Origin of the sequence: Paucibacter sediminis, assembly GCF_030254645.1 — a bacterium.
Lineage (GTDB): Bacteria > Pseudomonadota > Gammaproteobacteria > Burkholderiales > Burkholderiaceae_C > Paucibacter_B > Paucibacter_B sediminis.
On sequence record NZ_CP116346.1, the window covers coordinates 1,188,873 to 1,301,654 of the forward strand.

98 protein-coding genes (1 of these 98 cut by a window edge) are annotated in these 112,782 nt (G+C 68.5%); 43 read left to right on the forward strand and 55 right to left on the reverse strand.

Annotated features, from left to right (window positions below; translation table 11 throughout):
• Positions 1–26: 26 nt before the first annotated feature.
• From PFX98_RS05415 to PFX98_RS05435, 5 genes are all read right to left on the reverse strand, one after another.
• Positions 27–1,739 (reverse strand): M14 family metallopeptidase, encoded by a 1,713-nt coding sequence (locus tag PFX98_RS05415; RefSeq protein ID WP_285234148.1) that lies wholly within the window; start codon positions 1,737–1,739, stop codon positions 27–29.
• A gap of 97 nt (positions 1,740–1,836) precedes the next feature.
• A complete protein-coding gene (locus PFX98_RS05420; RefSeq protein WP_285234149.1) occupies positions 1,837–2,592 on the reverse strand; it encodes a LytR/AlgR family response regulator transcription factor in 756 nt (251 codons plus the stop codon).
• Entirely contained in the window at positions 2,589–3,668 is a 1,080-nt protein-coding gene (locus PFX98_RS05425; protein ID WP_285234150.1) for a sensor histidine kinase, read from the reverse strand. Before PFX98_RS05425 ends, PFX98_RS05420 begins: the two co-directional genes overlap by 4 nt.
• 82 nt (positions 3,669–3,750) lie before the next feature.
• Positions 3,751–4,506, reverse strand: a complete 756-nt coding sequence (locus PFX98_RS05430) for a class II glutamine amidotransferase (RefSeq protein WP_285234151.1) — start codon at positions 4,504–4,506, stop codon at positions 3,751–3,753.
• Positions 4,507–4,509: 3 nt separating this feature from the next.
• Complete coding sequence (locus PFX98_RS05435; protein ID WP_285234152.1) at positions 4,510–5,751, reverse strand: NAD(P)/FAD-dependent oxidoreductase; 1,242 nt, start codon at positions 5,749–5,751, stop codon at positions 4,510–4,512.
• Between the two features lie 114 nt (positions 5,752–5,865).
• Between PFX98_RS05435 and PFX98_RS05440 the strand changes: the two genes are divergently transcribed.
• Positions 5,866–6,264, forward strand: coding sequence for a TraR/DksA family transcriptional regulator (locus tag PFX98_RS05440; protein WP_285234153.1), 399 nt, complete (start codon positions 5,866–5,868; stop codon positions 6,262–6,264).
• Between the two features lie 78 nt (positions 6,265–6,342).
• On the opposite strand, the gene PFX98_RS05445 is transcribed toward PFX98_RS05440, so the two are convergent.
• Both PFX98_RS05445 and PFX98_RS05450 read right to left on the reverse strand, forming a co-directional pair.
• Positions 6,343–9,108 carry a TonB-dependent receptor gene (locus PFX98_RS05445; protein WP_285234154.1) on the reverse strand — a complete coding sequence of 922 codons (2,766 nt, stop codon included), beginning with the start codon at positions 9,106–9,108 and terminating at the stop codon, positions 6,343–6,345.
• Between the two features lie 191 nt (positions 9,109–9,299).
• Positions 9,300–11,480, reverse strand: a complete 2,181-nt coding sequence (locus tag PFX98_RS05450) for a malate synthase G (RefSeq protein ID WP_285234155.1) — start codon at positions 11,478–11,480, stop codon at positions 9,300–9,302.
• 165 nt (positions 11,481–11,645) lie between these two features.
• Between PFX98_RS05450 and PFX98_RS05455 the strand changes: the two genes are divergently transcribed.
• Positions 11,646–12,557 (forward strand): LysR family transcriptional regulator, encoded by a 912-nt coding sequence (locus PFX98_RS05455; protein ID WP_285234156.1) that lies wholly within the window; start codon positions 11,646–11,648, stop codon positions 12,555–12,557.
• Positions 12,558–12,563: 6 nt separating this feature from the next.
• Here the strand turns inward: PFX98_RS05455 and PFX98_RS05460 are convergent, their stop codons facing one another.
• Positions 12,564–12,869, reverse strand: coding sequence for a PsiF family protein (locus PFX98_RS05460; protein WP_285234157.1), 306 nt, complete (start codon positions 12,867–12,869; stop codon positions 12,564–12,566).
• 98 nt (positions 12,870–12,967) lie between these two features.
• Complete coding sequence (locus PFX98_RS05465) at positions 12,968–14,356, reverse strand: serine/threonine-protein kinase (protein WP_285234158.1); 1,389 nt, start codon at positions 14,354–14,356, stop codon at positions 12,968–12,970.
• A 67-nt stretch (positions 14,357–14,423) separates the two neighbouring features.
• Between PFX98_RS05465 and argS the strand changes: the two genes are divergently transcribed.
• The 8 genes from argS (at position 14,424) to PFX98_RS05505 (ending at position 24,604) form a co-directional block, all read left to right on the forward strand.
• Positions 14,424–16,130, forward strand: coding sequence for an arginine--tRNA ligase (gene argS / locus PFX98_RS05470; protein ID WP_285234159.1), 1,707 nt, complete (start codon positions 14,424–14,426; stop codon positions 16,128–16,130).
• Positions 16,127–16,783 (forward strand): SPOR domain-containing protein, encoded by a 657-nt coding sequence (locus PFX98_RS05475; protein ID WP_285234160.1) that lies wholly within the window; start codon positions 16,127–16,129, stop codon positions 16,781–16,783. The genes argS and PFX98_RS05475 overlap by 4 nt, the downstream gene beginning before the upstream one ends.
• A gap of 67 nt (positions 16,784–16,850) precedes the next feature.
• A complete protein-coding gene (locus tag PFX98_RS05480) occupies positions 16,851–17,516 on the forward strand; it encodes a thiol:disulfide interchange protein DsbA/DsbL (RefSeq protein WP_285234161.1) in 666 nt (221 codons plus the stop codon).
• A 61-nt stretch (positions 17,517–17,577) separates the two neighbouring features.
• Entirely contained in the window at positions 17,578–18,231 is a 654-nt protein-coding gene (gene lptA, locus PFX98_RS05485) for a lipopolysaccharide transport periplasmic protein LptA (protein WP_285234162.1), read from the forward strand.
• The gene (gene lptB, locus PFX98_RS05490) at positions 18,228–19,007 is read left to right on the forward strand and encodes an LPS export ABC transporter ATP-binding protein (protein WP_285234163.1); all 780 of its coding nucleotides are present in this window, start codon (positions 18,228–18,230) and stop codon (positions 19,005–19,007) included. The genes lptA and lptB overlap by 4 nt, the downstream gene beginning before the upstream one ends.
• A 3-nt stretch (positions 19,008–19,010) precedes the next feature.
• The gene (locus tag PFX98_RS05495; protein ID WP_285234164.1) at positions 19,011–20,522 is read left to right on the forward strand and encodes an RNA polymerase factor sigma-54; all 1,512 of its coding nucleotides are present in this window, start codon (positions 19,011–19,013) and stop codon (positions 20,520–20,522) included.
• 64 nt (positions 20,523–20,586) lie between these two features.
• Positions 20,587–23,301, forward strand: coding sequence for a bifunctional diguanylate cyclase/phosphodiesterase (locus PFX98_RS05500; protein WP_285234165.1), 2,715 nt, complete (start codon positions 20,587–20,589; stop codon positions 23,299–23,301).
• A 25-nt stretch (positions 23,302–23,326) separates the two neighbouring features.
• Positions 23,327–24,604, forward strand: coding sequence for a THUMP domain-containing class I SAM-dependent RNA methyltransferase (locus PFX98_RS05505; protein WP_285234166.1), 1,278 nt, complete (start codon positions 23,327–23,329; stop codon positions 24,602–24,604).
• Between the two features lie 11 nt (positions 24,605–24,615).
• On the opposite strand, the gene PFX98_RS05510 is transcribed toward PFX98_RS05505, so the two are convergent.
• The 7 genes from PFX98_RS05510 to PFX98_RS05540 all read right to left on the reverse strand — a co-directional run bounded on the left by PFX98_RS05510 (position 24,616) and on the right by PFX98_RS05540 (position 32,536).
• Positions 24,616–25,350 carry a 16S rRNA (uracil(1498)-N(3))-methyltransferase gene (locus PFX98_RS05510; RefSeq protein ID WP_285234167.1) on the reverse strand — a complete coding sequence of 245 codons (735 nt, stop codon included), beginning with the start codon at positions 25,348–25,350 and terminating at the stop codon, positions 24,616–24,618.
• Positions 25,351–25,373: 23 nt separating this feature from the next.
• Positions 25,374–25,889, reverse strand: coding sequence for a hypothetical protein (locus PFX98_RS05515; protein ID WP_285234168.1), 516 nt, complete (start codon positions 25,887–25,889; stop codon positions 25,374–25,376).
• A 60-nt stretch (positions 25,890–25,949) separates the two neighbouring features.
• A complete protein-coding gene (locus PFX98_RS05520; RefSeq protein ID WP_285234169.1) occupies positions 25,950–27,623 on the reverse strand; it encodes a long-chain-fatty-acid--CoA ligase in 1,674 nt (557 codons plus the stop codon).
• Between the two features lie 76 nt (positions 27,624–27,699).
• Positions 27,700–29,655, reverse strand: a complete 1,956-nt coding sequence (locus PFX98_RS05525) for a sensor histidine kinase (protein WP_285234170.1) — start codon at positions 29,653–29,655, stop codon at positions 27,700–27,702.
• Between the two features lie 2 nt (positions 29,656–29,657).
• Positions 29,658–31,082: an NAD(P)(+) transhydrogenase (Re/Si-specific) subunit beta gene (locus PFX98_RS05530; protein WP_285234171.1), complete on the reverse strand. Its 1,425-nt coding sequence runs from the start codon at positions 31,080–31,082 to the stop codon at positions 29,658–29,660.
• Entirely contained in the window at positions 31,079–31,399 is a 321-nt protein-coding gene (locus PFX98_RS05535) for an NAD(P) transhydrogenase subunit alpha part 2 (protein WP_285234172.1), read from the reverse strand. Before PFX98_RS05535 ends, PFX98_RS05530 begins: the two co-directional genes overlap by 4 nt.
• 6 nt (positions 31,400–31,405) lie before the next feature.
• The gene (locus PFX98_RS05540) at positions 31,406–32,536 is read right to left on the reverse strand and encodes a Re/Si-specific NAD(P)(+) transhydrogenase subunit alpha (RefSeq protein ID WP_285234173.1); all 1,131 of its coding nucleotides are present in this window, start codon (positions 32,534–32,536) and stop codon (positions 31,406–31,408) included.
• A gap of 110 nt (positions 32,537–32,646) precedes the next feature.
• Here PFX98_RS05540 and PFX98_RS05545 point away from each other — a divergent pair, with 110 nt between their 5' ends.
• The 5 genes from PFX98_RS05545 (at position 32,647) to PFX98_RS05565 (ending at position 37,088) form a co-directional block, all read left to right on the forward strand.
• Entirely contained in the window at positions 32,647–33,141 is a 495-nt protein-coding gene (locus tag PFX98_RS05545; RefSeq protein WP_285234174.1) for an NUDIX hydrolase, read from the forward strand.
• Positions 33,142–33,192: 51 nt separating this feature from the next.
• Positions 33,193–33,930 carry a substrate-binding periplasmic protein gene (locus PFX98_RS05550; protein ID WP_285234175.1) on the forward strand — a complete coding sequence of 246 codons (738 nt, stop codon included), beginning with the start codon at positions 33,193–33,195 and terminating at the stop codon, positions 33,928–33,930.
• Positions 33,931–33,981: 51 nt separating this feature from the next.
• Entirely contained in the window at positions 33,982–35,109 is a 1,128-nt protein-coding gene (mnmA, locus tag PFX98_RS05555) for a tRNA 2-thiouridine(34) synthase MnmA (RefSeq protein WP_285234176.1), read from the forward strand.
• Between the two features lie 82 nt (positions 35,110–35,191).
• On the forward strand, positions 35,192–36,433 hold the full coding sequence (locus tag PFX98_RS05560) for a sensor histidine kinase (RefSeq protein ID WP_285234177.1): 1,242 nt from the start codon (positions 35,192–35,194) through the stop codon (positions 36,431–36,433).
• A gap of 1 nt (position 36,434) precedes the next feature.
• The gene (locus PFX98_RS05565; RefSeq protein WP_285234178.1) at positions 36,435–37,088 is read left to right on the forward strand and encodes a response regulator; all 654 of its coding nucleotides are present in this window, start codon (positions 36,435–36,437) and stop codon (positions 37,086–37,088) included.
• Here PFX98_RS05565 and PFX98_RS05570 read toward each other — a convergent pair.
• The gene (locus PFX98_RS05570) at positions 37,060–37,590 is read right to left on the reverse strand and encodes a CAP domain-containing protein (RefSeq protein WP_285234179.1); all 531 of its coding nucleotides are present in this window, start codon (positions 37,588–37,590) and stop codon (positions 37,060–37,062) included. The genes PFX98_RS05565 and PFX98_RS05570 overlap by 29 nt on opposite strands.
• Before the next feature lie 83 nt (positions 37,591–37,673).
• On the opposite strand from PFX98_RS05570, the gene PFX98_RS05575 reads away from it, so the two are divergent.
• From PFX98_RS05575 to PFX98_RS05600, 6 genes are all read left to right on the forward strand, one after another.
• A complete protein-coding gene (locus PFX98_RS05575) occupies positions 37,674–38,936 on the forward strand; it encodes an efflux RND transporter periplasmic adaptor subunit (protein ID WP_285234180.1) in 1,263 nt (420 codons plus the stop codon).
• Between the two features lie 16 nt (positions 38,937–38,952).
• Complete coding sequence (locus PFX98_RS05580) at positions 38,953–39,636, forward strand: ABC transporter ATP-binding protein (protein ID WP_285234181.1); 684 nt, start codon at positions 38,953–38,955, stop codon at positions 39,634–39,636.
• Between the two features lie 10 nt (positions 39,637–39,646).
• On the forward strand, positions 39,647–40,807 hold the full coding sequence (locus PFX98_RS05585; protein WP_285234182.1) for an ABC transporter permease: 1,161 nt from the start codon (positions 39,647–39,649) through the stop codon (positions 40,805–40,807).
• Between the two features lies 1 nt (position 40,808).
• Positions 40,809–41,978, forward strand: a complete 1,170-nt coding sequence (locus PFX98_RS05590) for an ABC transporter permease (protein WP_285234183.1) — start codon at positions 40,809–40,811, stop codon at positions 41,976–41,978.
• A 367-nt stretch (positions 41,979–42,345) separates the two neighbouring features.
• On the forward strand, positions 42,346–45,213 hold the full coding sequence (locus PFX98_RS05595) for a TonB-dependent receptor domain-containing protein (protein ID WP_285234184.1): 2,868 nt from the start codon (positions 42,346–42,348) through the stop codon (positions 45,211–45,213).
• A 96-nt stretch (positions 45,214–45,309) separates the two neighbouring features.
• A complete protein-coding gene (locus PFX98_RS05600) occupies positions 45,310–45,726 on the forward strand; it encodes a hypothetical protein (protein ID WP_285234185.1) in 417 nt (138 codons plus the stop codon).
• Between the two features lie 70 nt (positions 45,727–45,796).
• On the opposite strand, the gene PFX98_RS05605 is transcribed toward PFX98_RS05600, so the two are convergent.
• The 13 genes from PFX98_RS05605 to PFX98_RS05665 all read right to left on the reverse strand — a co-directional run bounded on the left by PFX98_RS05605 (position 45,797) and on the right by PFX98_RS05665 (position 59,914).
• Positions 45,797–48,937, reverse strand: a complete 3,141-nt coding sequence (locus PFX98_RS05605) for a S8 family peptidase (RefSeq protein ID WP_285234186.1) — start codon at positions 48,935–48,937, stop codon at positions 45,797–45,799.
• Between the two features lie 32 nt (positions 48,938–48,969).
• Positions 48,970–49,707, reverse strand: a complete 738-nt coding sequence (locus PFX98_RS05610) for an NF038120 family PEP-CTERM protein (RefSeq protein ID WP_285234187.1) — start codon at positions 49,705–49,707, stop codon at positions 48,970–48,972.
• A gap of 279 nt (positions 49,708–49,986) precedes the next feature.
• A complete protein-coding gene (locus tag PFX98_RS05615; protein WP_285234188.1) occupies positions 49,987–50,487 on the reverse strand; it encodes a type II secretion system protein in 501 nt (166 codons plus the stop codon).
• Entirely contained in the window at positions 50,474–50,851 is a 378-nt protein-coding gene (locus tag PFX98_RS05620) for a type II secretion system protein (protein WP_285234189.1), read from the reverse strand. The genes PFX98_RS05615 and PFX98_RS05620 overlap by 14 nt, the downstream gene beginning before the upstream one ends.
• Before the next feature lie 2 nt (positions 50,852–50,853).
• Positions 50,854–51,321 carry a type II secretion system protein gene (locus PFX98_RS05625; protein WP_285234190.1) on the reverse strand — a complete coding sequence of 156 codons (468 nt, stop codon included), beginning with the start codon at positions 51,319–51,321 and terminating at the stop codon, positions 50,854–50,856.
• A 4-nt stretch (positions 51,322–51,325) separates the two neighbouring features.
• A complete protein-coding gene (locus tag PFX98_RS05630) occupies positions 51,326–53,485 on the reverse strand; it encodes a secretin N-terminal domain-containing protein (protein ID WP_285234191.1) in 2,160 nt (719 codons plus the stop codon).
• 8 nt (positions 53,486–53,493) lie between these two features.
• Positions 53,494–54,042: a hypothetical protein gene (locus PFX98_RS05635; RefSeq protein WP_285234192.1), complete on the reverse strand. Its 549-nt coding sequence runs from the start codon at positions 54,040–54,042 to the stop codon at positions 53,494–53,496.
• Entirely contained in the window at positions 54,039–54,611 is a 573-nt protein-coding gene (locus tag PFX98_RS05640) for a hypothetical protein (RefSeq protein ID WP_285234193.1), read from the reverse strand. Before PFX98_RS05640 ends, PFX98_RS05635 begins: the two co-directional genes overlap by 4 nt.
• Positions 54,608–55,981, reverse strand: coding sequence for a hypothetical protein (locus tag PFX98_RS05645; protein ID WP_285234194.1), 1,374 nt, complete (start codon positions 55,979–55,981; stop codon positions 54,608–54,610). Before PFX98_RS05645 ends, PFX98_RS05640 begins: the two co-directional genes overlap by 4 nt.
• 7 nt (positions 55,982–55,988) lie before the next feature.
• Complete coding sequence (locus tag PFX98_RS05650) at positions 55,989–57,518, reverse strand: GspE/PulE family protein (RefSeq protein WP_285234195.1); 1,530 nt, start codon at positions 57,516–57,518, stop codon at positions 55,989–55,991.
• Between the two features lie 8 nt (positions 57,519–57,526).
• Positions 57,527–58,735 carry a type II secretion system F family protein gene (locus tag PFX98_RS05655; RefSeq protein WP_285234196.1) on the reverse strand — a complete coding sequence of 403 codons (1,209 nt, stop codon included), beginning with the start codon at positions 58,733–58,735 and terminating at the stop codon, positions 57,527–57,529.
• A gap of 23 nt (positions 58,736–58,758) precedes the next feature.
• A complete protein-coding gene (gspG, locus tag PFX98_RS05660; RefSeq protein ID WP_425334667.1) occupies positions 58,759–59,181 on the reverse strand; it encodes a type II secretion system major pseudopilin GspG in 423 nt (140 codons plus the stop codon).
• Between the two features lie 259 nt (positions 59,182–59,440).
• Entirely contained in the window at positions 59,441–59,914 is a 474-nt protein-coding gene (locus PFX98_RS05665; RefSeq protein ID WP_285234198.1) for a hypothetical protein, read from the reverse strand.
• Positions 59,915–60,117: 203 nt separating this feature from the next.
• Here PFX98_RS05665 and PFX98_RS05670 point away from each other — a divergent pair, with 203 nt between their 5' ends.
• Complete coding sequence (locus tag PFX98_RS05670) at positions 60,118–60,327, forward strand: hypothetical protein (protein WP_285234199.1); 210 nt, start codon at positions 60,118–60,120, stop codon at positions 60,325–60,327.
• Positions 60,328–60,392: 65 nt separating this feature from the next.
• Here PFX98_RS05670 and ssb read toward each other — a convergent pair whose 3' ends face one another.
• The 3 genes from ssb to PFX98_RS05685 are packed head-to-tail and all read right to left on the reverse strand — an operon-like array spanning position 60,393 to position 62,398.
• Positions 60,393–60,935 carry a single-stranded DNA-binding protein gene (gene ssb, locus PFX98_RS05675; protein ID WP_285234200.1) on the reverse strand — a complete coding sequence of 181 codons (543 nt, stop codon included), beginning with the start codon at positions 60,933–60,935 and terminating at the stop codon, positions 60,393–60,395.
• Positions 60,936–60,968: 33 nt separating this feature from the next.
• Positions 60,969–61,973, reverse strand: a complete 1,005-nt coding sequence (locus tag PFX98_RS05680) for an FAD:protein FMN transferase (RefSeq protein WP_285234201.1) — start codon at positions 61,971–61,973, stop codon at positions 60,969–60,971.
• A gap of 17 nt (positions 61,974–61,990) precedes the next feature.
• A complete protein-coding gene (locus tag PFX98_RS05685; RefSeq protein ID WP_285234202.1) occupies positions 61,991–62,398 on the reverse strand; it encodes a c-type cytochrome in 408 nt (135 codons plus the stop codon).
• A 197-nt stretch (positions 62,399–62,595) separates the two neighbouring features.
• On the opposite strand from PFX98_RS05685, the gene nosZ reads away from it, so the two are divergent.
• The 10 genes from nosZ to PFX98_RS05735 all read left to right on the forward strand — a co-directional run bounded on the left by nosZ (position 62,596) and on the right by PFX98_RS05735 (position 74,009).
• A complete protein-coding gene (gene nosZ / locus PFX98_RS05690; protein WP_285234203.1) occupies positions 62,596–64,533 on the forward strand; it encodes a TAT-dependent nitrous-oxide reductase in 1,938 nt (645 codons plus the stop codon).
• A 64-nt stretch (positions 64,534–64,597) separates the two neighbouring features.
• The gene (locus PFX98_RS05695; RefSeq protein ID WP_285234204.1) at positions 64,598–67,210 is read left to right on the forward strand and encodes a NosR/NirI family protein; all 2,613 of its coding nucleotides are present in this window, start codon (positions 64,598–64,600) and stop codon (positions 67,208–67,210) included.
• Complete coding sequence (locus PFX98_RS05700) at positions 67,207–68,493, forward strand: nitrous oxide reductase family maturation protein NosD (RefSeq protein WP_285234206.1); 1,287 nt, start codon at positions 67,207–67,209, stop codon at positions 68,491–68,493. Before PFX98_RS05695 ends, PFX98_RS05700 begins: the two co-directional genes overlap by 4 nt.
• Positions 68,468–69,409: an ABC transporter ATP-binding protein gene (locus PFX98_RS05705; protein ID WP_285234207.1), complete on the forward strand. Its 942-nt coding sequence runs from the start codon at positions 68,468–68,470 to the stop codon at positions 69,407–69,409. The genes PFX98_RS05700 and PFX98_RS05705 overlap by 26 nt, the downstream gene beginning before the upstream one ends.
• Positions 69,406–70,227 carry an ABC transporter permease gene (locus PFX98_RS05710; protein WP_285234208.1) on the forward strand — a complete coding sequence of 274 codons (822 nt, stop codon included), beginning with the start codon at positions 69,406–69,408 and terminating at the stop codon, positions 70,225–70,227. The genes PFX98_RS05705 and PFX98_RS05710 overlap by 4 nt, the downstream gene beginning before the upstream one ends.
• Positions 70,224–70,757, forward strand: coding sequence for a nitrous oxide reductase accessory protein NosL (locus tag PFX98_RS05715; RefSeq protein ID WP_425334668.1), 534 nt, complete (start codon positions 70,224–70,226; stop codon positions 70,755–70,757). The genes PFX98_RS05710 and PFX98_RS05715 overlap by 4 nt, the downstream gene beginning before the upstream one ends.
• A gap of 4 nt (positions 70,758–70,761) precedes the next feature.
• A complete protein-coding gene (locus tag PFX98_RS05720; RefSeq protein ID WP_285234209.1) occupies positions 70,762–71,352 on the forward strand; it encodes a nitrous oxide reductase accessory protein NosL in 591 nt (196 codons plus the stop codon).
• 46 nt (positions 71,353–71,398) lie between these two features.
• Positions 71,399–72,517: a sensor histidine kinase gene (locus PFX98_RS05725; protein ID WP_285234210.1), complete on the forward strand. Its 1,119-nt coding sequence runs from the start codon at positions 71,399–71,401 to the stop codon at positions 72,515–72,517.
• Positions 72,514–73,302: a LytR/AlgR family response regulator transcription factor gene (locus PFX98_RS05730; protein WP_285234212.1), complete on the forward strand. Its 789-nt coding sequence runs from the start codon at positions 72,514–72,516 to the stop codon at positions 73,300–73,302. Before PFX98_RS05725 ends, PFX98_RS05730 begins: the two co-directional genes overlap by 4 nt.
• Positions 73,299–74,009 (forward strand): head GIN domain-containing protein, encoded by a 711-nt coding sequence (locus PFX98_RS05735; RefSeq protein ID WP_285234214.1) that lies wholly within the window; start codon positions 73,299–73,301, stop codon positions 74,007–74,009. The genes PFX98_RS05730 and PFX98_RS05735 overlap by 4 nt, the downstream gene beginning before the upstream one ends.
• A 13-nt stretch (positions 74,010–74,022) precedes the next feature.
• Here PFX98_RS05735 and PFX98_RS05740 read toward each other — a convergent pair whose 3' ends face one another.
• Positions 74,023–75,045 carry a GGDEF domain-containing protein gene (locus tag PFX98_RS05740; RefSeq protein WP_425334669.1) on the reverse strand — a complete coding sequence of 341 codons (1,023 nt, stop codon included), beginning with the start codon at positions 75,043–75,045 and terminating at the stop codon, positions 74,023–74,025.
• A 29-nt stretch (positions 75,046–75,074) separates the two neighbouring features.
• Here PFX98_RS05740 and recQ point away from each other — a divergent pair, with 29 nt between their 5' ends.
• Positions 75,075–76,952, forward strand: coding sequence for a DNA helicase RecQ (recQ, locus tag PFX98_RS05745; RefSeq protein WP_285234216.1), 1,878 nt, complete (start codon positions 75,075–75,077; stop codon positions 76,950–76,952).
• An 81-nt stretch (positions 76,953–77,033) separates the two neighbouring features.
• Here recQ and PFX98_RS05750 read toward each other — a convergent pair whose 3' ends face one another.
• Positions 77,034–77,303: a hypothetical protein gene (locus PFX98_RS05750; protein ID WP_285234218.1), complete on the reverse strand. Its 270-nt coding sequence runs from the start codon at positions 77,301–77,303 to the stop codon at positions 77,034–77,036.
• 157 nt (positions 77,304–77,460) lie between these two features.
• Here PFX98_RS05750 and PFX98_RS05755 point away from each other — a divergent pair, with 157 nt between their 5' ends.
• The 3 genes from PFX98_RS05755 to amrS are packed head-to-tail and all read left to right on the forward strand — an operon-like array spanning position 77,461 to position 81,614.
• Complete coding sequence (locus PFX98_RS05755) at positions 77,461–79,149, forward strand: DUF885 domain-containing protein (RefSeq protein ID WP_285234220.1); 1,689 nt, start codon at positions 77,461–77,463, stop codon at positions 79,147–79,149.
• A 54-nt stretch (positions 79,150–79,203) separates the two neighbouring features.
• Positions 79,204–80,544: an AmmeMemoRadiSam system protein B gene (amrB, locus tag PFX98_RS05760; RefSeq protein ID WP_285234222.1), complete on the forward strand. Its 1,341-nt coding sequence runs from the start codon at positions 79,204–79,206 to the stop codon at positions 80,542–80,544.
• Positions 80,541–81,614, forward strand: coding sequence for an AmmeMemoRadiSam system radical SAM enzyme (amrS, locus tag PFX98_RS05765; RefSeq protein ID WP_285234223.1), 1,074 nt, complete (start codon positions 80,541–80,543; stop codon positions 81,612–81,614). The genes amrB and amrS overlap by 4 nt, the downstream gene beginning before the upstream one ends.
• Here amrS and PFX98_RS05770 read toward each other — a convergent pair.
• The 6 genes from PFX98_RS05770 to PFX98_RS05795 form a co-directional block, all read right to left on the reverse strand.
• Complete coding sequence (locus PFX98_RS05770) at positions 81,601–81,777, reverse strand: hypothetical protein (RefSeq protein WP_285234224.1); 177 nt, start codon at positions 81,775–81,777, stop codon at positions 81,601–81,603. The genes amrS and PFX98_RS05770 overlap by 14 nt on opposite strands.
• Before the next feature lie 131 nt (positions 81,778–81,908).
• Complete coding sequence (locus PFX98_RS05775) at positions 81,909–83,906, reverse strand: putative bifunctional diguanylate cyclase/phosphodiesterase (protein ID WP_285234225.1); 1,998 nt, start codon at positions 83,904–83,906, stop codon at positions 81,909–81,911.
• Positions 83,907–84,019: 113 nt separating this feature from the next.
• Positions 84,020–86,020, reverse strand: a complete 2,001-nt coding sequence (locus PFX98_RS05780; protein WP_285234226.1) for a hypothetical protein — start codon at positions 86,018–86,020, stop codon at positions 84,020–84,022.
• Positions 86,017–87,243, reverse strand: coding sequence for a hypothetical protein (locus PFX98_RS05785; RefSeq protein ID WP_285234227.1), 1,227 nt, complete (start codon positions 87,241–87,243; stop codon positions 86,017–86,019). The genes PFX98_RS05780 and PFX98_RS05785 overlap by 4 nt, the downstream gene beginning before the upstream one ends.
• A gap of 45 nt (positions 87,244–87,288) precedes the next feature.
• A complete protein-coding gene (locus tag PFX98_RS05790) occupies positions 87,289–89,262 on the reverse strand; it encodes an alpha/beta hydrolase family protein (RefSeq protein ID WP_285234228.1) in 1,974 nt (657 codons plus the stop codon).
• An 84-nt stretch (positions 89,263–89,346) separates the two neighbouring features.
• A complete protein-coding gene (locus PFX98_RS05795; protein ID WP_285234229.1) occupies positions 89,347–89,937 on the reverse strand; it encodes a porin family protein in 591 nt (196 codons plus the stop codon).
• 175 nt (positions 89,938–90,112) lie between these two features.
• Between PFX98_RS05795 and PFX98_RS05800 the strand changes: the two genes are divergently transcribed.
• From PFX98_RS05800 to uvrA, 3 genes are read left to right on the forward strand one after another with little or no spacing between them, the layout of a single operon-like run.
• Positions 90,113–90,793, forward strand: coding sequence for a response regulator (locus PFX98_RS05800; RefSeq protein WP_285234230.1), 681 nt, complete (start codon positions 90,113–90,115; stop codon positions 90,791–90,793).
• Between the two features lie 10 nt (positions 90,794–90,803).
• Positions 90,804–92,210 carry a sensor histidine kinase gene (locus PFX98_RS05805; protein WP_285234231.1) on the forward strand — a complete coding sequence of 469 codons (1,407 nt, stop codon included), beginning with the start codon at positions 90,804–90,806 and terminating at the stop codon, positions 92,208–92,210.
• Between the two features lie 48 nt (positions 92,211–92,258).
• Entirely contained in the window at positions 92,259–95,162 is a 2,904-nt protein-coding gene (gene uvrA, locus PFX98_RS05810; protein ID WP_285234232.1) for an excinuclease ABC subunit UvrA, read from the forward strand.
• A gap of 3 nt (positions 95,163–95,165) precedes the next feature.
• Here uvrA and PFX98_RS05815 read toward each other — a convergent pair whose 3' ends face one another.
• Positions 95,166–95,942 carry an MHFG family PEP-CTERM protein gene (locus tag PFX98_RS05815; protein WP_285234233.1) on the reverse strand — a complete coding sequence of 259 codons (777 nt, stop codon included), beginning with the start codon at positions 95,940–95,942 and terminating at the stop codon, positions 95,166–95,168.
• A gap of 206 nt (positions 95,943–96,148) precedes the next feature.
• Here PFX98_RS05815 and PFX98_RS05820 point away from each other — a divergent pair, with 206 nt between their 5' ends.
• The gene (locus PFX98_RS05820) at positions 96,149–96,553 is read left to right on the forward strand and encodes a response regulator (protein WP_285234234.1); all 405 of its coding nucleotides are present in this window, start codon (positions 96,149–96,151) and stop codon (positions 96,551–96,553) included.
• Between the two features lie 72 nt (positions 96,554–96,625).
• Here PFX98_RS05820 and PFX98_RS05825 read toward each other — a convergent pair whose 3' ends face one another.
• From PFX98_RS05825 to PFX98_RS05845, 5 genes are all read right to left on the reverse strand, one after another.
• Positions 96,626–97,045: an SWIB/MDM2 domain-containing protein gene (locus tag PFX98_RS05825; RefSeq protein ID WP_285234235.1), complete on the reverse strand. Its 420-nt coding sequence runs from the start codon at positions 97,043–97,045 to the stop codon at positions 96,626–96,628.
• Positions 97,046–97,238: 193 nt separating this feature from the next.
• The gene (locus PFX98_RS05830) at positions 97,239–98,354 is read right to left on the reverse strand and encodes an alpha-hydroxy acid oxidase (RefSeq protein WP_285234236.1); all 1,116 of its coding nucleotides are present in this window, start codon (positions 98,352–98,354) and stop codon (positions 97,239–97,241) included.
• Positions 98,351–99,034 carry a Fe2+-dependent dioxygenase gene (locus PFX98_RS05835; protein WP_285234237.1) on the reverse strand — a complete coding sequence of 228 codons (684 nt, stop codon included), beginning with the start codon at positions 99,032–99,034 and terminating at the stop codon, positions 98,351–98,353. Before PFX98_RS05835 ends, PFX98_RS05830 begins: the two co-directional genes overlap by 4 nt.
• Positions 99,035–99,043: 9 nt before the next feature.
• Positions 99,044–101,305 (reverse strand): TonB-dependent receptor, encoded by a 2,262-nt coding sequence (locus tag PFX98_RS05840; protein ID WP_285234238.1) that lies wholly within the window; start codon positions 101,303–101,305, stop codon positions 99,044–99,046.
• Between the two features lie 124 nt (positions 101,306–101,429).
• Positions 101,430–102,107, reverse strand: coding sequence for an energy transducer TonB (locus PFX98_RS05845; RefSeq protein WP_285234239.1), 678 nt, complete (start codon positions 102,105–102,107; stop codon positions 101,430–101,432).
• 282 nt (positions 102,108–102,389) lie between these two features.
• Here PFX98_RS05845 and PFX98_RS05850 point away from each other — a divergent pair, with 282 nt between their 5' ends.
• Positions 102,390–102,746, forward strand: coding sequence for a phage holin family protein (locus PFX98_RS05850; RefSeq protein WP_285234240.1), 357 nt, complete (start codon positions 102,390–102,392; stop codon positions 102,744–102,746).
• Here the strand turns inward: PFX98_RS05850 and PFX98_RS05855 are convergent.
• Positions 102,743–104,335: a M48 family metalloprotease gene (locus tag PFX98_RS05855; protein WP_285234241.1), complete on the reverse strand. Its 1,593-nt coding sequence runs from the start codon at positions 104,333–104,335 to the stop codon at positions 102,743–102,745. The two genes, PFX98_RS05850 and PFX98_RS05855, sit on opposite strands and share 4 nt — an antisense overlap.
• Positions 104,336–104,432: 97 nt before the next feature.
• Between PFX98_RS05855 and moaC the strand changes: the two genes are divergently transcribed.
• Both moaC and PFX98_RS05865 read left to right on the forward strand, forming a co-directional pair.
• A complete protein-coding gene (gene moaC, locus PFX98_RS05860; RefSeq protein ID WP_285234242.1) occupies positions 104,433–104,918 on the forward strand; it encodes a cyclic pyranopterin monophosphate synthase MoaC in 486 nt (161 codons plus the stop codon).
• Between the two features lie 129 nt (positions 104,919–105,047).
• Positions 105,048–106,709 (forward strand): PglL family O-oligosaccharyltransferase, encoded by a 1,662-nt coding sequence (locus tag PFX98_RS05865; protein WP_285234243.1) that lies wholly within the window; start codon positions 105,048–105,050, stop codon positions 106,707–106,709.
• 26 nt (positions 106,710–106,735) lie between these two features.
• Here the strand turns inward: PFX98_RS05865 and PFX98_RS05870 are convergent, their stop codons facing one another.
• The 7 genes from PFX98_RS05870 to PFX98_RS05900 all read right to left on the reverse strand — a co-directional run.
• On the reverse strand, positions 106,736–108,472 hold the full coding sequence (locus PFX98_RS05870) for a PglL family O-oligosaccharyltransferase (RefSeq protein ID WP_285234244.1): 1,737 nt from the start codon (positions 108,470–108,472) through the stop codon (positions 106,736–106,738).
• Positions 108,473–108,527: 55 nt separating this feature from the next.
• Positions 108,528–108,965, reverse strand: coding sequence for a pilin (locus tag PFX98_RS05875; protein WP_285234245.1), 438 nt, complete (start codon positions 108,963–108,965; stop codon positions 108,528–108,530).
• Between the two features lie 139 nt (positions 108,966–109,104).
• Complete coding sequence (locus tag PFX98_RS05880) at positions 109,105–109,545, reverse strand: pilin (RefSeq protein WP_285234246.1); 441 nt, start codon at positions 109,543–109,545, stop codon at positions 109,105–109,107.
• Positions 109,546–109,738: 193 nt separating this feature from the next.
• Positions 109,739–110,518 carry an MBL fold metallo-hydrolase gene (locus PFX98_RS05885; RefSeq protein WP_285234247.1) on the reverse strand — a complete coding sequence of 260 codons (780 nt, stop codon included), beginning with the start codon at positions 110,516–110,518 and terminating at the stop codon, positions 109,739–109,741.
• 175 nt (positions 110,519–110,693) lie between these two features.
• Entirely contained in the window at positions 110,694–111,350 is a 657-nt protein-coding gene (locus PFX98_RS05890; protein WP_285234248.1) for an FHA domain-containing protein, read from the reverse strand.
• A gap of 85 nt (positions 111,351–111,435) precedes the next feature.
• Positions 111,436–112,227, reverse strand: a complete 792-nt coding sequence (locus tag PFX98_RS05895) for a Stp1/IreP family PP2C-type Ser/Thr phosphatase (protein ID WP_285234249.1) — start codon at positions 112,225–112,227, stop codon at positions 111,436–111,438.
• 26 nt (positions 112,228–112,253) lie between these two features.
• Positions 112,254–112,782 carry the 3' portion of a serine/threonine-protein kinase gene (locus PFX98_RS05900; RefSeq protein ID WP_285234250.1) on the reverse strand. Its footprint extends 515 nt past the window's final position, so 529 of the gene's 1,044 nt are visible here — the last part of the coding sequence; the start codon falls outside the window, past its right edge; its stop codon occupies positions 112,254–112,256.

Consider the following 112,782-nt stretch of genomic DNA (forward strand, 5'->3'; position numbering starts at 1 on the left):
CGCCGCGGGCGGGCAGGCGAGCGATCTCAGTCCAGCACCACCTCGGTCCTGACCGTTCCGGCGCGCTCGGCGCTGGCCGTCAGCGCCAGGCGCGTGCCCTTGGGCGCGCGCACCACCCACTCGCCCACGGCGCGATCCGCGGTGACCTCGCGGCTGGGCAGGAAGGCATGCTGCGACTGCTTGGGCGCATGACCCTCCAGTTGCGGGCCCTCCATGCGCTCCTTGCCACTCACCAGGCTGATCTCGGGGTTCAGGAGCGGATCGGGCAGGTGGATGTGGAACATCACGCCGCGCACCGTCTTGCGCTCCAGCGCGCGCTTGGTCACGTAGGCGGGCAGGTAGCCGCTGTTGGAGACCGCCAGGCGCACGCGCCAGGTGTCGGGGCCAAGCGCGCGCACCTCGGTGCGCAGCAACTCCAGCTTGGGCAGCGAGAGCGCGATCTGGTTCATCCAGGCCGGGAAGCGCGCCGCCTCGCGCTCGCGCAGATGCGGCGGCGGGTTGCGCCAGAAGTTCATCTTGTCCCAGCCGCCGATCTCCACCGCGCCGAGCTGCGGATGCTGAAAGGGCTGCCAGTCCACATGGGCCTGGCCGCCGCATTGCTCGTCGCTCCACTTGAGCAGCTTGAGATCGTCCTCCACCGGATGCTCGCGGTACCAGTCGATCCACTTGTAGCCCTCGATGCCGGCGGCCTTGTTGGGCGACCAGATCTCCACCACCCAGAACAGCGCGCCCAGGTGCTCGTAGACCCAGTCCTGCGTGCCGCTGATGATGTCCTTGGGGTGGTACTTGAAGTCGTGCCAGATGCTGATGGCCGGGTAGCCGGTGTGCTTCTCGCCCAGGGCCGAGAACTGCTTGTAGCTCCACAGGTCCTCGGGAATCATGTCGTCGTCGCTCTGCGAGCCCATCGGCCGCAGGATCACGCCGCTGTGGGTGTGATAGCTGATGGCCGCGCCGATATTCGGGTGGGCGACGATGAAGTCCACCATGGCCCGCACCTCGGGCTCGCTGGTCGGGTAGGGTCCGGCGCCGAGCTGCTTGTATTCCTGCCGCCATTCGCTGGGGAAGTTGCGGTTCAGGTCCAGGCCCTCGCGATCGGGGTTGATCGTCACGGTGAGGCCGTCGTGGTGCTTGATGAAGCCCTCGGGGATCAGGCGGTAGTACTCGCCGCCGAACTCGCCCGGCTCGCGTGCCACCATCAGGCGCGGGTCGCCGGCATGCTTCTTGTAGCCGCCATGGGGGTCGGGCACGCGCATCGTGAGGATGCGGCCATCACCGTCCACGTCCTCGATATTGAGGCCGTCCACCGGCTCCTCGTCATAGGGGTAGCGGCGCGTTGACGAGCGGATGTGGCGCGGCCGGTCCGCCAGCGCCAGCTCCGCGCCATCGGGGTTCAGGCGCGGCACCATATAGATCACGCGCGTGTCCAGCAGCTGCGTCACCTGCGGCTCCAGGCCGTACTTGTTCAGCAGGTCGTTGAGGTAGAACAGGCAGGCGGTGCTGGCGCTGAGCTCGGCGGCGTGGATATTGCCGTCCAGCCAGAAGGCCGGCTTGTCGACGTCGGCGCCGGTGGCGGTGTTGGTGAGCACCAGCACCCAGATGTCGCGCCCCTCGTGGCTCTTGCCGATGGAGCGCACCGAGACCAGGTTGGGCCGCGCCTCCGCATAGGCGAACAGCAGCTCGGTCAGGGCATCGTAGCGGTAGAACTCGTCGAAGCGCGGAGATGGAAGAGCAGCAGCCATGTCGGAACCATTGGATGTCGGGATGGCGCCGATTGTGAGCCCGGAAGGCGGCTTGCGCACCCCGGGCTGGCCCTTGCCGTGCGCAGCGCGGCAACGCTCACTGGCCCTTGAAGAGCGACTGGAACTGGCGCGACACCGGCAGCCGCTCCTCGCGCCCCTTGAGCGTGAGCTGCATGCTGTTCTCGTCCACCCGCAGCGCGCTGGCGATGTGGCGGCTGTTCACCAGCACCGAGCGGTGCACCTGCCAGAACTGCGCGCCATCCAAGGTGGCCAGCAATTCCTTCAGCGGCGTGCGTATCAGCGCCTCGCCACCCTCGAACACCACGCGGGTGTAGCGGCTGTCGCTCTCGAAATAGATCACCTCCTCGGGCGCGATCAGCTTGATCTCGCGGCCCAGGCTGGCCTGGATGGGGCGGGCCGGCGGGCGCTGCACCGCGGGCAGCAGCTGCTGCAGCAGGGCCTGCATGGCCTGTGCGCTCGGTTGCGCCGCGGCCTGCCGATTGCGCAGGCGCGCCACCGTCTGCGCCAGGCGGGCGTCGTCCACCGGCTTGAGCACATAGTCGATCGCGCCGGCCTCGAAGGCGGTGAGCGCGTGGTCGCCATAGGCGGTGACGAACACCAGCTGCGGCGGCTCGCTCAAGCGCGCCAGGCGCTGCGCCACGTCCAGGCCGGTGAGGCCGGGCATGCGGATATCAAGGAAGCAGATGTCGGGCTCCAGCGCCAGCGCATCGTCCCAGGCGTCGATGCCGTTCTCGCTGCGCGCCACGATCTGCAGCTCGGGCCACAGGCGCGCCAGCGCGGCCGCCAGCTGTTCGCGCGGGCCTTCCTCGTCGTCGGCAATCAGGGCTCTCATGGACGCTGTTCTCCCTCGTCATGGATGGTGATGCGGGCCAGGCAGCCCGGCTCCTGCGCCAGCAGCTGCAGGCTGGCGCGCGCGCCATAGAGTTGCTGCAGGCGCTCGCGGGTGTTGGTCAGGCCCAGGCCGTCGTCGCTTGCCGTCTCGGCGCACAGGCCGGCACCGTCGTCCTGCACCTCCAGGCGCAGCGCCGCGCCCTCGCGGTAGGCGCGCACATCGATGCGGCCGCCGCGCAGCGCCGGTTCGATGCCATGGCCGATGGCGTTTTCCACCAGGGTCAGCAGGGCGCCGGGCGGCAGGGTCAGGTCTTGCAGCTCCGGCGCCGCCTCGATCCGCCAAGCGAGGCGCGCACCCAGGCGCGCCTGCATCACTTCCAGATAGCTGGCGACGATCTGCAGCTCCTGGCCGAGCGGCAGGCTTTCATGCTCAAACATCGGCAGGGTGGCGCGCAGATAGCGGGTGAAGGAGCGCAGCATGCCGGCGGCACGGCTGTCCTGGGTGTCGACCCAATGCTGCAGCGACGCCAGGGTGTTGAAGAGGAAGTGCGGCTGGATCTGCGCGGTGGCGAGGCGCCGTGCCAGGCGCTGGCTGGCCTCCTGGTCGGCCAGCTCGCGCAGGCGCGCCTCGATCTGCTGCACCCGGTAGAGCGTGAGGAACCACCAGGCGCTGAGCACCAGGGTGATGCCGGCCACCAGGACGGGCGCGGCGAACCTGAGCATCTCCTTGCCATGCACCTTGGCCAACCCAAAGATCAGCACAAGGCTCACCAGCACCGCCCCCCAGGAGGCCAGGTTCAGGTTCTTGCGGGTGGGCTGGCGCCAGAGCCAGCGCGCCGTCAGCAGGCTGGCCACGCTCATGCACAGGGAGGCCAGCAGCACCCACAGGCCCAGGCCCCTGGGCAGTTCGTTGTAGAACACCGCGGCCAGGATCAGCGTATTGCTGTAGACGTAGTGGTCGATGCCCCTGGGCCAGGGCTGCGCACCGGCCTGGCGCAGCTCCAGCGCCGAGAAGCGGCGGCGCGGCCCGGGGCAGATCCATTGGGTCCAGTCGAGGGTGTCGGGGCGGTGCGTCATGGCGCGAGTCTAGGTTCCACCGCAAGGCCCCAAGACCTTGCTGCGGCGAATGGCGCCAACAGGCGATGAACGGCCGGCAGCTTCAGGCGAACAGCTCGCCGCCCACAAACACCTTGAGCTCGCCGGGGGCCATGGCCACCCAGGGCTCGCCGCGCGTGAGCGGCTCGGTGGCGATCACCGCGACGCGGTCTTCGGCCGTGGTGTGCTCGGAGAAGTCCACGCTCAGGTCCTCATCCTGCAGGTGCACGCGGCCGAACGGGTGGCGGCGCAGCAGATAGTGCAGATGCGTGCTGCCATGCGCCCACAGCGCCTGGCCGTTGGAGAGCAGCATATTGAAGGTGCCATAGCGGTTCAGCTGCGGCATCAGCTCGCGCAGCGTGTGGCTCAGCTCGGTAACGCTGGGCACATCGCAATGCGCCTTGGCGAGCTCCTGCATCAACCAGCAGAAGGCGCGCTCGCTGTCGGTCTGGCCCACCGGCCGGAACGCGCCATGCAGACGTGGCGCAAAGTCTTTCAGATTGCCGTTGTGCGCGAACACCCAGTAGCGCCCCCACAGCTCGCGCACAAAGGGGTGGGTGTTCTCCAGCGCCACCTGGCCCTGCGTGGCCTTGCGGATATGGGCGATCACGTTGTCGCTCTTGATCGGATAGTCCTGCACCAGCTTGGCCAGGGGCGAGACGCGCGCGCTGTGGTGATCGACGAAATGGCGCAGGCCGCGGCCCTCGAAGAAGGCGATGCCGAAGCCGTCCTTGTGCTCGTCGGCACGCTGCGCCAGGCCGGTGAAGCTGAACATCACGTCGGTTGGCAGCTTGGCATTCATACCGAGCAATTGGCACATGGTCTATTCCAGGAAGAGGCGCGAGAAGCCCTTCAGGCTGATCAGGTTGCCCGGGTTGCTGGTCTCGCGCAACACCCCACTCATGCGCTGCAGCAGGCGCGGGCTGCGCTGGGCGCGCCAGATCAGCAGATCGGCCAGCCAAGGCATGGCGTTCACCTTGTTGGCACGCTGGTAGAGATCGAACTTGGGCTTGAGCGCACGCAGGCTCTGCTCATAGGCGGCGCGCACCGCCGCATCGTCGCTGTGCTGGCGGCGCCCCTGCAGCAGCGCCTCGGCCGCCAGCATGCCGGTCTCCATCGCCTTGCCGATGCCCTCGCCGGTGAAGCTGTAGGTGGAGCCGGCCGCCTCGCCGGTGACCAGCAGGCCCGGGCGCGACCAGCGCGCGCCGTCCAGCGTGCAGCGCAGCGGCGCACCCTTGAGTTCGCCCACCAGCTCGCCCTCGCGCATCAGCGCCGCGGCGGGTTCGTAATGCTCGACAAAGGCGTCGAAGATGGCGCGCAGATTGAGTTCCTTCTTGGCGCCCTTGCCGCCCACGGCGCTGTGGCTGTCGGTCACGCCCACGCCGATGTTGAAAGTGGCATTGGGGGCCGGGAAGATCCAGCCGTAGCCGGGCCGCACCGCCTTGCTCCACACCACCTCCATGGCCTTGATGCGGCCCACCATCGAGGGCGCGCGCACATAGCCGCGCAGCGCCACGCCGCTGGGCGTGTGGCGTTCGCACATGCCGGCGGCGCTCAGGGCCTTGGGCACGGCGCCGGTGGCCAGCAGCACCCAGTCGGCCTGCAGCTCATGCTGCACGCCGTCCTTGCCGACGAGCGCACCGCAGACGCGCCCCTGGCCATCTTCCAGCGGCTTCTCGAAGCGCGCCGGCGCGATGAAACGGGCACCGGCGTCCTGGGCCGCCTGGCACAGCAACTCGTCGAGCTCGCGGCGCGGCAGCACCGCCAGCTCGCCCGGCACATCGATGCGGGTGCCGCGCGGGCCGATGCAACCCACATGGGCCACGGGCTCGGCACGCGCCATCACCTGGCCCAGCAGGCCCAGGCGCTGCAGGGCCGCATGGGCATCGGGGATCAGGCCATCGCCGCAGATCTTGTCGCGCCCCTGGGGCTGCTGATCGAGCAGCACCACGTCCACGCCGGCACGCGCCAGCACACGCGCCGCGGCGCTGCCGGCCGGGCCCGCGCCCACCACCAGCACCTCGCATCGCTGCGGCATTGGCGCCGCAGCCAGGGGTTCAGACATGCTTGTTCTCTCCTATTGAGTTGGGCACATTTTAGGGACGGCGGCGGTATTGACCGGAATCAAATCTCCGCCGGCGGCGCGGTGCGAGCATGATCAAAGCTTAGGAGAAGCCTCATGACCCAAGACCTGACCCCCGGCCAGCATGCGCAGCTGGAGATGCTGCTGGTGCAGCGCCAGCAGGAGTTGGAGCGCAGCCTGCACGGCCAGCTGGGCGAGCAATCGCGCGCCGAGCATGCGCGCGAGCTGCTGCTGCAGGACGGCGACGACGAGCCCGCCCGCGACGCCGACCGCGAGGTGGACCTGGCGCGCAGCGACCGCCATCTGGACGAGCTGCGCCAGGTCAACGAGGCCTTGCAGCGCCTGCGCGGCCAGGGCTATGGCCTGTGCAGCGATTGCGGTGAGGCGATCGCCTTCGATCGCCTGCAGCGCCAGCCCGAGGCGCTGCGCTGCCTGGACTGCCAGCGCCGCCTTGAGCGTGCGCAGGGGGACCCCAGCGCGCACCATCGCATCTGATCCAGGCGAGCGCCACACGCGCCGCGCCATGAAAAAAGGGGCCGCTTGCGCGGCCCCTTTGCACTGGGTGGCTAGAACTTAGAAGTTGTAGCTGCCGGTGACGTACACCATGCGCATCATCGGATCGGCATAGCGCGGATCGTAGCCAACCTGGTGGCCCGAGGAGTCACGCAGGGTGAACGGCGGCTTGGAGTTGAACAGGTTGTTCACGCCCAGACGCAGTTCCAGATCCTTGTTGTACTTGTAGCTGCCTTGCCAATCCACGGTGGCGTAACGCGGCACCACGACCGAGACCGTGGTGTTCTTGTTGGTGGCCACATCACGCACGGTGGCGGTGATGTCCTGGTAGCCCGAACGAGCCTTCAGGGTCAGGGTGTTGGTGAAGGCACCGGTTTCCAGCTTGGCGGTGGCGCGCACGATGTTGCGGAAGGTCACTGCCGCGTTCTCGCCGTACTTGCCCAGGCTGTCGGTGAAGTCGTTGTCCGTGCCAGGACGGGTGTACGACGACTCGATCATGTAGGTGCCGGTCAGGCCAACGGTCAGACGGCCAGCGCCCGTGTTGAAACGCGTCACCACGTCCCAGTCGATACCCGAGGTCTTGGCCTTGCCGATATTGATCGACAGGCTCTTGAACGCGTAGTAAGCCTGGGGCTCGGCCGGCGTCCTGAAGGTGGTGAACAGCTCCTTGTACTTCTGCGGATCGGCAAAAGCCTGGTTGGCCGACACACCGCTGACGGCGTCGCTGATGTCGACGCGCCAGTAGTCGGCACCGATACCGAAGTCGTTGCTGGGCTCGAAGCGGATACCGACCGTGCCTTGCTTGGAGCGCTCGGGCTTCAGGTTGGCGTTGCCACCGGCGAGCTGGCTGTACTGGGTCTTGTCAGCCGGCTTGCAGGCGTCGGTGCCGGGGAAGGGGCAGGCGTAGTTGGCTGCGGTCACGCCGTTGGCCACCAGCGGCGCCGAGATGTCCAGCATCGCCGGTGCCTTGAAGCCGGTGCCGTAGGAGCCGCGCAGCAGCACGGCGTTGGAGACCTGGTAACGCGCCGACACCTTGTAGGTCACCTTGCTGGCCTTGTCGCCCACCGTGCTGTTGTTGACGGCGTCGGTGATCTTGCCGATCGAGTCATAGCGCAGCGCGCCGGTCAGCTCCAGATCCTTCACCACGGGCACCAGCAATTCGGTGAACAGGCCCATGTTGTCGCGCTTCACGTCGTAAGGCGTGGGCGCGTTGAAGTTGTAGATCTCACCGTTCACGGCAGCGGCCGAAGGCGTCTGCTTGTACTGGTAGTTGCGGAAGTCGCCGCCCAGACCCATGCTGACGGCGCCGGCCGGCAGCTTGAAGATCTCGCCAGAGGCGCGCACGTCCGCGGCCTTCATGGTGGTGGTGGCGGTGCGGATGGTGCCGTTGAAGATCGAGTTGGCGATCAGCGACTGGGCCGCGGCGGTCTGGTTGCCGGACGGCACGAAGGGGTCGATCGACACATTCTTGATGATGTCGGTGAACTCCTTGGTCTTGAAATAGCCGCCAACGTACTTCTCGTCGATGGCGTTCTGCGACCAGGTCACGGCACCGTTCACCGTCCAGTTGCCCAGGTCCACGTCGGCGCCCAGCACCAGGTGCTTGGAGTCGGTGACGGTCTGCGAATCGCGCGTACCGAAGTCGGTGGCGCGGTAGGCGGCGCTGACCGTGTTGACGTGCGCAATCTGGTTGGCCGTCAGGTAGGGGGCGACGTACTTGGTGAACAGCGAGGACGAGACCGGGATGGCCACGGGCACGGGGTTCGGCGCGATACGTGCGATCAGGTCGATGCGCGAGTAGGCGGCGTCGGTGAACAGGTTCACCTTGTCGCTGACCTTCAGGTTGCCGGCCAGGAACAGCGAGTCGCGCTTGAACTCGGGCACGATGTCGATCGTGCTGACGAAGTCGAATGCGCACATCTCGGTCACCGAGGTGGCGCTGGCCGAGTTGTTCAGGCTGTAGTAGTTGTTAGGCGCGCACTTGTTGCCGTTCGCCTTGTAGTAAGGGTTGAACGAGTAGTTCGCCAGCTTGGAGCTGGCGGGCTCGCCGGCCAGGGTCTTGAACGTGACCTGCGCATTGGCCGGATCGGCCGAGGTGCTGGTGCGGTCGTAGATGTAGTTCTTGCCGTTCCACTCGAACGGCACCCAGGCCGACTTGGCGAAATCGCGGTCGCCGGACTTCATCTGCTTCTGCTCGTCGTGGCGATAGGTGGCCACGAGGTTGAAGCCCTGCTTGTCGATATCGCCCACGCCATAGGTGACGCTGGCATTGGCCGAGGCGCCGCCGCCTTCCAGCGGGGCATTGGCCTGCACCGTGACGTTGCCGCCTTGGCTGTTGCGCTTCAGCACGAAGTTCACCACGCCGGCGATGGCGTCCGAGCCGTACAGGGCCGAGGCGCCGTCGGTCAGCACTTCCACGCGCTCGATGGCGCTCATCGGGATGGCGTTCAGGTTGATGGTGGAGCCCGAGCCGGTCGGTGCGATACGGCGGCCGTTCAGCAGCACCAGGGTGTAGGAACCGCCGATGTCATGGATGGAAGCGGTGGCGATACCACCCGAGTTGGTGCCGATGGCGATATCGGCAACCTGGAAGCCCTGCATCGAAGGCAGCTTCTGGATCACTTCGGCCACGCTGGTCGCACCCGAAGCGCGGATCTGCTCGGCGCCAATGATCTGGACCGGCAGTGCGCCTTCGCTGGCGATGCGCTTGATGCTCGAACCCGTGATCTCGATACGCTCAAGCTGGTTTTGTGCCTGGGCCGACATGGTGCCCATGGCTGCGATGACGGCGGCGCCGATCACGCTGAATTTGTAAGTCCTCGACATGAAGTCCCTCTGAGGTGGTGGCCCAATAAAACCACTGCGCCCGACCTCTCCCTTGTGGGAAGACGCACTGGGCGCAGCAGCAAATACGTATACAAACTTTAACGTTTGGCTTTACGTTTGGGCATAGAGGGGGACCCTGTTGGGTCCGTGCAACGCATTTGACAAGTGCCGAACTACACGCTCCTGCGCGCTCAACGCGCCGCGGCCTTCACTTTCAGGCGCCAGGCATGCAGCAGCGGCTCGGTGTAGCCGCTGGGTTGCTGCTTGCCCTTGAACACCAGGTCCAGCGCCGCCTGGAAGGCCGCGCCATCGGGATGCGCGGCCAGGCTCTGGTAGGCCGGGTCGTCGGCGTTCTGGGCGTCGACCACCTGGGCCATGCGGGCAAAGGTCTCGCGCACCTGGGCCTCGCTCACCACCCCATGGTGCAGCCAGTTGGCGATGTGCTGGCTGGAGATGCGCAGCGTGGCGCGGTCTTCCATCAGGCCGACGTTGTGGATGTCGGGCACCTTGGAGCAACCCACGCCCTGGTCCACCCAACGCACCACATAACCCAGGATGCCCTGCACGTTGTTGTCCAGTTCCTGCTGGCGCTCGGCTGCGCTCCAGCGCGCCTCGGCCACCACCGGAATGGTCAGCAGCTTGTTGAGAATGTCCTCACGCTCGGCTCGGAAATCGACCTTCTCCAGCTCCTGCTGCACCGCCGTCACGCTGACCTGGTGGTAATGCAGGGCATGCAGGGTCGCGGCGGTGGGCGAGGGCACCCAGGCGGTGTTCGCACCGGCCTTGGGATGGGCGATCTTCTGCTCCAGCATGGCCGCCATCAGATCGGGCATGGCCCACATGCCCTTGCCGATCTGGGCGCGGCCGCGCAGGCCGCAGGCCAGCCCGGTCAGCACATTGCTGCGCTCGTAGGCCTGGATCCAGGCCGAGCTCTTCATATCGCCCTTGCGCATCATCGGGCCCGCCAGCATGGCGGTATGCATCTCGTCGCCGGTGCGGTCCAGGAAGCCGGTGTTGATGAAGGCCACGCGGCTGCTGGCTGCGGCAATGCAGGCCTTCAGGTTCACGCTGGTGCGGCGCTCCTCGTCCATGATGCCCAGCTTGACGGTGCTGTCGGGCAGGCCCAGCAATTGCTCGACGCGGCCGAACAGCTCGGCCGCGAAGGCCACCTCGGCCGGGCCGTGCATCTTGGGCTTGACGATATAGATCGAGCCGGTGCGCGAATTGCCGCGGCGCTTCAGGTCATGCAGGGCGATGGTGACGGTGATGACCGCGTCCATGATGCCCTCGGGGATCTCGGCGCCGCCCTCCAGCAGGATGGCCGGGTTGGTCATCAGGTGGCCGACATTGCGCACGAACATCAGCGAGCGGCCATGCAGCACGAGCTCGCCGCCGTTCGGTGCGCTGTAGCGCCGGTCGGCGTTGAGCGCGCGCGTAAACGTCTTGCCGCCCTTGCTGACCTCTTCGGTCAGCGTGCCCAGCTGGATGCCCAGCCAGTTGCTGTAGGCCAGCAGCTTGTCCTCGGCATCCACCGCGGCGACCGAATCCTCCAGGTCGAGGATGGTCGAGAGTGCCGCTTCCAGCACCAGGTCGCTGACGCCGGCGGCGTCGCTCTTGCCGATCGGCGTGGCGCGGTTGATCTGGATGTCCAGATGCAGGCCGTTGTGCACCAGCAGCACCGAACTCGGCGCCCCCGCCTCGCCCTGGTAGCCCGCGAATTGCGCGGGGTCTTGCAGCGCGGCGCGGCCGCCGCCGATCAGCTCCACCACCAATTGGCCGCCTTCGACGCGGTAGGCCGCGGCCTGGGTATGCGACAAGGCGCCGGCCAGCGGCGCGGCTTGGTCGAGCACGCGGCGCGCATAGGCAATCACCTTGGCGCCGCGCACCGGGTTGTAGGCGCCGGCGCGCTCGGCGCCATCGGTCTCGGGGATCGCGTCGGTGCCGTAGAGCGCGTCATACAGCGAGCCCCAACGCGCGTTGGCCGCGTTCAGCGCGTAGCGTGCATTCAGGATCGGCACCACCAGCTGCGGGCCGGCCTGCAGGGCCAGCTCGGCGTCGACATGGGCGGTGCTGGATTGCACGTTCTCGGGCTGCGGCACCAGATAGCCGATCTCCTGCAGGAAGGCGCGATAGGCCGGCATGTCCTGGATCGGGCCGGGATGCGCGCTGTGCCACTGGTCCAGCGCGGTCTGCAGGCGCTCGCGCTCGGCCAGCAGGGCGCGGTTCTTCGGGGCCAGGTCGTGCGCGATGGCGTCGAAGCCGGCCCAGAACGCCGCGGGGGCAAGACCTGTCCCCGGCAGCACCTGCTGCTCGATGAAGCTGACCAGCGGGCTGGCGATCTGCAGACGGTGGATGGTGGTGCGCTCACTCATGACGGACTCCTGGCAAAGATGAACTACTGGTCCTGAATTTACGCGAGCTCGGGGGCGGAATTGCTGCGGTGCGGCGCGCTAGATCCCTGACTTTTTTGCACAAATGAAACGGTTTTCTCGTTTCATTAGGCTGCTCAGGCCCGGGCGGTAGCACAATCCACGGCCATGGATCGCCTCAAGCAGATCGAGTCTTTTGTCTCCGTGGCCACCAAGGGCAGCCTCACCGCGGCCGCCCAGGCCGAGGGGGTGGCGCCTGCGGTGATGGGTCGGCGCATCGATGCGCTGGAAGCGCGCCTGGGCGTCAAGCTGCTGGTGCGCACCACCCGCAAACTCACCCTCACCCACGAGGGCACGGCTTTTCTGGAAGATTGCCAGCGCCTGCTGGTGGACTTCGCGAACGCCGAGGCCAGCGTCAGCGCCGGTGGCATCAAGGCCGCGGGGCATTTGCGCATCACCGCCCCGGCCGGCTTCGGGCGCCGCCACCTGGCGCCCCTGGTGCCCGAGTTCCTGGCCCTGCACCCGGACGTGAGCCTGTCGCTGAACCTGAGCGACCGCGTGGTCGACATCGTCAACGAGGGTTTCGACTGCGCGGTGCGCGTGGGCGATCTGGTGGACTCCAGCCTGGTGAGCATGCGCCTGGCCGACAACCGCCGCCTCTGCGTGGGCAGCCCCGCCTACCTGAAGCGGGCCGGCGTGCCCGAGCACCCCGGCGAACTGGCCCGCCACCAATGCCTGATGCTCAGCTCCGACGCCAGCCAGACGCGCGGCTGGGCCTTCATGGTGGACGGTGAACTCAGCCATGCCCGGCCCAGCGGCCGGCTCGACTGCAGCGATGGCCAGGTCTTGCACGACTGGTGCCTGGCCGGTCTGGGCCTGGCCTGGCGCAGCACCTGGGAGGTGGAAGCCGACATCCAGGCCGGCCGGCTGCAAACCGTGCTGGACGCCTTCGCGGCGCCGCCCAATGGCATTTTTGCGGTGATCCCGCAGCGCAAGCACCTGCCGCTGCGGGTGCGCTTGTGGATCGACTTCCTCAAGCAAAACTACGGCAGCCCGGCCTATTGGGCGCGGGCCGCCTGACTCAGATCACGATTTGTTGGACAGGCAATCCTTCATGAAGGCCTTGCGCTCGTCGCCCTTCTTGTCCTTGGCGTCGACGTTGCACTGCTTCATGCGCATCTGCTGCGGCGTGCCGGAGGCGGCCGGCGCGGCGGGCTTGGCCGACAGGCATTCCTTCATGAAGGCCTTGCGCTCGTCGCCCTTCTTGTCGCCGGCGTCCTTGTTGCAGCTGCCCATCTTGCTCTGCTGAGCGGTGGGCGCCTTGTCGGCGGCATGGGCGCCACCGGCAACAACGGCAAGCGAGAGCGCGAACAGGCTGATCAGCTTTTTCATGGGGTTTCCTTCCCTGAGGGATTGGCAGAGGTGGCACAGGTGCCGAGAGCATTCCAACACAGCAACGCGCCGCTCTCAAGCATGGTTGACCCAGGCGCTTACATGATGCGGCGCGGATGCGCCAAGGCCTCGTGCGCCGCATGCAAGCGCCGCACCAGCACCTGGATGAAGGCGCGGTCGAAGCGGTGCTGGCATTCCGGACTCAGCAGGGCCAGCGACTCGGGCGTGAAGGAGATGGTGGTGCAGATCTGCGTCACGCGGATGTCGGTGCTGTGGCGGCGCAGATCGGGGTTGGGCGACAGATAGGCCATCTCGCCCACCGAGGTGCCCATGCCCAGGGTGGCCACCTTGTTGCCATCGCGGTAGACCTCCACCTCGCCCTGGGCAATGATGTGGAAGGTGTTGCCCTCCTGGCCCTTCTTGTAGAGCGCGTGGCCCTCGGGATAGCGGCGCCAGCGCGCGCGGTGCACCACCTCCCACAGCTCCACGTCGCCGAAGAAGGCGAAGAACTCCAGGTCGCGCAGCAGGTTGAAGCGCTCCGAGTCCTTCACCTCGTAGAGCCGCGCCAGTGGCACCAGCTGGTTCGCCACCAGGCCGGACAGCGCACGCGCAAAGCTGTCCCAGTCGGGGTAGCGCTCGCCCGGGTGCTTGGCCAGCGCCCGCAGGATCACCGCGTCCAGCTCGGGGGTGACGCCGCCGCGCAGCCCCACCAGGGTCTGCGGCGCCTGGTGGTAGATCTGGTGCATCAGCGCCATCTGGCTCGGCGCATCGAAGGGCGGGCGCCCGGCCACCAAGTGGTAGAGCACCGCGCCCAGGGCATAGATGTCGGCATGGCAGCCCACGTCGCCGCCCTCGATCTGCTCGGGCGGCATATAGGCCAGCGAGCCGACGCGGTGCACCTGGGTGCTGTCGGAGTTGAGGTTGAGCGCGCTGCCGAAATCGCTCACCTTCACATCGGTGAGTTCGCCCTGCCCGTCCAGCACCGCCAGCAGATTGGCCGGCTTCACGTCGCGGTGGATCAGGCCCTGGCGGAACACATAGCCCAGCGCCATCGCGCACTTGAAGCCCAGCTCGACGATCTGGTCCAGCGGCAGCAGGCGGTCGCTGCGGCAGAAATGCTTGAGCGTCACGCCCTGCACATACTCCATCACCAGATAGGGCGAGTCGGGCTCGGGCACGGCATCCAGGATCTGCACCACATTGGGATGCTGCAGCCGGCCGGCCAGGGCCGCCTCGGCGGCGAAGAAACGGCTGGTCATCTGCGCGCCATCGGGGCCGTTGCGGCTCACCATGGCCCAGGAACGCACCCGCTTGATGGCCACCTCGACGCCGCGGAACTCGTCCAGCGCCAGGAACACGTCGCTGGTGGCACCCTCGCCCAGACGCCGCAGCACGCGGTACTTGCCGATATAGCCGGGCAGGTCATGCTCGGCGGCGACCGCCGGGCTGCCGGGTGTCGAACTGGATGCGGGTGGGGAGCTGCTCATGAGTGGGGCGTATCCTGCCCCAGCCCCGGCGCCCGGGCAAGCGGGCTGCCCCCCGTAGAATCCGCCCATGATCCAAGCCAAGCAGGAGCTGCTCGCCGCCCTCGGTGCAGCCATCCAAGAACTGAGCCCCGGCGCCACCCTGGCCCCGGTCTTCGAATCGCCCAAGCAGGCCGCGCATGGCGATTTCGCCTGCACCGCCGCGATGCAGCTGGCGCGCCCGCTGAAGAAGAATCCGCGCGAGCTCGCTCAAGCCCTGATCGAGGCGCTGCAGCGCCACGCGGCCTTTGCGCGCTGGGTGGATGCGATGGAAATCGCCGGCCCCGGCTTCATCAACATCCGCCTCAAGCCGGCCGCCAAGCAGGCGGTGGTGCGCGAGGTGCTGAGCGCCGCGGCGGACTTCGGCCACCAGGGCGCCAACGACCAGCATGTGATGGTCGAGTTCGTCTCGGCCAACCCCACCGGCCCGCTGCATGTGGGCCATGCGCGCCAGGCCGCACTCGGTGACGCCATTTGCAGCCTGTTTCAAACCCAGGGCAGCCAGGTCACACGCGAGTTCTATTACAACGACGCCGGTGTGCAGATCGCCACGCTGGCCAACTCCACGCAATGCCGGCTGAAGGGGCTCAAGCCCGGCGATGCCGGCTGGCCCGATGCCGCCTACAACGGCGACTACATCCAGGACATCGCCGACGACTTCCGCGCCAAGAAGACCGTCAAGGCCGACGACCGCCAGTTCACCGCCTCCGGCGACGTGGACGACCTGGACGGCATCCGCCAGTTCGCGGTGGCCTATCTGCGCCATGAGCAGGATCTGGACCTGCAAGCCTTCGGCCTGCGCTTCGACAACTACTTCCTCGAATCCAGCCTCTACAGCTCGGGCCGCGTGGAAGACACCGTCGCCAAGCTGATCGCCAATGGCAAGACCTACGAGTTCGATGGCGCGCTCTGGCTCAAGACCACCGACTATGGGGACGACAAGGACCGCGTGATGCGCAAGTCCGAGGGCGGCTACACCTACTTCGTGCCGGACGTCGCCTATCACATCGACAAGTTCCAGCGCGGCTACACCAAGTGCATCAATGTGCAGGGCACCGACCACCACGGCACCATCGCGCGCGTGCGCGGCGGCCTGCAGGCGGCCAATGTGGGCATCCCCCAGGGCTTCCCGGACTACGTGCTGCACAAGATGGTCACGGTGATGAAGGGCGGCGAGGAGGTCAAGATCTCCAAGCGCGCCGGCTCCTACGTGACGCTGCGCGACCTGATCGACTGGACCAGCCGCGACGCGGTGCGCTTCTTCCTGATCAGCCGCAAGGCCGACACCGAATTCACCTTCGACGTCGACCTGGCGCTGAAGCAGAACGACGAGAACCCGGTGTTCTACGTGCAGTACGCGCATGCGCGCATCTGCTCGGTGATACGCAAATGGGTGGAGCTGGGTGGCGACGCGGCCGCGCTGGCCGGCGCCGACCTGAGCCTGCTGGCGGCCCCCACCGAGGCCGCGCTGATGCTCAAGCTGGCCGACTATCCGCGCATGCTCACCAGCGCCGCGCAAGACCTGGCCCCGCACGACGTGGCCTTCTACCTGCGCGACCTGGCCGGCGCCTATCACAGCTACTATGCGGCCGAGCGCGTGCTGGACCAGGCGCCGGAGCTGACGCGCGCCCGCGTGGCCCTGCTGGCCGCCACCCGCCAGGTGCTGCGCAATGCCCTGGCCGTGCTGGGCGTGAGCGCGCCGGAACAGATGACGCGTGAAACAACGGAGAACGCATGAGCGGTGCGAACAAGAACAGCGGTGAGCGCGGTGGCTTCGTCCTCGGCCTGATCGTCGGCCTGCTGCTGGGCCTGGCGGTGGCGCTGGGCGTGGCGCTCTACATCACCAAGGTGCCGATCCCCTTCGTCGACAAGGTGCCGCAGCGCACCGCCGAGCAGGACGCGCAGGAAGCCGCGCGCAACAAGAACTGGGACCCCAACGCCCCGCTGGCCGGCAAGAGCGCCGCCAAGGTGGCCAGTGGCGTGGTGGGCGGTGCGCCCGCGCCCGTGGTGACGGCGCCCGTGACAAGCACGCCGGCCCCGGCCGCCAGCGCCGTCGCGCCCGCCGCGAGTACGGCCACCAAGGCCAAGCCCGCCGAGAAGCCGGCCGACAAGAGCACCGAGAAGACCGCCGCCGCGAGCGCCCCGGCCGCCGATCCCTACATCTACTTCGTGCAGGCCGGCGCCTATACCCGCACCGAGGACGCCGAGGCGCAACGCGCCAAGCTGGCGATCCAGGGCTTCAGCGCCAAGGTGTTCGAGAAGGAACAGTCCGGACGCCCCGTCTACCGGGTGCGGGTGGGCCCGATGGACGCCCGCGACGAGGCCGAGGGCGTGCAGCGCAAGATCGAGGCAGCCGGCTTCGAGGCCAATCTGGTACGGGTTCAGCGTTAAAGACTCGCCTAAGCAAGCAGGGTCAGAATGGCCCGCTGCTCAGCGTCACCTACAGAGGAAATTCAGCATGAAGCGTCGTGATTTTTCCGCCCAACTCGGCCTCAGCGTCATCGGCGCCGCCGGCCTGCCCGGCCTGGCGCTCGCGCAGGGCGGTCCGATCGAGGGCAAGCATTACCAGAAGCTCTCGCAGGCCCTGCCCACCACCCCGGGCAAGATCGAGATCGTCGAGTTCTTCTGGTATGGCTGCCCGCATTGCTATGCCTTCGAGCCCGCCATCGAGGCCTGGGCCCAGCAGCTGCCGGCCGATGTGAGCTTCCGCAAGGTGCATGTGGCCTTCCGCGCCAATGTGAAGCTCCACCAGCGCATGTTCTATGCGCTGGAGGCGATGGGCAAGGAAGCGCAGGTGCGCGGCGCCGTGTTCGCGGCCATCCACCAGCAGGGCCAGGCGCTCGACAGCGCCAAGAGCCAGGCCGACTTCCTCTCCAAGCTGGGCGTGGACCCGGCCAAGTACCAGGACGCCTACAACTCCTTCGGCGTCAACACCAAGTGCCAGCAGGCCGAGAAGCTCAGCGAGGCCTACCGCATCGATGGCGTGCCCTCAATCGGCATCGGCGGCCGTTTCCTGACCTCGCCCAGCATCGCCGCCGGCGGTGAACGCCTGCCCGAGACCGAAGGCGGCCGCCGCGCGCTGGCGGTCAGCGACTTCCTGATCCAGCGCATCCGCAAGCCCTGATCCGGGTGGCAAGCCCGGCCGCAATGCCGGGCTAGAATGGTCTGCAAGTTCTATGCCGCCTATGCCCACCCCCACGCCCAGCTCGACCTCCGCCCGCAGCCTCCTGTGCTGCGCGTGCCTTGCAGCCCTGCTGGCCTCGGGGCTGGCACGGGCCGAGAAGGCGGACCGCAACAAGCCCGTCAACATCAGCTCGGAGCGCGGCGGCCGGCTCGATGTGGTGAACCAGCGCACCGAGTTCAACGGCAACGTGATCCTCAGCAAGGGCAGCATGCTCCTGAAGGCCGAGCGCATGGATGTGCGTGAAACCTCGGACGGCTACCACCAGGCCTACGCCAGCGGCGAGACCGGCAAGCCGGTGCAGTTCCGCCAGGCGCGCGACGTGGCCGGCGAGGCCATCGAGGGCACGGCCGACCAGCTCGAGTACGACAGCCGCTCCGACACCGTGCGCTTCGTCGGCAACGCGGTGGTGCGCCGCGTGCGCGGCGACGCGGTGGCCGACGAGATCACCGGTGCGCTGATCGTCTACGACAACCGCAGCGAGGTCTTCAGCGTCGACGGCGGCCTGGCCTCGCCGCATCCCAGCGGCCGCGTGCGCGTGGTGCTGATGCCCAGGGCCGCCAGCGCCGCCGAGGGCAGCGCGGCGCCTGCCGCCTCCGCCCCGTTGCCGCTGCAAACCAGCCCGACCCTGCAGACCAGCCCGCGCAAGCCTTCATGACGCAGCACACCCCGGCGCTGGAGACCGGCATCGCGCCCAGCCGGCTGGAGGCGGAAGGCCTGCAAAAGACCTATGGCGTGCGCCGCGTCGTCAAGAACGTGCATGTGGACGTGCACAGCGGCGAGGTGGTGGGCCTGCTGGGCCCCAATGGCGCCGGCAAGACCACCAGCTTCTACATGATCGTGGGCCTGGTGCGCGCCGATGCTGGCGAGATCCGCATCGACGGCCAGCCGGTGCAGCGCCTGCCCATCCACCAGCGTGCGCGCCTGGGCCTGAGCTATCTGCCGCAGGAGGCCTCGATCTTCCGCAAGCTCACGGTGGAAGAAAACATCCGCGCGGTGCTGGAATTGCAGCTCGACGACCATGGCAAGGCCTGGCCCCGCGCCCGCATCGATGCCGCGCTGGAGACCCTGCTGCACGAGCTGAGCATCGAGAAGCTGCGCGACAGCCCGGCGCCCTCGCTCTCGGGCGGCGAACGGCGCCGCGTCGAGATCGCGCGCGCCCTGGCCACCCAGCCGCGCTTCATCCTGCTGGACGAGCCCTTCGCCGGCGTGGACCCGATCGCGGTGCTGGAGATCCAGCGCATCATCAGCTTCCTGAAGGCGCGCGGCATCGGGGTCCTGATCACCGACCACAATGTGCGCGAGACCCTGGGCATCTGCGACCGCGCCTACATCATCAGCGAGGGCGCCGTGCTGGCCGAGGGCACCCCGCAAGAGATCGTCGAGAACCCGGACGTGCGCAAGGTCTATCTCGGCGAAAACTTCCGCATGTAAGCGATGAAACCGTCGCTGCAGGTACGCCTCTCCCAGCATCTGTCGCTGACGCCGCAGCTGCAGCAGTCCATCCGTCTGCTGCAGCTCTCCACCCTGGAGCTGAACCAGGAAGTGGAGCAGATGCTCACCAGCAACCCGCTGCTGGAAACCGACGAGGAGTTTGGCGAGGCCGCGCCGGTGCGCCTGGATGCGGCGGCGCCGCTGCAGCGCGAGGACTCGGCGGCCGAAGTCAGCGCGGAGAGCAGCGGCGAGGGCGAGTCGGTGGCCGAGATCAAGGGCGACGACTTCGGCACCACCGAGCGCGACGACTGGGAGAACGGCACCGAGCGCGACGACTTCGACGGCATCCGTGAAACACCCGGCACGGGCAGCGGCAGCGGCGACGACGATGGCGAGCGCCCCGAACAGCAGGGCCCCGGCATCTCGCTGCAGGAGCATCTGAACGCCCAGCTCGCCGGCATGCAGCTGAGCCAGACCGACCGCGCCGCGCTGATGGTGCTGATCGAGTCGCTCAACGAGGACGGCTATCTGGAAGACAGCCTGGAAGAGCTCACCGAGGCGCTCTCGGGCGATGCCGATGCCGAGGCGCGCGAGGATCTGCTGGACACGCTCAAATGCGCGCTCAAGTGGTTGCAGAGCCTGGAGCCGGTGGGCGTGGGCGCGCGCAACCTGTCCGAATGCCTACTGCTGCAGTTGCGCGCCAAGCCGCGCAGCCAGGCCCAGGTGGTGGCGATCCTGATCTGCAAGCAATACCTCGAGCTGCTGGCCAAGCGCGACCTGAAGCGCCTGATGTCGCTCACCGGCGCCGACGAGGCCTTGCTGCGCGAGGCCCAGGGCATGATCACCGAGCTGGAGCCCAAGCCGGGCCGCCAGTTCGCGCGCAGCGAGGCGGCGGCGGTGGTGCCGGACGTGATCGTGCGCAAGTCCGGCCGCGGCTTCCGCGTCACGCTCAACCCCGACGTGATGCCCAAGCTGCGCATCAACGAGCTCTACGCCCATGCGCTGCGTCAGACGCGCGGCGGCGTCAGCAATTCGCCGCTGGGCACGCAGCTGCAGGAGGCGCGCTGGTTCATCAAGAACATCCAGCAGCGCTTCGACACCATCCTGCGCGTCTCCGAGGCCATCGTGGAGCGCCAGAAGGGCTTCTTCTCGCATGGCGAGCTGGCGATGAAGCCGCTGGTGCTGCGCGAGATCGCCGACGAGCTGGGCCTGCACGAGTCCACCATCTCGCGCGTCACCACCGCCAAATACATGGCCACGCCCTGGGGCACCTTCGAGCTCAAGTACTTCTTCGGCTCGGGGCTCAACACCGAGGCGGGCGGCAATGCCTCCAGCACCGCGGTGCGCGCCCTCATCAAGCAGTTCGTGGCCGCCGAGGATGCCGCCAAGCCGCTCTCGGACAGCCAGCTTTCCAGCATGCTGGAGGAGCAGGGCATCCAGGTGGCGCGCCGCACCGTGGCGAAATACCGCGAAGCACTGAAGATCGCGCCGGCCAATCTGCGCAAGGCCATGTAGCCGGCCTCAGATTGAGAAACATCAAGCTTTGAAGCCCATGGACTGGGTACCGTGGCATCCCTCGATGTCCGCCCCGTCCCACCTCGACCTGCCCGCCGTCCATGCCTGGAGGCGCTGGCGCGCCTGGGCCTTGCTGGCGCTGGTGCTGGCGCTGGCCTGGGCCCTCGCGCTGGGCTGGCTGGCCAATGAACGCGAGGCGCTGCGCCGCCACGAGGGCGAGAAGCTCGAGGGCCTGGTGCGCACCCTGGACGGCATCGTCGCGCAGCAGCTGATTGCCACCCATGCCGCGCTGCAGACCGTGGCCTCGCAAGCGCCCGGCTGGCGGCCGGCCCAGCTGCAGCAGGACGGCGAGCCCCTGATGCGCACCCTGGCCCAGGCCATGCCGGGCGTGCGCGCGCTGCTGCTGCTGGATGCCCAGGGCCGGATCATGGCCAGCTCGCACGTCGACCTGCTGAAGCTGGACCTGCGCCAGCACCGGGCCGTGCAGGCGCTAGGCGCGCATCCCCAGCCGGGTCTGCTCTATGTGTCGCCGCCGCTGCAGGACCCGCTGGCCGCGCAGTGCATCAGTCTGGCGCGCCTGCTCTTCGGTCAGGGCGATCGGCCGGTCGGTCTGGTCATCGCCCTGCTGGATCCGCACTACTTCGGCCTGGTGCTGCAAACCGTCCAACCCTCGGCGCAGACCTGGGTGGCATTGGCGCACCAGGACGGCATGCTCTTTACCCTCGCCCCCGAGAACCCGGCATGGATGCAACGCAGCCTGTTGGCTCAGCCCGGTTCACTGCTGGAGCGGCATCTGGCCACCGGGCGCGATGCCAGCCTGCAGCAAAGCCATACCCTGCTCAGCCGCGATGAGCGCCTGGTGGCCACACACACGGTGCGCCCCAGCGGCCTGCGCGCCGACAAGCAACTGCTGGTGGCGGTGGGCCGCACCATGGAGAGCGTCGAAGCGCCCTTGCGGCGCCAGCAGCAGGCCCTGCTGCAGCTCGGCAGCGCGCTCACGCTCGGTGCCGCGCTGACCCTGTGGCTCTGGCAACGCCGCCGCGGCCTGCTGGCCCGGCTGCGCCAGCAGGCCGCGCAGGCGCTGAAGGCCCAGGCCGAGCAGACCCAGGCCATCCTCGACAACATGGTCGATGGCGTCATCACCATCGACCGCCATGGCGTGATCGCCTCGATCAACCCGGCGGCCTGTCGCATGTTCGGCTACCAGGCGCGCGAGCTGCTGGGCGGCAACGTCAACCGGCTCATGGCCGAACCCGAACGCAGCCTGCACGACGCACATATCAAGCGTTATCTGGAAGGCGGCGCGCCGCACGTGATCGGGCTGGGCCGCGATGTCAACGGCCTGCGCAAGGACGGCCATAGCTTCCCCATGAGCCTGGCGGTCTCGCACATCGAGCGCGACGGCGAGCCGCTGTTCATCGGCCTGACGCGCGACATCACCGAGCGCAAGCGCGCCGAGGCCGCGATCGAGCAGCTCGCCTTCTACGACCCGCTCACCGGCCTGCCGAACCGCCGCCTGCTGCTGGACCGCCTGCACCAGGCCCTGGCGGCGAGCCGGCGCGGCGCGCGTCAGGGCGCGGTGCTGTTCATCGACCTGGACAACTTCAAGTCGCTCAACGACACCCTGGGCCACGGCATGGGCGACCGCATGCTGCAGGCCGTGGCCAAGCGCCTGCAGGCCTCGCTGCGCGCCGAGGACACGGTGGCGCGCTGGGGCGGCGACGAGTTCGTGGTGCTGCTGCAGGATCTGGGCCAGGACGCGCACCGCGCCGCCCTGCATGCCGAGGCCGCCGGCGAGAAGCTGCTGCGCGTGCTGGGCCAGCCCTACCACCTGGACGACAGCGCGCACCACAGCACGCCCAGCATCGGCATCGTGATGTGGGGCGAGGCCGAGTCCAGCGCCGAGGAGCTGCTCAAGCACGCCGATCACGCGCTCTACCAGGCCAAGGCCGCGGGGCGCAACCGGCTCTGCTTCTTCGACCCGGTGACCCAGGCAGCGATGGCCGAGCTGGCCCTGCTGGAGGCAGATCTGCGCCAGGCAGTGAACTACCAGCAGTTCGAGCTGCACTACCAGGCCCAGGTCGATGCCGACGGCCGCCTGCTGGGCGCCGAAGCCCTGCTGCGCTGGCAGCATCCGCAGCGCGGCTGGATCTCGCCGGCCCAGTTCATCCCGCTGGCCGAGCATTGCGGCGTGATCGGCCAGCTGGGCGAATGGGTGTTGCAGCAAAGCTGCGCCCAGCTCAGCGCCTGGGCCCAGGTGCCGGCGCTGGCCGGGCTCAGCCTGGCGGTGAACCTGAGCGCACACCAATTCCGGCAGAAGGGTTTGCTGGGCTTCATGCAGCAGTTGCTGGCGCGCAGCGGCGCGCCCACCGACAAGCTCAAGCTCGAGCTCACCGAGAGCGCCCTGGTGGAAGACGTGGAGGCGGTGATCGCGCTGATGGGCGAGCTGCGCCGCCTGGGCCTGCGCTTTTCGCTGGACGACTTCGGCACCGGCTATTCCTCGCTGGCCTATCTGAAGCGCCTGCCGCTGGACCAGCTCAAGATCGACCAGAGCTTTGTGCGCGATCTGCTCACCGAGCCGAATGCCCAGGCGATTGCGCGCGCGGTGATACAGCTGGGCGACAGCCTGGGCCTGGCGGTGATTGCCGAGGGCGTGGAAACCGAGGCCCAGATGCTGGCCCTGCGCGGCCAGGGCTGCCATGCCTTCCAGGGCTATTTCTTCGCCCGGCCGCTGCCGCTGGCGGAATTCGAGGCGCTGGCGCACAAGCTGGGACAATAGGCGTTTTCTCCCGCCCCCTGCCGCCATGTCCCGCGCCGAACTCCTGAATCTGTTTGTCTCCTGCCCCGGCGGTGTCGAAGCCCTGCTGGAGCAGGAGCTGCGCGCCGTGCTGCCCAAGGGCAAGATCGAGGCCCTGCGCGGCGGCTGCGCGGTGCGCGCTGAAGCTGAGGGCGTGCTGATCATCAATCTCGAGAGCCGGCTGGCGCAACGCGTGCTGGTGGAGCTGATCGAGGGCGGCTACCGCCACGAGGACGATCTCTATGCGCTGGCGCGCCAGGTCGACTGGGAGCGCTGGATCACGCCGCGCCACACCATCAAGGTCGACACCACCGCCCACCGCTCGCCGCTCAAGAGCCTCAACTTCGCCACCCTGCGGGTGAAGGACGCGATCTGCGACACCTTGCGCGACGCCACCGGCGAGCGCCCCAGCGTCGACACCTATGCCCCCGACCTGCCGGTGGTGCTGCATGTCGGCGAGGAGCGCGCCGCGCTCTACGTGGACACCTCGGGCGAGCCGCTCTTCAAGCGCGGCTGGCGCGTCGACAAGGGCGATGCCCCGCTGAAGGAAACGCTGGCCGCCGCGATGCTGGCCGCGGCCGGCTGGAAGGGCACGCCCGACACCGGCGGCGCCCTGCACGACCCCTGCTGCGGCTCGGGCACCATTCCGATCGAGGCGGCGCTGATCGCCAGCGGCGCGGCGCCCGGCATCATGCGGCGCTTTGCCTTCGAGGCGCAGCTGCCCTTCCAGCCCCTGCAGAACCGCTGGGCCGAGCTCAAGCGCGCCGCACAGGCACGCGTGCATGCGCCCGCCGTGCCCATCTACGCCAGCGACGTGGCCTTCCGCATGGTGGACTTCGCGCGCCGCAACGCCGAGCGCGCCGGCGTGGCCCAGTACATCCAGTTCAACGGCGGCGACGCGCTGGAGCGCCCCGCGCCGCAGCTGCCCGAGGGCATGCCCGGCACGCTGATGATGAATCCGCCCTATGGCGAGCGCATCGAGGTGCGCGGCAAGGCGGCCGCGGTGCGCGAGCACAGCGGCTCGGAGCAGCGCGACGCCACCGACGACTTCTTCCCCCGCCTGGCCTCGCACTGGAAGCGCGGCTACACGCAGGCGAGCGCCGGCTGGACCGCCTGGATGCTGAGCCCCGACATGAAGCTGCCCACCAAGATGCGGCTGAAGGAGTCGCGCCGCTTCCCGATGTGGAACGGCCCGATCGAGTGCCGCCTGTTCCGCTTCGATCTGGTGGCGGGCTCGGCGCGCGCGCCCAGGTCAGAGGTCGCGAACGCGGAACCTAACGACTGAACTGCCGGCGCTCAGGCCGACTGCAGCGCCAGCCAGGAGAGCACCGCCAGCGGTGCGGTATCGGCGCGCAGGATGCGCGGGCCCAGCTTGGCGGCCACGAAGCCGCGCGCACGCGCCGCCTCCTCCTCGGCCGGGCTCAGGCCGCCCTCGGGGCCGCTCAGCACCAGCGTCTCGGCTGCGGCGGCCTGCTGGTTCACCAGCTCGTGCAGGGGCCTGGCGGCGCCCGGGCTCAGCAGCCAGCGCCGCTGCGCTGGCGCGGGCTCGCCCAGGCCGGCCAGCCAGGCCGCCAGCGGCTGCACCGGCGCGATACGCGGCACGCGCGTGCGGCCGCTCTGCTCGCTGGCCGCCACCGCCACGCCCTGCCAATGCGCCACCTTCTTGTCGGCGCGCTCGCCGGCCAGGCGCAGCACCGAACGCTCGCTCATGAGCGGCTGCAGCGCCGCGGCGCCCAGCTCGGTGGCCTTCTCGATCAGGCCGTCCATGCGGTCGTTGGCGGGCATCACCACCGCCAGGGTCAGGTCTTGCGCGAGCTCGCGCTGCACCAGCTGGCGCGCCTGCAGGTGCACGCGCACCTCGCTGCGGCCCATCGCCAGCACCTCGGCCTGCCACTCGCCGCCGCTGCCATCGAACAGGGTCACGGGGCTGCCGGGCTGCAGGCGCAGCACCTGCACATGGCGGGCCGCGCTGGGCGGCAGGCTCAGCTCGCCGGCGGCAAGCGGGGTCTCAACAAAAAAACGCGGGGGCATGGCTCAACTCCTGAGCCCGCAGTTTAGGTGCTCATCCCCATGGCGCGCCGCACCTGCCGGGCCAGGTCTTCGCCCTGGGCCTCGCGCACCTGTTCGACAAAGCGTTGCGCCAGCATCTGCAGCTCGTGCAGATTGCCGCAGCGCTCCACGTCCAGCACCACCCGGTAACCCTTCATCAGGCCGAGGTATTGCTTGGCATGGCGGGTCAGGTAGGCATACAGCTCCTCGTAGCCCAGCTGCGGCAGCTCGCTGCCGTCCAGCGCCAGCACGGGCGACGCGGCGGGCGCAGCGGCGGCAGCAGCAGCAGCGGAAGCAGGAATGGCCGCCGTGGCCCCGAAGGGCGCCGCCACCAGCGCGTGCTGCAGCAGCAGTTCGAAATCGGCCTCGGTGGCACCCTGCACCAGCGCCAGCCACTGGCGCGCGGTCTTGGAGGCATCCAGCACCAGCAGCAGATTGCGGGCCACGCGCGAGAGGGCCAGGGCGCGGCTCTTGATTTCCGCGCGTCCGGCTTCGGTCTTCTGATAGTTCAGGTCCAGCACCGCAATCCCTCCAGTGGCTCAGCTTACGCCGAGGCTGTGCGTCGGTGGCCGCTCGCGATGCTACTTTTTGTCGCGTAGTTCACGCCGCAGGATCTTGCCCACCGGAGTCTTGGGCAGTTCGGTGCGGAACTCGACGATCTTGGGGCGCTTGTAGCCGGTCAGGTTGGCCTCGCAATAGGCGCGCACATCGGCCTCGCTGATGGCCGGGTTCTTCTTCACGATCACGACCTTGACGGCCTCGCCGGCCTTCTCGTCCGGGATGCCCACGGCGGCGCATTCCAGCACGCCCTCCATCTGGGTCAGCACGTCCTCGATCTCGTTCGGATAGACGTTGAAGCCGCTCACCAGAATCATGTCCTTCTTGCGGTCCACGATCTTGAAGTAGCCGCGCTCGTCCACCGTGCCGATGTCGCCGGTGCGGAAGAAGCCGTCGGGCGTCATCACCTTGGCGGTTTCGTCGGGGCGCTGCCAGTAGCCGGCCATCACCTGCGGGCCCTTGATGGCGATCTCGCCGGCCTGGCCGGGGCCGACCTCCTGGCCGTCGTCATCCAGCAGCTTGAGCTCGGTGCTCGACATCGGCATGCCGATGGTGCCGCTGTAGGCGGTGCTGTCGGTGGGGTTGCAGGTGGCCACCGGCGAGGTCTCCGACAGCCCGTAGCCCTCCACGATGGGGCAGCCGGTCTTGTCCAGCCAGAGCTTGGCGGTGGCCTGCTGCACCGCCATGCCGCCGCCCACCGAGATCGCCAGATGGCTCCAGTCCACGCTGTTGAAGTCGGCATGGTTGGCCATCGCCATGAACAGCGTGTTCACCGCCGGCAGGCTGTGGAAACGATGCTGGGCCAGCTCCTTGAACACCGCCGGCAGGTCGCGCGGATTGGGGATCAGCACATTGCAGCCGCCCATATGCATGGACAGCATCATGTTGGTGGTGAAACCGAAGATGTGATACAGCGGCAGCGCGCAGATGCTCACCATCTGCTCGCCGGCCGGGATCTTCTTGAGCGCCGGCTGGTACCAGGCCTCGGCCTGCATCACATTGGCCACCAGATTGCGGTGCAGCAGCACCGCGCCCTTGCTGACGCCGGTGGTGCCGCCGGTGTACTGCAACACGGCGATGTCGCCCGGCTGCACATTCGGTGCCTTGTAGGCCATGCCGCGGCCACGGCTCAGCGCGTCGTTGAAGCGCACCGCCGTCGGCAGCTCGAAGGCCGGCACCAGCTTCTTCACCTTGCGCACCACGTAGTTGACGATCAGGCCCTTGGGGAAGCCCAGCAGATCGCCCATCGAAGCCAGCACCACATGCTTGGTGGGCACCTGGTTGATGACCTGCTGCAGGGTGGCGGCAAAGTTCTCGATGATGACGATGGCCTTGGCACCGGCGTCCTTGAGCTGGTGCTCCAGCTCGCGCGGCGTGTAGAGCGGGTTCACGTTCACCACCACATAGCCGGCGCGCAGCACCGCCGCCACCGCCACCGGATATTGCGGGATGTTGGGCATCATGAGGGCGACGCGGTCACCCTTGTCCAGGCCCAGACTCTGCAGATAGGCGGCCAGGGCGCGCGACATCTCGTCGATCTGCGCAAAGCTGATGCTGCGGCCCATGATCTTGTAGGCGGGGCGCTGCGGGTACTTCTTGAACGCCGCGTCCATCAGGTCGACCAAGGACGGATAAAGCCCGGTGTTGATCTCCGCGGGCACGCCCTCGGAATAATGCTTCAGCCAGATTTTCTCCATCTTTTGTCTCCAGTACGGTGGGCGCATTCTCGGCCATGGGTGGCGCCCCCAGCATCAGGGGATTCGATAGCGCTCTTTAGAGCGCACGCTCAAGCGGCGCAACCGGAATCAGCAGGCAGATCTCGCAGCCGCCCTCCTCGCCCGGCCGCCAGGCGATCTCGGCGCCGATGCGCTGTGCGCGCTTGCGCATATTGCGCAGGCCCTGGCCGGCGCACGGCGTCTCGGGCAGGCCGCGGCCGTTGTCGTTGATGCTGAGCAGCACCGCGCTGCCATCCTCGTTCAGCCGGGTGCGAAAGCGCACGCGCGTGGCCTGGGCATGGTGCAGCACATTGCTGAGCGCCTCCTGCACGATGCGCACCAGATCGCGGCCATGCGTGCCCATCAGGCGCGGCAGCGAAGGCGTGTCGCCCAGCTGCCAGTCCAGTTCCAGGCCCGCGGCCCCCAGGCGCTTGCCCATGCGATGGCGGAAGTTGGCCAGCAGCAGGCTCAGATCGCCATCGTTGATGGCGAGGGCGTCGACGGTGAGGCGCATCTCGTCCACGCAATCGTCGAGCAGGCGGCTGAGGGTCTCGCGGTCCATGCCCTGTTCGGCGCCCAGCTTGGCCATCAGCAGCTGCGAGCCCAGGCCGTCGTGCATCTCCTGCAGCAGGCGCTCGCGCTCCTCGGCCGCGCTGCGCAGCTGCTCGCTGTGCTGCAGCTCGCGGTAACGCGCCTCCAGCTCGGCGCTGCGCTGGGCCAGCGCCGCCTCCAGCTCGGCGCGCGCCTGGGTCTGGGCGCGCAGGGAATGCACGAAGCGGCGCTGCAGCGCAAAGCCGGCCATCATGATGAGGCAGGCATAGCCCACCACGTTCACGTCAACCACGCTGAAGCGCTCGCGCTCCACCAGGGCGAAATAGCTCACATACATCCAGGCCAGCACCGACAGGCCCACCACCGCCGCGCCCATGCCCAGCACCGCGCGGCCGCTGCGCCAGGCGGCCCGCAGCGCCAGCGCCCAGGCCACCAGCAGCACCAGGCTGCGGCTGCCCAGCGCCCACCAGGGCCAGGGGTGCTGGAAGTCGGTCCAGGCCAGGCCCGCATGGGCGGCCCAGAGGTCCAGCGGCAGGCCCAGCAGGGCATAGGCCAGCGCCAGGCGCTGCGGCCAGCGCGTCGGCCAGCCCAGCAGCTTGGCCACCAGGAACAGCATCAGCGCCTTGGAGACCACGTCGGCGGCGTCCAGCAGCATGCGCCACCAGGGCGCCGGCAGCAGCGGCTGGCCCACCAGATAGGGCAGCAGCAGCAGGGCCGCCAGCAGGCAGTAGATGCCGGTCACGCCGTTCAGCCACTCCTGGCGCAGCGCCAGCCAGACCAGCAGCAGGAACAGGCCGATGATGAGGCCGCAGAGCGCGGTGACCAGGCGCGCGCCCTGCCAGGCGCGCCGGCTTTCCTGCAGGCTGCGCACCGCCTCGGCCGGCCCCAGCAGCACCGGCGAGAGGCTGCTGCCCTCGAAGCCGGGCGCAAACAGGCGCAGGGCCAGCCGGTGCTGCCCGGCCACCAGCATCGAGGGCGGCACGTTCACGAGCAGGTTGCGGCTGCCCAGCATCAGGCCGCGCTGCCCGATCTCGACCTCGTCGCCCACGCTGGAATAGGCGAGCAACTCGCCGTCCAGGTAGACGGTGACGCTGGGGCGGTGCTGCAGGCTCAGCAGAAAGGGCGTCTGCGCCGGCTGGCCGAGCTCGAAGTCCAGCAGCAGCCAGTTCGCGCCCAGGGTCGCGCCGCGCACTTGCGACTGTGCAAACGGCAGCAAGACGCGGCGCGCATGCTCGGGCTGGCGCGCGGGCAGCAGCTCGCTGTCGTCGGAGAACTGCCAGGCCTCGCTGAGGCGCAGCACCTCGGGCGGCAGCGCGGTGTTGTAGCGCTGCGAGAGCGCATGCAGGCCCAGCATCAGCAGGGCCGGCAGCAGAATGGCCAGCGCCAGCAGCGCCCAGCCATCCAGCCGGCGCGCTGGGGCGGCGGCGCGTGCGGCCTCCGGCTCCCAGGCGCCAGCCTCCATCGCTACTCCACGGCCTTCAGCATGTCTTCGACCACCTTCTTGGCGTCACCGAACACCATCATGGTCTTGTCCATGTAGAACAGCTCGTTGTCCAGGCCCGCATAGCCAGCCGCCATCGAGCGCTTGTTGACGATGATGGTCTTGGCCTTGTAGGCCTCCAGGATGGGCATGCCGTAGATGGCGCTGCCCTTCACATGCGCGGCGGGGTTCACCACGTCGTTGGCGCCCAGGATGATGGCGACATCGGCCTGGCCGAACTCGCCATTGATGTCCTCCATCTCGAACACCTGGTCATAAGGCACCTCGGCCTCGGCCAGCAGGACGTTCATGTGGCCGGGCATGCGGCCCGCCACCGGATGGATGGCGTACTTGACGATGACGCCCTTCTCGGTGAGCTTGGCCGCCAGCTCCTTCACCGCATGCTGGGCGCGCGCCACCGCCAGGCCATAGCCCGGCACGATGATGACGCTCTCGGCATTGCCCATGATGAAGGCGGCATCGTCGGCGCTGCCGCTCTTGACGTTGCGCTGCGCGGCACCGCCTGCCGCCGCGGCCGTGGCGTCGCCACCAAAGCCGCCCAGGATAACGTTGAAGAACGAGCGGTTCATCGCCTTGCACATGATGTACGAGAGGATGGCGCCCGAGCTGCCCACCAGGGAGCCGGCAATGATCAGCATCGAGTTGTTGAGCGAGAAGCCGATGCCGGCCGCCGCCCAGCCCGAGTAGCTGTTGAGCATCGACACCACCACCGGCATGTCGGCGCCGCCGATCGGGATGATGATCAACACGCCCAGCACGAAGGCCAGCGCCAGCACGATCATGAAGGCGCCCCAGCTCTCGCTCCAGGCGAAATAGGCACCCAGACCCAGGGTGGTGACGCCCAGCGCCAGGTTCAGCATGTGCTGGCCGGCAAAGCTCACCGGCGCGCCCTGGAAGAGGCGGAACTTGTACTTGCCGCTGAGCTTGCCGAAGGCGATCACCGAACCGCTGAAGGTGATGGCACCGATGGCCGCGCCCAGGAACAGCTCGATGCGGTTGCCCACGGGAATGGCCATGCCCTTGGCGGTGATGCCGAAGGCATAGGGCTCGGCCACCGCGGCCACCGCGATGAACACCGCCGCCAGGCCGATCATGCTGTGCATGAAGGCCACCAGCTCGGGCATCTTGGTCATCTCCACCTTGTTGGCCATATAGGCGCCGGCGCCGCCGCCGATCACCAGGCCCGCCAGCACATAGCTCAGGCCGAAGGCATTGCCGCCCGCCAGCTTGACGATCAGCGCGCCGGTGGTGACGGCGGCGATCGCCATGCCCACCATGCCGAACAGATTGCCCTTGATCGAGGTGGTGGGGTGCGAGAGGCCCTTGAGCGCCTGGATGAAGCAGATGCTGGCAACCAGGTAGAGGAAGGTGACGAGGTTCAAGCTCATTTCGCGGCCTCCCCGCTCGACGGCTTCTTGTCCTTCTTGCGGAACATCTCCAGCATGCGACGCGTCACCAGGAAGCCGCCGAACACGTTCACGGCCGCCAGCGCCACCGCCAGCGTGCCCATGAACTTGCCGAGGTCGGTCTCGGTCAGCGCCGCCGCCAGCATGGCGCCGACGATGACGATGGCCGAGATCGCGTTGGTGACCGCCATCAGCGGCGTGTGCAGCGCCGGCGTGACATTCCAGACCACGTGGTAGCCGACGTAGATCGCCAGCACGAAGATGATCAGATTGATCAGGGTGGGGGATACGGTGTCCATCGCGGCTCAGGTCCTCTTCACTTGTCCGTCTTGCGTCATCAGGCAGGCGACGACGATGTCGTCATCGGCCGGCACCTGGAAGGCGCCTTCCTTGCTGATCACGAGCTTCAGGAAGTCCAGCACATTGCGGGCATAGAGGGCCGAGGCATCGGCCGCGACCAGCGCCGCCAGATTGGTCTCGCCCACCAGGGTCACGCCATGCTTGACCACCGTCTGGTCGGTCTCGGTGAGCGGGCAGTTGCCGCCGCGCCCCTCGGGGCCCTTGCCGGCCGCCAGGTCCACGATCACCGAACCCGGCTTCATGCTCCTGACCATCTCCTCGCTCACCAGCACCGGGGCGGCACGGCCCGGGATCAGGGCGGTGGTGATCACCACATCGGCCTGGGCCACGCGCTTGGCCACCTCGGCCTGCTGGCGCGCCAGCCAGCTCGGCGGCATCGGCTTGGCATAACCGCCCACGCCCTCGGCCGCCTCCTTCTCCTCGGCGGTCTCGTAGGGCACGTCGATGAACTTGCCGCCCAGCGACTCGACCTGCTCCTTCACCGAAGGGCGCACGTCCGAGGCCTCGATCACCGCGCCCAGGCGCTTGGCGGTGGCAATCGCCTGCAGCCCCGCCACGCCCACGCCCAGCACCACCACGCGCGCCGCCTTCACGGTGCCCGCGGCCGTCATCAGCATGGGGAAGAAGCGCTGGTAGCGGTCCGCCGCGATCATCACCGCCTTGTAGCCGGCGATATTGGCCTGGCTGGACAGCACGTCCATGCTTTGCGCCCGCGTGGTGCGCGGCGCGGCTTCCAGCGCGAAGCTGGTCAGGCCGGCCGTGGCCAGCGCCTGCAGGCCGGGCTTGTCGAAGGGATTCAGCATGCCCACCAGGGCGCTGCCGGGCTTCATCAGCGCCAGCTCCTCGGCATTCGGGCTCTTCACCTTCAGCACCAGCTCGGCGCCCAGCGCCCCGGCGCGGTCGGTGATCTCGGCACCCGCGGCCGCATAGGCCTCGTCGGTGATGCTGGCCGCCACGCCGGCGCCGCTCTCCACACGCAAGACATGACCCTGGCTTTTCAGCTTCTTGGCCGTCTCGGGCGTGAGCGCCACACGGGTCTCTCCGGCCGCGCTCTCGCGCGGGACACCTATCTGCATGAATCCTCCTCGCCTTGCGGCCTGGGAATGACTTGATATGGGTAGCTTGCGGCGAGCTTACACAATAGGGATGTCATTCGACACCCGTACAAGCGCGAAAGAGACAGTTCATGAACAACGAAAGATGGAAGCCCAGCGTCACTGTCGCGGCGGTGATTGAGGATAGGGGCCGTTTCCTGCTGGTGGAAGAGCAAACGCCGGAAGGTTTGATGTTCAACAACCCGGCCGGCCACCTGGACCCGGGCGAGTCGCCGCTGGAGGCGGTGGTGCGCGAGGCGCTGGAAGAGACGGCGCGCGCCTTCGAGCCCGAGGCCTTGCTGGGCCTCTACATGGCGCGCTTCCAGCGGCCCGCCCGGCATGAGGACGTGACTTATCTGCGCCTGGCCTACACCGGCCGCGTGGGCGAGCCGATCCCGGGCCGCACGCTGGACCGCGGCATCCTGCGCACCCTCTGGATGACGCTGGAGGAGCTGCGCGCCACCGCTGCGCGCCATCGCAGCCCGCTGGTGCTGCGCTGCGTGGAGGACCATCTGGCGGGCCGCCGCCTGCCGCTGGACGCCGTCCATGTGGATGGTTCGCTGTACGAGCCGCTGCGCAAGGCTTGACACGCCCGGCAAGCAAGCCTGCGACACTCACGCCCCATTCGAGCCCAACCGATGCGAATGCTGCTACTGCGCCTCCTCACCTGCCTGACGGTTCTGCTGTGCAGCAGCGCTGCTCTGGCCCAGCCCGCGCCATTGCGGATCGGCAGCTGGGACCGCGACTCCGATCCGCTCACCGCCGTCAGCGAGGCCGTGCTGAGCCGCGCCTATGCCGAGCTGGGCCAGCCGCTGGAGTTTGTCGCGCTGCCGAACCGGCGCGCGCTGCAAGCCATGCTGGCCGGCGAGCTCGACGGCAATCTGCATCGCGTCTACGAATTTGCCGCCGCGCATCCGGACCTGCAGCGCATCGCCCCGCCCATCAACACCTCGGCCGTGCGCGTCTACACCTACGACGCCAAGCGCGTGCAGCCGCATGACTGGGCGCAGCTGCAGGGCCTGCGGGTCGCCTACCAGCGCGGCGTGCTGCGCATTGAGCAGATGCTGCCGGCCGGCGCGCGGCGCGTCGAGGCAGGCTCGGTGAACGAACTCTTCAAGCTGCTGGCCGCCGGCATCGCCGATGTGGCGCTCTGCACCGAACCCGCGCAGGCCCCGCCGCTGCGGCGGCTGGGCAAGCTCAAGCGTCTGGAGCAGCCGCTGGAAGAGCATCTTCTCTATCACTACCTGGGCGCCCGCCAGGCCGAGCTCGCGCCGCGGCTGACGGCCGTGCTGCAGCGGCTGCAGGCCAGTGGCGAGCTGGAGGCGATACGCCAGGCGGCGCTGCAGGCCTATCTGCGCCAACACCCGGCCGAGTAGGCAAACCCCTCGGCAAGCCAGCCGCCGGCCTATGCGGGACAATCCGGCCCCATGAATTCCGAGAAGCAACGCATCGTCGTCGGCCTGTCCGGCGGCGTGGATTCCGCCGTCACCGCCTATCTGCTGAAGAAGGCCGGCCACGAGGTGGTGGGCATCTTCATGAAGAACTGGGAAGACGATGACGACAGCGAATACTGCTCGTCGAACATCGACTTCGTCGACGCCGCCGCGGTGGCCGATGTGATCGGCATCGAGATCGAGCATGTGAACTTCGCGGCCGACTACAAGGACCGCGTGTTCGCCGCCTTTCTGCGCGAGTACCAGGCCGGCCGCACGCCCAACCCCGATGTGCTGTGCAATGCCGAGATCAAGTTCAAGGCCTTTCTCGACCACGCCATGCGCCTGGGCGCCGAGAAGATTGCCACGGGCCACTACGCCAGAGTCCGTGAGCTCAATGGGCAGGTTCAGTTGCTGAAAGGCCTGGACCCGCTGAAGGACCAGAGCTACTTCCTGCACCGCCTCAACCAGGCGCAGCTGGCCAAGACGCTGTTCCCGGTGGGCGAACTGGCCAAGACCGAGGTGCGCCGCATCGCCGAGGAGATCGGCCTGCCCAATGCCAAGAAGAAGGATTCGACCGGCATCTGCTTCATCGGCGAGCGGCCCTTCCGCGAATTCCTGAATCGCTATCTGGCGCACCAGCCCGGCCCCATCAAGGACGAGCGCGGCCGCAAGCTGGGCGAGCATGTGGGCCTGTCCTTCTACACCCTGGGCCAGCGCCAGGGCCTGGGCATTGGCGGCGTGAAGGAAAAAGGGGCCCCGCGCGGGGGTGGCGAGCACGCACCCTGGTTCGTTGCGCGCAAGGATATGCAGAGCAACACCCTCTATGTGGTGCAAGGGCATGAGCATCCCTGGCTGCTGAGCCACAGCCTGATCGCCGACGACATCTCCTGGACCGGCACGCCGCCCGGCTACGGCGGCTTCGGCGCCAAGACGCGCTACCGCCAGGCCGACGCGGCCTGCGCCTTCACGCCCGAGAGCCCCGCGCCGGGCCGCTTCCGGCTCGACTTCGCGCAACCGCAATGGGCCGTCACGCCGGGCCAGAGCGCGGTGCTGTACGACGGCGAGGTCTGCCTGGGCGGCGGCGTGATTGCCGAGGCCATCGCGGCGCCACCCGTCTGAAGGGAAACATGACGAAGCGCACATCCACTAAGCTGCGCGCCATGGCAGATTCGCGCCTTCGTCTGTGAACCCCCTCCACGCCTTGGACCGTCTGCTTGCCCGCATTGCGCAGCCCGCCTTCGTGCTGCGCATTGCCGCGCTGGCGGTCTGCCTGCTGGAGCTGTTCGCCACCGTCGGGGCCCTGCTGGGCCGCAAGACCGAGGCCTATGACGGTGTGCTCGCCAATCTCTACCGGCGCTTCGGTGGCGAGCCCGGCGATCCGCTCATCGTGCTGGCCAGCTTCACCCTGGTGTGCCTGTTCGCCTACCAGTTCTGGCGCCTGGCGCGCGAGAACAGCATGGACCAGCCGCCACCCAACGCCCTGCCGCGCATCCTGCTGCTGGACCTGGTGGCGCTGGCGGTCACGCCGGGCCTGCCCTTTCTGGTCACCGCGCTGGCGGCGGTGCTGCTGCGCGTGCGCGCCGCCTTCATGTTTGCGCTCAGCCAGGTGGCGATCAATCTGGCTCTTTACTGGTGGTTGCCCAGCGACGGCCAGTTGCTGGAGCAGCTGCGCAGCGACACGCCCTGGTGGGTCAACAGCCTGGGCCTGATGATGGCCATGGTGGGCCTGCATGGCATGGCCTTCGGACTGGGCCGCATGGCCGCCGCCGAGGCCGAGAAGCGCCGCTGGCTGCAGGCCATGCTGGCCGAGAAGCACAGCGGCGAGCGCCTGCAGCTGGAGCAGATGCGCTATGCCGAGCGCATGAGCATGGCGCGCGAGCTGCACGACGTGATGGGCCACCACCTCACCGCGCTGAACCTGCATCTGCAGCTCAGCGAGGCCTTGCTGCACCGCGCCGACCCCGACGCCGCCGCCCAGGCCGTGGGCAAGGCGCGCGAGGGCGCCGCACATCTGCTGGAGGATGTGCGCGCCGCCGTCTCGCGCGAGCGCAACTCGGCCTGCATCGACCTCAGCGCGGCGCTGCACACCCTCGCCGAGGGCATTGCCAGCACCCAGATCACGCTCAGCCTGGACGAGGCCGCGCGCGACCTCTCGCCACGCGCGGCCCATGCCCTGCTACGCTGCGTGCAGGAGGCGGTGACCAACAGCGTGCGCCATGCGCGCGCCACCCAGGTGCAGGTCTGCCTCAGCGTGCAGGGCGAGGGCGATGCGCAGCGCGTGCGCGTCACCATCGAAGACAACGGCCAGGGTGCCCCCAGGCTGCGCGAGGGCAATGGCCTGAAGGGCATGCAGGAGCGCATGGGCGAGCTGGCCGGCAGCATGCAGGTGCTGCGCTACAGCCCCGGTTTCATGATCGAATTGATGTGTCCAAGGAGGGCCTGAGATGTCCACAGAAGCAATCAAGGTGCTGCTGGTCGAAGACCAGCAACTGGTGCGCGAAGGCCTCAAGGGCCTGCTCTCGCTGCACGAGGAGATCCGCATCATCGGCGAGGCGGCGGACGGCGCCGAAGCGCTGGAGCTGATCGCGCAGGAGCAGCCCGATGTGATCCTGTCGGACATGCGCATGCCGCGCCTGGACGGCACTGGCCTGATCCGCGCGCTGGCGGCGCGGGCGCTGAAGATTCCGGTGGTGCTGCTCACCACCTTCGACGACGCCGCGGTGTTCGACGAAGCGGTGCGCGCCGGCGCCAAGGGCTTTCTGCTCAAGGCCATCAGCCCCGACACCCTGCTGCAGGCGCTGCGCGACGTGGCCGCCGGCGGCACCGCGCTGCGCCCCACCCTCACCGAGCGCATGGAGCGCCAGAGCACCCATGTGGAACGCGCCTTCAGCGCCACCGAGCAACCCGACCCGCTGAGCCCCAAGGAGCTGCAGGTGCTGCGCCTGGTGGCGAGCGGCCGCTCCAACACCGAGATCGCCACCCTCTTGGGCAATAGCGAGGGCGTGATCAAGAACCACTGCTCGGCGATCTTCTCCAAGATGGGCGTGCGCGACCGCACCCAGGCGGTGCTCAGGGCGATCGATCTGGGCTGGATCTAGGGCTGCGCGCCAGCAACAGCACCCAGAAGCGCTGGTAGCGCCCCGGCGCGGCCACGCAGGCCAGGCCCGCATCGACCAGCTCGGGCGCCATCAGGTTCTGGCAATGCGCGGCGCTGGCCAGCCAGATCTGCAGCGCATCGTCCAGCTGCTCGGGGCCGGCCGCCAGGTTCTCGCCCACCGAACTCATCAGATAGCCCGCCGCGCCGAGCCGCTCGCGCAGGCTGCGCCCCTGGCTGCCCACATGGCTGATGGTGTCGCGCTGCGCCAGCTCGCCGGCATAGGCCTCGGCCGCGGCCGCCAGCCGCAAGTCCCAGCGCAGCGCCGGCGCGGCCGCCCGCTCCACACTGCCGCATGGGCGCGGCTCGGCGCGCAGGGCGTTCAGGCGCTGCAGCACCAACTCGGGCGTCAGGCCGGCCGGACAGGCGGGCAAGGCCTCGTCGGCCCAGCACCGCGCGGCCGCCAGCAAGAGGCACAGCACCAGCACGCAGGGCCGCAGCGACATCAACACCTCGTCTTTTCTTGATCAAGCCGCGATCCTAAAACACCGGCTACCATCGCGCGGCGCCACTACCTAGGCTCTTCGACATGGCTGAGACGACCCCGCTGAAGCAACTGAAGATCGACCGGCAGGCGCCGGGCGCCAAGCAACGCCGCCTGCCCTGGCGCTGGATCGCGCTGGGCGCCGTGGCGCTGGTGGCCGCGGGCCTGGCGCTGGCGCCGCGCAGCCCCGAGGTGCAGACCACCACGGTGCTGCAGAGCACGCCCTCGCAGCAATACCTGCAGCTCACCGCCTCGGGCTATGTGGTGGCACAGCGCCGCGCCGCGGTGGCCTCCAAGGCCACCGGCCGCCTGATCGAGCTGCTGGTGCGCGAGGGCTCGCTGCTGAAGAAGGGCGAGCTGATCGCGCGCCTGGATGCCAGCGATGTGCAGGCCGGCATCGGCACCGCCCAGGCCGGCGTGCGCCTGGCCGAGGCCGCGCAGCGCCAGAGTCAGGCCGGCGTGCGCCAGGCCGAGGTGGAGCTGATCAATGCCGAGGCCGAATACCAGCGCAGCCGCAGCCTGCAGACCCAGGGCTTTGTGTCGGCGCAGGCGATGGCGGCGGCGCAGCGCCGCCTCGACGCCGCGCGCGCCGCGCAGGCGAGCGCCCAGGCCGGCGTGGCGCAAGCTCAGGCCGGCGTGGGCCAGGCCCAGGCGCTGCTGAAGGTGCAGGAGGTGAACCGCGATTTCACCGAGATCCGCGCCCCCTTCGACGGCATCGTGCTGCTCAAGAACGCCAATGTGGGCGACATCATCACGCCCTTCTCCAACGCCGCCGGCTCGCAAGGCGCGGTGGTGACGATGGCCGACATGAGCACGCTGGAGGTGGAGGCCGATGTCTCCGAGGGCAGCCTGTCGAAGGCGGCCAAGGGCCAGCCGGTGGAGATCACGCTCGACGCCCTGCCCGGCCAGCGCTTCCGCGGCCGCGTGGGCGGCATCGTGCCCACGGTGGACCGCGCCAAGGCCACCGTCATCACCAAGGTGCAGTTCGAGGGAAAACTGGACCCGCGCATCCTGCCCGAGATGAGCGCCAAGGTGGCGTTTCTGTCCCAGGCGCCCACCGAGGCCGAGCAGCAGCCGGTGCTGGCCGTCAACCCCAGGGCCCTGCTGGAGCGCGATGGCAAGAGTTATTTGTTCCGCCTGAAGCGCGAGGGTGAAAAGGAATTGCTGGAAGCGGTGGAGGTGAAGAAGGGCCGCGTGCTGGGCGATGTGCTGGAGGTGAGCGGCGCGGTCAAGTCCGGCGAGCGCTTGGTGCTTGCGCCCACCGACAAGCTCAAGGACGGCGCCCAGGTCAAGCTGGCCGCCAAGTGAGAAAGAAAAGCGCACCATGTCCGAGGCCCTCATCCGCATCAGCCACCTGAGCAAGTCCTACCAGCGCGGCGGCCAGGAGATCCCGGTGCTGCTGGACATCGAGTTGGACGTGCAGCGCGGCGACTTCGTGGCCCTGATGGGCCCCAGCGGCTCGGGCAAGAGCACGCTGCTGAACCTGATCGCCGGCATCGACCAGCCCAGCAGCGGCCGCATTGAGATCGGAGGCATCGACATCGCCACCCTCGGCGAGGGCCAGCTGGCCGACTGGCGCGCCGCCAACGTCGGCTTCATCTTCCAGTTCTACAACCTCATGCCGGTGCTCACCGCGCTGGAGAACGTCGAGCTGCCGCTGCTGCTCTGCGGCCTCGGCGCGAAGCAGCGCCGCGCCCATGCCGAGGCGGCGCTGGCGATGGTACGGCTGGAAGACCGCATGGACCATTACCCCAACGAGCTCTCGGGCGGCCAGCAGCAGCGTGTGGCGATCGCGCGCGCGCTGGTCAGCGACCCGGCCATGATCGTGGCCGACGAGCCCACCGGCGATCTCGACCGCCACACCGGCGAGGAGGTGCTGTCGCTGCTGGACGAGCTGAATCGCAGCCTCGGCAAGACCATCGTGATGGTGACCCACGATCCCAAGGCCGCGGCGCGCGCGCACCGCCTCATCCACCTGGAAAAGGGCGTGCTGGTGCACGAGCCCTGAGCCGACCGGGATGCTCTTCTACCTCAAGCTGCTGCTGCGCAATGCCTTCCGGCACAAGCTGCGCACCCTCCTGACCCTGGTGGGCCTGGTGGTGGCGGTATCCGCCTTCGGCCTGCTGCGCACCATCGTCGACGCCTGGTACGCCGGCGTCGAGGGCAGCAGCAGCACGCGCCTGGTGTCGCGCAGCGCGATCTCGCTGACCTTCCCGCTGCCGCTCAACTACGCGCAGCGCCTCAAGGCGGTGGATGGCGTGGCCAGCGTCTCCTGGGCCAACTGGTTCGGCGGCGTCTACATCACCGAGCGCAACTTCTTCCCGCAGTTCGCGGTCGAGCCGGCCAGCTATCTGGCGCTCTACCCCGAGTACCGCCTCAAGGACGAGGAGCGCCTGGCCTTCATCCGCGACCGCCAGGGCTGCGTGGTGGGCCGCAAGCTGGCCAACAAGTTCGGCTGGAAGATCGGCGACCAGATCCCCCTGCGCGGCACCATCTACCCGGGCACCTGGAGCTTCACGCTGCGCGGCATCTGGGACGGCGCCGAGGCCAAGACCGACGAGAGCCAGCTGCTGTTCCACTGGGGCCTCATCAACGAGACCCTGCGCAAGCGCTACCCCGGCCGTGCCGACCAGGTGGGCGTCTACATCATCGGCATCAACGAGCCGCACAACGCCGCGCCCATCTCGCAGCGCGTCGACGCGCTGTTCAAGAACTCGCTGGCCGAGACCCTCACCGAGACCGAATCGGCCTTCCAGCTCAGCTTCGTCTCGATGAGCGAGGCCATCCTGGTGGCGGTGCAGGCGGTCAGCCTCATCATCATCGTCATCATCATGGCGGTGATGGCCAACACCATGACGATGACGGCGCGCGAGCGCCTGGCCGAGTACGCCACCCTCAAGGCGCTGGGCTTCGGGCCCGGCTTCGTGGCGCGGCTGCTGTTCGGCGAGAGCCTGCTGATCGCCCTGGTGGGCGGCGTGTCCGGCCTGCTGCTGACCCTGCCGCTGGCCGCCGCCTTCCGCGCCGCGGTGGGCACGCTGTTCCCGGTGTTCCAGGTCTCCGAGCTGACCATGGCGCTGCAGCTGCTCGCGGCCCTGCTGGTGGGCGCGGTGGCTGCGGCCTGGCCGGCCTGGAAGATGAGCCGCATCAGCATCGTGGCGGGCCTGCGCCAGGTGGCGTGATATGAAGCTGCTGCCGCTCGCCTACATCGCCCGCAACCTCTGGGTGCGGCGCGTCACCACCCTGCTCACCGCCGGCGGCATGGCGCTGGTGGTCTATGTGTTCGCCACCGTGCTGATGATGAGCGAGGGCATACGCCAGACCCTGGTGGCCACCGGCCAGCCCGACAACGTGATGGCGCTGCGCAAGGGCGCCGGCGCCGAGATCAACAGCGGCGTCGACCGTGGCCAGGCCGCCATCCTCGAGAGCCTGCCGGGCATCGCCACCGGTGCCCGGGGTCAGGTCCTGCTGAGCAAGGAGCCGGTGGTGCTGAACAACCTGCCCAAGCGCGGCAGCGGCAAGCCCAGTAATGTGACGGTGCGCGGCACCTCGGCCACCGGGCTGGAGCTGCGCCCCCAGGTGCAGCTGGTGCAGGGCCGTATGTTCAGGCCCGGCAGCTCGGAGATCGTCACCGGCCGCGCGGTGGCCGAGGGCTTCCAGGGCGCGGCGCTGGGCGAGACGCTGCGCTTTGCCGGCCGCGACTGGACCGTGGTGGGCGTGTTCGACAGCGGCCGCACCGGCTTCGACTCCGAGATCTGGGGCGACGCCGAACAGATGCTGCAGGCCTTCCGCCGCAACGCCTTCTCCAGCATCGTGTTCCGCCTCACCGATGGCAGCCAGTTCGAGGCGGTGACGAAAGCCATCGCGGCCGACCCGCGCCTGACGGTGGAGGCCAAGCCCGAGATCCAGTTCTATGCCGAGCAGAGCGAGGCCCTGGCCACCTTCATCAGCATCCTCGGCACCTCGCTCTCGGTGATCTTCTCGATCGGCGCCATCGTCGGCGCCATGATCACCATGTTCGCCGCGGTGGCCCAGCGCACCGGCGAGATCGGCACCTTGCGCGCCCTGGGCTTCCGGCGCGGCGCGGTGCTGCTGGCCTTTCTGTGCGAGGCCCTGCTGCTGGCCCTGGTGGGCGGGCTGCTGGGCCTGCTGGCGGCCACCAGCATGCAGGCGGTGAACATCTCGACCACCAACTTCCAGAGCTTTGCCGAGCTGGCCTTCCAGTTCAAGCTCACCGGCCGCATCGTCTGGCAGACCCTGGCCTTCGCCCTCTTCATGGGCCTGCTGGGCGGCTTCGTGCCGGCCTGGCGCGCCTCGCGCATGAAGATCGTGGATTGCCTGCGCGCGGCCTGAGGCGCTCTTGGCAAAGCACATCCGCGGCGGCGCCATGGAGTGCCATTCATCACCCTAACTTTTCTCATCCCCTCACGGAACGGGCGCGCGGCGCGGCCCGACCGAGCACCAGCCCCCGAGGCATGGGGCCGACGGCGAAATCGGCCGCATTTTTCGTCGCTTAGCCCAAGGGTAATTACCTAAGCGCATTGCGCACCAAGGCGTTTGGTCACGTTGCGACGCTGACACGGGGGGCCTTTCGTCACATTGCCGTGACCAAGCACATCCCCAAGACTGCGGCCGGTGCATCTGGACGTAACAACAAGCCGCGTACTCAAGCGGCCAGCGACATGCACGTCTGGTCAAAAGCCATCATCTAGGAGAACCCATGTTTAAACGATCCCGCGTCAGCGGCGCCATTGCGCTGCTGGCCACCGGCATGCTGCCGTTCGCCATGCCCGCCCACGCCCAGTCGACCGACACCAAGGTCGAGAAGATGGAAGCCATCGTCATCACCGGTTCGCGCATCGTGCGCCCGAATCTGGAAGGCACCACGCCCGTGATGTCGGTGAGCACCGAGACCATGGCCAACCTGGGCCTGACCAACTTCGCCGACATGGCGACGCAGCTGCCGCAGTTCACGCCGGCCTTCGGCGCCTCGCGCACGCAGTCGACCTTCTCGGGCGTCAGCTCCTCCGGCCTGCAGCTGACCAATCTGCGCAACCTCGGCTCGCAGTCGACCCTGGTGCTGATCAACGGCCGCCGCGTCCCCGGCGGCTCGAGCACCAGCACGGGCGTCGATTTCAACTCGATCCCCTTTGCCAATATCGAGCGCGTTGAGACCATCACCGGCGGCGCCTCGGCCATCTATGGCGCCGACGCCATGGCCGGCGTGATCAACATCATCACGAAGAAGAGCTTCGAAGGCGTCGAGGTCGGCGTGCAGTACGGCGAGACCGAGCGCGGCGACAACAAGAGCACCCAGGCCCATGTGATGTTCGGCAGCAAGCTGGGCGGCAACGGCCGCGCGCTGCTGACGATGGAATTCCACAAGGACGGCCACGTCAGCTGCAAGGACCGCGAGCTCTGCGACGACGACGTGTTCTGGCCCGCGCCGGACGATTTCCGCAAGGGCCCGGTGGCGCGCTCCGGCGTGCCCCTGGCCGGCCGCTTCTTCCCCGGCGACGGCAAGAGCTACACGCAGCGCAACGGCTCCTTCCTCGACGCCAGCGGCAAGCTGATCCCCTTCTCCACCGCCGTCGACGGCTACAACCGCAACGCCCAGCGCGACCTGGCCATCCCGACCAAGCGCGTCGTGATGGCCGGCGACATCGAGTACAAGCTCGCGCCCAATGTCACCGCCTTTGGTGAGTTCAACTACGCATCGACCTCGATCGACTCGAGCTTCGAGGGCAACCCCTTCCAGTCGAGCGCCAACCTCGTCGGCGGCGAGACCGAGGCGTCGATCCCGCTCAACAACCCCTTCATCCCCGCGGCCCTGAAGGCGGCCATGGTGGCGGCCAAGGCCACGGAAATGACCTGGTGGCAGCGCTTCTCGTCGGAGACCGTGGGCGGCAACCGCGGCGCCAGCAGCGACCGCGACATGGCGCGCGCCGTGATCGGCGTGAAGGGCGAGCTGGACAGCCTGATGGGCTTTGGCAGCGACTGGCGCTGGGAAGCCAACCACACCTTCGGCACCACCAAGACCATCCTGGGCACCGAGGGCTCGGTGGGCCTGCAGCAGCTGTATGACGGTCTGCGCGTGGAAGAAACCGCACCCGGCTCGGGCAAGTACCAGTGCTCGAGCGCCACCGCGCGCGCCATGGGCTGCGTGCCGATCAACCCGTTCGCGCCCTACACCGCGGAGATGTCCAAGTACCTCACCGTGGGCACCACCTCGATCGGCAAGCAGAGCCTGAACGACAGCGTCGTTTCGCTGAGCGGCTCGGCCTTCAAGCTGCCCGCCGGCGATGTGCGCACCGTCGTCGGTGCCGAGGTCCGCTCGCTGTACGGCGGCCTGGATCACGACACCCAGATCAACCAGGGCACCGTGACCGGCAACCAGATCGGCGACACCGACTACATCAAGATCAAGACGCGCGAGATCTTCGGCGAGATCCAGGTGCCCCTGCTGGCCGACAAGCCCTTCATCAACATGCTGAACGCCGAGGGCGCCTATCGCCACTCCAGCAGCAGCGGCAAGAGCTACAACACCTGGATCATGGGCGGCGAATGGGAGCCGACCGACGGCCTGCGTTTCCGCGCCAAGAAGGCACGCTCGGTGCGCACCCCGGTGCCGGGCGAGCTGTCGGGCGTGGGCCAGACCTTCGGTGTGGTCAACGATCCCTGCACGGCCAGCCGTCGCAATGCCAACCCGACGCGCGCCGCCAACTGCGCGGCCGACGGTGTGCCGGCCGACTACAACCCCGGCCAGATCATCGAGCAGAGCGTGGAAGGCCTGTCGGGCGGCAATGCCAACCTGAACCCGGAGATCGGCACCACGCTGACCTACGGCCTGGTGTTCCAGCCCAGCATGCTGAAGGGCTTCACGCTGGCGATCGACCGCTTCACCATCAAGGTGAAGGACCAGATCGCCACCGTGGACCGCGGCACCGCGGTGAACCTGTGCTACGACACGCCGAATCGCTTCCTGTGCGATTCCAAGACCCGTGGCACCCACCCGCTGCTGCCCGGCGCGAACTACGTGCTGAAGTCGGTCAACGAGCAGCTGCAGAACGTCGCCTCGCTGGATGTCAGCGGCGTGGACATCGACGTGCACTACAACTTCAAGACCGGCAGCTACGGTGACTTCGACCTGAGCGCCATCGCCACCGTCTACGACAAGGCCTCGTTCGTGCCGCTGGCCGGCGAAGATCCGGTGGACCTGCTGGGTCAGGCCGGTGGTACCACCTCGCTGCAGGGTTATGTGAAGTTCACCGGCGCGGTCAACGTGGGCTGGAAGTTCGGCGCCTTCAAGGCGAACTGGAACATGCGCCACATCGGCCGTACCGATATGGGCGTGGGCTCGGCCGCCGATGGCTTCCCCATGGTCGGTGCGCACACGTACCACAACCTGCGCCTGGGCTACAGCCTGAACAAGAAGACCGAGCTGTACGCCGGCGTGACCAACCTGTTCGACAAGAAGCCGCCGATCTTCGCATCGGGCTACTCGGGCACGCAGGCACTGGACACCATCCCGGGCTACTACGACGTGTTCGGCCGCTCCTTCTTCGTGGGCGGCACCATGAAGTTCTGAGCTGCGGGCTGATCAGCCCTCCAGCCACGACGGCGCCTTCGGGCGCCGTTTTTTATTCCCGCTTGCCGGCGACCCTGGAAGGCGCGAGGATGGGCCATGAGCACACCCAACACCCTCTTGCGCCTCGTCGGCATGACCCTGCTGACCCTCGCCACCGCGGCCTGCAACAGCGCGCCCAAGATGGAGGCCAAGGACAGCGCCACGCTGCTGAAGGACATCAGGGCCGAGATCGGCGATGCCGCCTGCGACGCGCCGCAGCAATGCCGCAGCATCGCGGTGGGCCACAAGTCCTGTGGCGGCCCGGAGGCCTATCTGGCCTGGTCCAGCAAGCGCAGCGACGAAGCGCGGCTGCAGGGCCTGATCGAACAACATGCGGCCGCGCGCCGGGCCGAGAACCTGCGCAGCGGCATGGTGTCGGACTGCCGGCTGGTCACCGATCCGGGGGCGAGCTGCCAGGCTGGGCGTTGCAGCCTGCTGCCTGGCGGCGGCGCGGGCGCTGCCAGCGCGCAATAAGAGCGCGGGGCAATGAAAAAGGCCGCAACCCTTGCGGGTTGCGGCCTTGGCGGGGCTGAGGCCCCTTGCCTTAGTTGCCCAGGGGCACCAGCTTGTAGGCGCTCGTTTCGGCAGGTTCGCTCAGCGGCAGGCCGCCATTGGTCTCGACGCGCACCACCGTGATGGCCTGCGTCACGGCGCTCAGGTCCTTGAACTGCACGCCACCGAGGTAGCGGCCGCTCGCGGCCAGGCCCGACCAGCTCAGACCCACGGTGGCACTGCTGCCGCCGTAGACCGTGCTGGGCAGCAGGGCGCGGAAGCTGCCGCCGGTGTCGCCGGCCTTGACCACCCAGCTCGAGAGGCTGTGCGTCATCGCAGCGCCGCCGCCGTAAGCCACCACGCAGACACGGTAGTTGCCAGCCGCCGGGCCGACGATCTGTGCCGCCTCGTTGGAGCCGTCATTGCCGGAGTAGGCCCAGGTGCCGTCCGGCGCCAGGATGCCCAGGTCGTTGTCGTCACCAGCGCCACTCACGTCCACCTGACGCAGGGCTGCGCGCATCACGATGGTGTTGGCGGGCACGGCGATCGGGTAGACCTTCACATTGGGCAGGTCAGCACCGGCCTGGCAGGCCGTCTTCAGCTGCGCAGACGACATCGCGCCCGGGGTCAGCGTGGCCGGTGCACCCATGGTCACGGGCGACAGACCGCCCACGCCCGAACCCATGCGGCCGGTGAAGCCGGTCTTCACCGTGATCAGCTTGCTGCCCGATGCGGTGGTGAAGGCCAGGTTGGCGGGGGCGACGACGGGCTTGCCGACGCGCGCCTGGATCGGGCTGCGCACCACATGGCTGCCATCGGTCCAGCTCAGGGCACCGAACTGCCACACATTGGTGGCCGCGCCAGCGCTGGTCAGCTTGACGGTGAAGCTCTTGGTCTCACCCGGGTTCAGGGTCAGCGTGCTGGGCGTCACCACCGTGGTGAAGCCAGGCACCGTGGCCGTTGCCGTGTAGGTCGCGGCGCTGCTGCCCACATTGGTGACGCGACGCGTGACGGTCGCCGTTCCCAGCACGTTCGCCACCGTGATGGACGGCAGGTTGAGGTTGTAGGTCTCGTCCAGCGTGCCGTAGGTGGTGCAGTCCGAGGCCGGCTGCACCGCTGCCTTGTTGACCTTGCACTGGTAGCGCACATAGTCGACCTTGCCAGCGTCATACACCAGGCCCGGATCGGTGGCCTTGTTGGGCGCCACATGGCCGGCACCCTGGGCCCAGGGCAGCAGGCCGTTCTGCTCGGCGGCCAGGCCGTCGTTCAGGGTCGAGTAGCTGGTGGTCATCAGGGCCGACTTGATCGCCGCGGGCGACCAGGTCGGGTGCGCCTGCTTCAGCAGCAGGGCCAGGCCGGCCACATGGGGGCTGGACATCGAGGTGCCCTGGTACGAAGCCCAGGCCGGCGGCGGCACCAGCGTGCCGTTGGCCACCGCGTCGCGCTGCGGCTGGGTCAGATCCGCCGTCACGCTGGCGATCACATCCACGCCGGGCGCGGTCAGATCGGGCTTGAGGATGTTGCTGTCGCCCTGGTTGGGGCCGCGCGAGGAGAAGCCGGCCATGATGGGCGCGGGCTTCACGCCGGCGTAGAAGGCACCGATAGCGGCGGTGGCACCGGCCGTCTGGGCATAGGTCTTGATGGCGTTGCCATCGGCCTGGCTCACATGGATGCTGGGCACCGAATGCGCCTCGGCCACCAGGCCTGCGCCGTTGTCGGCCAGAATCATGCCGACGCCGCCGGCCTGCAGCACGGCAAAGCTCTTGTCGACGCGGGCATTGGTGCCGCGCGTGCAGACCACGATCTTGCCTGCCACCTTGGCCGGGTCGAGTTCCAGCGGGTTGCTGAAGCACAGCTTCAGGTTGGCGCTGGCACCCGCGACGCCGGCGTCTTCGGCGCGGATCAGCGGCGTGGAGGCCACCGGCGTGGTGTTGAGCGAGGCACCCGAATACAGGGCAGCGTTGCCGAGCGTCGCGTCGGCCTGCAGGTTGCGGTCATGCGTGGAGGCCGCCACCGTGGTCAGCCAGGGGCTGATGTGGGCCACCTGGTTGGCCGGGCCGCTGTTGCCGGCCGAGGCGGCCACGAACACGCCGGCCAGCGAGGCGCGGTAGAAGGCCTGCTCGACCGGATCGTTGACCGAGGTCTGCGAGCCGCTGATCGAGAAGTTGATGACGTTCACGCCGTCGTTGACGGCGTCGTCGATGGCCTTCACCGAGTCGGTGCTGTAGCAGGTGTTCTGGCTGCCGGTGCCGTCGGTGGCTGCGGGATTCGGGAAGGTCCAGCAGACCTTGTATGCGGCCACGCGGGCCCGCGGAGCCATGCCGCTGGCCGTGCCCATCGGGATGCCCGAGACGATGGCGGTGGCGCCGCCGTTGCCGGCCGCGGTGGAGGCGGTGTGGTCGCCGTGGCCGCCATGGCCGTTGGGGCCGGAAGCCGAGTCGCGCGGCGAGTCGAAGTCCGTCCAGTGCATCACCGGCTGATTGGCCTTGAATGCGGTGTTGTAGAACTTGGCGCCGATCAGCTTGTTGTTGCAATGCAGAGCGGGGTTGAAGCCCTCGCCGGCCTGGCAGCCGCCCAGGAAGCTGGCGGGCGGGGGGCCGTAGACCTGGGTGCCGGCACCAAAGGTCGGCACGCCGCTGCCATCCACGCGGTCTGAAAACGCGGGGTTCTCGGGCCAGATACCGCCATCGACGATACCCACCACCATGCCCTCGCCATTGTTGGCATTGCCACCCACCGTCTGCGACCACAGGCCGCCCGGGGCCGTCAGGCCCAGGAACTTCGAGGTGCTGATGGTGTCGAACTGGCGCGGCACATCCTCGAACACATCCACCACGTAGGGGCTGGCCTTCAGCGTCAGCACCTCAGCATCGGTGAGTTGGGCGGAGAAACCGTTGAAGACGGTCTTGTAGGTGCTCAGCACGGGGGCATTGCCCACCAGCGCAATCACATTGCTCTGTTGCTGGCCCAGGTAGTTGACATAGGCCTGCACGGCAGCGGCACCGTACTTGAAGGTCTCGCCGGCGGCCGGCTGGGTGGCGGCCAGGCCCTCGATACCACCCTGGTAGGTGGCGGCCGGCTCGTTGTTGAGCTGCACCAGATAGGTCTTGCGCTCCTGGGCCATGGCGGCGGTGGCCAGGCTCGACAGCAGCACCAGGGTCGCCAGTGCTGCGGGCTTGAGTTTCATCGTCATGATGTGTCTAGTCCTTTGTGCGTTGCTGGGGCTCAGGCCGAGCGGCGGCGGCGTGCGAAGCCGGCCATGCCCAATGCCAGGGCGGTCAGCGCCAGGCTGGCAGGCTCGGGAATTTCCATCAGATCGAGGTTGTCGAGCGCGAACTGGCCGCGGTCGGTGCTGAATCGGGAGCAGCTGCCTGCAGCGTTGCAGGCATAGGTGAACGCGACAACGTAATCGAATTGAGTGCCGGCAAAGGCTGCCGACGGGTTGTAGTGGCCGAAGTTCAGCGCACCCTGTGCATCCGTGCCACCGAGTTGGTAGCGTTCGATCGCAAAGCCAGAACCGTCAGCCTTGTGCCCTTGCAGCTCAAGCAGTCCCGCCACGGCAGGCAAGGGATCGCCGTTGCCGACGAAGCTGGCATCGAAGCCCTTGACCTGGAAGTTCGCGCCGTTCATGCGGCCTAGCGCCAGGACGCCGTCGTTCACGCCGGTGAAGAAATTCGTCTGGTTGTTGCTCGGGCAGAGCACGCTCAGGCAGGTGCCGCCCAGGTTGGATCCATCAACGATGGCGCCAACCAGATCGCCCACTTGCGCGCCGCCTGCGTTGGAGAAGGGGTCGATCCAGAAGCCCGACTGATAGAACTCGTCGCCATGCAGCAAGAACGGCATCAGCTGCGCGTTGGGGCTGCTTTCCAGGCCATCAAAGGTGATGACACTGGCGCTCGCCGTGCCGGCCACGCCGCACAACGCCGCCAAGGCCAGCGCGGATTTGATCAACGACTGTTTCATAACTAACCCTTCTCTTGTTACCAATGATGTTTTGGTGTCTTGCACCCGGATTCTTTTTTGGCTGGCGACTACGACCCGGGGATACCAGGCAAGCGCCACACTGGCCGCCCAACGCAGAGAACTCAAATGAGGCCGAACAACAACGCGTGCGTCAGGAGGCGGATTCTGATGGCGCCCCGGACAATGCCCATACTGAGTTGCCCCGCCCTTGAATCAGGGGGATTGAGGGTAAACACGGGGAAGAACCACAGCGCCGTAGGCACGAACGCGCGCTAGCGCTCAGCGGCCCGGGCTCGATGCCGCGCTGGCGGCGGGGTCAGGTTTTGCCTGGGTGGGCGTGGGTTTGAAGAGCCAGTCGCTGGCGCGCGATGCGCCGCCCTCGGTGTCGCCGAGCTGCCGCAGCAAGGCCTGCTCCGAACGGCTGCGCACGCCCTCGAACCCCCGCGGATCGGTGGGTGCCGCAAGTAACACCCAGTCCGGCTTGCCAGTGAACGGGTCCACATAGAGGCGCCGCAAATGGTGGCGCGGTTTGATGCCGCGGCCGTCGCGCAGCAGTTCGTCGAAGCTATGCGGGTAGACCGGCGGCTGGCTCGGGCTGACCAGCAGATAGCTCTCGATCGCACGCGCGATCTCCCCGCCGCGGAACTCCAGCTCGCGCTCGCGTTCGCGCTGCGCCGCGGTGCTCCAGTGCTGGCCCAGCGCCGCCAACGCGGCCGAGGTGATGGCCACGAAGAACAGCATGCCGAGGTAGGTGAAGCCTCGCGCGTCACCAATCCGCATACAGCCGCCCGTCGCTGCCGCGCCCGGCCGCGCCGCTGCGCAGGTCGTAGAGCTGGCCCTTCAGTTGCGCATCCGGTGGCGGGCCCAGCTCGACCCAGCCGTCGCGCCGGCCCAGCAGCGGGTCTTCGGGGATCTCGCGCAGATAGCGCGCCTCGGCCAGCTGCTGCAGCGAATCGGGGTAACGGCCCTTGTCGGCCGCGTACTGGTCGATGGCGTCGCGCATCACGTTCAGCGAGGTGCGCAGCGCCGTCTCGCGCGACTTCTGCAGGCTGTTGAAGTAGCGCGGCGCGGCGATGCTGGCGAGCAGGGCCACGATCGCCATCACGACAATCAACTCGATCAGGGTGAAGCCGCGCTGTCGCATGCCTACCAGTCCTTGTAGAGCGTGCCGTCGAGCGCGCGGCGCTCGGAGCGGGAGTAGACATCGAACACATCGCGGCCGGCGCGCGGTTCGTCGGGCGGGCTGTCGGCGGCGCGCAGGCCCCAGCTGTCCTCGGGCGCCAGGGCCGGGTCGGCCAGCGGGTCGCGCGGCAGGCGGCGCAGGAAGTAGAGCTTGCGACCGCTCGCCGACTTGGCATCGGGCACGCCCTTCACCAGGGCCTGCAGATCGGGCGGGTAGCCACTGTCCTCCGGGCTTTGCGGGATGTGCCCCTCGGCCACGGCACGCTTGTAGGCATCGAGCGCGCCGCGCAGGGTGCGCAGCGCCTCGCGCAGCGCGAACTCCTGGCTGCGCTGCACCGACAGCAGCAGCACCGGCCGCGCCGCCATCGCGAGCACGCTGAGCATGGCCAGCACCACCAGCATTTCGATCAGCGTGAAGCCGCGCGCGCGCATAGGCCTATTTGGCGGCTTCCACGGCGACCAGGCCCGAGCCTTCCAGCCGCACCGGCGGGCTTTCGCCGTTCAGGCCGCTGGCCTGCAGGCCGCCCACGCCGATGTTGAGCGGCTGGCCCGCCGCGGCCGGCAGGGCGCGCAGCACGATCACGCGCTCGCCGCGCGGTGCCAGGTCGAAGCTGGCCCGGCCGGGCGAGGCCCCCGGCAGGTTCTGCGCCAGCTGTAGCTTGGCGGGGTCGAACTCGAGCTCGCCCTTCACCGCATGGGCACTCTCCTGCCGGAGCGTGACCGACACCGTGCCGCCGGCAGGCACCTGCGGCGTCACGTCCATCTTCACCAGCACCTCGGCATTGGCGGCCGCATCGGCCTGCGGCCGGGGCGCGGCGAGCGCACCGCCCGACAGGCCCACGCCCACCCGTGCAGTGGGCTTGAGCCGGCTGCTGAAGGCGCCCGGCGAAGCATCGGTGCCGCCGGGCTGCTGCGTCAGGCCGGCGTCGGGCAGGGCCAGGTTGCGCACGATGCGCGGCGTGATCAGCAGCACCACCTCGGTCTTGGCGCGGTTGTCGGTCTGCACACCGAACAGCTTGCCCAAGAGCGGCAGGCTGGACAGGCCCGGCACGCCGGTGGCGCTGCGGCGGTCTTCGTCGCTGATCAGGCCGGCCAGCACCTGGGTCTCGCCGTCGGCCAGGCGCAGCGTGGTGGAGGTCTGGCGCGTGCCGATCTCGTAGGCGGTGGTGCCGCCCGGGCCGGTGACCTGGCGGATCAGGTTGCTGACTTCCAGATTGACCTTGATGGCCACATCGTTGTCGAGCTGGATGGTGGGCTCTACCTCGAGCTTCAGCCCCACGTCCAGGTAGGAGACCGAGGCGGCCACCGAGGAGTTGACGCTGAAGTTGGTGGTGGTGGTGAAGACCGGCACCTTCTGGCCGATCAGCACCTTGGCCTTGTCGCGGTTGCGCACGCGGATCTTGGGATTGGCGAGCAGATTGGTATTGCCCGAGGTGCCCTTGATGGTGGCCACCACGGCCGGGTTGGCGATGCTGGCGCGGAAGCTGTCGCGCTGGCCCAGCTGCACCTGGCCGTTCACGCCGGGCAGGCCATAGGAGATGGTCTCGGGCCATTGCAGGCCCAGCTGGTCGACGCGGTCGGTGGCCAGCTCCATCACCTCCACCTCCAGCATCACCTCGGGCTCGGGCAGGTCCACCGAGGCGATCAGGCGCTCCACCAGGCGCAGCACCTCGGGGGTGTCGCGCACCACCATCAGGTTGAGGCGCTCGTCGATGTGGATGTCGCGCACCTTGGCAATCGCGCGCACCATCGCCTGCACCTGCTTCACATCGGCGTTGGTGAGGTAGAGGGTGCGGGTGATCAGTTCCTGGTGCTCGCGCTGCTTGCCCTGGGTGGCCGGGAAGATCATCACCGAGCTCTCGTTGAGCAGCTTGCGGTCCAGCTGCTGGGTGGAGAGGATCACGCGCATGGCCTCGTCCAGGCTGACATTGCGCAGGAAGATCGTCACCTTGGCGTCCGAGCGCACATCCTTGTCGAACACGAAGTTGATGTTGCTGGAGCGCGCCAGCGCCTCGAACACCTGGCGCAGCGGCGCCTCGCGGAACTCCAGCGTCACCGGCTTCTGAAAGGCCGGGCCCAGCTCGCTGCTCGCGTATTCCAGCGGCCGGGCCTGGGCGGTCTGGCTCAGCAGCAGGCGCGCGCCGGGATGCTGGGGCGACTCCGCCAGGATGCCGCGCGCCACGCTCTCGGCGCGCTCCAGCTGGCCCTCGCGCAGGGCGGCACGGCCTTGCAGCAGCAGCGCCTCCTGGCGTGCGCCGCGCCCGATCTCGGTCTCGTACCACTCCAGCCGCGCATGCTTGGGGTCGAGCTCGCGCAGGCGCTGCAGGGCCTCGCGCGCCTCCTCCCAGCGCGCGGCCAGGCGTGCGCCCTCGATCTGCATCAGCAGGCGCGCCTTGAGCTGCTCGCCCACGCGCAGCTGCGCCGCGCGCAGCTGATGGTCCTGGGGCGCCTCGCGCAACGCCTGCTGCAGCACCGCGTTGGCCTGCGGCAGCTGGTTGCTGCGCGCCAGCTCGTCGGCCTGGCGCAGCGCGGGGTGGCCGCAGCCCGCCAGCGCGAACATCAGCGTCAACGAGACTTGGGCAAGGGTGCGATGCATGCGCTGCTTCATGGTGCGGGTCGGAATGCGACGTTGACTGGCAGCTTGGCGGGCAACCAGAGGAGTTGGAGGCCGGTGGGGGCGATGCGTTCGACGCGCCATTGGCCGTCGATCACCTCGCCCGCACGGACGTTCAGGCTGCGCGCCGGGCCGGCCAGGAACACCTGGCTCACGCCCGCTTCCTCCAGCCGCCCGATCAGCTGGTAAGGGAAGGCCGGCGCCACCGGCGGTGGCGGGGGCGCGGGGGGCGGTGGTGGTGGAGGCGGCGGTGGGGGCGGCGGCATCCAGGCCGCCAACTCGCTGTCCTTGACCGCCGGCCAGGGTGCGCGCTGCAGCGCCACAAAGCGCAGCGGCGCGCTGGCCGCGACGGACGGACGCGCCACCACACGGTTAGCACCTGCAGCCGCTGGCGCGGCGGCACGGCGCGCGCCGGCGCTGGCCTGCACCGGTTCTTCGTCCTCGCTCTGCGCCGCCCACAGCGTCGCGGCGATGGTGGCGGCCAGGGCCGCGGCCAGGGCCAGCTGACGCTTGCTCACACCCTGCTTGCTCGTCGTCATCGCGGCGCCTCCTGCTCCGGCGCGGCCGCATGGCGCGCATGCAGCGACCACAGCAACTCGGCCTCGACCTCAGGCGTCTGCGGATTGGCGCGGCGCAGCTTGAGGCTGTCCAGGCTCAGCCCCGGGTCCTGCAGCAGCGCCGCATCGATATAACCGCGCAGCTGCGCATAGCCACCCTGCACCGGCATGGTGATGCGCAGGCGCTCCAGGCCGGCGCTGACATCCACCGTCAGGCGATGCTCGGTGCGCACACTCACCAGGCCCTGGCGCAGGCCCAGTTCCAGCAGATCGGCCAGGCGCTGCTGGCGCTGCTCGCCGGAGGGCAGGCCCAGCTGCCATTGCGCCGGCGTGAGCGTGGCCTGGGCGCCGGGCGTGGCGGCTGCAGCGGCCAGCTTCTGCGCGCGCAGCTGGCGCTGCAGGCGCCCGGCCTCGGCCTCCCATTGGCTCGCCTGCGCCTCCCAGCGCGGCGTCAGGCCCAGCGCCAGCGCCGCCGCGGCCAGCAGCAGGAGCAGGCCCAGCAGGCCGGGCCAGCCCAGCGCCTGCGCATGCAATTTCAGGCGCGCCCTCATGGCTTCTTGTCCTTCACGGGCAGGCTGGCCTGCAGGGCCGCCGGCCTGAGCTTGGCCACCAGCTCAAAGCGCTGCCCGCTCATGCCCTCGCTGCCGTTCTGGAAGCGCCCCAGCACCACCTCGCTCCAGCCGGGCGCGGCGCTCAGGCGGTCCACCAGCTGCAGGGCCACGGCCTTGTCGCTGGCCAGGCCCTCCAGGCGCAGCTCCATGCGGCCGGCGTTGAGGTCCAGGCCCAGCCAGTGGATCGCGCCGGGCGCGCCGGTGAGGCCCGCCTGCTCGACGTTGGCGAGCAAATGCCCCCAGGGCTGCGCCAACAGGCGCTGCACCTCGGCCAGGCTGCGCTGGCGCTCCTGCTCGAGCGGATCGGTGCGGCCGGGGCTGGCTACCGCGACGGCGGCGACCTTGGCCGCGGGCAGGCCGCGCTGCTGGTGCTGCAGGCTGGCCAGGCGGCTCTGCGCCTGCAGCATGTCTGCCCGGCTGTCCCAGGCGCCCCAGGCGGCCGCGGCCAGCACCAGGGCGCCGGTGGCGGCGAGCGGCCAGGCCAGCGGCGAATGTGCCCGGCCCTGCGCGATGAAGTCGGGCCTGGGTGCCTGCGCCCAGGCCTGTGCGGGCCGCGCCAGCCAGTCGGGCTCGGGCGCGCTGCCGTCGAGCCGGCCCAGCACGCGCACCCCCGGCCAGGCCGGCACGGTGCCCGCCGCCAGGCCATAGCCCAGCAGCAAGACCTCCATGCCCTCGCGCCTAAGTTCGGCCAGCGCCTCGCCCAGCGCGGCCGGCGTGGCCGCTTCGAGGCGCTGATGGCGCAAGACCTGGCACCGGCCCTCGCGCAGCTCAGCCCAAGTCAGCAGGCTGCCCTCCACCCAGGCCAGCGCGGCCTGCGGTGCGCGCAGCCATTGCGGCTCCTGCGGGGCCAGCGCCTGCAGGACGGCGGCCCAGGCGGGGCGCAGGCTCAGCACGCGCACCTGCTGGGCCGCCAGGCTGGCCTGGGCGGCCGGCCAGTCCAGGCCCTGCAGGGCGCTGGCGCCCTTGGCGCCCTTGTCGCCATTCCCTGCCTCACCCACTTGCCAGGGCGCCAGCGCCCAGCGCTGCGCCGCGGCGCCAAAGTAATGGCCGAAGAGCTGGCGCGCATAGGCGGCTATGGCCGCGTCGTCGGCCAGCGGCAGGCCGGGCTCGCTGAGCAGATGCGCCAGCAGATGCTCGGACACCACCAGCTCCAGCGCGCCGCCGGCATGGGCGGCGGCCCAATCCGCCAGGCTGCTGCCCTGCAGCTGCCCGCGCGCATCCAGCCACAGGGCCTGCGGCCGCGCCAGGCGTGCGCGCAGCGCGCGCCGCCAACGCAGAACCTGACCCCTGGGTTGCGCGGCTGTCGACATGAAAGATTCACTCCTCGAGGGTGACACGTTCCAGCTCCTCGAAGGTGGTGACGCCGCGGCACACCGCCTGCAGCGCCAGCGTGCGCAGCGGCTTCATGCCGCGGCTGCGCGCCGCTTCCTTGATCTGCGACATCGGGGCGCGCGCGGCGATCAGGTCGCGCAGGCCGTCGTCGAGCTTGAGCAGCTCGGCCACCGCGCGCCGGCCGCGATAGCCGGTGCCGCGGCAATGGCCGCAGCCCTCGCCCTTCATATAAGTGCCCTCATCGGCCTTCAAGCCATGCCGCGCCAAGGTGGCCACGTCGGGCACGAAGGGCCGTGCGCAATGCCGGCAGTTCAGCCGCATCAGGCGCTGCGCCAGCACCGCGTTGAGCGCGGAGACGACGTTGTAAAGGTCCAGCCCCATGTGCATGAAGCGGCCGATCACGTCGAAGGCGTTGTTGGCATGCACGGTGGAGAACACCAGGTGGCCGGTGAGCGCGGCCTGCACCGCGATCTGCGCGGTCTCGGCATCGCGGATCTCGCCCACCATCACGCGGTCCGGGTCGTGGCGCAGGATCGAGCGCAGGCCGCGCGAGAAGGTCAGGCCCTTCTTCTCGTTCACCGGGATCTGCACCACGCCGGGCAGCTGGTACTCCACCGGGTCCTCGATGGTGATGATCTTGTCCTGGCCGGTGTGGATCTCGGCCAGGGTGGCATAGAGCGTGGTGGTCTTGCCGCTGCCGGTGGGGCCGGTCACCAGCAGCATGCCATGCGGCTGGCGCGCCTGGGCGCGGATGGCGGCGCGCTCCTCGGCATCGAAACCCAGCGCATCCAGCGTCAGCTGGCCGCTGCTCTCTTTCTCGATGCGGGCGCGGTCCAGCACGCGCACCACCGCGTCCTCGCCGAACACGCTGGGCATGATGGAGAGGCGGAAATCGATCTCGCGCCCCTGCACCTTCAGCTTGAAGCGGCCGTCCTGCGGCAGGCGGCGCTCGCCGATGTCCAGCTCCGACATCACCTTGAGCCGCGACACCAGCTGCTCGGCCACCGCCGCGCCGTCCACCTGGCGCACCTGGGCCATCACGCCGTCGATGCGGAAACGGATCACCGCGCCGCGCGCCGTGCATTCGATGTGCACATCGCTGGCGCCGTCCTGCAGCGCGTCGTAGAGCGTGGCGTTGAGCAGGCGCACCACCGGGCTCACCTGCTCCGACAGGCGCAGCGCCGAGAGCTCCTCGGCATCGGCCGCATGCGTCTCGCTGCCGGCCATGGCCTCGTCCACATCCGAGAGCGCGCGGAAGTCGGCCTCGCCGGCGCCCAGCCAATGCTCCACCGCCGCGGCCTCGCAGACCCGCCAGCGCACCGGCAGCTGCAGGCGCGACTCCACGCTTTGCAGCAGCAGCGCATCCAGGGCGCGATCCGCCAGCAGGGTGCAGCGGCCCTGCGCGTTGACCGCCAGCACGGCGCGCCAGCGCTGCGCCTGGGCCTGCGGCCAGCGCTCGAAATCGAGATGCCAGGGCGCCTGCTCGGCCGGCAGCCAATGGGCCAGGGAAGTCACATCGCCACTCATTGGACTTGCTCGACCAATTGGAAAATAGGCAGGTACATCAGCACGATGATGCCGCCGATCAGCACGCCCATCACCAACATCAGCGCCGGGTTGATGGCGCGCGTCAGCAGCTCGGTGAGGCGCACTGCCTCTTCGTCGTGAAAGGCCGCGGCGCGCTCCAGCATCGCCGCCAGCTCGCCGCTGCGCTCGCCCACCCGCACCATGCGGCGCGCCACCGGCGTGGCCAGATCATGGGCCTCCAGTGCGTCCGAGAAACGCTCGCCGCGCGCGATCTGCTCGGCCGCCGCCGCCACCGCGGGCCGCCAGGGCAGGGCCACCACGTCCTGCACGATGCGCAGCGCCGGCAGCACCGGCACGCCCGAGGCCAGCAGCATGCCCATGCTGCGGTACAGCCGCGCCAGCGCCAGCACGCGCAGGCGCGGGCCCAGGCCGGGGAAGGTCCAGAGGCTGGCCTGCACGCGCTCGCGCAGCGGGCGATGCCGCAACACCGCCACCGCCAGCAGGGCAAGACCCGACACCGCACCCAGCACCAGCCAGGGATGCGCGCCAGCGGTCTGACCAAAGCCGATGAGCAGGCGCGAGCCCCAGGGCAGCTCGTTGCCGAGGCCATCGAGGATGCCGGCAAAGCGCGGCAGCACGAACAGCAGCAGGAACATGATGACCGCCGAGCCCACCACCAGCAGCATGGCCGGGTAGACGCAGGCGGCGATCAGGCGCGAACGCAGGCTCTCCACCCAGGCCAGGTAGCGCGCATGCTGGGCCAGGGCCACGGCCAGCTGGCCGGTCTTTTCATTCGCCGCCACGATGGCGCAGATCAGCTCGTCGAAGGCCTCGGGATGCTGGCGCAGCGCCGCCGAGAGCGGCTGGCCCTGCTGCACCGCCTCGGCCACGCCGTCCAGCGCCTGGCGCACGCCCTCGCTGGCCTCTTTCTCGCGCAGCGTGCTCAAAGCCTCCAGCAGGCTGATGCCGGCGTCCAGCAGCACCGCCAGCTCCTGGCTGAAGAGCTGCAGCGGAAAGCGGGCATTGCGCCTGAAGCCGCCGCGGCGCGCCGCGCGCGTGGCTCCGCCCCCCAGCTCGCGCACCTCCAGCACATGCTGGGGCGGCACGCCCAGGGCCGCGGCGACGGCCTGCCGATCGGCGGCCTCGACGCGGCGCTGCATCACCCCTTGGTCGGGATGGAAGACACGGGCCTCGAAGGTGGGCATCGGCGGAAGGTGACCGGCGTTGATTACCAGCTCACCAGATCGGCGTCTTCGCCCTCACCGCCGGGGCGGCCGTCGCGGCCGAAGGAAAGCAGGTCGTATTCGCCATGCTCGCCCGGGGCGCGGTATTGATACTCGTTGTGCCAGGGGTCCTTGGGGACGGCCTTGCTGAGGTAGGGGCCGGCCCAGCGCGGCTCGTCGGCGGGCTTCACCACCAGGGCCTGCAGGCCCTGCTCGGTGCTGGGGTAATGGCCCAGGTCGATGCGGTACTGGTCCAGCGATTTCTGCAACGCATCGATCTGCGCCTTGGCCGCCTTGACCTCGGACTTGCCGATCTGGCCAAAGAACTTGGGGCCCACATAGCCCGCCAGCAGGCCGATGATGACCATCACCACCAGCAGCTCCAGCAGGGTGAAGCCCCGGTGCTGGCTCTTCTTCACGTACGACAACAACGAAATCGGCGGCATGGTCAGCTCGGCATCCCTATGGTTTCTTCTCAGCGCTGAGCCCAGTCTACAGACCCTCACCAGCGTTCACTCGGCCCGGCACTATGGCATCGGGCGCATGACACATCAATCGGGGCATCACCGGGCCCTCATGTGCGGGTCAGCGGGTGGAAACCCTAGCGACAAAAAAGAAACCCGCAAGCGGCCCGGGCGGGCCCTCTTGCGGGCGGGCTGCGGGCCCACGGGGCCCGCCGCGCTGGCATCACATCCAGTGGTCGAATTCCTGCAGCGCGCGGATGCGGCGCTCGGTGGCCAGGAAACGTGCGGCGCCGGCCTGGCCGATGGCCTTGACGATGCGCGGGTGGTACTTGCGGTAGACCTTGAACTCGGCGTCTTCCACGGCCAGGTACTCCTTGACGAAGTACTTGGACTGGGCGTCGGTGGGCTTGTCGCCAAAACCGATGAACTCCACCGACAGGCGGGTGGATTGGCGGCTCAGGTTGGCGAGATCGGCGGCGTAGGCGTCGTAGACCTTGGCAAAGGCCTTGGCCTGGGCTTCGTCCAGCGCCAGCGACTTCAGCACATAGGCCTTGCGGTCGGTGCGCAGTTGCTCGCGCACGGTCTGCACGGCGGCGGCATCCGGGCCCGTCGGGCCGGCGGCCATGGCGGGGGCCAGCAGGCCCATGCTGAGGGTCAGGGCGAGGCCAGCGGACAGCGCGGCAAATTTGTTCTTCATAGGGGTAGCTCCTTGAGATTCTTCCTCGCGCGGCCGGAAAGATGGACGGACGGACCGCGCAATTCGGGGCGATTCTAGGGTCAGGCCGCGATCGGGCAATGGGTGCTTTCACGCGCCGCCGCCATCCGGCCGGGCATGGCCTGTGGCATCCGGCCGCCCACCGCGCAGAATCGACGCACTTCATCCCCGCCCGGAGCCCCGCCATGAACGCCTTGCTGACCCTGACCGGCTGGCTCATCCTGCTGGTGCTGTGCTGGCCCCTGGCCTTGCTGGCGCTGCTGTTGTGGCCCCTGGTCTGGCTGATCTCGCTGCCCTTCCGGCTGATAGGCATCGGCTTCGAGGCCGTGTTCGCCTTGATACGCGCGCTGCTGTTCCTGCCGGCACGGGTGCTGGGCGGACGGCCCAGGAACTAAGCCAAGAAAAAAGCCCAGGGCCCTGGACGGGCGCTGGGCTGGCTGGCCGAAGCAGGCAGACGGGGTCAGAACGGGATGTCGTCGTCCATGTCGTCAAAGCCGGTCGAGGGCTTGGGGGCCGGTGCCGGGCGCGGCGCCGGGGCACGGGCGGCCGGGGCGCGCGACTCGCGGGCTTCGCCGCCGCTACCCATCTCGCCACCACGCTCGGCGCCACCGCGGGCCTGGCGGCTGTAGCCACCACCACCGCCGCCACCACCTTCGTCGCCGCCGCCCTCACGGCCGCCCAGCAGCTGCATCTGGTCGGCAATGATTTCGGTGGTGTACTGGTCCTTGCCTTCCTTGTCCTGCCACTTGCGGGTGCGCAGGCGGCCTTCCACATAGAGCGGACGGCCCTTCTTGCAGTACTCGCCGACGATCTCGGCCAGCTTGTCGTTGAAGACGACGCGGTGCCATTCGGTCTCTTCCTGGCGCTCGCCGCTCTCGCGGCTCTTCCAGGTGCGGGTGGTGGCCAGGCTGATGGTGCAGAAGGCCACGCCGCTGGGGTTGTAGCGCAACTCAGGATCGCGACCCAGGTTGCCGATGAGGATGACTTTGTTGACCGAGGCCATGATGAATGCGCTCCGCTGGCGAGAAAGGGCAGATTATGCCGCCCCGAGCCGCCGCGCCATACCGGCGGACTGCCACAGGCCGCCATCGCGCCCGGCGATCAGGGCATCGACCTCGGGCGTCTGCGCCAGCCAGCGGCGCCCGGCCTCGGCGCCCGCCACCATGATGGCGGCACCCAGGCCGTTGATCGCTTCCAGGCGCCGCGCCACCAGCACCACGCCATGCGGGCCCTGGCTGGGCTGGCCGCTCTGCGGATCGAGGATGTGGTGATAGCGGCGGCCGGCGCGCTCGAAGCAGCGCTCGTAATCGCCCGAGGCGGCCACCCAACCCTCGCTGAGGGCCAGCGTGCCCAGCAGCTGCGCCGGCGCGCGCGGGTCGCGCAGGCCGATGCGCCAATCGCGCCCCTGCAGCTGGCCCCGCACCAGCACATCGCCGCCGCCATTGAGCATGGCGTGCTCGATGCCATGTCGACGCAGGGTCTGCATGCCGGCCGCCAGGATGGGCAGCTTGGCGATGCCGCCCAGGTCCAGGCGCATGCCGGGGCGGCGCAGGCGCGCCGTCATGGCGCGCTCGTCCAGCAGCAGGTCGCGGTGGTCCACCAGGGGCAGCTCGCGCGCCAGTTGCGCGGGCGTGGGCATGGCGGGCCGGGCCGGGTCGAAGTTCCATTCGGCGAGCGCGCCGATGGTGGGGTCGAAGGCACCGCCGCTGCGCCGCGCCATCGCCTTGGCCATCTGCAGCACCGCGAACATCTCGGCCGGCACCGCCACCTCGTCTTGGCCGGCAGCGCGCTGCAGCGCCGCCACCAGGCTGGCCGCGCGGTAGCGGCTCATCATGCCGGCCAGGCGCTCCATCTCGGCAAAAGCGGCCTGCAGGGCCAACCGGCGCTGCTCGGCATCCGCCGCCTGCACGGTGATGTCCAGCTGCGTGCCCATCAGCGGCCGCGAGGCGCGCTGCACCTGCGGGTCGGCCAGGGCCGGGCGCAGATAGAGCGCGGTGGCCAGCAACGGCAGGGCGGCGCCAAACGCACGTCGGCTCAGCATCGTTGAAGCCTGCCCGTTCAGCGCGACTGCGCCACCATGTAGTCGACGGCCGCCTTGACTTCCTCGTCCTTCAGCGCCGCGCCACCGCCGCGTGCCGGCATCATGCCCTTGGCGCCGGTGAAGCCCTCCAGCGCATGCTTGTAAAGCGTTTCCTCGCCCTGGGCGATGCGCGGGCCCCAGTCGGCCTTGTCGCCGGGCTTGGGGGCGCCGGCCACGCCGGCCGCATGGCACATCGCGCAGACCTTGCCGAAGGTGGATTTGCCAACCGCGTTCTCGGCCGGGGCCGCTGCCACCGAGGCGGCGGCCGTGGGCGCGGCAGGCGCAGCCGTGGGAGCCGCTGACTCTTGCTGCTTGCCGCAGGCGGCGAGGCCGGCCAGGGCGAGGGCCATCACGGCGGTTCTGAAAACAAAGCTCTTCTTGCTCATCGCACTCATCCTCCCAGCGGGCAGGTTCCACATCGAAACAGGCGCGATTCTGATCAGTCCGGGCGCGCGGCGCCAGTGATTTGTTATATCCAAGATACAGATTCTGCGCTTATCTGCTTTTCTTGAACTGGTTCAAGGTGCGAGCGAGGGCTTGTGAAGACGATGCGCTGGACTTTTCGACCCTACAAGGCCAGCACATGAAAGACGAACAAACCACCGTTTCCAACGAGCAGCCCGCCATCCTGGGCCGCCGCCGCTTCATCAACACCGCGGCCCTCACCGGCCTGACCCTGGGCGTTGCCGCCTGTGCCGACAAGAAGGGCGACGCCGCCCCGGCCGCGGCCAGCGGCCCCGCCACCACCGCCCAGCATGGCGCCGGCGGTGCCAACGCCACCCACCTGAAGCCGGGCGAGCTGGACAGCTACTACGGCCTGTGGAGCGGCGGCCATACCGGCGACGTGCGCGTGCTGGGCCTGCCCTCGGGCCGCGAGCTGCTGCGCATTCCCTGCTTCAACCCCGACGCCCTGGTGGGCTGGGGCATCACCAACGAATCCAAGAAGGTGATGGGCACCAAGGCCGACGGCAGCCTGCGCTACACCGTGGCCGACACCCACCACGTGCACGCCTCCTACAAGGACGGCAACTACGACGGCCGCTACGCCTGGGTGAACGACAAGATCAACAGCCGCATCGCGCGCATCCGGCTCGACTACTTCGTCTGCGACAAGATCACCGAGCTGCCCAATGTGCAGGGCTTCCACGGCATCTTCCCGGACAAGGCCGACCCGGTCGATCCGAAGATCAACTACACCACGCGCGTGTTCTGCGGCGCGGAGTTCTCCATCCCCCTGCCCAACACGGTGGGCACCGAGGACGGCACGAAGTACCACTCGCTGTTCACCTGCGTGGACGCCGAGAGCATGGACGTGCGCTGGCAGGTGCTGATTGACGGCAACTGCGACCTCACCGCCACCTCGTACGACGGCAAGCTCGCCGCCACCAACCAGTACAACACCGAGATGGGTGTGAAGTACGAGGACATGATGTCGGCCGAACGCGACGCCTGCCTGTTCTTCAACATCGCCCGCATCGAGGAGGCCGTCAAGGCCGGCAAGTTCAAGACCTATGGCGACTCCAAGGTGCCGGTGGTGGACGGCCGCCTGGAATCCAACAAGGATCCCAAGACCGCGCTGACCGCCTATGTGAGCGTCCCCAAGAACCCGCACGGCGTGAACGCCAGCCCCGACACCAAGTACTTCATCTGCGCCGGCAAGCTCTCGCCCACCGCCACGGTGATCGAACTGGCCAAGGTGCTGGACTACTTCGACGGCAAGCTGGAATCGCCCGACAAGGCCATCGTCGCCGAGGTCGAGCTGGGCCTGGGCCCCTTGCACACCGCCTTCGACGGCCGCGGCAATGCCTTCACCACGCTGTTCCTGGACAGCCAGGTGGTGAAGTGGAACGTCGAGGCCGCGATCAAGTTCCACGCCGGCGACAAGAGCGCCAAGTACGTGGTGGACCGCATCGACGTGCAGTACCAGCCGGGCCACCTGAACGCCAGCCAGTCCGAGACGCGCGCCGCCGACGGCAAGTACCTGGCGGTGGGCTGCAAGTTCTCCAAGGACCGCTTCCTGCCCGTCGGCCCGCTGCACGCCGAGAACGAGCAGCTGATCGACATCTCGGGCGAGAAGATGGTGCTGCTGGCCGACCACCCGGTGCGCGGCGAACCGCATGACTTCATCATCTTCAAGCGCGATCTGGTCAAGCCCAAGCAGGTCTACGCGCTGGAGGACTTCCCGCTGGCGGTGAAGGACCCGAAGGAATCGGGCGTGACGCGCAATGGCAAGAAGGTCACCGTCAAGCTGACCTCGCAGGCCCCGGCCTTCAGCATGCGCGAGTTCAAGCTCAAGAAGGGCGACGAGGTCACGCTGATCCTCACCAACCTCGACAAGGTGGAGGATCTGACGCACGGCTTCGCCATCCCCAAGTACAACGTCAACTTCATCGTCAACCCGCTGGAGACGGCCTCGGTCACCTTCGTGGCCGACAAGCCGGGCGTGTTCTGGTGCTACTGCACCCACTTCTGCCACGCGCTGCACCTCGAGATGCGCACGCGCATGATCGTCGAGGCTTGAACGAGTAGATGAGGAAGGCAGGGTCGCGGGTCTCGAGCCCCGCGGCCCCGCAGGGACAAGAACAATGCCGGTGTTACGACTTTTCGCGGCCTTCGTGGCCGCGCTTTTTCTTGCGGCGCTGCCCTTGCAGGCCGGCGCCCAGGCCTATGAGGCGCACCTGAGCCCCGAGCTGGCCACCGCCGCCGATCTGTGCGCGCTGGTGCCCTGCCGCGAGGTCTTCCCCGGCGCCACCGGCTTCTCGCCGCGCATGGGCCAGCCGCCCTATGTGGAGGCCTATGGCGAGGCCGATCCGCAGCAGCCCGGCAAGCGCAAGCTGCTGGGCTATGTGATGCTGTCCACCGACATCACAGACACCCCCGCCTATTCCGGCAAGCCGGTGGTGACGCTGATCGGCATGGACGTGAAGGGTCGCTATGTGGGCGTGAAGGTGCTCAAGCATTCCGAGCCCATCCTGCTGCTGGGCATCCCCGAGCAGGCCCTGATCAATTTCAACAAGCAGTACCTGGGCAAGTCGGTCACCGACCTGATCGAGGTAGGCCCTTCGCGCCCCGAGGAGAACGTGCTGGGCGTGGACGCGATCTCGGGCGCCACCGTCACCGTGGTGGCGCAGAACCAGGTGATGCAGCTCTCCGGCAGCGCGGTGGCGCGCCAGGTGGGCATCATTGCCCCCACGAAACGCGACGCGGCGCGCTATGCGGCGAGCGGCAGGAACAACTACAGCTGGGCCGAGCTGGTGCAGCTGGGCGCCGTGCAGCAGCTGCGCGTCAAGCCCGAGCAGGTCGGGCTGGAGCGCGGCGCCGAGCCCTTCATCGAACTCTGGTTCGGCGACCTGAACCACCCCGAGCTGGGCGCCAGCCTGCTGGGCGAGCGCGGCTTCGCGAATCTGCGCAGCCGCCTGAAAGAGGGCGACCATGCCTTCTTCGTGATCCGCAGCGCCGGCGCCGAATCCTTCAAGGGCTCGGGCTTTGTGCGCGGCGGCATCTACGACCGCGTGCAGCTCAAGCAGGGCGCCGATGCCTTCACCTTCCGCGACCTCGACTACCTGAATCTCTACGGCATCGAGGCCGCCGGTGCGCCGGGCTACAGCGAATCGGCCATCTTCATCGTGCGCGCCGGGGCCTTCTCGGCCGCCTATCCCTGGAAGCTGGCCTTCCTGGGCAACCGCGTGGACCGCGCCACCGGCCACCGCAGCTTCGCGGTGTTCGAGTCCAAGTACTGGCTGCCGGCGGCGCTGCTGGAGGGCGGCCGCCCGGTGGTGCAGGAGCCCGACGCACCCTGGGTGCGCATCTGGAAGACGCGCGCGCTGGAGATCGGCCTCTTCATCGCCCTGCTGCTGGGCGTGAGCATCGTCTACGCGCTGCGCGAGCGCCTCACGCGCGCGTCCACGCACAAGAACAAATGGCCGGTGAACGCCTTCAAGTACAGCGCCTGGGCGCTGTCGATCGCCTTCGTCGGCTTTGGCGTGATGGCCCAGCCCTCCATCACCCAGGTGCTGACCTGGTTCCATGCCCTGCTGTTCCAGTGGACCTGGTCGCTGTTCCTCTCCGACCCCTTCGTCTTCATCTTCTGGATCTTCATCATCGTCACCGTGTTCCTGTTCGGACGCGGCCTGTTCTGCGGCTGGATGTGCCCCTTCGGTTCGCTCTCCGAGGCGATCTACAAGTTCGGCCGCAAGCTCGGCATGAAGCGCTGGCAGACCCAGCTGCCGCAGCCCCTGCACGACAAGCTCAAGTGGCTGAAGTACGGCATCTTCTTCGGCCTGCTGGCGGTCTCGATGTTCTCGATGACGCAGGCCGAGATGCTGGCCGAGGTGGAGCCCTTCAAGACCACCTTCCTGGTCGGCATCACCCACCGCGCCTGGCCCTACGGCCTATTCGTGGCCCTGCTGCTGGGCATCTCGCTCTTCATCGAGCGGCCCTATTGCAAATACATCTGCCCGCTCGGCGCGGCCCTGGCCATGCCCAGCACCTTCCGCTGGTTCGGCCTGCGGCGCAAGCAGGACTGCAACAGCTGCAAGGCCTGCGCCGTGGGCTGCGGCGCCCAGGCCATCGACGCGGCCGGCCGCATCGACCACCGCGAATGCCTGCATTGCCTGGACTGCATGGTGCTCTACACCGACACCCACGGCTGCCCGCCGCTGGCCAAGGAGCGCAAGCGGCGCGAGCGCGACGGCCTCTTGATCACCCCCATCGGCCAGGACGGCTACTTCATCCCGATCCAGCCGGTGGCCATGTCCGAAAAAGTGGCCAATGGTCCGGACCCGCGCATGCCCACCGACCCGGCCGCGCCCTATCACCGGGCCGGCGAGTCGCGCCTGACCTGGCTGCTGATGGAGCTGCGCGACCACCTCTTCCCCTGGAGCCGCGCGGGCTGGCGTTCGCAACGCGCGCTGCAGATCGCCGGCTTCTCGCTGGCCGTGGCGGCCAGCCTGGCCTGGCTGCTGGCCGCCAGCGGCCGGCTCTCCTCGGCCGCCATCATCGGCTGGTGGTTTGGCTGGAGCGTCTACGAGGTGCTGATACGCATGAGCGGCCGCCGCTATGTGAAGGACGGCCCCTGGTGGCGCGCCAACTACCGCGTGGCCGGCTGGATGGACATGGCGAGCTATGTGGGTTTCAAGAACCTGCTGATCGGTGCCACCCTGTTCCTGACGCTGAAGTCGCTGGGGATGCTGGGATGAGATGGTGGGCCTGCCTCTTGATGGCGGTGCTGCTGGGGTCAGCCCAGGCCGCCACCCTGCGCGTGCAGCCGGGCGAATCGGTGCAGGCCGCGATCGCGCGCGCCGCGCCCGGCAATGTGATCGAGATCGAACGCGGCCGCTATGCCGAGAACCTGCTGGTGGACAAGCCGCTGACCCTGCGCGGCCTGAATCGTGGTGAGGGGCGCCCCACCATCAGCGGCGGCATGAAGGGCGACACCATCCGCGTCACCGCGCCCGACGTCGTGATCGAGGGCCTGCTGGTGCGCGACTCGGGCGACAGCCTGAAGGAGCAGAACGCCGGCATCTACATCCGCCCCGGTGCGCACCGCGCCGTGGTGCGGCATTGCGAGCTCAGCTACAACCTGTTCGGGCTCTGGATCGAGAAGGCCAACGAGGTGCTGATCGAGGCCAACGTCATCACCGGCAAGCGCGAGTACAACAGCTCGCAGCGCGGCAACGGCATCCAGCTCTACAACACCGAGGGCGCGCGCATCCTCGCCAACCACATCGGCTTCGTGCGCGACGCGCTCTATGTGGACGTTTCGCACCATGCGGTGTTCAAGGGCAACCGCCTGCACCACAGCCGCTACGGCACGCATTACATGAACTCCTACTACAACCTGTGGGAGGACAACGACAGCTACCAGAACCGCGGCGGCCTGGCGTTGATGGAGGCGCGCAACCAGATCGTTCGCCACAACCGCACCTGGGGCAACAGCGACCACGGCATCATGCTGCGCACCCTGCAGGACTCGGTGGTGGAAGACAACGTCATCGCCGGCAATGCGCGCGGCTTCTTCATCTACGACGTCGAGTACGTCACCCTGCGCGGCAACCTGGTGGTGGACAACCAGGTGGGCGTGCACCTGGCCGCCGGCTCCACGCGCAATGTGGTGGAGGGCAATGACTTCGTCGCCAACCGCGAGCAGGTGCGCTATGTGGGCGCACGCGACGAGCGCTGGGGCGGCCGCCCCGGCGAGAAGGACAAGGGCAACCACTGGAGCAACTACCTGGGCTGGGACCGCGATGGCGACGGCATCGGCGACCTGCCCTACGAGGCCAACGACATGGTGGACCGCCTGCAATGGCGCCACCCCGAGATGAAGCTGCTGCTGGGCAGCCCCGCGGTGCAGGCCCTGCGCCTGGTGGGCCGGCAGTTCCCGGTGCTGCGCGTGCCCAGCGTGGTGGACGACGCGCCCCGCATGGCCCCGGCCAACAAGACATGGAGCACTTGGCGTGACAAGCGATTCAACAACCATTGATGGCGACGCTGCCATCCGCCTGCGCGGCGTCAGCAAGCGCTACGGCGCGCTGACAGCGGTGGACGGCGTGGACCTCGCCGTGCCGCGCGGCCAGTTGCTGGGCCTGATCGGCCACAACGGCGCCGGCAAGAGCACCTTGTTCAAGATGATGCTGGGGCTGATCCGGCCCAGCGCCGGCCAGATCCTGGTGAACGGCAGCGATGTGGGCGGGCGCGACTTCCGCGCCGCGCGCCGCAGCATCGGCTACCTGCCCGAGAACCTGGTGCTGTACGACAACCTCACGGCGCTCGAGACCCTGCAGTTCTTCGCCAAGCTGAAGGGCGCACCCGCCGCGCAATGCGCGCCGCTGCTGGAGCAGGTGGGCCTGGCTGGTGCGGCCCAGCGCGCGGTGCGCGAGTTTTCCAAGGGCATGCGCCAGCGCCTGGGTTTTGCCCAGGCCTTGCTGGGCGCGCCGCGCGTGCTGTTCCTGGACGAGCCCACCACCGGCCTGGACCCCAGCGCGATCCGCGAGTTCTATGCGGTGCTGAACGGCCTGCGCGCCCAGGGCGTGACCCTGGTGATCACCTCGCACATCCTGGCCGAGCTGCAGGAGCGCGTCGACCGCCTGGCCATCATGGCGAACGGCCGCGTCCAGGCCCAGGGCAGCGTGAGCGAGCTGCGCGAGCAGTTGCAGCTGCCGCTGCAGGTCTCGCTGGCCGCCGCGCCGGCCGAGCATCCGGCCCTGCGCGAGGGCCTGCGCCCGTTGGGCAGCCTGCAGTTCCGCGAGGCCGAGGGGCGCTTGAGCTTCAGCTGCCCGCGCCCGGCCAAGATGGCGCTGCTGGGCGCGCTCGCGCCGCTGGCCGCGCGCCTGCAGGACGTGCAGATCCATGAACCCACGCTGGAAGACATGTTCTTCGGCCTGCGGGAGGCCCCATGAGCCTGGAACTTCGACAAGTGCTGACGCTGGCGGGCAAGGAATTCCGCGACCGCCTGCGCAACCGCTGGGTGCTGGCGGTGGCGCTGGTGTTCACGGTGTTCTCGCTCGTCATCACCTATTTCGGTGGCGCCAGCCAGGGCCAGGTGGGGCCACGCTCGATCGAATTCACGATCGCCAGCCTGGTCAGCCTGGTGATCTATCTGGTGCCCCTGATCGCCCTGCTGCTGGGCTTCGACGCGGTGGTGGGCGAGCGCGAGCGCGGCTCGCTGGACCTGCTGCTGGCCCTGCCCATCACCCGGCTGGAGCTGCTCTTGGGCAAGTACCTGGGCCTGGCAGCGGCACTGACGCTCTCCACCCTGGCCGGCTTCGCCCTGGTGGCGGTGCTGCTGTACCAGCAGTTCAGCTGGGCCGGGCTCTACCACTACCTGGGCTTTGTGCTGAGCTCGGCGCTGCTGGGCCTGGCCTTCCTGAGCCTGGCACTGCTGCTCTCGGTGCTGGCGCGCGACCGCACGCGCGCCTCGGGCCTGGCGATCGCGCTGTGGTTCGGTTTCGTGCTGGTGTTCGACCTGCTGCTCTTGGGCCTGCTGGTGGCCAGCGGTGGCGCCTATGGTGGCGAGGCGCTGGCTTATGTGCTGCTGCTCAACCCGGCCGATCTGTACCGCATCCTGAATGTGTTTTCGCTCGACGAGGTGCGCAGCCTCTACGGCCTGGCCAGCATCGTGCCGCCCGCGCTGGCCAACCCCTGGCTGATGGGCGCGGCCATGCTGGGCTGGATCCTCGGCCCGCTGGCGCTGGCTTCCTGGAGATTCAAGGTATGACGACACCGACGATGATGATGAACCGCCGCCTGCTGCTCGCCGGCGGTGCCGCCACCTTGCTGCTGGCCGCCTGCGGCAAGCCCGCCGAGGCGCCCCTGGTGGCGGCCGAGATCGAGCCCGCGAGCACCTGCGACCTGGACGGCATGTTGCTGGCCGACTACGCGGGCCCCAAGGCGCAGATCCACTACGCCGGCGAAAGCAAGCCGACCTGGTACTGCGACACGGTGGAAATGCTCTCGGTGCTGCTCAGGCCCGAGCAGGTCAAGACGGTGCGCGCGGTGTTCACGCAAGACATGGCCCTGGCCGACTGGGAGCAACCGCGCGGCCATTGGTTCGACGCGCGCAGCGGTTTCTATGTGCATGGCAGCAAGCGCCATGGCTCGATGGGGCCCACGCTCGCCAGCTTCCGCGACGAGGCCGCCGCCAAGGCCTTCGCGGCCCAGCATGGCGGGCGGGTGCTGCGCTTCGCCGAGGTCAAGCCCGAGCTGGTGGACCTGAGCGGCGGCGCCCTGCACGACAGCCGCATGTGAGCCCATGGCGATCTCGCGTCGATCCCTGCTGACCTGGCTGGGCAGCGCCGCCAGCGCCGGCCTGCTGGGCAGCGCCGCACCGAGGGCCGAGCATGAGGCGCATGCGGGCATGGGCGAGGTCTGCTTCCAGGCCCCGCCCACGCCCTACGACCCGGCCTCGGGCCTGGGCCCGGCGGCGGCGCGCGCCCTGCCCGAGCGGGCACGCTGCCCGGTCTGCGGCATGTTCCCGGCGCGCGCCCCGGCCTGGGCCGCGCAGCTGATCTATGCCGATGGCGACGCCTACTTCTTCGATTCGCCCGACAGCCTGCTGCGCTATCTGCAGGCACCCGCGCGCTACACGCCCGGGCGCCAGGCCGGCGAGGTGCTGGCCGCCTATGTGCGCGACATGGCCAGCGGCGCCTGGCTGGCGGCGCAGGCCGCCATCTATGTGCAGGGCTCGGCGCTGCTGGGGCCGATGCGCACGCCCAATCTGCCGGCCTTTGCCGATGCCGCCGCTGCCCGGCGTTTCATCGCCGAGCGGCGTGGCGAGATGCAGACATGGGCCCGGCTGTGCCCCCAGCAATCTGGCATTTGGCGCCCCCAGGCCCGCACTTGATCTCCGCGGCCCCGCGGCGGGCCCGGCGCTTGCCTAAGATGCGCCCATGCGCTCCGGCCCCATCATTCCCTCCAAGCAGCCCGCCCTGCCGCCCGCCGGCAGCCAGCGCAAGCTCTGGCTGGGCTATACCGGGGCCTGCCTGCTGACCTGGCTGCTGTTCGTGCTGGCTGGCACCGAGTTGCAGCGCGGCACCTGGGAACTCTGGGAGGCGGTCTACCAGGCCACCACCTCGCTGTGGGCGCCGATGCTGCTGGGCGCGGCGGTCTATCCGGTGGCGGCCTGGCTGCAGCGCAAGTCCTGGCCCTCTGCGGCCCAGCTGGCCTGCCATGCGGGCGCCGCCATCGTCTTCAGCGAGGCCTGGCTGGCCGGCAATGTGCTGCTGGCCTGGGGCCTGTTCGGCCTCGAGCATGCCGAGGCCATGCTGGAGCAGAACCTGGTGTGGCGCCTGATCTGGGGCGTGCTGGTCTACGCCGCCCTGGCCACCGGTTTCGTCTCGGTGCTGAATGCCCGCCAGGCGCGCGCCAGCGCGGTGGCCGCGGCCCAGGCCGAATCGGCGCTGGCACGCGCCGAGCTGGCCGCCATCAGCGGCAAGCTGAATCCGCATTTCCTCTTCAACACCCTCAACTCGCTGATCGCGCTGACGCGCAAGGATGCCAAGGCGGCCGAGCAGGGCCTGCTGCGCTTCTCCGGCATGCTGCGCTATGTGCTGGCCAGCAAACGCGAGGCCAGCGACCGCGTGGCGCTGCAGGAGGAGATCGACTTCGTGCGCGACTACCTGGCCCTGGAGGCGCTGCGCCTGGGCCAGCGCCTGCGCGTGGAATGGCAGCTCGACACCCAGACCCTGGGCGACGACATTCCGCCGCTGACCCTGCAGCCGCTGGTTGAGAACTGCATCCTGCACGGCATCGCCCCGCGCGCCGAGGGCGGCTGCATCAGCATCAGCGCGCGCCGCGACGCCCTCACCCAGGGCCTGGCCCTGACCGTGCAGGACGACGGCGCCGGCTGCGACCCCGCCCTGCTGGAGCAGCCCCGCCCCGGCCGCGGCATCGGCCTGAGCGCATTGAAGCGCCGCTTTGCGCTGGACTTTGAGGGCCGTGCCCGGCTGCGCGTGCACACCGCGCCCGGCCAGGGCTTTCGCGTCGACCTGTGGATACCCCAGACATGAAACGTACCCGTACCCTGATCGCCGAAGACGAACCGCTAGCCGCCGAGGCCCTGGCCGCCTGGGTGGCCGAGCTGCCGCAGCTGGAGCTGGTGGCGAGCTGCAGCAGCGGCGACAGCGCGCTGGCGCAGATCCGCGCGCTCAAGCCCGAGCTGGTCTTCATGGACATCAACATGCCCGGCATGACCGGCCTGCAGGTGCTGCGCGCGCTCGCCGCCGAGCGTGCCAGCGGCAGCCTGACGGGGCCGGCACCGGCGGTGATCTTCACCACCGCCTACGACGAGCATGCGCTGGCCGCCTTCGAGCTGCATGCGCTGGACTATCTGCTCAAGCCCTATGCGCAGGAGCGTTTCCAGGAAGCCGTGGAGCACGCGCTGCAGGCGCTGGGCAGCCAGCTCCCTCAGGCTCAGCAGGCGCTGCCTGCGCTGGAGGCGCTGACGCAGGAGGACCAGGATCAGACGCCGCTGACGCGCATCCTGGTGCGCGACCAGGGCAAGATCTTCCCGCTGCAGGTGGAGGCGATCGAGTACCTGCGCTCCGACACCAAGTACACCGCGGTGGCCAGCAAGGGGCGCCAGTTCCTGGTGCGCCTGCCCATCACCAGCTTCGAGCAGCGCCTGGACGCCAGCCGCTTCATCAAGCTGCAGCGCGGCTGCATCGTCAACCTGGATTTCGTCGAGTCGATGACACCCGACGAGAGCTCGCAGCTGGTGGTGCAAATGCAGGATGGCGCCCGCTTCACCGCCAGCCGTGAGGTTTCCAAGCGCCTGCGGGAGCAATCGATATGAGCATCGCGATGCGTGGCACCCTGGTCGTCGGCGGCCTCTGCTGCTGCCTGGCGGCAGCCGCCCAGGCCAACGAGGGCAAGCTCTACACGCCCGGCCCCTTCGAGAAGATCGCCATCGGCGGCGCCGCCGATGTCAAGCTGATGCAGGGCAACGAGGACCAGGTCTTCATCGCCGGCGATGCCGATGTGCAGAAGGGCGTGCGGGTCTCGCTCGAAGACAACATCCTCACGGTGCAGAGCAGGGAGGGCTGGAAGTTCTGGACCTCCAGCCGGCTGCAGATCTCCGTCACCGCGCGCAAGCTCTCCGGCATCAGCCTGGCGGGCGCGGCCAATCTGCAGGCGCCCGGGCCGCTGGCCGCCGAGCGCCTGGTGGTGAAGCTGGCGGGCACCGGCCAGGCGCGGCTGGACGACGTGACCGCCGACAGCCTGCAGTTCAGCATGGCCGGCGCCGGCGAGGCCCAGGCCAGCGGCCGGGTGCGCGAGCTGAGCCTGCATGTGGCCGGCAAGGGCCGGCTGCAGGCCGAGAACCTGCAATGCCAGCAGGCCAATGTGACCATCAGCGGCCTCGGCAATGCCACGCTGTGGGTGCAGGAGGAGTTGCGCATCAAGATCGCCGGCGCCGGCTTCATCGACTACTGGGGCCGCCCGACCGTCAGGCCCAGCGTGGCCGGCACCTCCAGCATCAAGGGCCTGGGCGACAAGCGCTAGCGCGGATGTTTCGCTAGGCTTTCCGCCCGGCATGCTTTTGCCGGTACATGAGGCGGTCCGCCTCGGCCAGCAGCTCGGCCGCGCCGGCATGGCGCGCGGCGTCGAAGTCGGCGCAGCCCACGCTGTACTGCAGCGCATAGAGCTGCCCCGGCTGGGCATTGTGGGCCGCCACCGCGAAGGCCAGCCGGTCCAGCGCGGCGTCGCGCTCCAGATGCGCCGCATTCGTCAGCAGCACCGCGAACTCGTCGCCGCCCAGGCGCGCCACCACATCGGACTCGCGGAAGGTGCGGCGCAGCAGCGCGGCGAAATCGATCAGGGCGCGGTCGCCCTCGGCATGGCCGAACTCGTCGTTGATCTGCTTGAAGCGATCCAGGTCGAAGAACAGCAGCGAGGCCGACCGCTGCAGGCGCCGGCACATGCCCAGCGAATGCCGCGCCAGCGCCTCGAAACCGCGCCGGTTGGTGAGGCCGGTGAGCTCGTCCAGCGTGGCGATCTGCAGGATCGCCAGCTCATGCTCCACCATCAGGGCCAGGTCGCGCAGCAGGGCCTCGTCATCGGCGTCAAAGGGATGGGGCTGGGTATCGATCAGGCACAGGCTGCCCATGCGCTTGCCGTTCGGTGCGCGCAGCGGCTGGCCGGCATAGAAGTGGATGAAGGGCTCGCCGGTCACCAGCGGGTTGCCGGCAAAGCGCGCGTCTTCATGGGCATTGGGCACCAGCAGCAGCTGGTCGCTGAGGATGGCATGGCCGCAAAACGAGAGCGGGCGCGGCAGCTCGGCGAGCTCCAGGCCCTGCACGGACTTGTGCCATTGGCGCTCGGCATCGATCAGGGTGATGGCCACGATGGGCACGCCGAACAGGCGCTTGGCCAGGCGCGTGAAGCGGTCGAAACGCTCCTCGGGCGGGGTGTCGAGAATGCGCAGCGCCTGCAGCGTGGCGAGGCGCTCGGCCTCGTCGTCGGGGATGGGCGGCGGCGTGAAATCGCGCCCCGTCGGCCGACTCATTTGGGCGCGCCAGGCATCGGCTTTCTCGGTCACGCGCAATCTCCTCGACAATCGCGGGCTCTATGAGCCAGCACGCCGACCATCATCACGCCCCCTCCGACATCCTGCAAGAGGTGTTTGGCTATGCCGCCTTCCGGGGCGCCCAGGGTGAGATCGTCGAGCATGTCACCCATGGCGGGGACGCGCTGGTGCTGATGCCCACCGGCGGCGGCAAGAGCCTGTGCTACCAGATCCCGGCCATCGCCCGCCACCGCGCGCGCCAGGGCGTGAGCATCGTGGTGAGCCCGCTGATCGCGCTGATGCACGACCAGGTGGGTGCGCTGGAAGAGGCCGGCGTGCATGCCGCCTTCCTCAACTCCACGCTCAGCAGCGAGGAGGCCGCGCATGTGGAGCGCGAGATGATGAGCGGCCGCCTGGTGATGCTCTACGCCGCGCCCGAGCGCATCACCAACCCGCGCTTCCTGGCCCAGCTGGATTCGCTGCGCGAGCGCGGCCTGCTGAGCCTGTTCGCGATCGACGAGGCGCATTGCGTCAGCCAATGGGGGCATGACTTCCGCAGCGAGTACCTGGCGCTGTCGCTGCTGCACGAGCGCTTCCCCGAGGTGCCGCGCATCGCGCTCACCGCCACCGCCGACGACATCACGCGCGCCGACATCATCGAGCGCCTCAAGCTCGAAGACGCGCGCATCTTCATCTCCAGCTTCGACCGGCCGAATATCCGCTACGCCATCGTCGAGAAGGACAAGCCGCGCGATCAGCTGCTGCGCTTCATCCACGACGAGCATGAGGATGAGGCCGGCGTCGTCTACTGCCAGAGCCGCAAGAAGGTGGAGGAAACCGCCGCCTGGCTGGAGGGCGAGGGCATCAAGGCCCTGCCCTATCACGCCGGGCTCGATGCCGGCGTGCGCCAGCGCCACCAGGACCGCTTTCTGCGCGAGGACGGCATCGTGATGGTGGCCACCATCGCCTTCGGCATGGGCATCGACAAGCCCGACGTGCGCTTCGTCGCCCACCTGGACCTGCCCAAGAACATCGAGAGCTATTACCAGGAGACCGGCCGCGCCGGCCGCGACGGCGCGCCGGCCGATGCCTGGATGGCCTATGGCCTGGCCGATGTGGTGAACCAGCGCCGCATGATCGACGAAAGCCCCGCCAGCGAGGACTTCAAGAAGGTGCAGCGCGGCAAGCTCGATGCCCTGCTGGCCCTGGCCGAGGCCACCGACTGCCGGCGCGTGCGCCTGCTGGGCTATTTCGGCGAGCACAGCAAGCCCTGCGGCAACTGCGACAACTGCCTGCACCCGCCCGCCACCTGGGACGGCACCGAGGCCGCGCGCAAGGCGCTCTCCTGCATCTACCGCTTCCACCAGAACGGCGGCCAGCGCTTTGGCGTGGGCCATCTGCTGGACGTGCTGCGCGGCAAGGAGACCGACAAGGTCAAGCAATACGGCCACCAGCACCTGAGCACCTGGGCCATCGGCGCCGACCTGTCCGAGCAGCAATGGCGCGCGGTGCTGCGCCAGCTGGTGGCGCTGGGCCATGTGGTGGCCGAGGGCGAGTACAACACCCTGGCCTTGAGCGAAACGGCGCGCGCCGTGCTGAAGGGCGAGGTGCAGCTGCTGTTGCGCGTGCCCACGGTGGCGCCCAAGAAGGGCAAGCTCTCGCGCACGGCCCGGCCCACCACCCAAAAGGGCGGCAAAGGCGAGGCGATTGACCTGGACGACGAGGCCCAGCAGCGCTTCGGCCAACTCAAGGCCTGGCGTGCCGAGGTCGCGAAGGAACACGGCCTACCGGCCTATGTGATCTTCCAGAACGTCACCCTGGCCGAGATGGCCAAGCAGCATCCGCGCAGCCTGGACGAGCTGGCCCATATCAGCGGCGTGGGCGCCAAGAAGCTGGAGGCCTATGGCAGCGAGATCCTGCGCGTGCTAGGCACGGACTGAAATGAAAAAGCCCGGCCGGGGCCGGGCTTGGTGCGAGCAAAAAGAAATTTGCTCAGACTGAGACAGCGTGGCCGCCAGGCCTCAGCAGAGCGTCTGCGCGACGCAGGCCGGCTGGGCCGACGCCAGCTGCACGCCATGGTTCAGGCTGCGGCCCTCGATCACCACGCGCGGCAGCTGCGCCACTTGTTCGTTAGGCTGCAGGCGCTTGCCCTCGATGATGACGCGCTCGAGCTTGACGATTTCCTGCTTCGGCGCCTGCGCCGCTTCGGTCTGGTGCGTGAACGCCGCCGAGATGGCCAGGGCGGAAACGATGCCGAAGAAAAATGCCTTGTAGCTGGTGCTGTTCATCATGATGGGCTCCTTGGGTTGGCTGTGTCAGTGATTGCAGTTTCGTCAAAGGCCGGCCGCGGCTCCAGGCCCAGGCGACGGAGCTGCAGAGCCAGCGGCTGAACTGCGCTTGCGGGCGATGAACGCGCAGCGGGCAGACCAGCTGATGGACACTCGAGCCATGCCGATCCAAGCCCTGCACGCCCTGTTCGATGCCACCTGGCAGCGCGACATGGCCGAGAACCCCCTGCTCGCCAGCTACTACGGCGAGACCGCCTACAACCATCTCTGGCCGGACCTGAGCCCGGCCGCCGAGGCGCGCGCCCATGCCGCCAATGCGGACGCCCTGGCCCGGCTGCGCGCCCTGCCGCGCAGCGCCCTGCCGGCCGAGGAGCAGCTCAACCACGCGCTGTTCGAGCACCTGCTGCAGGCGCGGCTGGCCTTGCAGCCCCTGCACCCCGAGGCCTACAGCATCACCGCGCGCGACGGCCCGCAATCGCTCAACGAGCTGAGCGAGCTGATGCCGCTGGGCAGCCCGGCCGAGGTCGAGGTCTGGCTGCAGCGCCTGCAGGGCCTGCCGGACTACCTGGCCCAGTTCGAGGCGCTGCTCGCACGCAGCGCCAGCGACGGCCGCACCCAGCCGCGCCTGCTGATGGAGCGGGTGCTGCCGCAGCTCGCGATGCAGTTGGTCGACGAGCCGACGCAAAGCCCCTTCTACGGCGCCTTCCGGCAGCTGCCGGTAGCGATGCCGGGCGTGCCGGCGCTGCAGGCGCGGGCACGCGCGCTGATCGCCGATCGGATCGTGCCGGCCTACCGGCGCTTCGAGGCCTTTTTCCGCAGCCGCTACCTGCCCGCCTGCCGCGACAGCGTGGGCATCTGGGACACCCCCGACGGCCTGGCCTATTACCAGAACCGCATCGAGCACCACACCAGCACCAAGCTCACTGCCGCCGAGATCCACGCCATCGGCCTGGCCGAGGTGGCCAGGCTGCACGGCGAGATGCAGCAGGTGATGGACCAGCTGGGCTTCCGGGGTAGCAAGGCCGAGTTCTTTGCCAAGCTGCGCAGCGACCCGCAGTTCTACTACGACACGCCCGAGGCCTTGTTTGCCGCCTATGTGATGGCGGCCAAGCGCATCGAGCCCGAGCTGCCGCGCCTGTTCGGCAAGCTGCCGCGCAGCCCCTACGGCGTACGCGCCATCCCCGCCACCAGCGCGCCCAACACCACCGCCGCCTATTACAGCGGCCCCTCGGTGGACGGCACGCGCGCCGGCTATTACTACGTCAACCTCTACCGGCCCGAGATGCGGCCCCGCTACGAGATCGAGGTGCTGACCGCCCACGAGGCCGTGCCCGGCCATCATCTGCAGATCGCGCTGGCCCAGGAGCAGCAGGACCTGCCCAAGTTCCGCCGCTTTGCCGACATCAACGCCTATGTCGAAGGCTGGGCGCTCTATGCCGAGCGGCTGGGCTATGAGCTGGGGCTCTACCAGGACCCGTACGCGCGCTTCGGCCAGTTGACCTACGACATGTGGCGCGCGGTGCGCCTGGTGGTGGACACCGGCCTGCACGCGATGCGCTGGACGCGCGCACAGGCCATCGACTACTTCCGCGCCAACGCCGCCAAGACCGAGGTCGACATCGTCAACGAGATCGACCGCTATATCGGCTGGCCGGGGCAGGCGCTCTCCTACAAGATCGGCCAGCTGCGCATGCTGGTCCTGCGCGCCAAGGCCGAGGCGGCGCTGGGGCCGCGCTTCGATGTGCGCGGCTATCACGACCTCATCCTCGCCGGCGGCGCCCTGCCGCTGGACATGCTGGAAGCCCGGCTGGACCAGTGGATCGCGGCGCAGCGCGAAGCCGCCTCTTGAGATTCGGCCCGGCGGCACGCATATTCGGGCATCGCCCGCTGTACGAGGCCTGCCATGCTTGCTGCCACCCGCCCCGCTGCCGTCGCCGGCAGCTTCTACCCGGCCCGCCCCGAGGCGCTGGTGCGCGAGCTGGGCAGCTATCTGGATGCGGTGCCGCCCGCGCATGAGGCGCGGCCGCCCAAGTTGCTGGTCGTGCCGCATGCGGGCTACCGCTATTCCGGCCCGGTGGCCGCCCATGCCTATGCGCTGCTGCGGCCCTGGCGCGGGCAGATCCGGCGCGTCGTGCTGCTGGGCCCGGCACACCGGGTGGCGCTGCGCGGCCTGGGCCTGCCCGAGGCGCAGCGCTTTGCCACGCCGCTAGGCGAGCTGGCCGTGGACCAGGCCGCCGTCGCACAGCTGAGCGCCCTGCCCCAGCTGTGCCGCGATGCCGACGCCCATGCTTTCGAGCATTCGCTGGAGGTGCAGCTGCCCTTCCTGCAGCAGCTGCTGGGCGACTTCAGCCTGGTGCCCCTGGTGGTGGGCCAGGCCAGCGCGGCCGAGGTGGCCGAAGCCCTGGAGTTGCTGTGGGGCGGCGACGAGACCCTGATCGTGATCAGCTCCGACCTCTCGCATTACCTGCCCTATGCCCAGGCGCGGGCCATGGACCGCGACACCGTGCGGCAGTTGCTGGCGCTGCAACAGGCGCCCACGCATGAGCAGGCCTGCGGCGCCACGCCCCTGGCCGGCGCCATGCTGGCGGCGCGCGCCCATGGTCTGGCCGGGCGCCTGCTGGACCTGCGCAACTCCGGCGACACGGCGGGCGACAAGAGCCGCGTGGTCGGCTATGCGGCGCTGGCCTTTGCCACACCCGGCGAGCTGGGCCAGGCCCTGCTGGCGCGTGCGCGCAATGCGATCGCCGGCGCACTGGGCCTGCCGCTGCGCGCCGAGCCCTGGCACCCGCGCCTGGAGCAGCCCGGCGCCTGCTTCGTCACCCTGCATGCCCAGGGCAGGCTGCGCGGCTGCATCGGCACGCTGGAAGCCGACGAGTTGCTGAAGGACGTGCTGCCGACGCGGGCGCGCGCCGCGGCCTTCGAGGATCCGCGTTTCGCGCCGCTGACGGCGCAGGAGTGGCCTCAGCTGGAGATCGAGGTGTCGCTGCTCGGCCCGGCCGAGCCGCTGCCGGTGCGCAGCCTGGAGGAGGCCTGCGCACAGCTGCGCCCGGGCATCGACGGGCTGGTGCTCAGCTGGCACGGACGGCGCGCCACCTTCCTGCCGCAGGTGTGGGCGCAGCTGCCGCTGCCGCTGGACTTCCTGCGCGCGCTGCGCCAGAAGGCCGGCCTGGCCGCCGACTTCTGGGCCGAGGACCTGCAGCTGGCGCGCTACCAGGTACAGAGCTTCAGCGAGGTGCAGCCATGAGCAACTATCCGGCGCGCTGGTGGCATGGGCTGGACGACGGCCGCATCCAATGCGACCTCTGCCCGCGTGAATGCAAGCTGCACGAGGGCCAGCGGGGCCTGTGCTTCGTGCGCGAGCGCCAGGGCGGGCAGATGCTGCTCTCCACCTATGGCCGCAGCTCGGGCTTCTGCGTCGACCCGATCGAGAAGAAGCCGCTGAACCATTTCTACCCGGGCAGCAGCGTGTTCTCCTTCGGCACCGCCGGCTGCAACCTGGCCTGCAAGTTCTGCCAGAACTGGGACATCTCCAAGAGCCATGAGATGGACCGCCTGATGGATGCCGCCGCGCCCGAGCGCATCGCCATGGCCGCCCAGGAGCTGGGCTGCCGCAGTGTGGCCTTTACCTACAACGACCCGGTCATCTTTGCCGAGTATGCGATCGATACCGCCGAGGCCTGCCATGCGCTGGGCCTGCAGGCGGTGGCGGTGACGGCGGGCTATATCAGCGCCGCGCCGAGGCGCGAGTTCTATGCCTGCATGGACGCGGCCAATGTCGATCTGAAGGGCTTCAGCGAAGACTTCTACTTCAAGCAGACCGGCGCGCACCTGGCCCCGGTGCTGGAGACGCTGCGCTACATCCGCCACGAGACCGACTGCTGGCTGGAGATCACCACCCTGCTGATCCCCGGGCTGAACGACAGCGATGCCGAGTTGCGGGCCCTCTCGGCCTGGGTGGCACGCGAGCTGGGGCCCGAGGTGCCGCTGCATTTCAGCGCCTTTCACCCGGACTACAAGCTCGACAAGCTGCCGGCCACGCCGCTGGCCACCCTGCAACGCGCCCGGCAGATTGCGCAGGGCGAGGGCCTGCGGCATGTCTACACCGGCAATGTGCACGACACCGAGGGCGGCAGTACCCAATGCACGAACTGCGGCGAATGCCTGATCACGCGCGACTGGTACGAGATCGGCAGCTACCGCCTCGACGCCGCCGGCCGCTGCCCGGGCTGCGGCACGGCGCTGGCCGGGCGCTTCGCGGCACAGCCGGGCCACTTCGGCCGGCGCCGCATTCCGGTGCAGCTCAGCTCGGCTTGAGCGGGCTGGCGCCTGCAGCCTTGGCCTGCGAGAACAGCGCGTCGTGCTGCGTCACCGCATGGCTCGCATATGGATCCGTCTGGTCCGCCAGCAGCAGGCCGGTCATCACGGCGCTGGCCACAGCGAGCACGGCGGTCATGAGGGTCTTGGCGGCTGCGTTCATGGTGGACTCCTTGGAGTTCCGGGCTTGTTGACGATGCCTGCAGTTTCGTCAGCCGGGCGCGCGCGGGCCAGGGGCAGGCGACGAATCGCCAGCAGCGTGGCGCGAATTGCGGTCTGCCGGGGCGAATGGGATCAGGCGGCCGGCGGCCAGACCGGCAGGCGCTCAGTAACGCTGGCCACCGCGGCCGGCCGGGCATAGAAATAGCCCTGCTGCTGCGCGCAGCCCAGCTCCAGCAGCACCTCGCGCTGCGCCTCGGTCTCGACGCCCTCGGCCACCACGCCAATGCCCAGCGCCTGCGCCAGGCCCAGGATGGCCTGTACCAGGGCGCGGTCGTCGGCGCTGACCGGCAGGTCGTGCACAAAGCTGCGGTCGATCTTGAGCTTGGCCGGGCGCAACAGCTTCAGGTAGGAGAGCGAGGAATAGCCAGTGCCGAAATCGTCCACCGAGAGCGCCACGCCCAGGGCGCGCAGGCGCGCCATGGTCTGCATCGACAGGTCGCTGTCGCTCATCAGGGTGCTTTCGGTCAGCTCGATGCTCAGTTCACCGGGCAGCACGCCATGGCGGCGCATCGCGTCGGCCACCTGCTCGGGCAGGCGCTGGTCGCGGAACTGCAGGGCCGAGAGGTTGATGGCCAGATTGCCGGGGTGGCGGCCGGCGGCCTTCCACTCGGCCAGCTGGGCGCAGGCCACCTCCACCGTCCAGCGCCCCAAGGCCTGGATCTGGCCCGACTCCTCGGCCAGGGTGATGAAGCTGCCCGGCATCAGCAGGCCGCGCTGCGGATGCTGCCAACGCATCAGGCCCTCCACCCCGCAGACCCGGCCCGAGCCGGCGTCGATGATGGGCTGGTAGTGCAGCTCGAGCTGTTGCTCGGCCAGCGCGGCCACCAGCTCGCGCTCCAGCGCCAGCCTGGCCATCGCATTCGCGTCCATGTCCTGCTGGAAGAAGCTGTAGCGCGAACGGCCCTGCTGCTTGGCACGGTACATGGCCAGGTCGGCGTGGCGCACCAGGGTGTCGAAGTCCTCGCCATCGCGCGGGAACATGGCGATGCCGATGCTGGCCGAGACGCTCGCCGTGCCCAGCCCCTCGGGCAGCTGCAGCGGCGCATTCAGGGTGGAGATGAGGCGCTGGGCGGCATGCGCGACCACGTCGCTGGGCGAGGCCTCGCGCATCAGCAGCAGGAATTCGTCGCCGCTGACCCGGCAGGCCAGGTCCGATTCGCGCACCGTGTGGCGCAGGCGCTCGCTGGCGGCCAGCAGCATGTTGTCGCCGGCGGCATGGCCCAGCGAGTCGTTGATGGCCTTGAAGCGGTCCAGGTCGACGAACAGCAGGGCCAGGCTGGAGCCCTCGCGCTTGGCCACCGCCGCCTCATGCTGGAAGACCTCGCGGAACAGGGTGCGGTTCGGCAGGCCGGTGAGATGGTCGTACATGGCCATCTGGTGCAGCTGGGCGTTCTTGCCCTCCAGGTCGGCGATCAGGGTGTCGATGCGGTCGCCCACCTCGTTGAGGTGTTCGCCCAGCTGGCCCAGCTCGTCGCGCCGGTTCCAGGGCAGGCGCACCACCGCTTCGCGCTGGGCGATCGCGCTGGCCTGCTGCTTGAGCCGGTCGATCGGCCGCACCAGGCGCAGATAGAGCACCAGCAGCATCACCGTCACGCCCATCACGACCTGCAGGCCGACGATCAGCGCGATCTGCTCGCGCCCGCCGGCCAGGGTGTGCTCCAGCGCGGCATCGTCGAAGCGCACGCTCAGCGAGCCCAGTACCTGGTTGTCGCGCCGCACCGCCGCCACCAGGGTCACGGTGGGCCAGTCCGGGCTGCATTTCTTGAACAACAGATTGGGCGCGCCGGGGCGCTCCTCGCTCAGCTCGACGCCGCAGACGCTGGCGTCCGACAGCAGCTGCTCGAGCGCGCGCTGCACCGCCTGGCTGTCGACGGTCCAGAGCGGCTCGGCCAGGCCGTTCGCGGCCAGGGTCAGCACGGCCGAGCGCTGGCCCTCCAGCAGGGGCTCCAGGCTGCGCCGCACCAGCGACTCGCTGAAGGCCAGCAGGAGCAGCGCCGGCACCGCGATCCCCACCACCACGGCGAGCAGCACGACGCTGCGCAAGGACAAGGAAGGCTTGGGCAATTTCATCAGCAGCAGACGCTCACGACATCGCCCCGGGCAGGAGCACTTTGCATTGGCTGTGCCTGATTGTGCACCTTGATCTCACGCCATGAGCACAGGGCAAGGCCTGACCCCTGCGGCTAGCGCCGCAGGCCCGTGCCGCCGTCCCGCAACTGCTGGGCGCGCACGCGGCGCGCCGTTTCGCTGCCACGCTGCTGCGCATGCTCGGCCTCGATGAGGCGCTCGCGCGCGCTCAGCGCACGCGGCTGGCCGGCGGCGATGGCGGCCTGGTCGAGGTTCTGCCCCCAGCTCAGGCCGGGCCGGAGCGCCAGCGGCGGCGCCAGCGCATCGGCAAAGCCGGGCGCCAGCCAGGGCATCAGCTGTTCCAGCACCAGGGCCACGCGCGGCCGCAGGGCCGCCTCGCCGATGCGGCCGCGCTGGCCCCATTGCACGATCAGCTCGGCGCTGCTGCCACCGCTGGGCAGGGCCGGGGTGATGGCGAAGTCGCGCAGCACACCGTAGCGCAACTGCATCATCGCCTCCTCGGCCAGCATGGCCGGGTCCTCGGCCGAGACCGTGGCGCCCTCGGGCATGGAATAGTTGTAGTCGTCGTTGACGCGGTCCTGGCTGAAGAAGCGCACGATGTCCGCCGGCTGGTAGGCGATCTGCGCCGCCGTCGCCTTCACGCCAAAGAACTGCACGCGGCCCAGCGCCACCATTTCCTGCGAGTAGAAGGGCAGGCGCTGCGCCAGATCCTTGGCAGTGGTGAGCGCGGGGCTGGCCTGCCAGACACGCAGATCGCCGCTCAGCAGCGCATGCAGGCGCGGCGGCACGGCGTCGCCGGCATGGCTGAGCTCGTGGTACAGCAGCGGGCCCAGGGCATAGACCAGGGCGCCGGGCTCGCGCGTGCCGCGCTCGGCCACCGGATAGATGCCGGCGGCGTACTGGTTGTTGCGCACATAGCGCCAGGGTGCGGCGTAGTGCAGCTCGGCGCCATAGTCGCTGCGCGGGTCGGGGGTTTCGCTGAGGGTGTCGCGCTGCTCGGGGCTGCTCCAGAGGTTGGCGGCGTCCAGGTAGATGGCGCCGGTGGCGCTCCAGTAGAACGAGGGCCGCACGCGCCCACCGATCACCACCGCCGTGGTGGCGTTGAGCAGGCGCCGGAAATCGCCCTGCGCGTCCTGGGTGCGCAGGAAGTTCTCGAAGGCCTCGCCCATCCAGTCGTTGGAGACCAGCACGCGCTGCATCACCTGCGCCACCGTGGGCAGCTCGCCGCGCGTCTCCTGCCCCAGCAAGGGCAGGCGCCCCAGCGTGCAGGTGTTGCTGTTGCTGAGGCTGGGTGCGTAGACGCAGTCCTGCAGCGCCTGCGCATGCGGGCTGCTGCTCAGGTAGGGGTAGACGCGCGAGACCGGCTCGCTGGCCTTGAACAGCGCGTCGCTGCCGGCCTGGTGCGGCGGCGCTTGCACCAGCAGCCGGAAGTCCTGGCTGAGCGTGCGGCCGCTCGCCAGCGTGGCGGTGGCGCGCAGGCGCAGCAGGCTGTCGCGGCTGACCGCCGGCGCCGTCAGCAGCACGCGCCAGCCCTCGCTTTCCTTCAGGGTGGTGGCCGGCCCATCGACCACGCTCCATTGCAGCCGGGCGCCATCGCGCTCGGCCTGGCTCAGCCCGGGCGCCCAGGCGCGCAGCGACAGCGCCCCCTGGCCATAGGCCGAAGGCTCGCCACGCAGCACCAGGCCGGGCTCGCCGGCGGCCGCCACGCTGAACTCGGCCGTGCCGCTGCGCAGCACGCCGGCCTCGTCGCGGAAGCTCAGGTCGAAGCGGTAGTTGCCGGGCTCGACGGGCTCCAGCGTGAGGGCCTGCGAGCGCGCCGACAGCGGCTTGAGCGCCGGGCCGGCGCTCTGGGTCCAGCGCAGCTCGGTGAAGATCGCCGTGCCGCAGGACAGCAGGCTCAGCTCGGTGTTGCGCCCGGTGAGCGCGGCGCTGGGCAGCTCCAGGCGCGCCACCGAGCCGCTCAGGCATTGCGCGCCCAGTGCCGGCTCGGCAACGGGCGCCGGTGCGCCGGCATCGCCGCCACCACCGCCGCCGCAACCGGCCAGCACCAGCAGGCCGGCCGTGAGCGCGCGCGCCGCAAGCGCCCGCGCCCTCATGCCTCCACCACCCGCGCCGGGAAGGCGCCCAGGTCGTCCTCGCGCAGGCCCAGGTAGATGGGTTCGCCGTCGCGCCGGTGGATATTGATCTTGGCGTTGTAGACGCGGTGCGCCAGGCCATGCTTGTCGGTGAGCTCGAACTCGCTGATGCCGAACTCATCGCCCGCCTCGCCGCGCCGGCCGGTCAGGTAGCAGGCGATCTCGTCGATCGCCGAGCCGCCCAGCGCCAGGCCGTTGAGCTTCTGCAGCGGCTCGCGCGTGCGCTCGACAAAGGCGACGCTGTCGATCAGCGCCGGCGCCGCGCCGGGCTGCTGCTCGCGCATCATGGTGCGGAACTTGCCCAGCAGGATCTGGCCCGGCAGGGCGCGCTCGATCATGCGCGCCAGTTCGATCGTGACCTGGCCGACCAAGTAGCTGAACGAGGTCGGGTTCAGCCCTTCGCTCTGGTAGAACTCGTAATGCGAGCCGACGTGGAAGCAGGCGCGCAGCAGCGGCACCGCGCTGGGCCGCGCGGCGCGTTCGCGTGCCAGCGCGTTGTCGGCCAGGATGAACTGCATGAGCTGGTAGAGCTCCACATTGGCGGCGATGCCGCGGCGCCGATTCCAGATGTAGAAGCCGTCGCCGGTGGTGGTGCGCGCGAAGTTGATATTGATCTCGCGGTCCAGCAACTTGGCGTAGGCGGCGTTCACCGAGCAGGACAGGCTGCCCAGCTGCACCACCTGCTCCAGCGGCGTGAGCAGCGAGAAGCCCACCGCGTCGAGCAGGATCACCGCGCGGTCTTCCACCAGCCGGATGCCGTAACGCTCGACGATGGCCGCCACCAGGGGCAGGCCCAGGCCGCGCGCCGGCGCGAAGGGCAGCGCGATCGGCTGGGGCTGCAGGCCCAGCTCGGCCGCGATGCGCTCGAACTCTGCCGCCTCCAGATGCTCCTGGTGCGCCAGCAAGCCCTCCAGCAAGGCGGCACGGCGATCCTTCTCGGCCGCATCGCCGGCACCCTGCACGAACTCGGTCAGCAAGGTGTGCGGCGCCACCAGCACCGCCAGGCCCTGCTCGCTCGGGGTCCAGGCATAGAGCAGGTTCTGGCCCAGGCACCAGCGCTCGTAAAGGGCCTGGTCCAGCAGCACGATATGGCGTCGCACCTCGGCTTCCGACACACCCGCCGGCAGGGGATAGGCCATGAAGCCGTCCAGCCACGATTTGCGCTGTGGGCGCTCTGGATTCATCGCTGCTCCGTCATTTTCAATGCCCGCATCATCCAATAAACCGCCTCAGGGTGCAGCCCCGAGATGGCGGGCCAGGAAACGCTCCACCCGGCCCCAGAAATCCTGCTGGGTCTTGAGCTCGCGCCAGCCATGGCCCTCGTGGTCGTAGACCACCCATTCGAGTTCCTGATCCTTGGGCATGGCGTCACGGAAGGCCAGGCCATGCTTGAGCGGCACGCGGCGGTCCTCGGCGCCATAGGCCATCAGCAGCGGGCGCTTGAGTTCGGCCGCACGCTGCAGCGGCGAGGTGGCGCGCAGTTGCTCGGCGTCCTTGTCGCGGTCACCCACCAGCACGGGCATGCCATAGCCCTTCCACTCGCCACCCAGATCGCTCCAGTGGATGCTGTAGAGCAGCTCGATGTCGGTCACGCCGACCCAGTTGATGCCGCAGCGGTAGAGCTCGGGCTGCTTGATGAGGCCCATCAGGGTGGCATAGCCGCCATAGCTGGCGCCGGCGATGCAGACACGCTTGGGGTCGACCAGGCCCTGCTTGACGGCCCAGCCCAGCGCGTCGGCCACATCGTCCTGCATGGCCAGGCCCCATTGCTTCCAGCCGGCCTTGAAATGCGCCTGGCCATAGCCGGTGCTGCCGCGGAACTCGGGCTCGATCACCACATAACCGCGCGAGGCGAGGAACTGCGCCATCGGCTCCCAGGGCCAATGCGTGCCGCGCACATAGGGTCCGCCATGCACCAGCAGCACCGCGGGCCGGGCGGCCTGCGCCCGATCGGCCGGCTGGGTCAGCAGCACGGGCAGCTCCAGGCCGTCGCGGGCCTGGATGCGCACCATGTCGCGCCGCCCCATCTCGGCCGGCTTGATCCAGGGCATCGAGGCGGCCAGGGCCTGCAATTCTCCGCTCGCCGGCATATAGAGATAGAAGCTCGCGGGGCGCTGGTCCGAGTAGGCCGAGACCACCAGGCGCGAGGCCGTCAGGCAGCGATTGCAGTGGATGCGGTTGATGGTGCCGGGCAGCTTGGCATCGATGGCCGCCTGCCATTGCTTGAGCTGCGGATGCAGCCACACGCTGCCGGGCGCATCGTTCTCGTAATGCACGCCCAGCAGCTGCCTGGCCTGCTTGTCGTAGACCAGGCTGCCCCTGAAGTCGTAGCCCTGTAGCGAGACCAGCGGCTGCGCTTCGCGCTGCAGGGTCTTGCGATCGAGGCGGTAGAGCGCATCGAAGCCGCTGCGATTGTTGGCCACCAGGGTCTGGCCATCGGGGCCGAACCAATAGGGCATATCGAAACTCTGGCGGTAGTTGTCGCCCTCCTGCCAGGGTTGCCAGCGCCCCTCGGCATCGCGCAGATAGGAGGCATAGCGCCCCTGCTGCGCCGTGGTGAGCGCGGCCGGTCGGCCCTCGGTATCCAGCACCCAGCCGGTCACATGGCTGGGCGCGCCGGCGGCGAGGCTCGTGAGCTTGCCGGTGAGGGTGTCCAGGCGCGCCAAGCCCAGGCCGACAGACTCGGGCTCGTTCGACCAGCGCTGGCGCACCACGAACACATCGCTGCTGCCGTCGTCGGCCACGCTGTGGAACTGCCAGTTGCGATCCAGACGTCGATCGGTGATCTGCGATGCTTCCTTGATGAACTGGCTGACCGATTTGATGAGCGGCCGCAAGTCACTGCCGTCGCGATTCACTGCCCACAGGCCCGGGTCGATCTGCGGGCTGGTGCCGTTCTGCGCCACGCTGATGCTCAGCACCAGGCGCTGGTCGTTGACCCAGTGATGGCTGTGCACATCGGCATTGCTGAAGCCGGCCACCACCTTGGCTTCGGTGAGCGCCACCAGATCGATCACCGCCAGGCGCACCAGGCCGTCGCCGCCCGCCACCTGCACCGCCAGGTGGCGGCCATCGGGCGAGAGCTTGGGCGCCGCGATCTGCGGCTTGCGAAAGAAGTCTTCCAGCGGCGGCGCCGCAGCGACCGCACCGCCAAGAAAAAATGCAAGGGCCGCGACAAGGCGGCCCAGCTGGATTCCCCACATATCCCCTCCCAGGGCATTCTTCGGCAGGCTCCATTCTGGCCCGCCGCGAGATCACCACCAGGGGGGATTGCGCCGAGCGTCGGCTTAGAAGCTCAGGCGCGCGCCGAGCATGAAGGTGCTGGCCTTCACCTGGCTGGAGACCTTGCCGTAGTTGTCATAGTCGGCCGTCAGCGCCAGGTTCTTGGCCAGCTTGTACTCGGCGCCCACGCCCCACATCAGGCTGGTCTTGCTGCCCTGCAGGCTGTCGCCCGCGGGCAGCAGGTTGGTGCCGGAGACCTTGTTGCGCGCCACGCCCAGGCGGCCCTGCAGCGAGAACTGCTCGTTGAGCGCATGGCGGGCGGTGGCGGCGGCGTAGAAGCTGCTGGCCTTGCCCTCCTGCGTCACCGCGCCGGTGGCCAACGTGGCCTGCTCGCTGAAGCTGCCCAGGCGTGCGTAGCCGGCCTCGAGGCCGAAGTTCTCGTTCAGGCGATAGCCGCCATAGAGCTTGTAGGCGGTGTCGCGGCTGTCCTTGCCGGTGACGGGCACCGAGGGGCTGGGCAGGCTGAAGCTGCTGCGGCCCACCGACAGGCCGCCGTAGGCGCCCAGCTCGTCGGACTGCGGGGCGGCTTGTGCGGCCTGGGCCGCGAGCAGCAGGGCAGTGGCGGAGATCAGGGCGAGTTGTTTCTTCGATGGCATGGAATAACTTCCTTCAGAGCAGCGGCGAATGGTTCATTGCGAGTCACGGCACCGCGTGTTGACCGGGACATGCTGCAGTGTGGCCAGCGGCCCTGAAGCTGCGCTCAAGGCTTGCTGAAGAGGGGCTGAAGGTGACTTCATGCCATCCTCAGGCTGAAGCGTTCCAATACGGGGCATGAAAGTGCTGCTGGTGGAAGACGATCTGGACCTGGGCAATGGCGTGCGCATGGCGCTGGCCGAGCAGGGCATGGAGGTGGTGTGGGTACGGCGTCTGGCCGACGCCATGCAGACGCTGACGAACAGCGTGGCCGATCTGGTGCTGCTCGACCTGGGGCTGCCGGATGGCGACGGCCTCAGCCTGCTGGCCCACCTGAGGCGCGAGAAGCTGCGCCTGCCGGTGCTGATACTCACCGCACGCGACAGCCTGCAGGAGCGCCTGCTGGGCCTGGACAGCGGCGCCGACGATTACCTCGTCAAGCCCTTCGCCCTGGCCGAGCTGATCTCGCGCGTGCGCGCCCTGGTGCGGCGCAGCTACGGCCAGGAGGACGAGACCCTGGAGCTGCGCGGCATCTGCGTGCAGGAGCAGACCATGCGCGTGCTGGTGAAGGGCGACCCGGTGGAGCTCTCGCGCTCGGAATTCGCGCTGCTGGTGGCGCTGATGAAGCGCGCCGACCGCGTGCTGACGCGCCGGCTGCTGGAGGAGCAGGTGCTGCCCGGCGGCAGCGCCGAGAGCAATGTGCTGGACGTGCACATGTCCAATCTGCGCAAGAAGATCGGCGAGGGCTTCATACGCACGGTGCGCGGCGTGGGCTATGTGATCGACCGCCAGGCCCCCGCCAGGGCCGGCGGCAAGTGAGGCAGCCGTCGTGAGGCTCAAGCGCTGGCTCGCGCGCATGCGCGAGCCCTCGGTGCTGCGCCGCCTGGTGGTGGCCCAGGTGGTGCTGGTGCTGGCGCTCTGGCTGGGCCTGATCGCCTTTGCCATCAACGACGCGGTGCGCGACACCTCGGTGTTCGACAGCGGCCACCGTTTCGAGTCCATCATCGCCGTGACCGAGGCGCTGCAGGACCAACCCGAGCAGCTGCAACGCGTGCTGCAGCAGATCGACCTGTTCCAGCGTCTCGAGAACGGTGCCGACGACCTGCCGCAGCTGCGCATGGCGATGACGGTATGGCGCGGCGCGGAGCTGGTCTATGCCAGCCCGGGCGAGCCCGGCGCCATCCCGAGCCCGCCGGGCGACGGCATGCAGTGGGTGGAGGGCCAGGGGCAGCGCTGGCGCGCGCTCACCAAGCAGTCGCAGCGCTCCAATGTGCGCGTGACGCTGATGCTGCCGGGCAGCGCCACCAATGTGCTGCTGACACTCAGCTCCAAGGGCCTGCTGGTGCTGCCGCTGCTGATCAGCCTGCCCCTGCTGGTGCTGCCGGCCTGGATCTCGGTGCGCATCGCGCTGCGGCCCTGGCGGCGCGTCAGCCACGAGATTGCGCTGCGCGGCGCGGGCGATCTCTCGCCGCTGCAGTTCACCCCCCAGCATCGCGAGCTGCGCCCCATGCTGAGCGCGGTGAACGCGCTGCTCAAGCGCGTGCAGCAGGGCCTGCAGCGCGAGCGCAGCTTCATCGCCGACGCCGCGCACGAGCTGCGCACGCCGCTGGCGGCGATGCGCGTGCATGCCGAGGCCCTGCAGGGCCGCCACCAGGACGACGCGCAATCGCAGGCCTGGCTGCAGGGCATGTTGCGCAGCGAGGCGCGCGCCACCCGCCTGGTGGGCCAGCTGCTGGCACTGATGCGCAGCGACGCCGCGGCCCAGCCGCCGCAGCGCCTGGCCTTGGACGAGTTGCTGCAGGACCGCCTGGCCGCGCTGGACCTGCTGGCCAGCAGCAAGGGCCTGGAGCTGGACTGCGAGGCCGAGGCCGGCCTGCGCGTCTTCGGCGAGCACGAGGGCCTGGCCTCGATGCTCGACAACCTGACCGAGAACGCCATCAAGTACAGCCCGCCGGGCGGCCATCTGCTGATACGGCTGCGGCGCGAGGGCCAAGAGGCGCTGCTGGAATTCCACGACCAGGGCCCCGGCATCCCCGAGCCCTGGCGCGAGCGCGTGTTCGACCGCTTCTTCCGCGTGCCCGACCAGGCCCAGCAGGGCAGCGGCCTGGGCCTGGCGATCGTGCGCAGCGTGGTGCTGGGGCTGGGCGGCAGCATAGGCCTGGGCGATTCGGCCCTGCTGCCGGGGCCGGGCGGAACCCCCGGTTTATGTGTCCGGGTGCGGCTGCCATTGGGATAAACGAGGCCCTCGCCCTATGATGGCGAGTTCGCCCATTGTTTGAGCCCCATGTCCCAGCCCGACCGCCCCTTGCCCGCAGAAACACCGATGATCCGCGTGCGGGGTGCGCGCACCCACAATCTGAAGAACATCGACGTCGATCTGCCGCGCAACCAGCTGGTGGTGATCACGGGGCTGTCGGGCTCGGGGAAGTCCAGCCTGGCCTTCGACACGCTCTATGCCGAGGGTCAGCGCCGCTATGTCGAGAGCCTCTCGGCCTATGCGCGCCAGTTCCTGCAGCTGATGGACAAGCCCGATGTGGACGTGATCGAGGGCCTCTCGCCCGCCATCTCCATCGAACAGAAGGCCACCAGCCACAACCCGCGTTCCACCGTGGGCACGGTCACCGAGATCCACGACTACCTGCGTCTGCTCTATGCGCGCGCCGGCACGCCCTTCTGCCCCGACCACCACCTGCCGCTGGAGGCCTCCAGCCCCAGCCAGATGGTGGACGCCACCCTGGCCATGCCCGAGGACAGCAAGCTGATGCTGCTGGCCCCGGTGGTGCGCGACCGCAAGGGCGAGTTCGTCGAGCTGTTCCAGGACCTGCAGGCGCAGGGTTATGTGCGCTTTCGCGTCGATGGCCAGACGGTGGAGGCGCCCGACATCCCGGCGCTGAAGAAGGCCGAGAAGCACGACATCGACGTGGTGGTGGACCGCATCAAGCTGCGTGCCGAGAATGCCGACAGCCTGCGCCAGCGCCTGGCCGAAAGCTTCGAGGCGGCGATGCGCCTGGCCGAGGGCCGCGCCCTGGTGCTCAATATGGACACGGGCGCCGAGACCATCTTCTCCAGCAAGTTCTCCTGCCCGGTGTGCAGCTATTCGCTGCCCGAGCTGGAGCCGCGCCTGTTCTCCTTCAACTCGCCGGTGGGCGCCTGCCCCAGTTGCGAAGGCCTGGGCCAGGTCACCGTGTTCGATGCCGAGCGCGTGGTGGCCTTCCCCACCCTCTCGCTCGCCAGCGGCGCGGTGAAGGGCTGGGATCGCCGCAACGGCTACACCTTCTCCTTCCTGGAAAGCGTGGCGGCGCATTACGGCTTCGACATCGAGCTGCCTTTTGAAGAGCTGCCCGAGAGCGCGCGCCAGGTGCTGCTGCACGGCTCGGGCACGGACGACATCGCCTTCGTCTACCAGGCCGAAAGCGCGGCCGGCAAGAAGCGCAGCGTGAAGCGTTCGCACCCCTTCGAGGGCATCCTGCCGAATCTGGAGCGGCGCTACAAGGAAACCGACTCGGCCGCGGTGCGCGAGGACCTGGCGCGCTATATGGCCGCCAAGCCCTGCCCGCATTGCGAGGGCTCGCGCCTGCGCCGCGAGGCCCGCAACGTGGTGCTGCAGCCGGCCGACGCCGCGCCCGGCTTCAAGGGCAAGCCCATCTACGAGGTGGAGCACGCCACGCTGCGCGAATGCCTGCACTATTTCGAAGGCCTGAAACTCAAGGGCGCCAAGGCCGAGATCGGCGACAAGGTGGTGCGCGAGATCAGCTCACGCCTGCGCTTCCTCAACGACGTGGGGCTCAACTACCTGAGCCTGGACCGCAGCGCCGACACGCTCTCGGGCGGCGAGGCCCAGCGCATCCGCCTGGCCTCGCAGATCGGCTCGGGCCTGACCGGCGTGATGTACGTGCTGGACGAGCCCAGCATCGGCCTGCACCAGCGCGACAACGACCGCCTCATCGCCACGCTGCGGCGGCTGCGCGACCTCGGCAACTCGGTGCTGGTGGTCGAGCATGACGAGGACGCGATCCGCGCCGCCGACCATGTGCTGGACCTGGGGCCCGGCGCCGGCGTGCATGGCGGCCAGATCATCGCCCAGGGCACGCCGGACGAGGTGGCGGCCAATCCCGACTCGCTCACCGGCCGCTATCTGAGCGGTGCGGCGCGCATCGAGGTGCCCGGCCAGCGCCATATGCCGGGCGAGCAGCGCCTGCGCATCGTCAACGCACGCGGCAACAACCTGAAGGGCGTGACGGCCGAGTTCCCGGTCGGGCTGCTGACCTGCGTGACCGGCGTCTCGGGCTCGGGCAAGAGCACGCTGGTGAACGACACGCTCTACGCCGCCGTGGCCAAGAAGCTCTATCAGAGCCACCAGGACCCGGCCGCACACGACGAGATCGAGGGCATGGAGGCCTTCGACAAGGTCATCAACGTCGACCAGTCGCCGATCGGCCGCACGCCGCGCTCCAACCCGGCCACCTACACCGGTCTGTTCACGCCCATCCGCGAGCTGTTCGCCGAGATGCCCACCGCGCGCGAGCGCGGCTACGGCCCGGGCCGCTTCAGCTTCAATGTGGCCGGCGGCCGCTGCGAGGCCTGCCAGGGCGATGGCGTGCTGAAGGTGGAGATGCACTTCCTGCCCGATGTCTACGTGCCCTGCGACGTCTGCCATGGCAAGCGCTACAACCGCGAGACCCTGGAGGTGCTCTACAAGGGCAAGAACATCACCCAGGTGCTGGACCTGACGGTGGAGGACGCCTACGCCTTCTTTAGCGCCGTGCCGACGCTGGCGCGCAAGCTGCAGACGCTGCTGGACGTGGGCCTGGGCTATGTGAAGCTGGGCCAGAGCGCCACCACGCTCTCGGGCGGCGAGGCGCAGCGCGTCAAGCTGGCGCTGGAGCTCTCCAAGCGCGATACCGGCCGCACCCTCTACATCCTCGACGAGCCGACCACCGGCCTGCACTTCGCCGATATCGCGCTGCTGCTCAAGGTGTTGCACCAGCTGCGCGACGCCGGCAACACCATCGTCGTGATCGAGCACAACCTCGACGTCATCAAGACGGCCGACTGGCTGATCGACATGGGGCCCGAGGGCGGCTCGGGCGGGGGTCAGCTCTTGCTGGCGGGCACGCCCGAGGTGCTGGCCGGGCATGAGGGCAGCCACACGGGCCGTTACCTCAAGCCCCTGCTGGCGCGGCGCTGATCCTCAGCGCAGCGGGCGGCGCCGGGCCATGAAGCCCAGCGCGGCCAGGCCGGCCAGCAGCATGGCCCAGCTGCCGGGTTCGGGCACCGGCGTGGTGACGTTGCCATTGGGGCCGAGCGGCAGGCCGGGCACCGGCGGCGGGGACAGCGGCGTGGGGCGCACATCGACGATCAGCGTGCCGCCGTTGCCGGCGGGCAGGCCGAGGCCCGAGGCGGTGGGCGCCAGCGGCGTTCCGGCCACCTGGTTGAAGCTGCCCTGCGCACCGCCACCCATGTCGCCACCGGCGGCCGGCGGATCGAACTCCAGCGGCGTCTCGTCCTCGCGCGCGGACGAGGCCACCGTGGTGGCAGCGGCCGGCGCCGTGGCCACCGGGCGCGCGGCCAGTCGCTTGATGCGGCTGACGTTACGGCACACGGTCGGCACGATGATGCACTGGCCATCTTCGCAATAGACCAGGCCGCGCTCCTCCTGCTGCTCGCTCCACTTCACGCGGCTGACCGTCGTGCAGACGCTGCCGGCACCGAAGTGCATGTCGCGGATCTCGTTGCTGTACTGGGCCTTGCCGGTGATGCTGTCGCGCTTGATGCTGGCGATCTCGTCGTACTGACGCGCCTGCATGCGGGCCTTGAGCTTGTCGCGCGTGGCCTGCGGGATGTCCTTGTAGCGATCCACGGCCGCCACCACATCGCCCATGAAGGGGTTCACGCCCGGCCGGTCCCACGAACAGTGGGGCAGGGTGGCGCTGGATGCGGCAAGGGCAAGGGCAGCGACGAGGGACATAGGGCTTTCCGGGTTGCGACGGCGGGCTGAGGGACTACGAGGCGCAAGTGTAAGTAGCGGTGACGCGCACCCTAGGGTCTTCCCCCCCATGCAAGGGGGCCGCCATCCATGCCTTTGTTCACACTTTTCGCCGCCGCATGCGGGCCTGCCGCCGGCCGGCCAATCGCTGGTATCGTGCGCGGGCGCGCCCGCTTGCCCAACCCACCATGACCCTGCCCTCGCCCGCCCAACCCAGCACGCACCAGGTGCTGTACGTCGAAGACGACCGCATCAACATCATCCTGATGGAAGAGGTGTTCCGCCTGCTGCCCGACTGGACCCTGGTGTGCGCCGAAGACGGCGCCGAGGCCTTGGGCGTGCTCAACGAGATCAGCCCCGGCCTGGTACTGATCGACATGAACCTGCCCGACATGAGCGGCATGGACTTGCTCGCGCGGCTGCGCGCCGATGCGCGCTGGCAGGCGCTGCCCTGCGTGGCGCTGTCGGCCGACAACGATGACCAGCAGGTGCGCGCGGCACGCGCGGCCGGCTTCATCGACTACTGGCTCAAGCCCATCGAGGTGCCGCGCCTGAAGGCCGCGCTGCAGCGCTTCATGTCGGCGGCGCGCTGAGCGCCATAAAAAAGGCCCGCGAACCGCGGGCCTGATCGTCAGAGTCCGGCCCGCGGTTAGCGGGCCGTCATCTCACTTCAAGTGGCTGTTGATCAGCTTGGTCATTTCGAACATATCGGCCTTGGCCTTGCCGAAGATTTCCTTCAGCTTGGCGTCGGCGACGATGATGCGCTTCTGCACTTCGTCTTGCAGCTTGTGCTTCTTGATGTATTCCCAGACCTTCTTGGTCACGTCGGTGCGCGGCAGAGGAGCTGCACCAACGATGGCTGCCAGCGCTGCGCTGGGGGTCAGGGCCTTCATGAAGGCTGCATTGGGCGTGCGCTTCTTGGCGGGTGCAGCGGCCTTCTTGACCGGAGCTGCCTTCTTCGCCGGCGCTGCCTTCTTTGCAGGAGCTGCCTTCTTCGCAGGTGCTGCGGCCTTCTTGGCCGGAGCTGCCGCCTTCTTGGCCGGTGCCGCCTTCTTAGCGGGCGCGGCCTTCTTCGCAGTTGCCATTTCGATTCTCTCCATCAAAGGTTGGTTGATGTGCCGGGCCCCGGGCGAAGGTCTGACCCTTCATTTCTCTCTAGCACCCTGCGCAGGCAATGGTACTGCGCACCTCTGGCATTGAGAAGGCTTTCATAGGGGAAGTTGCAGCGAAGAGTTGATGAATAGCACCCAACAAACCCTCATGTGTCGCAGCCGTGCATCACTTGTGCGCGGACCACAGCAAATGCGGGCCCGCATCGGCCAGTGTCTTGCAGCCGCACAAGGCCATCGCGATCTCGAGTTCATCGCGCAAAAGCCGCAGCGCATGCGCCACGCCATGCGCGCCGGCGGTCGCCAGCGCATGCATATAGGGCCGCCCCAACAGCACCGCATCGGCGCCTAGCGCGATCGCCTTTAGCACATCGGTGCCGCGCCGGATGCCGCCGTCGACCAGCAGCGTCGCGTCCTCGCCGAGCGCCGCGCGCAGCGGCGGCAGCAGTTCGGCGCTGGCCGGCAAGGTGTCGAGCGTGCGGCCGCCGTGGTTGGAGACGATCAGCCCGGCAACGCCGCGGCGCAGCGCCTCGCGGCCGTCGTCCACATGGCTCACGCCCTTGAGCAGCAGCGGCAGCCGGCTGTGCGCGCGCAGCCAGTCGATCTCGTTCCAGGTGGCGGCACGCGGCATCAGGCCGTCGAACAGCGCGCTCTGGCCGGCCTGCAGCTGCAAGGCCTGCTTGACCCCGCCCAGATTGACGGCGCGGATGTGCGGCGGCAGCTGGAAGCCGGCGCGGCGCTCGCGGTCGCGCGCGCCATGCACCGGTGCATCCACCGTCAGCACCAGCGCCTGGTAGCCGGCCGCCTCGACGCGCTGCAGCAGCTCGCGCATGAACGCGCGGTCGTCGCGCCAGTAGAGCTGGAACCACAGCGGCCCCGCCTGCGGCTCCTGCGCAAAGGCCGCCGCCACCGCGCCCATGTCGACGCTGGACTGCGCGCTCAGCACCATGCCGGCGCCCTGCGCCGCGGCGGCGTAGGCGCTCGCCAGCTCGCCGTCCGCATGCACCAGCTGCTGGTAGGCGATCGGCGCGAGCAGGATGGGATGCGCCAGCTCGCGGCCTAGCAGCGGCACGCGTGTGTGGCCACCGCCGAGCGCGCGCAGCACGCGCGGCTGCAGCTTGATGGCGTCCCAGGCGCTGCGGTTGGCGCGCAGCGTCAGCTCGTCGGCCGCGCCACCGCTGAGATAGGCCCAGGCCTGCGCATCCACGCGCGCCATCGCATGGGCCTCGAAGTCGGCCAGGTTGACGACCTCGGGCGGGATCGGCTGCAGCGCGGACAGGCTCATGTGTCGGCCCACATGCGCAGCAGGTTGTGGTACGTGCCGGTGAGCTGCACCGTGGCGGCGCTCTCGCCATGCTCGCTGCGCATCGCGGTGAGTGCCAGGTCCATCTCGTAGAGCAGGCGGCGCTGCTCGTCGCTGCGCACCATGCTCTCGATCCAGAAGAAACTGGCCAGCCTGGCGCCGCGCGTGACCGGCTCGACGCGGTGCACGCTGGTGCCCGGGTAGAGCACGGCATCGCCGGCCGCCAGCTTGACGCGCTGCTCGCCATAGGTGTCGGCGATCACCAGCTCGCCGCCCTCGTAGTCCGTGGGTTCGGCGAGGAAGACGGTGCAGGAGATGTCGGTGCGCACGCGCTGCGCCGAACCCGGCACATAACGGATCGCCTGATCCACATGGTCGCCGTAGTGGTTGCTGTCGCCGCCGTAGCGGTTGAACATCGGCGGCAGCACGCGCTTGGGCAGGGCAGCGGTGAAGAACAGCGTGTTGCGCTCCAGCGCGGCCAGCAGCAGGGCCTGCAGCTGCCGGGTGGCGGGCGCCTCACGCGGCAGCTGCTGGTTGTGCTTGACCTGGCCCGCCTGGCTGCCCGCGGTGCGCGCGCCGCTTTCCCACTCGGCCTCCTCCAGCCCGGCGCGCAATTGGCGCAGGGTCTCGACGTCCAGTACCTCGGGAATGCGGATCAACATGGCGGACTCCTAGAACTTGTAGCTGCCGGTGAGCTGGAACATGCGGCCGGCGCCCGGCACATAGTGGCCGGTGTAGAGCGAGTCGGCATAGAGCTTGTCGGCCACATTGCTCACATTCGCCTTGAACAGCAGCTTGTTGGCGATCAGCGCGTACTCGGCCATCAGGTCGGCGGTGATGAACTTGGGCGCGTAGAAGCCGGGGTTGCGGTTGGGCTGCTGGCCGCTGCGCCCGTTCAGGCCCGCGCCGACGCGCAGCTTGGGGCTGAGCTGATAGGTGGTCCAGAGCGTGCCGGTGTGCTGCGGCGTCAGCGAGGGGCGGTCGCCCTGCATCTCGCCGCTGCCGGCCGAGCTGATGTCGATCTTGGCCACCGGCATCCACATATAGGAAAGGAAGATCTCCCAGTCGGCCGTGAGGCGGCCGCTGAAGTCCATCTCCACGCCGGCGGCATGGCGCTTGCCCGACAGCGTGACCAGATTGACGAGCGGATCGGTGTTGCGCTCGTGCAGCTTGGTAGAGCGGAACAGCGCGAAGCGCGAGCTCAGCTTGCCATCGGCCGAATCGATCTTGGCGCCGAGCTCGAGGTTGATGGACTGCTCGGGCGGCAGGTTCTGGTTGTCGGCGCCCAGCGAGTAGGCATCGCCCGAGGTGTTGAAGGAGGTGGCCGCCGAGGCGTGGAAGGACATCAGCTCGTTAGGCTGGAACAGCAGGCCCAGGCGCTTGCTCCATTCCGAGATCTTCATGCGGTAGCTGCTGGTGCTGACCGGCGCGCTGGCATTGTTCGGGATGGCAAAGCTGTCGTAGTCGCCGCGCAAGCTGTCGTAGCGCAGACCGGCCAGCAGCTTCCATTGCGGCGCCACCTGGATCAGGTCCTGCGCATACACGCCGAAGGCGCGCGAGCGGTATTCGCTGGTGCGGCGCAGGCTGCGCCGGCTCTCGTCGATGGCGGCGCCATCGTCCGGACGACCCACCGTGGTGCTCGGCTTGACCGGCACCACCCCACCCTGCGCAGCGGTGAGCGCGCCGTAGACCTGCTTCTTCTCCAGCGACATGTCGGCGCCGGCCTGGAATTCATGCCTGACACCCAGGGCGCTGATCTTGCCGGCCAGGTCGCTTTGCGCCTGCAGGCTCTGCATGTCCTGGATCTTCAGCTGCGTGCCGCGCACGAGCACGGTGTCGGGGCCGAAGCTGGCCAGCGACGCGGCGATGCCGCCCGGCTGCAGCGCCGCCGGTGCAAAGCGCACCGTGCCGGCGCGCTGATCGCGCGTGTAGTCGGCCTGGCGGATCTTGGTGACGAGCTCGAGCTGGGTGCCGAAGCGGTGGGTGTGCGTCAGCGTCGCATGGGTGGCGCTGCCATCGTTGCGGTCGCTGGCCATGCCGTAATAGGCATCAGGCGACACCGGCATCAGGGTGGTGCTGGCAGCCGGCGCGGTGGGCGTGGGCTTGATCCAGGGCATGCCGTAGTTCATGCCGTTGTTGTTCACCAGGTGGTAGAGCGCGAGGTTGAACTCGTCCACCTCGCCGATGCCCCAGCGCAGGCTGCCGGCCACGCCGGCCTTGTTGATCGATGAGCCGGCGCCGTTGTTGTCGGAGCGGGTCAGCATGGTGCCGATGCGCGCCGCGGCGCTCTCGCCCAGCCGGACATTGAAGTCGCCCACCGCACGCACGCCCGCGTGGCTCGACACCGTGACATCGAGCTGATGCTCGTCGATCAGGCGCGGGAGCTTGGTGACCTGGTTCACCGCGCCGCCGGTCGAGCCGCGGCCGAACAGCATCGAGGCCGAGCCGCGCAGCAGCTCGAGCCGATCGAGGAAGAAGGTGTCGCGCTCGTAGAAGGCGGGATCGCGCATGCCGTCGACGAACACGTCGCCGGTGGCCTGCAGCGGGAAGCCGCGCAGACGGATGTCCTCCTCGCCGCCCTCGGCCGCCTGGAAGGTGATGCCGGCGGTGTTCTTCAGCGCCTCCTTCATGGTGTCGAGGTTGCGGTCATCCATCAGCTTCTCGGTCACCACGGTGATCGATTGGGGGATGTCGCGCAGTTCCTGCTTGCCCTTGCCGATGCGCGTCTCGACGGCCTGATAGCCGTCCTTGCCGCTCTTCTCGGCCGCGGCCTTGGCGCGCACCACCGGCAGCACGTTGTCGACCGCCTCGTCGCTGGCAGGCGGCAGCTGCTGGGCCCAGGCCGTGCCGGCCAGGCCGAAGCCGGCGGCCAGGGCGCCCAGCGGCAGCAGCTTGGCGCCGGAGGTGGTTTTTTTCTTGCGGGATGAAGTCATGAGAGAGAGCTCCTGGAGTTGGGGCATGGCTTTGCCCAGGCGGCCTCCAGAGGCGCCGCCGGCATGGCTAGCGGGATTGGATTGAATTGAATGGAAGAGAAGGGTCAGGTCTTGCGCGGCGGGCTCAGCGCTCCAGTTCGTAGGACAGGGGCGCGATCACGAACCATTCGATTGCCTGGCCGTTCTCGGTCTGGGGCTTGAAGCGCGCCTGCCGCATCGCGGCCAGCGCCTGTTCGTCGAGGCGCGCAAAGCCCGAGGACTTGTGCAGCAGGATCTGCTTGGGCAGGCCCTGGGCGTCGACCAGCACGCGCAGCAGCACCACACCGCTCTCGCCGGCGCGGCGCGACAGCATCGGCACCTCGACCGGCGGCGCCACCAGGTAGCGCACGGCACCGGCGGCGATCTGCTTGGGCGCGGGCGGCTGGAGCGGCTGCACCGCCACGGCGCTGACGGGCTCGCTGGGCTGCGACGTGGCGGCGGGCGTCGGCGGCGCGGCCTGGGTTGCAGCAGCGCTGGGCGCTGCTGCCGCGTTCACCTGGAACACCGGAATCAGCGTGGCCGGCTCCAGCTGCTGCAAGCGCGCCTGCGGAGGCGGCGGCAGGGGCAGGGGTTTGGGCGGCTCGGTGCGCTGGGGTGCGCTGACGATGCTGACCACCAGCGGCGCCAGCTTGTGCACCGCTTCGCGCATCGGCGCGATGTGCATGATGGCCCAGATGCCCAGCAGATGCAGGGCCAGCACCACCACACCGGCGAGGCGCGTGCCGCGCCCGGCCTGCGGCTCGTAGCGCAGCGGCGTCAACATGGGCAGCGCTGGCAAGGCAGCGGCCACGGCCCGTGCAGGCGCACGCTCGACACGCGGCGGGTCCGGCTGCAGAGACATCGGTCCGTAGGGCGCGAGAGAGGCTTGAGGCATGGTCGTGGCGGCTTGCGGGCGCAGCCTGTCTGGCTGCCAGGACGACATGCTACAACAAATGCGAATCGTTCGCATTTGCTTTTCATCAAACTCACGCAAACTTCCACCTAGGGCAAAGCCCTGAGGTGGCGCCCCTCACCGGGGTCGGGCCCTGCCTGTATGCTTGCCCGCATGAAAACATTGACGCGTTGGCTGCTGCTCTCCGGCGCCCTGCTGCTGGTGGCGCACCTCTACCCCGGCGTGCAGGTGACGAGCTTCAGCTCGGCGATGATTGCGGCGCTGGTGCTGGGCCTGCTCAACACCTTGCTGCGCCCGCTGCTGGTGCTGCTGACCCTGCCCGTGACGGTGCTCAGCCTGGGCCTGTTCCTGTTCGTCATCAACGCCCTGATGTTCTGGGCCGCCGCCTCGCTGCTGGACGGCTTTGCGGTGACGGGTTTCGCCGCCGCGCTGATTGGCTCGCTGATCTACAGCCTGTGCGGCATGCTCATCGACGTGGTGATCGAGCGGCTGTTCGTCAGCGCAGACTAATTGGGCAGCTCGGCGCCAGGCGGCGCCCCGCGCGGATACATATCGGCCAGCAGCTGGCGGCGCTCGTAGAGCAGCGCGCGCAGGCGCGCATCGATCACGGCGGCCTCGAACTGATCGGCCTCGCGACCACGCGACTGGCGCAGGCCCGAGCGCATGCGGTCGATGGCGCCATTGAGATCGCCCATCGCGGCCTGGGCCTCGGCCTGGGCGCGCACGGCGCGCAGCGGCTGGCCCAGCTTGTCCCAGAGCAGGCCCAGGCTGCTCCAGGCGCCGGCATCCTGCGCGTGCAGGCTGACATGGGTCTGCAGCGCCTCGCTGCTCTCGCGCAGCTGCGCCTCGCGGGTATCGACCAGCGCCAGCTGCGCGCGCATCAGCAACATGGGTCGCGAGCGCTCGCCGGCCAGAGGCGCCAGCGCGGCCAGGCCGGCCACGGGCTGGCTGCGCGCGGCTTCTAGCTCGGCGCGCAGATAGACCAGCAAGCGGCGCGCGCGCGCATCGGGCCCCAGCATGTCCAGCAGGACATTGGCGGTCTTGATCGCGCTCTCGGCGCGCGCCCAGTCGCGCATCTTGATCGAGGCCAGCGCACTGGCGTAGCGCGCCGCCAGCTGCTCGAAGCCCTGGCCCTGGCGCGCCCCGGCGTCCAGCGCCTGCAGCTGCGCCCAGGCCTCGGCACGCGCGTCCATCAGCACGCGCGCACGCGCCGCCAGCAGGGCATGCTCGGCCACATTGGGCAGGCTCTGCACCTCGCCCGTGCCCAGGCGCGCACGCGCCTCGCCGATGCGCTCGCTCGTCAGCGGGTGCGAGCGCAGATAGGGGTAGCTGCCCGTGTCCATCAGGTGGTAGGCCTGCTCCATGCGCTCGAACATGCTGGCCATGCCGGCGGGCCGGAAGCCGGCCTTGGTCATGACCTGGAAGCCGACGCGGTCGGCCTCGCGCTCCATGTCGCGCGAGAAATTCAGTTGCAACTGCGCTGCGGCGGCCTGGCCACCCACGATGGCCGCATTCGCGGCGCCGACGTTGCCGGACTTGGCCGCGGCCAGCACGCCCAGCAGCATGCCGGCAGTGGCCAGCAGGCTGGTCCGCGAATCCCCCACGATGCGGCGCGCGATATGGCGCTGCGTCACGTGCGAGAGTTCATGTGCCAGCACCGAGGCGAGCTCGTCGCGCGCGCCCGTCATCGCAATCAGACCCAGGTGCACGCCGACGAAGCCGCCCGGCAGCGCGAACGCATTCACGCTGCGATCGCGCACCAGAAAGGTCTCCCATGCAAAGCGGTCCACCGTGTCCTCGCCGATATTGCCGAGCTGCTTGGCCGATGCCACCAGCGGCGCCCAGGTCGCCTCCAGATACTCCTGCAGCAGGGGATCGTCGAGGAAATCGGGATCGGGCCGGATCTGCCGCATCACCTGATCACCCAGCTTGCGCTCCGCGCCGACGTCCACGTCCGCCGACACGGAATCGCCCAGGGCTGGCAGGTTGACCTGCGCGATGGCCGGGGTGTTCAGGCTGGACGACACCACCAGCGCGGCCACCAGCGCGATGAGGCGGCGCGGCGGCGGCGATTGCAAGGCTCGCAAGAATCGGGACACGGTCGAAGTTCTCCTGGGGCAAGTGCGGCAGCGTCGCTGACGACTCTGCCACAACTATGATGAGCGGCCACAGGTTTCTGCTTTATTGCTGCGCGCCATGAGCTCCCCATCACCGCTGACCCATTTCGATGCCCAAGGCCAGGCCCATATGGTTGATGTCGGCGCCAAGGACGTGACGCACCGCGTCGCGCGCGCCACCGGCCTGATACGCATGCTGCCTGCCACCCTGGCCCTGATCACCGCGGGCACCGCCAAGAAGGGCGATGTGCTGGGCGTGGCACGCATTGCCGCGATCCAGGCCGCCAAGCGTACCGCCGACCTGATCCCGCTATGCCACCCGCTGCCGATCACGCGCGTGGCGGTGGAGTTCGAGATCGATGCCGCTCGGCATGCCGTGCACTGCAGCGCGCAGGTGGAGACGCTGGGGCGCACCGGGGTTGAAATGGAAGCGCTGACCGCCGTGCAGATCGGCCTGCTGACCATCTACGACATGTGCAAGGCCGCCGACCGCGGCATGGTGATCGATGGCGTGCGGGTGCTGGAGAAGCAGGGTGGGAAGTCGGGGGACTGGAAGGCGCCATAAGCACTTCAGCTCAACGCACTTTTAGATAGCCTCGACAGCTCTTTGCGCTTCAACCTCCCCTCTTCTCTTCCAAACATGCACACCGCTGTTCATTGGTGCTTGGCGCTCGTAGCTTGCTGCGTTCCGCCGATGATCAGCTACAGCTTGCCGCCCTCAAGCGGCGTTCTCAATCAAGCAGCTGCAATGATGGCGTGGGCAGCCTTGGCCATTGCGCTCTGCGCGACGCTGCGCAAGCGCGATGTTTGGTCTACTGCCGCCGTGCCAACGCTGCTGGCCTTGGCTGTGCTTTCCATCGGAATCATTGGGTCCGCCGCCTGGAACCAACTGCCCCAGCCGCTGGCCTTGATGTCGATCGGCGCCGTACTAGCGACTGCTGCACTGTTCATGGTGGGGCTGGCGTGCCGCGAGGCGGGCTACGCTGAATCCTTGATCTCGATGCTCGCCGCGGGATTGGTAACGCTAGGCAGCATGCTGGCCCTTGTGTGCGTGATTCAAGTACTGGCACCGCAATGGGCCGATGGCGACTGGATTGCGCGAACCAGCCTGCCCGGCCGTGCCATCGGAAACATGAGGCAGCCCAACCACGTTGCCGTCTTGCTGTGCTGGTCCTTCGTGTCCGCACTCTGGCTAGGGGCGACGCAGCGCCTCAGCAAACCGCTGGTGATGGCTTTGCTGGTGACCTTCGGATTTGCCATTGTGCTAACTGCGTCGCGTACCGGCCTGGTAGGTTTGCTGCTGCTGTCCGTTTGGGGTGGTGTCGACAAGAAACTTCCGGTGTTCATCAGGCGGGCGTTGGTATTCACCCCTGTGCTGCTGGCCGGAGCGTGGTTTTTGGCTGGCGCACTGACGCAGGGCGGTGACCAGGCCGTTGGCGCTGCCCAGAGAATGACCGAAGGCGGGGGCTCGCCGGCGCGGATGGCCATATGGAGCGACGCGATCGAGTTGATCCGGCGCTATCCCCTGCTGGGTGTTGGCTGGGGCGAGTTCAATCTGGCTTGGACGCTCTCGCCCTTCACTCGTCGCTCACCCGTCGCCTTTGACCACACGCACAACCTGCCGCTACAGCTGATCGTGGAACTCGGGCTGCCGATGGGGCTTGGCGTCTTGCTTCTGTTGATCTGGGGCATGCGGCTGCTGGCCCGATCGCTGCGGGCGGCGCAGGGGGCTGAGGCCGTTGCGCTTCGATGCGCGGCCATGATGCTGGCGCTGGTTGGCCTCCACAGCCTGCTGGAGTTCCCGCTCTGGTACATGTACTTCCTGTTGCCGACAGCGCTCTTGTGGGGGCTGTGCTCGGGACGGCCCACGAGCCCGCGTCCCGCGCCGGCCGAAGCACAGATCCTGCCGTGCAGCACCTTGCAACTGAGTTGCGCGCTTGTACTCACGGCCGGCTTGGTCATGCTGCTCGACTACTCTCGGGTGACCGTACTCTATGACGAACTCCCAGCCGCGGACATGCAGTTTGAGCGCGCCCAGCAGGCCTGGCTGTTCGGTACGGCCGCGGACTACGCCTACGCGACGCACTTCCCAGCGTCCGCGCAGACACTGCCTGCCGCGAGGCGTGCAGCGCACTTGGTCGTCGACGCCCGCCTTTTGATTGCGTGGGCTGAAGCCCTTGAAGCCGCCGGTGACATCGACCGCGCTCGCTACCTCGTTGCGCGACTGCGGGAATTCCAGGCGCCAGAGGCCAAGGAATGGTTAAGAAGATGCGAGGCCCCAAAAGATTCCGAGAAGGGCGCCATCGGACTTTGCGACGGATCTTCCAAGACCTTCACCTATCGCGACTTTCTCTAGAGCAGCAGTTGCTGCGCTCTTATCAGTCAACGCAGTGCTTCAAACCCGTAGACCTGGCTCGGCGCCTCGCATTGAAACGGCAACACTTCAGCCGCTGATGGCTTATCGCAAGCCGCCAACCATTCAGCGCCTTGCGCACTGCGAAACTCTTTGAGGCGCTGTACCACGTAGCGCGCCTTGTCGTCATCGCCCACGGCATGAAGGGAATTGGCCCAAGCCATCATGAGCCGAACATCAATCAGCTGATGCGAGGTACGACGAGTAGCCTCGAGCGCCTCCGCACCTGAGGGCAAGCTGGTGGCTGCTGCATAGTCAGCCTGGGCTGAGAAGAAGAGGCTTTGCTGCGCCTTTTGAATGCGCTGCTCCAGGGATGGCGCATGCGCTGACGGCGCGTATACCTCGACCACGCTCAGGTAGTCACGTGCGGCGTAGGCAGAACCCGCCAGCATCAGCACGCCGGCCAATTGCATTGCTGCCTTGGGCAGGCGGCGCGATACCACCGGTGCCGACCACCCCTGGCTCAGCCCCAGCGCAAATGCCGTTGGCAACAGGAAGTAGGCATACCAAAGCGGATACTCGAGCAAGCTATGCAGGCCGATCATGAGCACCAGCATGAAGACGCAGCGAAGCATCACCGCATCCGGACCGTCGGCACGCAAGCTCGCGAAAAATGCCTGCCCGAGTGACCATGTGAGCAAACCCAGGACCAGCAGCCCCATCGGCCAACCCAACTCGACGAGCAGTTGCAGAGGCAGGTTGTGGCAGTGATCGAAAAAAGCAACCGGGCGCTCTGGAAACGGCGTCATGCTCCACGCCAAGTTGAACTCACCCCACCCCACGCCGGCCAGCGGGTGCTGCTTCAGCAATGCCCAAGCGTTGGACATGACCGCCAACCGCGACGGCGAACCCGCTCCCTCTGCCAACCTCGACTCAGCCCCGAATGCATGCTGGCCTGCGCTGGCCCAGTCCGACACCAGCCACCAGCTGCAGGCCAACATCAACGGGGTGCTCAGCAACAAGACACGCGTACCTCCTGTGAGCCTGCGATCGAACGCACCCCATGCAGCCAATAGAAGCACCGCCAACATGCCGGTTCGAGATGCACTCAACAGCATGGCCAGCACCAGCAGCCACAACACCGCGCCCAGCGCGAGGGACACCCGAACACGGGCCGCCCTCGGCCTGTCGCACACCTCCGCCAAAGCCACCGCCGCCACACACGCCCAAATCAGCAAGCTTGCCAAGTGATTGGGCTGCCGCATATTGCCCACGGCGCGTCCGGCAATGCCTGAGCGAGCAATCCAATTGCCATCCGCCCAATCCGGCATAAAGACCTGCACCAAGCTGACCAAGGCGCTGACCAACCCCGCCAGCAGCAGCCCCCACATGAAGGCTTGCAGCCACATGCGCTTATCCACCACCGGCAAGGCCGCGGCCAAGGTTGCGGTGACTGCTGCGGCCAGCAAGAGCGCGGCACTGGAGAGTGCCAATGATTGCGGCTGCATATGGAGCACCGGGGAGCTCAATGCCGCCAGTGCCAGCAAACACAGCGCCCCTACAGCCGGAGACGCCCGCCAATCGAGCCGGGAGGCACGCGTCGCTGCAACCGAGACCAGCAAACCCCAGCCTGCGACGGCCATGAGTTGATTGAAGAGCGTGGCGGAGGGTGTCAGGTTGTAGGCCAACAAAGGCGGCAGCGCGCACGCCAGCAAAGCCAACAAAAACGGCGACAACCCCATCTCGGTCTCTTTGAGCGATTTCATCGGCGGCACGATATCAGCTCCGCCGGGCGCCCCGAGCGTGGTCACCGGAATCGGCTCAAGCCTTGGGCAAGAATTTCGGCGCCAATGTGCTGCTTGGATCGACACTCCACCGCAAGCCCATCGCAGAACATGCGCCGGCGTAGACCAAGGTACTACCTGCGGTGACGTCGCCAAAAGCCTTCATGGTGATAGTGATGCGAGCAGACTGCGAACTCAAGCCCTCGGCCAAAATGGACTGAACCACCTTCGGGGTATCGTAGGCCGTGGCCGGAGGCAGCCCCAGCTTCGCATGATCGGCACCATCCAGGTAACGCCCGGTGCACGCCTCCCCCAGCGCCAGCATGACAGGTTGGGCAACGCCAACTGCTTCATCGACGCGCGCCTTGCTCACGAAATCACGGTAGAACGCCGTGGCCAAGGCCAGCAGAACCCCGAGCGCGCCCAGCGCGATCAAAATTTCCACAAGCGTGAATCCTTTCTGCCTTGCCACCATGCCTGTCACCGCCTCGAGTACGCCGCAAGAAGATGCAACTGTAGCCCCGCCCAATTGACAACCCAAAAGCAAACAAGGCGACCTATACAGGTCGCCTTGTCAGAGTCTATGCCTCGGCATAGACATCAGCTATGCAGCATCAGGTCTTCGGCAGGAACTTCGAAGCAACCGTGCCGTCGACCGTGGTCCTGCAGGTTTGACCCGCGGTACAGGTGATCGTGTACACAACCGTCTTGGTGTCCACGAGAGCATTACCCGTGCCTTGCATCTCCATCGACACGGTGGCGGTGCCAACACCCGTGCCAGCAGCGGTCACCGACTTCACGTACTTGCCGCTGATGTTGGTCGGCGTGGCGTCCAGGCCGAAATCGGCATTGGTCGCACCGTTGGTCAGGGTTCCGTCGTTGAACATCACTTGGGCATTCTTGATCGCCACGGCGGCCAGCGATGCGGCTTCCGAAACCTTGCCCTTGGTCGTGTAATCCTGATAAGCCGGCAGTGCCACAGCAGCCAGGATACCGATGATGGCGACCACGATCATCAGTTCGATCAGGGTGAAACCTTGTTGAACGCGCTTCATAGACAACTCCGTACAAGAAAAGGATTGAGGGGTAGAGACACCCCCCTTGAATGCAGGGGTCGTGCCAGCCTGGATTCGGGCCACTTTCGTGATGCGCGTCACGGACCACCGGGGACTTGGCGGGCAGCGCTGACAATTTTCGTCAGTCCGACCGACGTATTCGGTCCCATCGCCCCGCGGCTGACAGCTTTCGTCAGCCCAGGCTGAACACCCGCCCGGCCTCCAGCGCCGCAATACGGTGTGCGGTTGTGAGCGCGTGGACGCCGGCCATCACGGCGGCAATCTCGCCTGGCTTGATATGGGTGATGTGCACGTCGGCGCTGCCGGCCAGCTTTGCCAGCTCCTGACCCAGCATGCGCGGGCAGAGATGCCGGCTGAGTTCGGCGAGCTCGCATTCCTCGTTGCCAAACGCCGTCTCGATGACGAGATGCGCCAGCTTGAGCCCGGCCAGGCGCTGCCAGAGCGCGGGGTTGGGGCCGGTGTCGCCGGTGAAGACCCAATGGCCGGCCGCGCCGCCATCGACGGCAAAGCCCACGGCAGGCACGGTATGCGCTGCACTCAATACCTCGACGGTGCGCCCGTTGAATTCCAGGCGCTCGCCGACGGCGAAGGGATGGAACTGCAGGATGGGGTGTTCACGATCCGGCAGCCGCGTGAAATCGGGCCAGATCACGCCGTTGAACACATGCTGTCGCAAGGCATCCAGGGTCTGCGGCAGGGCATGGACCTGGATGGGCGGGCGCCCAGCCTGCGTGCGCTGGCGCATCACGGCATCCGCCATCAACGGTATGCCCAGCACATGATCCAGGTGCGAATGGCTGAGCAGGATGTGATCAATGCGCGCCATCGCCTCCAGATCGAGGTCGCACACACCGGTGCCCGCGTCGATGAGAACGTCCTCATCGAGCAGGAAGGAGGTGGTCTTGAAACCGGCGGCGATGGCGCCGGAACAACCCAGGACGCGAATCTTCATGAGGGGCTCTGGAGACGAGCCCATCAGGGGCCCGGGAACGCTACCCGAGGGTAGCGGTGGTCAGCCCCGCAATTTACGCCCCTGGGCCAAAGCCGCAAGGCAGGAAGTTGGTGTTTTTCCTCACCCCTTGGGGTGCACGGCAGGCCGGCAAAGCCCAGCGTGAAAAGCTGCACGCTCAGCCCTGCAGGAACTGCATCTGCGTGCCCGCCAACTCGATCACATCGCCGCTCTTCAAGGCCACCGATTCGCCCGTGAGCGGCAGGCCGTTCACGGTCGGTCGCGAAGCGCCTTCGACATGGGCAAACACATAGCCGCTGGGCCGCTTGGTGATGGAGGCCACCTGCACGCCCGGCTTGCCCACGGTGGTCACGACCTTGGTGAGGCTGACCTCGCGGCCCGCGGCGGCACCATTCAGCACCTTGATGGAGGCTGGCGTGGCCGCACTGGCGGCGGGAGCCAGGCCTCCAAACGAGGAAGGCAGGCCGAAACCCGAGGGCGGCGTCGCCCCGGGCTTGAGAATCATGGTCTTCTCGTAATCGGCGTTGTCTTCGATCAGGAACTTGATCTTGTACTTGCCGACCTCGACGATGTCGTTGTTGGCCAGCAGCTGCTTCTTGATCGCCTTGCCGTTGATGTAGGTGCCGTTGGTGGAGTTCAGATCCTCGATGAAGACATCGGATCCCACCATTTGCAGCACGGCATGCTCACCGCTGACCGCCAGATTGTCGATCACGATGTCGTTGTACGGCCGGCGCCCGAGCGTGGTCTTGTCCTTGGTGATCTGGACCTCCTTGATCACCACGCCGTCGAGCGAAACCACCAGCTTGCCCATGCTTTGACCTCAGTCTGTTGTTGCGCCCAATGAACCGCGGCTTGTGCCGCCAGCGCCACGGGCGAGGCTTTGTTTGCTTTTTTGCTTACTGCTTGCGTCCGAACGGCCACCAGGCCCGGCCACCCTGACGGGTGCGCCCCTCGGCCCTGGCCAATACGATCGCAATATTATCCTTGCCACCCATGTCATTGGCTGCATCAATGAGCGCTTGGGCCGCTTCGGACAGCGAAGGGTAGCTTAAGAGCAACTGCTGGATGGATTCGCTGTCCAACATATCGGACAAACCATCGGAACACAGCAGGTAGACGTCGCCGGGCTGCACCTCGTGCTGATGCAGCTCCAGCATCACCGCGTCTTCCACCCCGACGGCGCGCGTCACCAGGTTCTTGTTGCTGGAGAACACCGCCTCTTCCGGCGTCAGCAGCCCGGCGTCGAGCTGCTCCTGCAGCAGCGAATGATCGCGGGTGATCTGGGTCAGCTGGCCGGCACGCAGGCGGTAGGCGCGCGAGTCGCCCACATGGCCCAGCAGCAGATGGCCCTCGCGGAAGGTCGCCAGCACCAGGGTGGTGCCCATGCCGGCATAGCGCGGATTGGTATTAGCAGCGTTGAAGATGGCGCGGTTGGCGTTGTCCACGCAGATGTCCATGGCGCGTCGCACATCGGCCACCGCAGCGGCCGAACCGGCCTCCTTGAGCCAGCGGCCCAGCTCGGCCTTGATGAAGGAGGTCAGCATCTGGCTGGCCACCTCGCCCGCGTTGTAGCCGCCCATGCCATCGGCCAGCACGGCCAGACCGACGCTTTCGTCCAGGGCCACCGAGTCTTCGTTGTTGTCGCGCGCGCGGCCCACGTCGGTCGCGCAGTAGAGCTCCAAGGTCATGTCGGCTGGGCAGGTCTGGGGATTGATTAGGGATTCTGCCCTGGATCGTTCAGATCCAGACGCAGTGTTTGCGCGAACGCCTTGCCGTCGGCCGGCGGCGCCTCGCTGGCGGCCGCACCGGCGGCTGGGGCAGTCCCATCCAGGGCGCCAGTCAGCCCCCCTTGAGCCAGCACGGCTTCGAGGTCGGCCGCAAACTGCTCGCCGCTGGCGTAACGCAGCTCGGGGCGCTTCTCCAGCGCCAGGGCCAGCACCATCGCGAGGGACTCGGGCAGGTCGGGTCGCAGGTGGCGCACATCCGGAGCCGGCTGGTTGGCGATCTGGTACATCAGCTGCGCCATCGAGTCGCTCTGGTGCGGCAGCTGCCCGGTCAGCAGCTGGTAGAGCATCACCCCGAGGGAATAGAGGTCGCTACGGCCATCCACCTTCAGCCCGGCGAGTTGTTCGGGCGACATGAAGGAGGGCGTGCCCAGCACCAGGCCGGTGCGGGTGCGGCTGCCGTCGGCCAGGCGTGCGATGCCAAAGTCCATCACCTTGATACTGCTGCTGACCCGATCC

What these genes read in the sequence shown, in the direction of transcription:
- PFX98_RS05545 (WP_285234174.1), top strand. Translation starts at nt 32,647, where the DNA reads ATGAACAACGAAAGATGGAAGCCCAGCGTCACTGTCGCGGCGGTGATT.
- nosZ (WP_285234203.1), top strand. Translation starts at nt 62,596, where the DNA reads ATGAAAGACGAACAAACCACCGTTTCCAACGAGCAGCCCGCCATCCTG.
- PFX98_RS05575 (WP_285234180.1), top strand. Translation starts at nt 37,674, where the DNA reads ATGGCTGAGACGACCCCGCTGAAGCAACTGAAGATCGACCGGCAGGCG.
- PFX98_RS05585 (WP_285234182.1), top strand. Translation starts at nt 39,647, where the DNA reads ATGCTCTTCTACCTCAAGCTGCTGCTGCGCAATGCCTTCCGGCACAAG.
- PFX98_RS05460 (WP_285234157.1), bottom strand. Translation starts at nt 12,869, where the DNA reads ATGAAAAAGCTGATCAGCCTGTTCGCGCTCTCGCTTGCCGTTGTTGCC.
- uvrA (WP_285234232.1), top strand. Translation starts at nt 92,259, where the DNA reads ATGTCCCAGCCCGACCGCCCCTTGCCCGCAGAAACACCGATGATCCGC.
- PFX98_RS05770 (WP_285234224.1), bottom strand. Translation starts at nt 81,777, where the DNA reads ATGAACGCAGCCGCCAAGACCCTCATGACCGCCGTGCTCGCTGTGGCC.
- PFX98_RS05610 (WP_285234187.1), bottom strand. Translation starts at nt 49,707, where the DNA reads ATGAAACAGTCGTTGATCAAATCCGCGCTGGCCTTGGCGGCGTTGTGC.
- PFX98_RS05475 (WP_285234160.1), top strand. Translation starts at nt 16,127, where the DNA reads ATGAGCGGTGCGAACAAGAACAGCGGTGAGCGCGGTGGCTTCGTCCTC.
- PFX98_RS05685 (WP_285234202.1), bottom strand. Translation starts at nt 62,398, where the DNA reads ATGAGCAAGAAGAGCTTTGTTTTCAGAACCGCCGTGATGGCCCTCGCC.
- PFX98_RS05775 (WP_285234225.1), bottom strand. Translation starts at nt 83,906, where the DNA reads ATGAAATTGCCCAAGCCTTCCTTGTCCTTGCGCAGCGTCGTGCTGCTC.
- PFX98_RS05735 (WP_285234214.1), top strand. Translation starts at nt 73,299, where the DNA reads ATGAGCATCGCGATGCGTGGCACCCTGGTCGTCGGCGGCCTCTGCTGC.
- PFX98_RS05750 (WP_285234218.1), bottom strand. Translation starts at nt 77,303, where the DNA reads ATGATGAACAGCACCAGCTACAAGGCATTTTTCTTCGGCATCGTTTCC.
- PFX98_RS05835 (WP_285234237.1), bottom strand. Translation starts at nt 99,034, where the DNA reads ATGTTGATCCGCATTCCCGAGGTACTGGACGTCGAGACCCTGCGCCAA.
- PFX98_RS05520 (WP_285234169.1), bottom strand. Translation starts at nt 27,623, where the DNA reads ATGGAGAAAATCTGGCTGAAGCATTATTCCGAGGGCGTGCCCGCGGAG.
- amrB (WP_285234222.1), top strand. Translation starts at nt 79,204, where the DNA reads ATGCTTGCTGCCACCCGCCCCGCTGCCGTCGCCGGCAGCTTCTACCCG.
- PFX98_RS05895 (WP_285234249.1), bottom strand. Translation starts at nt 112,227, where the DNA reads ATGACCTTGGAGCTCTACTGCGCGACCGACGTGGGCCGCGCGCGCGAC.
- amrS (WP_285234223.1), top strand. Translation starts at nt 80,541, where the DNA reads ATGAGCAACTATCCGGCGCGCTGGTGGCATGGGCTGGACGACGGCCGC.
- PFX98_RS05645 (WP_285234194.1), bottom strand. Translation starts at nt 55,981, where the DNA reads ATGTCGACAGCCGCGCAACCCAGGGGTCAGGTTCTGCGTTGGCGGCGC.
- PFX98_RS05550 (WP_285234175.1), top strand. Translation starts at nt 33,193, where the DNA reads ATGCGAATGCTGCTACTGCGCCTCCTCACCTGCCTGACGGTTCTGCTG.
- PFX98_RS05820 (WP_285234234.1), top strand. Translation starts at nt 96,149, where the DNA reads ATGACCCTGCCCTCGCCCGCCCAACCCAGCACGCACCAGGTGCTGTAC.
- PFX98_RS05445 (WP_285234154.1), bottom strand. Translation starts at nt 9,108, where the DNA reads ATGTCGAGGACTTACAAATTCAGCGTGATCGGCGCCGCCGTCATCGCA.
- PFX98_RS05535 (WP_285234172.1), bottom strand. Translation starts at nt 31,399, where the DNA reads ATGGACACCGTATCCCCCACCCTGATCAATCTGATCATCTTCGTGCTG.
- PFX98_RS05730 (WP_285234212.1), top strand. Translation starts at nt 72,514, where the DNA reads ATGAAACGTACCCGTACCCTGATCGCCGAAGACGAACCGCTAGCCGCC.
- PFX98_RS05785 (WP_285234227.1), bottom strand. Translation starts at nt 87,243, where the DNA reads ATGAATCCAGAGCGCCCACAGCGCAAATCGTGGCTGGACGGCTTCATG.
- PFX98_RS05420 (WP_285234149.1), bottom strand. Translation starts at nt 2,592, where the DNA reads ATGAGAGCCCTGATTGCCGACGACGAGGAAGGCCCGCGCGAACAGCTG.
- PFX98_RS05640 (WP_285234193.1), bottom strand. Translation starts at nt 54,611, where the DNA reads ATGAGGGCGCGCCTGAAATTGCATGCGCAGGCGCTGGGCTGGCCCGGC.
- PFX98_RS05830 (WP_285234236.1), bottom strand. Translation starts at nt 98,354, where the DNA reads ATGAGCCTGTCCGCGCTGCAGCCGATCCCGCCCGAGGTCGTCAACCTG.
- PFX98_RS05890 (WP_285234248.1), bottom strand. Translation starts at nt 111,350, where the DNA reads ATGGGCAAGCTGGTGGTTTCGCTCGACGGCGTGGTGATCAAGGAGGTC.
- PFX98_RS05800 (WP_285234230.1), top strand. Translation starts at nt 90,113, where the DNA reads ATGAAAGTGCTGCTGGTGGAAGACGATCTGGACCTGGGCAATGGCGTG.
- PFX98_RS05630 (WP_285234191.1), bottom strand. Translation starts at nt 53,485, where the DNA reads ATGCATCGCACCCTTGCCCAAGTCTCGTTGACGCTGATGTTCGCGCTG.
- PFX98_RS05455 (WP_285234156.1), top strand. Translation starts at nt 11,646, where the DNA reads ATGGATCGCCTCAAGCAGATCGAGTCTTTTGTCTCCGTGGCCACCAAG.
- PFX98_RS05850 (WP_285234240.1), top strand. Translation starts at nt 102,390, where the DNA reads ATGAAAACATTGACGCGTTGGCTGCTGCTCTCCGGCGCCCTGCTGCTG.
- PFX98_RS05655 (WP_285234196.1), bottom strand. Translation starts at nt 58,735, where the DNA reads ATGCCCACCTTCGAGGCCCGTGTCTTCCATCCCGACCAAGGGGTGATG.
- PFX98_RS05825 (WP_285234235.1), bottom strand. Translation starts at nt 97,045, where the DNA reads ATGGCAACTGCGAAGAAGGCCGCGCCCGCTAAGAAGGCGGCACCGGCC.
- ssb (WP_285234200.1), bottom strand. Translation starts at nt 60,935, where the DNA reads ATGGCCTCGGTCAACAAAGTCATCCTCATCGGCAACCTGGGTCGCGAT.
- PFX98_RS05795 (WP_285234229.1), bottom strand. Translation starts at nt 89,937, where the DNA reads ATGCCATCGAAGAAACAACTCGCCCTGATCTCCGCCACTGCCCTGCTG.
- PFX98_RS05570 (WP_285234179.1), bottom strand. Translation starts at nt 37,590, where the DNA reads ATGTCGCTGCGGCCCTGCGTGCTGGTGCTGTGCCTCTTGCTGGCGGCC.
- PFX98_RS05525 (WP_285234170.1), bottom strand. Translation starts at nt 29,655, where the DNA reads ATGGAGGCTGGCGCCTGGGAGCCGGAGGCCGCACGCGCCGCCGCCCCA.
- PFX98_RS05715 (WP_425334668.1), top strand. Translation starts at nt 70,224, where the DNA reads ATGACGACACCGACGATGATGATGAACCGCCGCCTGCTGCTCGCCGGC.
- PFX98_RS05865 (WP_285234243.1), top strand. Translation starts at nt 105,048, where the DNA reads ATGATCAGCTACAGCTTGCCGCCCTCAAGCGGCGTTCTCAATCAAGCA.
- PFX98_RS05625 (WP_285234190.1), bottom strand. Translation starts at nt 51,321, where the DNA reads ATGCGCGCGCGCGGCTTCACGCTGATCGAAATGCTGGTGGTGCTGGCC.
- PFX98_RS05440 (WP_285234153.1), top strand. Translation starts at nt 5,866, where the DNA reads ATGACCCAAGACCTGACCCCCGGCCAGCATGCGCAGCTGGAGATGCTG.
- recQ (WP_285234216.1), top strand. Translation starts at nt 75,075, where the DNA reads ATGAGCCAGCACGCCGACCATCATCACGCCCCCTCCGACATCCTGCAA.
- lptB (WP_285234163.1), top strand. Translation starts at nt 18,228, where the DNA reads ATGACGCAGCACACCCCGGCGCTGGAGACCGGCATCGCGCCCAGCCGG.
- PFX98_RS05875 (WP_285234245.1), bottom strand. Translation starts at nt 108,965, where the DNA reads ATGGTGGCAAGGCAGAAAGGATTCACGCTTGTGGAAATTTTGATCGCG.
- PFX98_RS05840 (WP_285234238.1), bottom strand. Translation starts at nt 101,305, where the DNA reads ATGACTTCATCCCGCAAGAAAAAAACCACCTCCGGCGCCAAGCTGCTG.
- PFX98_RS05565 (WP_285234178.1), top strand. Translation starts at nt 36,435, where the DNA reads ATGTCCACAGAAGCAATCAAGGTGCTGCTGGTCGAAGACCAGCAACTG.
- PFX98_RS05700 (WP_285234206.1), top strand. Translation starts at nt 67,207, where the DNA reads ATGAGATGGTGGGCCTGCCTCTTGATGGCGGTGCTGCTGGGGTCAGCC.
- PFX98_RS05415 (WP_285234148.1), bottom strand. Translation starts at nt 1,739, where the DNA reads ATGGCTGCTGCTCTTCCATCTCCGCGCTTCGACGAGTTCTACCGCTAC.
- argS (WP_285234159.1), top strand. Translation starts at nt 14,424, where the DNA reads ATGATCCAAGCCAAGCAGGAGCTGCTCGCCGCCCTCGGTGCAGCCATC.
- PFX98_RS05605 (WP_285234186.1), bottom strand. Translation starts at nt 48,937, where the DNA reads ATGACGATGAAACTCAAGCCCGCAGCACTGGCGACCCTGGTGCTGCTG.
- PFX98_RS05595 (WP_285234184.1), top strand. Translation starts at nt 42,346, where the DNA reads ATGTTTAAACGATCCCGCGTCAGCGGCGCCATTGCGCTGCTGGCCACC.
- PFX98_RS05880 (WP_285234246.1), bottom strand. Translation starts at nt 109,545, where the DNA reads ATGAAGCGCGTTCAACAAGGTTTCACCCTGATCGAACTGATGATCGTG.
- PFX98_RS05725 (WP_285234210.1), top strand. Translation starts at nt 71,399, where the DNA reads ATGCGCTCCGGCCCCATCATTCCCTCCAAGCAGCCCGCCCTGCCGCCC.
- PFX98_RS05620 (WP_285234189.1), bottom strand. Translation starts at nt 50,851, where the DNA reads ATGCGACAGCGCGGCTTCACCCTGATCGAGTTGATTGTCGTGATGGCG.
- PFX98_RS05450 (WP_285234155.1), bottom strand. Translation starts at nt 11,480, where the DNA reads ATGAGTGAGCGCACCACCATCCACCGTCTGCAGATCGCCAGCCCGCTG.
- PFX98_RS05755 (WP_285234220.1), top strand. Translation starts at nt 77,461, where the DNA reads ATGCCGATCCAAGCCCTGCACGCCCTGTTCGATGCCACCTGGCAGCGC.
- PFX98_RS05600 (WP_285234185.1), top strand. Translation starts at nt 45,310, where the DNA reads ATGAGCACACCCAACACCCTCTTGCGCCTCGTCGGCATGACCCTGCTG.
- PFX98_RS05510 (WP_285234167.1), bottom strand. Translation starts at nt 25,350, where the DNA reads ATGCCCCCGCGTTTTTTTGTTGAGACCCCGCTTGCCGCCGGCGAGCTG.
- PFX98_RS05815 (WP_285234233.1), bottom strand. Translation starts at nt 95,942, where the DNA reads ATGTCCCTCGTCGCTGCCCTTGCCCTTGCCGCATCCAGCGCCACCCTG.
- PFX98_RS05635 (WP_285234192.1), bottom strand. Translation starts at nt 54,042, where the DNA reads ATGACGACGAGCAAGCAGGGTGTGAGCAAGCGTCAGCTGGCCCTGGCC.
- PFX98_RS05580 (WP_285234181.1), top strand. Translation starts at nt 38,953, where the DNA reads ATGTCCGAGGCCCTCATCCGCATCAGCCACCTGAGCAAGTCCTACCAG.
- PFX98_RS05495 (WP_285234164.1), top strand. Translation starts at nt 19,011, where the DNA reads ATGAAACCGTCGCTGCAGGTACGCCTCTCCCAGCATCTGTCGCTGACG.
- PFX98_RS05885 (WP_285234247.1), bottom strand. Translation starts at nt 110,518, where the DNA reads ATGAAGATTCGCGTCCTGGGTTGTTCCGGCGCCATCGCCGCCGGTTTC.
- PFX98_RS05710 (WP_285234208.1), top strand. Translation starts at nt 69,406, where the DNA reads ATGAGCCTGGAACTTCGACAAGTGCTGACGCTGGCGGGCAAGGAATTC.
- PFX98_RS05695 (WP_285234204.1), top strand. Translation starts at nt 64,598, where the DNA reads ATGCCGGTGTTACGACTTTTCGCGGCCTTCGTGGCCGCGCTTTTTCTT.
- mnmA (WP_285234176.1), top strand. Translation starts at nt 33,982, where the DNA reads ATGAATTCCGAGAAGCAACGCATCGTCGTCGGCCTGTCCGGCGGCGTG.
- PFX98_RS05540 (WP_285234173.1), bottom strand. Translation starts at nt 32,536, where the DNA reads ATGCAGATAGGTGTCCCGCGCGAGAGCGCGGCCGGAGAGACCCGTGTG.
- PFX98_RS05430 (WP_285234151.1), bottom strand. Translation starts at nt 4,506, where the DNA reads ATGTGCCAATTGCTCGGTATGAATGCCAAGCTGCCAACCGACGTGATG.
- PFX98_RS05425 (WP_285234150.1), bottom strand. Translation starts at nt 3,668, where the DNA reads ATGACGCACCGCCCCGACACCCTCGACTGGACCCAATGGATCTGCCCC.
- lptA (WP_285234162.1), top strand. Translation starts at nt 17,578, where the DNA reads ATGCCCACCCCCACGCCCAGCTCGACCTCCGCCCGCAGCCTCCTGTGC.
- PFX98_RS05720 (WP_285234209.1), top strand. Translation starts at nt 70,762, where the DNA reads ATGGCGATCTCGCGTCGATCCCTGCTGACCTGGCTGGGCAGCGCCGCC.
- PFX98_RS05870 (WP_285234244.1), bottom strand. Translation starts at nt 108,472, where the DNA reads ATGAAATCGCTCAAAGAGACCGAGATGGGGTTGTCGCCGTTTTTGTTG.
- PFX98_RS05590 (WP_285234183.1), top strand. Translation starts at nt 40,809, where the DNA reads ATGAAGCTGCTGCCGCTCGCCTACATCGCCCGCAACCTCTGGGTGCGG.
- PFX98_RS05615 (WP_285234188.1), bottom strand. Translation starts at nt 50,487, where the DNA reads ATGCGGATTGGTGACGCGCGAGGCTTCACCTACCTCGGCATGCTGTTC.
- PFX98_RS05480 (WP_285234161.1), top strand. Translation starts at nt 16,851, where the DNA reads ATGAAGCGTCGTGATTTTTCCGCCCAACTCGGCCTCAGCGTCATCGGC.
- PFX98_RS05500 (WP_285234165.1), top strand. Translation starts at nt 20,587, where the DNA reads ATGTCCGCCCCGTCCCACCTCGACCTGCCCGCCGTCCATGCCTGGAGG.
- PFX98_RS05505 (WP_285234166.1), top strand. Translation starts at nt 23,327, where the DNA reads ATGTCCCGCGCCGAACTCCTGAATCTGTTTGTCTCCTGCCCCGGCGGT.
- PFX98_RS05435 (WP_285234152.1), bottom strand. Translation starts at nt 5,751, where the DNA reads ATGTCTGAACCCCTGGCTGCGGCGCCAATGCCGCAGCGATGCGAGGTG.
- moaC (WP_285234242.1), top strand. Translation starts at nt 104,433, where the DNA reads ATGAGCTCCCCATCACCGCTGACCCATTTCGATGCCCAAGGCCAGGCC.
- PFX98_RS05530 (WP_285234171.1), bottom strand. Translation starts at nt 31,082, where the DNA reads ATGAGCTTGAACCTCGTCACCTTCCTCTACCTGGTTGCCAGCATCTGC.
- PFX98_RS05670 (WP_285234199.1), top strand. Translation starts at nt 60,118, where the DNA reads ATGAACGCCTTGCTGACCCTGACCGGCTGGCTCATCCTGCTGGTGCTG.
- PFX98_RS05790 (WP_285234228.1), bottom strand. Translation starts at nt 89,262, where the DNA reads ATGTGGGGAATCCAGCTGGGCCGCCTTGTCGCGGCCCTTGCATTTTTT.
- PFX98_RS05780 (WP_285234226.1), bottom strand. Translation starts at nt 86,020, where the DNA reads ATGAGGGCGCGGGCGCTTGCGGCGCGCGCGCTCACGGCCGGCCTGCTG.
- PFX98_RS05465 (WP_285234158.1), bottom strand. Translation starts at nt 14,356, where the DNA reads ATGAGCAGCTCCCCACCCGCATCCAGTTCGACACCCGGCAGCCCGGCG.
- PFX98_RS05680 (WP_285234201.1), bottom strand. Translation starts at nt 61,973, where the DNA reads ATGCTGAGCCGACGTGCGTTTGGCGCCGCCCTGCCGTTGCTGGCCACC.
- PFX98_RS05845 (WP_285234239.1), bottom strand. Translation starts at nt 102,107, where the DNA reads ATGTTGACGCCGCTGCGCTACGAGCCGCAGGCCGGGCGCGGCACGCGC.
- PFX98_RS05665 (WP_285234198.1), bottom strand. Translation starts at nt 59,914, where the DNA reads ATGAAGAACAAATTTGCCGCGCTGTCCGCTGGCCTCGCCCTGACCCTC.